Consider the following 106,822-nt stretch of genomic DNA (forward strand, 5'->3'; position numbering starts at 1 on the left):
AGGCCATCGAGGCAGCTGGTCTCGACGCGGCCGAGGAGAAGATCTTCGAGATCTGCGACGCCGGCCTGAAAGGGGAGGAGGGCACAGAGATGAGTGCCGCCGCAGCGATCACCAAGATGCCTTACGACTTCTCTCCTGCCCGGATGCGCTGCGTGGAACTCGCCGGACGGCTCCTCGGCGAGGCCCTTGCCGACGCCCACTCCGCGGACAGCTGATCGCCTGTGCCTGGCACTGACGTGGCCCGACAACCGGTCGCGTTCATCCGCATGTGACCGATCGGGTCAGACGTCGAGCCCGGGCCGTAACCAAGAGTGACATCACAACTGGCCGTACGTGGGGATTCCGAACTGGCCGCTGACAGAACGCGACGCGTTCATCTCGCTCGCCCGGCGCATGGCCTGAATGTTTCGCGGTGCGCCGCGGGGGGACAGCAGCGGGGTGTTTCTCGGCGTTGGAGACTGCCGGGAAACACCCCGCATCGACGGACCGAGCAGAAGGACGCACGACTCCATGGGAAACAAGCCGGACGCGGCGAACGAGCGGACCTCGGGGTTACCGGGCTCAGGGGCAGAACGATCCGGCGCGCGGGCGGAGGCGGGGGTGGGGGCGTCCGGCTCTTCCTCCTCGGTGCCCGCTCCCCCGCGCGCCGCGCGCGCGGCCGTGTGCGCCGTGTTCTTCGTCACCGGGGCCGCCTTCGCCACGTGGGCCGCGCGCGTTCCCGCGATCCAGGGCGGGCTCGAACTGTCCGAAGGGCAGCTCGCGGTGGCGCTGGTGGGGCTGAGCAGCGGGGCGTTCCTCGGCCTTCCGCTGGTGGGCGGTCTGGTGGCCCGGTACGGCAGCCGACCGGTGCTGTTCACCGGCATGACGGTCTATCTGGCCGCGCTGGCCGGACTCGCGTTCGCACCCGGCCTGCCGGTGCTGACCGTGGCCCTCGCTCTGTTCGCCTGCGGCAACACCGCCGTCGATGTCGCCATGAACACCCAGGGCGTATTGGTCGAACGCGCTTATGGACGCAACATCCTGGGCGGATTCCACGCCATGTTCAGCCTCGGCGGGATCGCGGGCGCCGTGGCCGGCAGCCTCGCGGCCTCCGCGGACATCGGCACGCGCCCGCACTTCGCGATGACCGCGCTCGTCCTCTGCGTGGTCGTTGCCACCGCTGCGACCGCCCTGCTCCCCGATCCGCCGGGGCAGGTCGAGGACGCCGGTCCCCTCTTCGCCCTGCCGAGCGCCGGGCTGTGGATCCCCGGACTCGTCGCCTTCTGCGTCCTGATGGGAGAGGGCGTCATGAACGACTGGGGCGCGGTCTATCTCCATGACGTGACCGACGCCTCGCCCGGCGCGGCGGGCCTTGGGTTCGCCCTCTTTTCTGCCGGGATGGTCGCCGGGCGCCTCTGCGCCGACCGGATCCGGGCCCGTGCCGACACCGTACGTTTCACTCTCGGCTGCGCCCTCGTCGCCGCGGCCGGGGCGGTGGTCTCGATCTCCGTGCCCACCACCGGTGCCGGTTTCGCCGGTTACACGCTGCTCGGGCTGGGCATGGCGGCGGTGATCCCGGTGGTCTTCAGCCACGCCGCCCGGCTCCGGCCGGAACGCCCCGGTCCGGCGATCGCCGCCGTCTCGGCGATCGGTTACGTCGGGTTCCTGGCCGGGCCGCCCGTCATCGGCGGCCTCGCCGAGGCCGTGGACCTGCGAGCCGCCATGCTCGTCCTGCCCGCACTGATGGGCGCGATGGCCCTGTTCTCCCTCGGCCTGCGCCGCCGCTGACCGCCGGATGCGGCCGACCACCGTATGCCGCTGACGTGGCACCGGCACCGGCTCACGACGGTGCCGATGTGTCCTCCGCGTGTCCGGCCGTGAAGAGGCCAACGGGGTGTTTCCCGGCGGTGTCGGGCGGCCGGTGGTGGGGCGTTCGGCCATGCTGGGCAGGGGGGGCATCCCTTTTGCCGCAAGGAGCACCGTATGCGCACGGACCCGGTCGGACGATTCCTGGCAGCCCTCGGCCCGGAAGAGCGCGAGGTCATCGGCGCCAGGCCGCGCCGGGAGCAGGAGCGCCTTGCGGCGGCCTGGGAGCGGGAGCTGGAGACGGATGATGAACTCGACACCCTCGACGAATTGTCACCGCCGGCGGCGGAGAGTGAAGCGGCCCGCCGGGTTCTGGACCGCGAGACCGGCCGGCAGCCACCGGCCAGTAGTGACTGACGAACGGGCGGAGCCGCCGTCCGGTCCGGGGGGGGGATGAGGGGCACGCGGGTCGTCACTCGTCGAAGGGGGCGGCGCGCAGCAGGTCCTCCACGGTGGGCACCGGGAAGTCGGGGATGTGGCGGCGGCCGACCTCGGCGAAGGGGTGCATCAGTACCGACATGGGCTTGGTGCGGCACAGCGACAGTATGTTGTCGACCGCGTCCTGTTTGAATCCGGCCCTGGGGAATGCGGTGAGTATTTCGTCAAGGAGATCGGACGGGATCCGCTGAATGTCGTTCCCGGCGAAGTCCATTCCGGAGCCGATGGAAATCATGGCGATCTCCGGCCTCTTCCGCGTCGCGATACCGACATTGGTGTGCAGGGCGATCGCATCCCAGACGACCTCGGCCCGTTCGGCCGCCACGCGCTGTTCTTTGAGGAAGCGCTGTGCGGCGTCGGCGCCGTCGACCTCGAAGCGCTCCGTCGGGGTCCGGTACGCCGCGACCAGTCCGAGGTCGTGCAGGGCCGCGGCGACGAACGCGAGTTCACGGTCGTAACGGACGCCCTGTCGGTCGAACAGCAGGGAGCTGAAGAGGTACGTTCGCATGACATGGTTGAAGAGTGTCGCGGAGGACACCGTGCGGGCGAACGCCGCAGTTTCCCGGGCCAGTTGAGTGTCCGGGATACGGACTCCGGCCACGGTCGTGGGCAGTGCGTCCCGCCGCGGCCCCGGAGCCGCGGCGGCGGACGGGGTGGACACCGGGGTGGCGAACGCGGCGGCCACGCCGATCGCGGCGACTCCCGCGCCGCGCTCCAGCGCCGTGCGCCGGGTGATGTTTTTTGCCTCATTACCCTTGTCGGACATGCGAGTTGCTTTCTCTTCGGCGGTTGATGCCGAGAGCCTATGGATGGCGCCGTCCTGGCCGACAGGGGAGAAAGTGCCGAGGAACCCCGGATTCTCGCCAGGGAGTTGGCGTCCGACCGATCGGGTGGATCGCATGGGCGCGTCTTTCCGCCTTTGCCCTGTTGCCGTTCCGGATTCGGATACGGCTCCTGCCCGGTCGGATCGCTGGGGAATTGCCGGGCGTTGGGGGGCGATTCACGGAGGCGTGAGCGGTCCGCCGGCGGCGCGCCAGTCGACGAGGCCGCGGCTCATGTTGACCGCGTCGAAGCCGTTCTCCACCAGCAGGTTCGCCGCGCCGGCGGAGCGGATGCCGCCGGTGCAGAAGGCGATGAGCAGGCGGTCCTCGGGAAGCTCCAGGCAGCGTTCGGGCAGCACTTCGAGCGGCATGTGCACGGCGCCCGGGATGTGCACCCGGTTCCATTCGAACGCGCGGCGGACGTCCACGACGAGCGCGCCGTCCGCGACCAGGCGCATCGCCTCGGCGGCGGTCACGGCCGGCGGGCTGCGCAGGTAGTGGCGGAAGCTCATGCGCCCCGCACCTCCCGTCGCACGCGGGTGGGAACGGGTCGGCATGGACGGACCTGCGGCAGGGACCCCATAACCTTCAGTCTAGCTGAAGGTCAGGGAGTTGCCGCTGCCGTCCGCGCCATGTGGGCCCTCAGCGCCTCGGTCAGCTCGGGGTGCCGCGCCGTGAACTCCTCGTCCAGGCGGGCCACTTCCTCGGCGGCACGGGCCAGCAGCGACTCGCCCTCGGCCGTGACCCGCAGGCTCGACGCGGCCCCGGCGTGGGCCGTCCCGTCGTCGACGAGCCCGGCCGCGACGAACGCCGCCACCGCGGCGTGCGTGCTCTGCACGGTGATGCGCGAGCGCCGGGCGAGTTCGCTGAACGAGATGCCCGGAGTTCCGCGGACATGCCCCAGCAGGCCGTACTTGCGCGTGGTCAGCCCGAGCGGCTTCAGGGCCTCGGCGAACGTGGCCTCCCACACCCGGCTCACGGTCAGCAGCGTCACGGTAGGGCTGAAGGGAGGCGGCTGCGGCATGCAGGCAGATTACCTCCGCGCGGAGTGGCCCAGGTCACCCCCCGCGCACTCCTGTCGTGGTCAGGACAGCGGAACCCGGACGAGGCTGACGTGGCGTGGTGCCGCGCCTCATCCGGGTTTCGGTCCGGTGTGCCGCGTGGAGATCAGTTGTCGTCGTTCACGACGGAGTGACGAGGACCTTCAGGGCCTCACGCCGGTCCATGGCGCGGTAACCGTCGGGGGTCTCCTCCAGGTTGACGGTACGGTCGAAGACGCGGCCGGGCTCCACGGTGCCGTCGAGGACCGCGGGCAGCAGTTCCTCGATGTAGGCGCGTACGGGGGCCGGGCCGCCGTTGAGGGTGATGTTCGGGCCGAAGAGGCTGCCGAACCCCACGGGGGCGTCCTCGTACTGCGGAACGCCGACACGGCTGATGACCCCGCCCGGACGGACGGCGCCGAGGGCCATCTCGTACGCCGGCATGTGCCCGACAGCTTCCAGCACGGCCCGAGTGCCGTGACCGCCGGTCAGGTCGCGGACCTTGGCAATGCCTTCCTCGCCGCGTTCGGCGATGACGTCGGTGGCGCCGAAGAAGCGTCCGAGGTCGGTACGGTCCTTGTGCCGCCCCATGAGGATGACGCGCTCCGCGCCGAGCCGCTTGGCCGACAGGACGGCGAGCAGTCCGACGGCGCCGTCGCCGATGACGGTGACCGAGTCACCGGGGCGTACCCGGGCCATGTGGGCGGCGTGGTAGCCGGTGCCGTAGACGTCGGCGAGCGTGAGCAGGGACGGCAGCAGCGCCTCGTCCACGTCCTTCGGGAGCTTGACGAGGGTGCCCTGCGCCTGGGGGACCCGGACGGCCTCGGCCTGGCCGCCGCCGACCCCTGTGGCGAAGAAGCCGCCGTTCGGGCAGGAGGTGTGCAGGCCCTCCCGGCAGAACTCGCAGGTGTTGTCGGCGTACGCGAACGGCGCCACCACCAGGTCACCGCGGCGCAGACCGGAGACCTCGGACCCGATGTCCTCGACGGTGCCGAGGAACTCGTGGCCCATGGGTACGGGACCGTCGGCGGCCTCCATGGTGTGGTACGGGTGCAGGTCGCTGCCGCACACGCAGGAGCGGACGACGCGCACGATCGCGTCGGTGGGCTGCTCGATGACCGGGTCGGGCGCGTCCTGGACGCGGACGTCTCCCGCTTCGTACATGAAGGTGGCCCTCATGGGGACAGCTCGCTTTCTTCTCGCTGTGGGGGGGTGGGAGGGGTGGGAGGGGTGGGGGTGGCTGCGGTCAGCGGGCGTGGGTGCGCGGGCTCGTGTACTGCTCTTCGGTGACCTTCTCCAGCCAGGTGGTCTCGGGCCGGTCGCCGCCGGGGGCCGGGGCTTCCCACAGCGCCAGGTGCTGCATGAAACGGTCCGCGGTGGCGCCGTGCCAGTGGTCCTCACCGGGCGGGCAGGTGACCGTCTCCCCGGGGTGGGCCTCGAACACGGTGCCGTCACGGGTGCCGATCAGCGCGACACCGGCGACGACATGCAGCGTCTGGCCGACGGCGTGGTGGTGCCAGGCGGTGTGGGCGCCGGGCGCGAAGCGGACCATGTTGGCCCGCATCCGGGACGGCTCGGCGCCGGCGTACAGGACGTCGAACCACACATCCCCGGTGAACCATTCCTCCGGCCCCTTGCCGGTGGGCTGCTGCTTCACGAACTCCATGTCGCGCTGTTCCTCTCGTGCTCCGTGCGGGTACTCCGGGCGGGGGGCGCCGCGTCTTGTACGGGCGCGTGTTCGGCCGGTCGGCGGGGCGGCCGCACCGTCGAATTCCGGGTGTCCTGGCCGCTTCCCTCACCCGACTCTTTCGTTCTGTTCTTTCGTTCTGTTCTTTCGCCCGATTCTTTCGCACCGGGCCTTTCGTTTCTCCTGGCTGCTGTCCAGGCTCGCACCCGGGCGGGTTCATGTGCAGAGGAGAGTTTGCTCCTGGGAGAGAAACATCCTGGGAGGGATTCCTCCCCCTCACGCGAAGACCGCTCGCTGTCACACTGGCGGTATGAGTCCGACACCGCATCTCAACGAACTCGGCGAGTTCCTCAAGGCCCGCCGGGCCGAGCTCACCCCGCGGGCCGTGGGACTGCCCGACAGCCCCGGTCCGCGCCGGGTGGCCGGGTTGCGCAGGGAGGAGGTCGCCCGGGCCGCGGCGATCTCCACGGACTACTACACCCGGCTGGAGCAGGGCCGTATGCCTGCCTCGGCTCCCGTGCTGGAGGCACTGGCCCAGGCGCTGCACCTGGACGCCGATCAGCGCCGCTACCTGTTCGGCCTCGCCGGGAAGGAGACCGCGAAACCCCGCCGCCGCGCGCTGCAGAAAGTCCAGCCGCAATTGCGCCGGGTTCTGGACGATCTCACCACCACCCCGGCCGTCGTGATGGGTCACCGTATGGACGTCATCGCCTGGAACCCGCTCGCGGCGGCGCTGATCACCGATTTCTCCGCCGTCCCGGAGAAGCATCGTAATTACGTACGCATTCTGTTCACCGATCCGGCGATGCGCACGCTGTACGCCGATTGGAAAGCCGTGGGCCGTACGAGCGTCGCGCAATTGCGCATGGCCGCGGCGAAGTATCCGGACGACCCCCGGCTGGCCGCCCTGGTCGGGGAGCTGTCCGTGCGGGACCCGGATTTCCGCCGGTGGTGGGCCGCGCATCACGTGGCCGCCCTGAGTGTCGGCACGAAGGTCCTCCATCACCCGGTCGCCGGTGAACTCTCCCTGGACTGGGACACCCTGAGCGCCAGCACCGACCCCGACCAGCAACTGGTCGTCTGGACCGCCGAGCCCGGCTCCCCCACCCATGACGGGCTGCGCGTCCTCGCCTCCTGGGCCGCCGACCGGCGCCTCGCGGACGCTCCGTCGGAGTGACGCTCCGTCGGAGTGACGGACTCCCGCGCCTCCGGTCGACGTCCGCGGTCAGGGAACGGTCAGTTCGCCGGTGCGCAGAGCCGCGGTGACGCCGCCGTCCATCAGAAGGTCGGCGCCGGTGACGAAGCCGGCCTGGCGGCCCAGGAGGAAGGCGGCGGCCTCGGCGACCTCGTCGGGTGTGCCGAACCGGCCGGCCGCCGACACCTCGCGCACCCGGTCGAACCACGCGCGGCGCGGCCCGGACAGCTCGTCCTGGGCCAGCGGGGTGATGATGACGCCGGGGCTGACCGCGTTGAGGCGGGCGCCGCGCTTCCCCCACGCGGCCGCGGCGGTCAGCACCCGCAGCGAGTTGGCCCGCTTGGACAGCGCGTACGCGTGGACGGTCGAGCCGATCCGGTCGGGCTGGAGGAACGGCAGCGCGAGCAGCCCGGACGTCTCGGTGGTCGCGAGCGCCTCCTCGATCTCGGGTGCGTACGGACTCTCCCGGTGCCCGGCCATGCTGGCGATGACCAGGCCCGCCCCGCCGGGTGCGACGACGCGGGCGAAGGCGTCGAGGACCAGGGCGGTGCCGAGGAGGTCGACGCGCAGGATGCGCTCGACGGGCGCCTGGGTGGGAGAGACACCGGCGGTGTGCACGACCTGGGCGACCGGGCCCAGGGCCGCCGCCGCGTCGGCCAGTGCCTCGACGGCGTCGTGGTCGGAGACGTCGGTGACGCGGGTGGTCACGTCGTATCCCTCGCCGCGCAGCAGGCCGGCGGCGGTCGTGGCCGCCTCGTCGCTGCGGTCGGCGAGCAGCACCGTACGGCCGGCTCCGATACGGCGCGCGATCGCCAGGCCGATGCTGCCGGAGCCGATGACAACGGCTACTTCCTTCACTTCCTCGTCACTTCCTCACTGGTTCCGCCGGGCCGCCCGGCTGGCAGGCAAGCAGGCCGGTCGGCCGGCCGGTCACGGCGTGATCAGGACCTTCAGGGCCTCGCGGTCGTTCATCGCCCGGTAGCCCTCGGCGATGTCCTCCAGGCCGAGGGTGCGGTCGAAGACGCGGCCGGGCCGGATCGCGCCGTCCAGGATGTGCGGCATCAGCTCTTCGATGTAGGCGCGGGCGGGGGCGACGCCACCGGTGAGGGTGATGTTGCGCAGGAAGTCGCCGAAGCCGAACGGGACCTCGGAGAACTGAGGTGCGCCGACCCGGCTGATCGTGCCGCCCGCGCGGACCACGCCGAAGCTCTGCGTGAGCGCGTCCCTGAGGCCCACGCATTCGAGGACCTTGTGCGTGCCCGCACCGCCGGTCAGGTCACGCACCCGGGCGACGCCCTCGTCACCGCGCTCGGCCACCACGTCGGTCGCGCCGAAGTCACGGCCGAGGTCGGTGCGTCGCGAGTGCCGGCCCATCAGGATGATCCGGTCGGCGCCCAGCAGCCTGGCGGAGATCACGGCCGCCAGCCCCACGGCGCCGTCGCCGACGACCGTGACGCTGTCGCCGCGTCCGACCCCGGCGGTACGGGCCGCGTGGTAGCCGGTGCACAGGATGTCGGAAAGGGTCAGCAGGTCCGGCAGCAGGTCGGAGTCCTCCCCGACCGGCAGCCTGACCAGGGTGCCGTCGGCGTACGGGACGCGCGCGGCCTCCCCCTGGCCGCCGTCGACGCCGTTCACGCCCCACTGGCCGCCGTGCGGGCAGGAGGTCTGGAGCCCTTCGCGGCAGTACACGCAGGTGTTGTCGGCGTAGACGAACGGGGCCACGACCACGTCGCCGGGCTGCAGGCGAGTGACCTCGGAGCCCGTCTCCTCGACGACGCCGAGGAACTCGTGCCCCATGTGCCGGGGCCGGTCGGTGGGCGGCAGGGATTTGTACGGCCACAGGTCGCTGCCGCAGATGCAGGACAGCACGATCCGTACGACCGCGTCGGTGGGGTGCTGGATCTTCGGGGCGGCGACGTCCTCGACACGTACGTCGTCGGCCGCGTACAGCAGGGTGGCTCGCACGAGCGGTGCTCCTCGATCTGGGTGAGAAAAGGGGGGAGGGGGGAGAAGGGAAAGGGGGTGGGGGAAGGGGCGGGCCCGGTCGGTGTTCCGTAGGGCTGGGGGCCAGGTCACGGCGGCAGGTCCAGCCTGCCTCCGTACGGCGGCGGCAGGCAGGGCGAGCTGTGCGGGGGTGTGGCCAGCGGGGGTGTGACAGGGCCCCTTACACGGCGCGTTACCTGGCGTGTCTCTGATTTCCGGAAAAACACACCACACCGTCCGGGCCGACATAGTCTGTGCGTCTGCCGGGCTGCCATTGGGGGGTGCCCGGCCCGGAAAATGGGGAATTGATCATGCGCTCCACCCGCACACTCACCGCCGCCGCCCTGGCGGTCGCCGCCGGGGTCGTCCTGCTCCCGGCTCAGGCGCAGGCCGCGACCGGCTCCGTACACCTGTACAAGGTCTATTACGACTCGCCGGGCAAGGACACGCGCTCCAACGCGTCCCTCAACGCCGAGTACGTGCAGATCCGGAACACGACCTCGAAGGCGGTGTCCCTGAAGGGCTGGACGCTCGTGGACGCGTCGAACCACAAGTACGTCTTCGGCACGTACAGCCTCGGCAAGGGGAAGACGGTGACCGTACGCACCGGCAAGGGGAAGGACACGGCGGCCAACCGGTATCAGAACCGTGCGGCCTACGTGTGGAACAACGACAAGGACACCGCGACGCTGAAGAAGGCGAACGGCGGCAAGGTGGACTCCTGTTCGTACAACTCCACCAAGGTCGACTACAAGATGTGCTGAGCCGATGAGTCAGGGGTCCCGTCCGGCCGTCGCGCGGCGGCCGGACGGGACCTCGCGGACGTACGGGACCTCGCGGACGTACGGGACCTCGCGGACGTACGGGAGCCGATACCGCCCTACGGCGGGCCGAAATCGGTGCAGAAATTGCTGTGTACAGCTATGCGCCACACGTAAAGCACGCCGCCACGCGTCGCGCCCGCTGCGGGCGCGCCTCTCGGCAACGCATCGGTTCCTTGCCCGAAATACGGTCGGCACGCGGCGGCCGGCACGCGGCCCATGCCGCGGATCACGGAGATCTCCACCCGGCCGCACCGGAGCGGCCCCCGGGGCTCCGGCAGCCCCCGGGGCCGCGAAAGCCCTCTCGCCAGGGCCCTTGTCAGGGCTCTCATCAGGGGTTTCAGCAGGGTTTCGCCCCGAGCGCCGGGGCCACACATGTCGGGGCGGGGCGGACATGTCGCCTCCGCCCCGCCCCGCCCCCCATTCCCCCTCTTCCCCCGGCTCCGCGCCCCCGTAGCCCCCGTGGTTCTCCATACGTTCATACAGTCGTCCGGCATGACACCGTGCTGCTAAGCGTCAACCTTCTCGCACGCTCCGTCAACAGTGCGTCGCCCCACGTGATCGTTCCTGGTGATCGTCCACGAGGTTCAACCACGGGATTCGTCCACGGGGTTCGTCCACGGCGTTCGTCCACGGCGTTCGTTCCTGTGCTTGTCGCCGTGTCCGTCCTCGGTCACCCGCCCGTGGCCGATCGCCCCCGGGTGATCGCCGACTCCACCGCGCCCAACCGGTCCGCGAGCACCCCCAGCGCCGCCACCGCGCGCGTCAGCGGGTCGTCCGCCGGGCCGCCGAGCGCCGCCGACCGTACGTACGCCGCTTTGACCGCCGCCCACCGGGCCGCCTGCTCCGGGTCCAGCGTCCCGCGCAGCTCGGCGAGTTTGAGGAGGTTCGCCTCCGCGCCCGCCGTCAGGGTCTGGGCCTCGCCCGCGTAGTGGTCGGCGACGACCGCCGCCGCCTCGGCGTCGTTCATCACCGCGTCCAGCCGGGCCACGATCTTGTTCATGTTCCGGTACGAGCCCTGCAGCAGGAACGGCGGCTCCGTACGGGACGCCTCCGCCTGCGCCGCCGACGCGATGTACGCCTCGTTGACCGCGAGAACCGTCGCGCGCGCCGTCAGCACATGCCGCAGCACGGCGAGGATCCGCTCCGACTCGGCCGGTGCGTACGGGTGGCTCAGCCGGTCCGCGCGTGCCGTCGGGTCGCCCGCCGCCAGCCGTACGAAGAGATCGAGATCGGCGCGGTCCCGGGCGGCGAGCGGGGCCAGCACCGGATGGGAGGTGAGGGCGTTCTCCACGAAGCTCAGCGCGAAGACGTCCTCCTTGCCCGTCAGCACCTCGCCCAGATTCCAGACGTCCGCGCGGTTCGCGAGCATGTCGGGGATCCGGAAACGACGCCCCGACTCGGTGTACGGATTGCCCGCCATGCACACCGCGAACCGCTTCCCCCGCAGGTCATAGCTGCGCGCCCGCCCGTTGCCGACGCCTTCGATCCGGCGCTGCGCGTCGCACAGCGGGATGAACTGCTGAAGGAGTTCGGCCGAGGTGTGCTGGATGTCGTCGAGGTGGAGGAGGGTGTTGTTGCCGCTCTCCAGCGCGAAGTTGATCTTCTCGACCTCCTGGCGCGCGGTCGCGTTCGGCGCCTGCTCCGGGTCGAGCGAGGTGACGCCGTGGCCCAGCGCCGGGCCGTTGATCTTCACCAGGACCAGGCCGAGGCGGTCCGCGACGTACTCCATCAGCGTCGTTTTGCCGTATCCCGGCGGGGAGACGAGCAGCAGCAGCCCGTGGGAGTCGGTGCGCCGGGTCTCGCCCGCCGTGCCGAGCTGCTTGGCGAGGTTGTCCCCGATGAGCGGCAGATAGACCTCGTCGATGAGCCGGTTGCGTACGAAGGAGGACATGACGCGCGGACGGTGGTCGTCCAGCCGCAGCCGGGCCCGCTCGGCGGCGACGAGAGCGCCGCGCCGGCGCTGGTACTCCCGGAAGCCGGGGGCGACGTGCTCGCGGAAGTCGGCCGTACGGGTGAGGAGTTCGTCGATCCGGACCGTCAGCCGGCGGCGCTCGATCCTCGGGTGGGAGCCGAGCAGTCCGTCCACGGTCACGCTGAGCGGCGCCGCCGAGTCGTGGCGGACCAGGCCGGGGCAGAGCTCCACCGCGACGGCCTCCGCCAGGTCGCCCTGGAGTCCGGCGCCCTGACCTGCCGGGGAGGCTGCCGGAGAAGCCGCTGCCGCCGAGGCCGTTGCCTCGGGATCCGTTGCCGCCGGGGCGTTCGACAGGACGTACGCCGACAGCCAGTTCTCTACAATCTGGCGCTTCGTGTCAAGGTCGTCGCCGAGCCCGGCCAGATCGTCGTCGTACGCCGAGGTGCCCACCGCGCGGCGGAACGTGTCCAGCAGCGTCCGGGCCCCCGCGCCGGTGACGAAGCCCTCCGGGCCGCTGGTCAGCTCCTCGAACAGGTAGGCGGCACTCTGCGCGCCACCGCCGTACGGGGCCATCACCCCGGCCAGTTCGGCCTGGAGCGCCGCGATCGCGGGCGCGAGGCCGAACGTCTCCCGGGCGCGCGCCATCGACACCGCGCGCCGCGTCCACGCTTCCCGCGCCTCGTCCGTCGTGCCGTGCGCCCAGAAGAGCTGCGCGGCGGCGCGGGCCCCGGGCGGGAAGCGCAGCAGTCCGGCCCCGGCGTGCAGCCGCAGCAGCGCGCCGAGGATCAGGGTGGCGTCGTGGTCGTGGACGCCCCGCTCGTACCCCTCGTCGTACGCCGACTCCGCCGACCGCCGTACGAAGTCGCCCAGTTCACCGAGTCCGCCCGGGGCGCCCGGCTCCCCCGGCTCGGGCAGGCCGTCCGGGCCGTGCTCGGCCAGCAGCCGGGCCGCCAGGTACTCCGCCCGGTAGACGTCCGCCGACTCCGAGGGCAGGGTCTGCGTCCAGTACGCGCGGGTCGCCGCGAACTCCGGGTCCGTGACGGGCGCGCGGTAGTCGGTGCCGGTGAGGGCGAAGGCCAGCCCGCCCCCGGCCGGTCCGCCGGAGCCCTTGGAGCCCTCCGCGCCCTCGGATCCCTCGGATCCCTCCGTACCGTCCGGTACGAGGGTCAGCTCCAGCGGCTGGGTGTTCACCGCGAAACGGTGCCGGCCCAGGCGGATCAGGGCGCCGCCGTCCGCGTACAGATCGGCCCGGTCGCGCAGGGCGCGCGCCGCCTCCTGCCGCGCGGCCTTGAGCCGCCCCTCCAGCTCTCCCGCCCAGACGCTGTCGCCGAGTCCGTGCAGCTCCGCCACCGTACGGCGGACCTTCTCGGCCATCGGGTCGGAGGCGAAGTACGTGCTGATCGCGTCCGCCGAACCGAGGGTGGCCGCCCGGCGGGCGATGGTCTCCAGCACCCGGGCCGCCGACCCGGCCAGCCGCTCGGCCCGCCGGGCCCGCGCGTCCTGGAGGCTCTGCTTGCGGCCGGCGAAGGCGTCGTGGACCTCGGTGCGCTTGCCGGCCAGCTCGGCGAGGAAGTCGTCGGACTCCGCGAACCGCGCCTCCAGGTCCTCCAGCCGCAGCAGCAGCGCCGCCATCTGCTCGTCGCAGGCCTCCGGGGTGTCCGCCACCGCCATCGCGCCCGCGACCGCCTGCCCCAACAGGGCGGTCTCGGCCGCGAATTCGGCCCGGCCCTCGTGGTCCAGCAGCTCCCGGCGGCGCGCTTCGAGGGTGGCGCGGACGGCGTTGACGCCCGCCAGGACCTCGGCGATCCGCTCCAGGATGGACGTACGGACGGTGGTGTCGCCGATGTCGAGCCCCGCCACCACCTCCGTGACGGTCCGCAGCCCGGCCGCGAGTTCGTCCAGGCGCGCGGTGACGGGCGCCGCCTCGGCGACGGTGGCGAGGGCGTCGCCCTCGGCGGTCAGCGCCACAGCTCCGATGGCCTCGTGGTACCAGGCGAAGGCGTCCGCGCCCCGCAGGAATCCCACCGCGCGCTGCGCGAACGACGTGAGGTCGCCCGTCAGCTCCGCCGCGAGCGCGTCGACGGCCCCGGTGTCCGTGTACCGCCGCTCCTTGAGGGTGAGCAAGTGGCCGTGCGCCCGCCGGAGTTCGGTGAGCCGCTCCACCCACCCGGCGGCCGTGCGCGGCGCCTCGCCGCGCGCCCGCCGTACCAGCGCCGCGATCCCGGCGGCGGACTCCGCGAACGCCTCGGCCGCCTGTCGCGTCAGCGCCGTCACGGTCTCGAACTCGGCCAGCACCTGCCCGGCCGTGGCCCGCACCCCGGCCAGCGGCTCGCGCGGATCGCCCACGTCCGGGTCGCCCAGCCAGTGGTACGTGTCGGTCACCCGCACACAGGCGGCGAGCAGCGCCTCGTACGCCTCCGTGGTCGGGGCGGGGCTCTCGGTGACGGAGCGGGCCAGCGAGAGACAGTCGGAGATGCCGCGCACCAGTTCGGCGTTGCCGATGCGCGCCAGCGGCCCGTCCCCGGCGGGGGTCGCGGCGGCGTACGTGTCGGAGACGAACGGCGAGCGCCACAGCTGGGCCGGATGGACCCGGGCGGGCTCCTCCGTCTCCCCCGCCGTCGCCGGGGCGGAGCGGAGGGCGACGAGCGTGCCGTCCTCGAAGAGCGCGTGCCCCCGGCAGAGGAGCGGCGCGGCGGCCTCCTCGCGGATCAGGTTGTACGGGAGGAGCAGCCCCCGGCCCCGGACCCGGTCGTGGAACGCGTACAGCACGTCCTCGCCGTTCGGAGAGCGCAGCTCGCGCTCGAACTCCAGCCCCTCCGTGTCGAGTTCGAAGGTCTTGTGGGCGCCGGTGGCGAGCACCCGGCCGCCGGGGAAGATGATCCCCTGGTCCTCGGGGAGCCGCCGGCACGCCTGCCCGACCCCGTCGAGCCGCAGTACCGTGCGCGTCGCGGTGTGGACGACGAGATGGCGCCGGGTCTCCTCCTTGTACGGGCGGACGCGCAGCAGCGTCAGCGCCCCGACCGTCGCGTAATCGATCTCGGCGTCGGCCAGGGACTGGAGGGGTTCGGTGACCGGCTCGGTGTACAGGGGTGCCGCGTCCGGCCCGCCGTCGTCCCCGCCCCTGACGGTGAGGACACCGCCGACGGTCGAGACATGGAGCCGGTCGCCGTCGACGGAGACGTACGGGTGGCGTCCCGGGACCTGGTCCTCGCGGGTCGTGGGCGTCCACGTGAAGTCGTGGGCGGGCGCCGGCACATGGTCGCGCTCGCCGCGCGCGTCCAGGAATTCGACGGCGGTGCCGTCGCCTTCGGCGGAGAGCGCCCAGCGCAGCACGCGGACGTCGTCGGCGCTCTCGCCGGTCTGAAAGACGGCGAGCAGCCTGCCGTCGGCGATCCGCAGCCGGCGCAGCCGCGCGTCGCGGAAGTAGCGGTACAGCTCCGCGAACTCCTTGACGAAGCGCGGATCGTCGAGCAGCCCCGGCACGGCGTCCTGCGGAAGCGGGATCAGCTCGCGGTCGTACAGTGCGAGGACGTCCCCGACCTCGACCACCGCCCCGGCTCCGCCGCCCGGCCGCCCGTGGTGGCCGAGGAGCAGCGCCCCGCCGACGGCGACGATGTCGCGGGGCACGCTCGGCCGCTCGGTGCGCAGGTGCGCGGTGCCGGTGAGGGCCAGCTCGGTGGCGCCGAAGGCCGCGACGCGGCGGGAGTTCAGCTCCCCGGCCCGGCGGGCCAGCTCCCGGGCCTGCGCACCGAGCCGGTCGCGCAGCACCTCGTACGTACCGGGGTCCACGGCGCCGTGCGTACCGGGGTTCCCGGCGCCATGCGCAGCGGGAGTACCGGGGCCCGTGGCCCCGCGCGGGCCGGAGTCCCCCGCTCCGTACGCGCGGACGCCCGCCGCATCCGTCCCGGCGCCCGCCCTGTCCGTAACGGCGCCCGCCGCATCCGTACCGGCGCCCGCCGTCCCCGCGCCGTTCCTGGCCTCTCCGGCCCCGGTCTCCATCGGACTGTTCACTTCCCCGCACCGCCTCGGACTGCTTCCGTACGCGCGCCGCATCCGTACGCGTACGCGCGCTGCTCATGACCTGCGCTGCTCATGGGCGCGCGCTGTTGACGTACGCGCGCCGCTCATCGGCGCGCGTCGTGGCGCGCGGACCCGGAACCGCCGACCCCCGTGCGGCAGCTCCGGACCCGCGCGTCCCTGAGACCGGAGTCTCAGGCCGGGACCGCGCCGTTCCGGGCATCGTTCCGGACACCGTTCGGTGCTCCGGCCGGTGCTCCGTTCAGCGCGGCGAGCGGGGTGTCGGCGAGGCCCATCCGCTGGACCTGCTCCAGCAGCCGACCGAGCTGTCCGGTCGCCGCGGCGTCGCCGCCACCGGAGTTCATCAGCTTCATCAGCAGCGCCGACACCGTCAGGTTCTGTACGTCGGCCGTCGAGACCAAGCCGAGGATCCGCGTCAGGTCCTCCGGGAAGCTGGCCGTACCGTCCAGCCACGGCTTCCCGAGCGTCCGCGCCGTCTCCGAGTGCTGGACGAAGCCGTCCACACTCTTGCCGAGCGAGATCGACGACACGAGCCGGTCGAAGAAGACGGAGTCGCCGCCGACGATGCTGATGTCGGAGTTCTCCAGACCGGTGGCGAGGATCGTGGCCTGCGCCTCCGCGACCTGCCGCTGCGCGTCCAGACCCGCGAGCCGGATCTCCTTGTCGGCGGCGAGCCGCAGCCGGTACTCCTCGTGCGTACGGGACGCGTCGTCCAGCGCGGCCATCGCCGCGGCCTTCTCGGTGAGCCCGGCCGCCTCCGCCTTCAGCTTCTCGCCGATCATCGCGGCGTCCGCCGTGGCCTGGGCCTGCGTGCCCTCGGCCGCCGCGAGGGCCTTCAGCCTGGCGCCCTCCGCCTCGGCGCGCAGCCGTGCCTCGGCCGCGCCGGCCTCCGCGAGGCCCGCCTTCTCGATGACGTCCGCCTCCTTGTCGCGGACCTGCACCGCCGCGAGTCCGGGCGCCGCCGTCTCGGCCTGGATGCCCTCCGCGAGCCGCAGCTTGGCCTGCGAGTCGAGGTCGGCGGCCTTCAGCCGCGCCTCGGCGAGCGTGAGCTGCTCGGCCGCGTGGTGGCGGGCGGCGACCTCGGCGGCCTCGGCCGCCTTGATGTCCTTGACCAGCTTCTCCTGGGCCTCCGCCTCGGCGGCGATGATCACCGACTGGCGGGTGCGCTCGGCCTCTTCGACGATCCGGAGCTTCTTGATCGACTCCTCCTGCTCGGCGACCGTACGGTCCACGGCGATCCGCTCGCGGATGACATCGGCCACCTCGCGGCGCTCCGCCTCGACCTCCTTGTCCTTGGAGATACGGCTCAGCTCCGTCTCGCGCTCACGCCCGATGACTTCCAGGACACGGTCCTTCTCGATGCGCTCGTTCTCGACGGCGATGACCCGCTCGCGGTTCTTCTGCGCCACGGCGATCTCGCGCGCCTGGTTCTCGCGCTGCACGCCGAGCTGCTCCTCCGTGCGGAGGAACGCGGTCTGCGCGCCGAGCCGCTCCTCCTCCTGCACCTTGGCCGTCGCGGCCTCCTCGCGGGCGCGCAGGGTCTCCACCTCGCGGTGCTGCTTGATCTCGGCCTCGGCCTGCCGGCGCTCCAGCTCCAGGATGGTCTCGCGGGCGTCGACGTTCTGCCGGGTGATCTCCTTCTGCTCCGTACGCTGGAACTCGTTGGTGCGTACGTGCTCGACGGCGGTCAGCTCGGTGATCTTGCGGATGCCCTGGGCGTCGAGGATGTTGGCGCCGTCCAGCTGCGACATCGGGGTCTGCTCAAGGAAGTCGATGGCGGCGTCGTCGAGGTGGTAGCCGTTGAGGTCGGTGCCGATGACGCGGATGATCCGGTCCCGGAACTCCTCGCGCTTCGTGTAGAGGTCGACGAAGTCGAGCTGCTTGCCGACCGTCTTCAGCGCCTCGGAGAACTTCGCTGCGAAGAACTCCTGGATGGCGACCTTGTCGCTGGCCCGTTCCGTGCCGATCGCCTGGGCGACCTTGATGACGTCCTCGACGGTCTTGTTGACGCGGACGAAGAACGAGATGTGGATGTCGGCACGGATGTTGTCCTGGCAGATCAGGCCCTCGCGGCCGGTTCTGCGGATCTCGATGATCTTCACCGAGATGTCCATGTACTCGGCCTTGTGCAGCACCGGCAGGACGACGGCGCCGGTGAAGGTCACGTCGACCTTCTTGGTCTTGGAGATGATCAGCGCGCGGCCCTGCTCCACCTTGCGGAACAGCCGGCTGATCACCAGGAACAGCGCGATGGCGATGAGCAGGACGACGGCGACGAGCACGCCGAGGCCCAAGGAGATGGCATCCATGAGGAGTCCTTGAGAACGTGAGAAAGAGAAGCGAGCGTGAGCAAGTCGGCGGGGCCGGGGCGCCGGGCACCGGGCGGGCACCGGGCGGGGCACGGTCCCGGGTAGCAGGCAGCGGGCATCAGGCATCAGGCAGCGATGCACCGGCCGCCGGGCGACAGGACTGGAAGGCTGAGGAGTGGTCAGGCGGCGGAGCGCGGGTCGAGCGCCGGGTCGTACGGAGCGACCCAGAAGAACTCGCCCTCGGCGTCGAACGCGTACAGCAGCCCGGTCGACCCGGCGCCGAGCGCCCCGGCCTCGCCCGGGCCGGCCGGGCCCGCGTCGGGACACCTGACCTGGACGAGCGCGGTCGAGCCGTCGGCCGCCGCGACCTCGGCCTGACCGAAGTCGGCCGAGACGGAGCCGGTACGGATCGTGCAGGTCAGCCCGATGAAGTCCAGCCGGGACGGCGGCGCCTGTTCAGGCACGAGGTCGCGCAGCCGGCGTACGAGCAGCCGCGTCACACCCCAGGCGATCAGCGCGGCCCCGACGAGCACGGCACCCGACCAGAGCGTACGGGCGCCCCCCGGCTCCACGGAGCGGCGCACCAGCACCGACCCGGCGAGGCTCGCGAACCAGGCCGTGGCGATCAGCACCGACGCGGGCACGGTGACCGGGACTCCCCCGGTCAGAGGCGAGGAGAAGGCATCGTGTTCGGCGGCGCCGACGACGACCAGCAGCCAGAAGCCGATGACGACGAGGAGCGCCGCGCCGAAGAGCACGGCGGGGAACCCGAGAGCGGCGTCGAAGAACTCACTCATCGTCCACACCCCCCGGTGTCCGTCCGTGCGGCACCTACCCGGGTGCCGGAACACGCTTCCGTGTCCCGGCACCCGGGTCTGTCCCCCGCTTGCGTTGAACCCATTCTGAACTGCGGGGGCATGTGCACGCATTGCCGGATCCCGGCAATCTTTACGTTTCCTTAATGCCGGGCGCGTGCACCGACGGACGGGGCCCCCGCGCCGGATGGTGACGGCGGGACGGGCGTCCGGAGCCGCCGGCGCCCACGCACCGCGAGCCGCCGCCCAGACGGGCGGCGGCTCGCGGCGGACCCCATGGCGGTGAGTGCGGCAGCCGCCGCACTCACCCGGGGACCGTCAGGGATTCTCGATGGTGATGAAGGGGTCCCACTGGAAGTACCCCTGCAATTGACGGTGGTGGTCCAGGATCTGGAAGTAGAAGTGGTACACGACCTTGCCGGCCTTTTTGACGGTCGTCCGCCAGTAGTGGTCCTCGTAGTTCTGCGTCACGAAATCCGGCTTGCCCTCGGACCCCTCCTTCGGCATCGGATAGATTCCGTCGATCACCTCGATCTCCGGCGTCCTGATGAGGGTGTGCCCGCTGTCGCTGCTCACGTACCGGTAGAGCAGCGCCTTGTAGTCGCTGCTGAGCGAGATCGTCGTCTCCCGCCACCGGATGCTGTCGCCCGGCTCGGCCCGGAGGTTCAACTCGGCCCCCGAGTTGCCGATGATGTGATCGTGACGCGTCGTCATGTAGATCAGGTCGTGGTCGACCTGCGTCGGCACGTCGGGGTTCCTCGACGCGTTGGGATTGCGCTCGACGATCGTGGCCGCGTCGAATGCGATCAGTACGTTGAGATCAGCCATTTCCTGCCCCTTTCGAACACAAGAATTCCCCGAATTCCCTGAATTCCCTGACAAGGCTTTCCCGGGATACCGCTTTCCTGGGATACCGTCCCTGCGCGCCCCCCTTTCGCCTTCACCGTCGCGCACCCACCGCGCGGCGTGTCAGCCCGTCGTCGCCGAGGGATGCGGCACCTTGTACGCCATCGCCCGCGGGTAGTCGTGCCGTCGCAGCCGGACGCGGACCAGCAGGGGCCCCGCGTTGACCGGGTCGGCCGGGTCGGCGAGGCGGGCCAGCAGGTCGTCCAGCTCGGAGGCGTGGGCGATGCTGACGCCGGTCGCCGGGGTCTCCTTGCCCGCGAAGACGTCCGCGAGGCGGTCGTAGTGCCACGAGTGGAGGACGTTGTAGAAGTCCGGACGGTCCGAGCTGTCCGAGCTGTTCGAGCTGTCCGATCCGCCCGGGCTGTCCGGGCCGTCGGCGCCGTCCGGATCTCCGGAGCCCGGCTCCGCGTAGTAGGACGGGTGCACCAGCATCTGCTCGATGCCGTAGAAGTGCCCGTTGTCCATGACGAACACCACCGACCGCAGCCCGAGTCTGGTGTGCGTGGAGATCTCCTGGCAGGTCTCCTGGAAGGCGCCGTCCCCGACGAACACCATCGGGCGGGCGTGCCCGCGCTCGGGGGCGAGCGCCGCGCCGGTGGCCGCGCCGACCGACCAGCCGATGGACAGCCAGCTGATCTGCGACAGGAAGCCGCCCGCGGGCAGGGCCAGGTTCATCGAGCCGATGAGGGAGAACGCGGCGTCGGAGACGACCGTCCACTTCTGCCGGGTCTCCTCGCCCAGGAAGTGGTTGATCCGGTCGAACAGGCCGTCGTAGGTGAGCCGTTCGGTGTGCCCGGACGGCGAGCCCGCGACGCGGAGCGAGGCGCGGTGGTGCTCCAGGTCGGCGGGGCGGTCGCCGGGCGCCCCGTGGTGGGCGTGGGCCTCGGCGTAGTAGTCGGCGTCCAGTCCCCCGGATCCGTAACGGTTCACCAGCGCGTCCTGGAGGGCGGACAGGAGCGGTTCGAGCTGGACGTCGGGGAAGTACGACGTACCGACGCTGACGCCGCCGTTCGCGGCCGTCACCCAGTCGTCGCCGATGTACTGCTCGCCGCCGAGGTTCTTCGACGTGGACCAGGCGCCGAGCCCGATCCGGCAGGTGGCCCACTCCTTGAAGATCCGGTGCACGTCCGGATGGCTGGCCTTTCCGTTGTAGACGCCGTGGAACTGCGGCAGGTCCTCCCCGACGACGGCCTTGGCGCCCACGGTGGTGCAGTACGGCACCCCGGTGGCCTGCACCAGGTCGGTGAGGGGCCCGCCGAGCCGGAACCGGTCGATCTCCTCGCCCGCCCAGATGATCGGGCGGGGCCTGCCGTCCGGACCGGGATGCGCCGCGACCAGGGCGAGGACCGCGTCCACGGCCCGGTCCAGCATGGGCTGGTTGCGCGCGCTGAACGGCCGTTCACGGGGGAGGATCGGCCCCTCGGGCTCGGGACAGGGCTCGTCCCACAGGTCCTCCATGACCTCCAGGTAGACCGGCCTGCGCTCGGAGAGGCACGCGGTGAGCGCGGCGTCGATCTGGCCGGCGGCGAGCCCCGGGTTGGAGATCACCCGCGCGTCCACGGTGACCTGCCGGTAGACGTCCAGGTTGCTCTCCGCGCGGGGGCTCATGTGCGAGGTGAGCATGCCGATGGCGCGGTAGTTCTGCCACTGCTCGTACGGCGGTGAGGCGTTGATCGCGACGAGCGGGATCCGCTCGACGTAGGCGCCGCCGCAGGCGTTGAGCAGGTTGAACGCGCCGACGCTGTACGTGACCGCCGCCGCGCCGATGCCGTGGATACGGGCGTAGGCGTCGGCGGCCTGGCCCGCGCCGCCCTCGGTGGGGGTGCCGACCCACTCGACGTCGCCCTCGGCGCGCAGGGCGGTCAGGAAGGGGCCGAGGTGGTTGCCGGGGACGCCGAACAGGTGGGTGATGCCCAACTCGGCCAGCCGCAGGGCGAGATAGCGGGCGACCGTGCACCGGGGGGTGGTCGCGGTCACGAGCTGCCCTCCGCGTCCGGGCCCGGGGTGGTGACCGGCGGGGCCTGGTGGACGTCGGTGGCGGCGCGCACGGCGCTCTCCAGGGCGCCCTCGATCCAGGCGTGCTTGAGGGAGGTGTGCTCCCCGGCGAAGTGCACGGGGCCCTCGGGCCGCGGGACGTCCAGGTGGAAGCTGGTCATCTGGTGCGCGGTGTAGGTGGCGGCCTCTCCGAAGGCGTACGGGTCGCGGGCCCAGCTCTTGGTGGCGCCCCGCCCGGTGAAGAACACCTCGATGCGCCGGCCGTGCAGGGCCTGGAGGTTGCGCAGGGCGTAGACGTAGCGCTCCGCGTTCGGCATGGAGTCCCAGCGCGTGGCGTCGTCGGACCAGCAGTACGCGGCGAGCACCACGCCGCCGGTGCTGCCCTCGACGCGGTGCGACGGGTAGTACATGAACCGGTTGGGGTTGTCGGCGGCGGAGCCCCCGCCGAAGCAGTGGGTGGCGGGGCGGACGGCGGGCCCGCGCAGCGGCAGGGTGCTGTTGAGCCGCCGCATCTCCTCGGTGACGCTGCTGTCCTTGACCGCGGCGCCGAGCAGCCCGGTGTCCGCCTCGACGGGCGTGAGGGCGGAGTCGGTGTCCTCACCGGTGTCCGGCCCGGTGTCCGCGCCGCCGGCCGTCCGGTAGTTCTCGTACGCGCCCGGCGCGAGGCTCTCCAGTTCATTGCGCCAGTCGTCCTCGGTGAACTCCCACCACCGGTGGCTGAACTCCAGCAGCACCTTGGTGGCCTGGTCGTAATGGGTCTCGATGACGGCGCGGCGCTTCTTGTACGACATCGACGGGACGATCTCCACGAAGCGCAGGGCGGAGAACGGGATGGTGACGATCGCCAGGTCCCCGGTCCACAGCCGCGGCGGGGCCCCCGGGTCTTTCTCGGCGACGGTCTGTACGGCCACGCCCCATCCGTCGGGCCCGACGGCGCCGGTGCCCTCGGGGTCGGCGTCGCGGCTGGGGTCGTGGTATTCGAGGCGGATCATGCCGTGGCCGAGCCGCACCTCGTCGCGCAGCCCCTGGTACAGGGCGTGCGGCAGGCGCCAACTGCCGCCGGGTATCTCCCAGTAGCGTGCGTGGGGGTTGATGTCGCCGAGGCTCAGGAAGCTGTGGAAGAAGGAGAGGTGCAGCCGCGAGGACATGTTCTCCAGGGTTCCGAGGGCCTCGATCGCCTCGTCGCTGAGCCCGGCGTAGTCGCGCAGGAAGCCGCCCATCGAGTAGCCGTCGAAGTCGTGGATCACCCGGGCCCAGCCCTCGACCCACGCGTCGAAGGGCTTGTTGACGCGCTCCCCGTCGACCAGGTCGGAGTAGTAGTCGCGGACGCTCTCCAGCGCCCCGTCGACGGTCCGCACGACGGGCGCGCGGACCTCGTCGTCGGTGAGGTGGAAGCCCTCGTTGATCCGTTCGGGAGCGGTGGCGTACGCGCTGCGCCGTACCTGGACCCGGTTGGCGCGGATCCAGGAGTTGCCCAGCTTGTCGGGTTCACGGAAGTCGGGGCTGTCGTCGCCGTAACTCCAGGTCCGGCCGGTGAAGGAGGTGTACGTGACCGGGGGGACGGGGGTGTCGGGACCGCTGCCGGTGGCGGGGTCCACGTCCACGTTGTAGAACTGGCGGCGGCCGAGCCCGAGTTTGTCGACGAGGGCGAGGACGAGCGGGTGGAAGTCGGGCAGCCGCATGGCGCCGGCCTCGGCGTACTGGGCGGGGTCGTCGAAGGGCTGGTGGTGTTTGGTGGCGCGGACGGTCTTGATGCGTCCGCCGACGCGGCTCGCGTTGGCCTCGATGATGGTGACGTCGTGCCCGGCGTCCTTGAGCAGCCGGCCGGCGACGAGGCCGGTGATACCGGCGCCGACGACGAGGATCTTCTTGCGCGGGTGACGGGTGGGGCCGAGGTGGCCCGTGTCGATCAGGGTGTGGAGATAGCCGAGTTTGAGGTCCTTGCCGTCCGGCCCGACGAGGAGGAGTTCGCGGGCGAGCTTGAGACACGTCTGCCAGCGCGCACGGGTGGCGGAGTTGTCGCGTGGGGTGTCGGTCATAGCTGACGATCGTAGATACGAAGAAACGATTTCCCAGTTCCCCCGGAAGACAAAGTCCTAAAAGCGCCGACCGCATTGCCTGACGTAATTTCGACTTGCCCGCATTTCCTTCACAAGAACCGGAGTTCCACCAGGGACGGAAGGGAAATGAGAACGAAGCCGGGACAATCATTCCTGGCGGAATGAGAAAGTCCGGAGGCCTCGGCCGTGACGGCCCCACCGGACTTTCTCATTCCACCGCACCCCCGAAGAGCTGACCCGAAAATTCGTTCTCCCTCGCGCTGCAGGTTTTCGGCCGGGAGCGTCATGAATTCCCGACGAACTCCGCCACAGTCCGCCGACCCGCCGTCCTCTGACCCATTACGCGGATCACGCGATCACGCATTCGGCGAACCACCGGAGCGCTCGGGACCGATCAAGAGGTCGTCCACGAGGACCTGGCGCAGCCCGGTTCGGGACCGGAGGGAGAAGCAGCGGCGCAACGGCGTCGGCCCGTCACCTTCGTGGTGGCCGCGACGGCGGCGACGGGTCGCGCAACCCTCCGAACCCCATCATCCCTTTCGTCAGCGGAAGTTGAGGAACTGCGGGGCGCCCTCGTCCGTCATGTGAGGTGTCCGGGAATCAAGGAAAGGCCATCATGGCAAAGATCATCATCGCGGCCCCGCCCATCACCGGCGAACTGACACCGTTGCTCCAACTCGCCCGAGGACTCGCCGGGCGTGGCCACGGGATCACGGTGGTCACCGGTAGCCGCTTCCGCGCGGAGGTCGAGGACTCCGGCCTCACCTTCGTGCCGGTCACCGGCGCGGCCGACTTCGACGACCGCCTCCTGGACCAGGACCCCGAGCGCATGAAGCTCGCCCCCGGGCCGGAGATGCTCAACTACGACTGGATGCACTACTTCGTCGCCCCCATGCCCGACCAGCACGCCGTCCTGCAGCGCCTGCTGGAGCAGGACCCCGACCAGTACCTGATCGCCAACGCCGTGTGGCTCGGAGCCCTCCCCACCGCACTGGGCGCCCCCGGCCTCCGGCCCCGCCGCTGGGTCGGGGTGACGGCGGTCCCGCTCGCCCTCAGCAGCGACGACACGACCTTCTTCGGCCCGGTACCGGTGGGGCCCGGTGACGATCAGAAGGCCGCCAACCGGGCCGCCAACGCCCAGTTCGCCGCGATGATGCAGCCGACCCAGGACCGTCTCACCGAGGTCCTGCGCTCCCTCGGGGCCACGGAGGGCGTCACCTCGTTCGTGGACGGCATCACCACCGTCCCCGACGCGACAGCCGCGCTGACCGTGCCCGGCTTCGAGTTCGAGCGCGGCGACGCCCCGGACTCGCTGCACCTGGTCGGCATCCTGCCCGCCCGCAGCGCCCCCGACTGGGAGCCCCCGGCCTGGTGGGCGGAGCTGGACGGCTCCCGCCCCGTCGTGGTCGTCACCCAGGGGACCCTCGCCAACGGCGACCTGTCCCAACTCGTCGAACCGACCCTGACCGGCCTGGCCGACCTGGACGTCACCGTCGTCGCCGCCCTCGGCCGCGACACCGACGCCCTGTCCATCCCGGTCCCGGCCAACGCGCGGGTCGCCGAGTTCATCCCGTTCGACGCGCTGCTGCCCAAGGCGGACCTGTACATCACGAACGGCGGCCTCGGCGGCACCCAGCAGGCGCTCGCGGCCGGCGTGCCGGTCATCGTCGGAGGCCTCACCGAGGACAAGCCGGCCAACGCGGCGCGGGTCGCGTACCACGGCCTCGGCATCAACCTGGAGACCGCCACACCCACCCCGGAAGCGGTGGCCGCCGCCACCCAACTGGCCCTCAAGGACACCGACATGCGGGACAACGTCCAGAAGCTCGCCCCGGTCTACGCCGCACACGACGCCCTCGGCACGATCGAGCACCTGACCCTCGGCTGAAACGCGCCTGAACGCCCCTGATACGGGGCCGCCAAGGCCTGCCCGGTGGTGCATTGCGTGCCGTGGGGCCGCACCCTCCTGGGGTGTGGTGTTCGCGGCTCCAGGCCAGGGGAGGGGTCTCCTGGGGAAGGGCGGTTTGTTGCGGGGGCCGGACCCAGGCTTCCGGGTCGGCTCGCCCTGCGGGGCGCGCAGCAGTGGAGTGGGGTGGCCGGTGCGGCACGCCGCTGCGCGTCTTGGGGGCGCAGCGCAGAGGCGGCCGGATCGGAGGTCAGCGCAGGGCTCGGGTGACGCGCTGCCGGAGGGTCTGATCGCCGATGATGTCGGCGTCGCGCCAGGCGGCGCCGGTCACCTCTTCCGCCTGGAGCTGACCGACGTCGGCCGTGGTGCGGAAGAGGAAGCGGAAGTCGATGTGCTGGTGGTCCGGTTCACCCTTGGAGTGGTTGGCGGGAATGTGGTGGACGTCGATGTGAAGGGGCCGGTGCGTCACCGTGGTGACGGCGTCGGCGGGAATGCCTGTCTCCTCGATGAGCTCGCGCAGGGCCGCTTCCAGCAGCGTGTCGTCCACGCTTTCGAGGTGGCCGCCGGGAAGGAGCCACTTGTCCAGGGCGAGATGGTGGACGTGCAGGATGCGCCCGTCCGGTCCGGCGAGGATCGCGCCGGCGGTCGCGTGGCCGCGGAACTCGCTGCGTACGGTGAGGTCGGCGCCGGAGTCCAGGAGGTCCAGGACCGGTGCGAGGCCGGGCTTCTCCTCGGGGTGTTCGTCGAGGTAGACGGTCAGGGTGGTGCGGAGGTGGGCTTCAGTGATGGGCAAGTCGATCACCTGTTGAAGTAGGAGAGCCAGGTCGCCGCGACAGCGGCTCGGTCGGCGGCGCTGACCTCGTGGATACCAGGGTCGAGGTCACCGCGGGTGAGCATCCTGATGCCGGCGAGGATTTCCGCCTGGACCAGGAAGATGAACGGTCCAACGCTGGCACCGTGCAGGAAGTTGACGGCGTTCCCGCCGTTCGCCAGATAGAAGTAATGACCCGTGGTCTGGTAGCGCGTGACGTGGTCGCCGGCCATCGTGCGGGTGTAGACGTTCGGCAACCCGGCGAGGTCGAGTTCGTCCTCGCTGCTGGTGACGGTGGCGACGTAGGCACCGTTTCGAAGGTGCGGGAAGTCCTCGCCGTGCAAGGAGACCGCGCCGGTCGCGCAGAGCACCAGCCCGGCCCCGGTCAGCCCGCTCTCACGGTCACGGGCGACGGCGAAGCCCTGGGAGAGGGCTTGAGTACGGCGGACGGGGTCGATGTCGAAGACGGTGACCTGGACACCCTTGGCGTGCAGCAACCGGGCGATGCTGGAGCCGAGCTTGCCGAAGCCGATGACCAGGGCGGGCCGTCCGTGCAGGATGTCGCCGCGCCCGCGCATGACGGCCTCGGTGGAGAAGACAACGGACTGGCCGACGAGGAAATCCTCGGGGTCCTTCAGGGGTGACCGGGCGACCGAGATGACCGGGCAGGGCAGCTTGTCGAGGTCCTCGTAGCGACGGTGGCCGTTCTCGGTGTCCTCGATCACCCCGGCGATCCGGCCGGAGAAGCGTTCGTGCAGGGCGACGAGGGTCGGGGCGAAGTAGCCGCCGACGTCCAGCAGTGCGACCGGCTCGTCGGCGGCCCGGGACTCGAAGTAGTCCAGCGTGCTGTCGGAATCGGCAAACCGTTCGCGGGTCAGAGCGTCGACCGGGAAGGTCTGCTCGACCTCGCGCCGGGCGGCCGGAACGATGGACTTCGGTTTGGGCAGCACCGCCCGCAGCCTGGAGAGGGAGGCGACCGCGCGGACGAAGCCGGGGCGCTCGGGCAGCAGGTGGGTGACCAGGAACGACGCGGCCTGCTCGTCAGGGGCGAACTGGGCGGCGATTCTGGCGAAGTAGGCGTCCAGCCGGGCGCGTTCGAAGGACTCCATTGCAGTTCCCTCTCATGAAGAGTGCGGCTGTGCATGGGAAGGCTGATGCTCTTGGTGGTGCAGGCCGGACCGAACAGGCTGGGACCTGTTCGGCGGACTTGCCTACGAGGGCGACGCGCAAGAATCCGAGGGCCGGTGAGGCCGGCATTGGGGAGTCGCCGTCATAAGGGCCCTGGAAGGTGAGGGGGTGGTGAGCGGTGAGCTCGGTCTCGTCAGCGGTTCTCGGGGCATTGATGAGGACCGTAGGGGTCAACCCCCGATGCGCCCAATGGGTTTGCTCTTGTTTGCTCCCAATTCCCCGAAAGGGGTGAATGTCTGTACTGGGGGCACCAGAGGCCGCAAACTGGAGCAACACCAAGGACGGGAGACTGACCATGCAGTTACGGTTCCTCGGCAAGGAGTCCAACCCCACGGAGTCACCCACTCTGTACGTCACGGACCAGCTCTCCTACGTCGTGCAGGGATGGAAGGTCACAGACCCGGAGGTCCTCGCGAAGCTCGACGTCCCCGACGGTGAGACGATCGTGGAAGTTCCGGCATCGCTCTTCGAGCACCTGGCCAAGGACGGGCTGTCCGGGGTGGTGACAACCTGGGCACCGCCGATCGTCCATGTCACGCGGAAGGACACGTACATCGTCCAGGGGCGGCGCGTCAGCGATGCCGAGACCTTGGAACAGATGAGCATCCCCAGCCACGAGGACTGCGTCGTGGTGAGCAAGGAAGCAGTTCTGGCTCTACTGGAGGAGAACGATGGCGGGCCTGGTCACGGGTGAGCAGCGCGACAAGCTGTTCCACACCTTCCAACAGGAGGCTTTTCACCTGGAGTTGAAGGACGCATACCACACCACCATCGAGGACGGTCCGTACGCGAAGTGGCAGCGTGGAGAAGTTGACGACTACGCCTGGTTCACACCATGGCTGGACCAGACCCGAGCTCTCACGGCCACGGGCAAGAAGATCCGGCGCGTGCGCGTGGTCTCCGAGCCGTTCACGGACTACATCCGGTGGGAGCACTCACTGACACCCCTCAACTTGGAGGCGGGCGAAGACATCCGGTGGCTCCCGAGGCGTCTCCTCCCCGGCCCGGTCACCTTCCCGGTGAACGGCCATGATTGGTGGCTCTTCGACTGCAAGATCCTCGCCGTCACGCACTTCCGCGAGGATGGACGCTACGAGGGTTCCGAACTGATCGAAGACCCGGAGATGGTGGGGGAATGCGTGCGGGTTCGAGATCAGCTTTGGAGTCTCGCCCTTCCGTACGACCAGTACCAGAGTGACTGACCAGCCCCAGTGGCCAACCAAGCTCAACAGGCACGTGAGGCGCTCGGCGCCCGACTGCGTGAACTTCGCAAGGACGCGGAACTCACCGGCCGGGCACTGGCCCAACAGGCAGGATGGCAGCTTTCCAAGGTCTCCCGCATCGAGCACGGCAAGCAGAACGCCGGCGAGAGCGACATTCGCGTGTGGTGCCGGATCACCGGCGCCCAGGCCCAGATCCCGGACCTCATTGCCACCGCCCGCCACATCGAAGCCATGTGGTTGGAGTGGCGGCGCACGTTCCAAGCCGGAGCCGGACACGCGAATCGGCGCTCTCTCCCGCTGTACGAGAAGACCGAGGTCTTCCGCATCTGGCACCCGACCGTCGTGTGGGGCACCCTCCAGACCGCCGACTACGCCGCTGCCACCTTCCGACAGGTCATCGACTTCCTCGACATCCCCGACGACCTCGACTCCGCCGTCGCAGCCCGCATGGAGCGTCAGCGATACCTCTACAGCGGCAATCGCCGCTTCGTCGTCGTCCTCGGGGAGCAGGCCCTCTACACGAACTACGGCGCCCCCGAAGTGATGCGCGGACAGCTCGACCGCCTCCTCGCTGTGATATCGCTGCCCCGCCTGAGCCTCGGCATCGTCCCCTCCACAGCGCCCATGGAGATCTGGCCCGGCAACTCCTTCTCCCTCTTCGACGATCGCATGGTCATCGTGGAGACCTTTTCGGCCGAGATGACCATCACCCAGCCGCGGGAGATCGCCCTCTACTTCAAGGCGTTCTCACTGCTCCAGCGTGCCGCCGTCCACGGGCAGCCCGCCCGCCGGCTCATCGCCAACGCTCTCGATCGCTACCGGGAACAGTAGGGCGGCCGGCCCGCTAGCCGCGAATTTCCGGTCGGCCGGCTCTCCCCACCCGGCTCCGCCGGCTCGCACATCCGGGCGGGTCTTCAAGACCGGACGAAGCACCCGGTCTAGCGGGTATGAGGCGGGCGCTGTGTGGTGAGGGCGCATTGGGCTTCCTGAGCGGCCATGACCTCATCACCGTGTTCGAAGGCCCATGCTCCGACGGCGTCGATGGGAGCCAGCAAGGTGCGCCCGAGAACCGTGAGTTCGTACTCGACCCGCGCCGGTGCTCCGGGATGTGCGTGCCGTGCCACCAGCCCGTTGAACTGCAGGCGCCGCAGTGTCTCGGTGAGGACCTTGGAACTGATACTCCCGATGCGCTCCCGCAGTTCGACCGGGCGCATGGGGCGGTCGCGCAGTGCCCGGAGCACCACGGCATTCCACGTGTTCGAGAGCAGGTCGAAGGCGAGCCGGGCGCGGCAGTCGGCAAGGAAGGCGTCGGTCGTCACGTACCAAATGGTGCCCGACAGGCCACCTAGCGTCATCCCGAACGGTCAAGCAGACACGGAGAAGGGGTACGTGATGAGGATCGGCGTGCTGGGTACGGGCAACATGGCGGACGCACTCGCCGCCCACTGGGTGCGGGCCGGGCATGAGGTGACCATCGGGGGACGGGACGCGGACAAGGCGAAGCGGCTCGCGATGCGCGTCGGGGGCAGCGCGAAGCCTGCCGGCCTGCGTGGCGCGGCCGAGTTTGGTCAGGTGGTGCTGGTGGCTCTGCCCTTTGACGCGGGGGCGGCCGTGGCAGGGGAGCTGGGCGCGGCCCTTGACTGCAAGGTGCTGCTCGACTGTTCCAATCCGGTCGGGCCGGGCTTCCGGCTGCTGACGGAGGGGGGTGCTTCGGCCGCGCAGCAGCTCGCCGCAGCGGCACCGGGAGCTCATGTGGTCAAGGCGTTCAATCTCTGCCACGAGGACGTGTGGAGGATGCGGCCCCCGGTCTTCGACGGACGACCACTGGGCGTTCCGGTCTGCGGGGACGACGATGCATCCCTCGCACGGGTACACGAGTTGGTGCGGGACGTGGGTTGCGTGCCCGTAGTCGCCGGCGGTCTCGAACGGGCCGGCCTCCTGGAAGCGACTGCCGCGCTCTTCATCGCGCTATGGGTCGAAGAGGGAGCAGACGTCCAGGCAATCGCACCTCCATTGGCCTATGCAGCCGGACCAACTCCCAGTCCTCAAGAGGAGTGACCTGTGTGAACCGGAGTAACGGGGAAGGCGACTTTCGGGGAGTCATGTACCGGGAGTCCCGTTCTGGGCACTTCCGGGTACCGATCGAGGGATCCAGGGCCGCCCTGACCCTCAACAGCGCCTCCGCGCCCTCCTTTCGGCCCGCCCATTCCTCACCCGGTCCGATCGCCACGGCCCCCACCCACCATGAGTGACCAGCGGGGCATGCAGCCCAGCCTGCATCCGGTCCGCACCCGCTTGACGAAAGCCCAGCAGACCCACTCCACGACCGCGCGCCCCGCAGGGCAAACCGACCCGGCAGCCTAGGACCGGCCCCAGGCACAGAGATGCTTTCCCAGGGGCCCCCGCGAACGGTGCCCTCGGCAGCTCGGTGCCCAGCGGCGGGAGGGGGCGTTCAGGGCCTGCGGTCGTGGAAGGTGCGACGCAGGTCGCTCACCCAGGCGTCGGGGTTCTCCCAGGGGATGAAGTGGCCGCCGTGGTCGTGGGCGTTGACGTTGACATGGTTGAACCAATCCGCCTGCGGGCCGGCCTTGAATGCCCGGACGCGCTCGTCGGCGGTCCGGATGCCGGGCGGGTTCTCGTACGTGACGAAGGTGAGGCCGACCGGGGCCTGTACGACCGGGGTGCGGTCGTGGGCGGGGGTCCAGGGGTAGCGGTTGGCGTTGGCGTAGTAACGCATCGATGTGGCGATGGAGTTGTTCACCCAGTAGATCGTGGCGTGGGTGAGCAGGTCGTCCTTGGTGAAGACGGACTCCACGTCGCCGCCGTTGTCGCTCCACGCGTTCCAGCGCTCCAGCAGCCAGGCGAGAAGTCCGGCGGGTGAGTCGCTCAGCCCGTGGGCCAGGGTGGCTCCGTCGAGCATGTGCACGGTGAGGTGGGACGCCGAGCGGTGGTCCAGCTCGACGATGCGGGCGCGGACGTCGGCGGGCTGGTCGTCGGTGAGGGGCCGGTTCCGGGCGAAGTCCCAGGCGCGGGGGCCGGTGAAGAAGTCGAGCGGCAACCCGGAGCCGATGTGGATGCCGTACAGCTCGTCGGCGTACTTGTGGCCGAGCTGGCTGGAGACGATCCCGCCGATGTCACAGCCCCCGGCGGCGTACTTCTCGTAACCCAGGGTCTCGGTCATCAGGGTGTGCCAGAGGTCGGAGACCTTCCAGAAGTTGACGTCCGGAAAGCCGGTGAGCGGGCGGGGGAAACCGAAGCCGGGCAGGGAGGGCACGATGACGTCGAACGCGTCGGCGGGGTCACCGCCGAACGCGGCCGGGTCGGCGAGCGGGTCGATCACCTTCGACCAGTGCCAGAACGTCCACGGCCAGCCGTGGGTGAGGATCAACGGGATCGGGCGGGGGCCACGGCCGGGCTTGCGCATGAAGTGCACCGGGACACCGGCGACGTTCACCTGGTAGTGCGCGTAGGCATTGATGGCCGTCTCGGCATTGCGCCAGTCGTAGCCGTCCCGCCAGTAGGCGACCAGCTCACGGAGATAGCTGTCCGGGACGCCGTAGGACCAGTCCTCATTCCCCTCGTCCAGCGGCGGACGGGTCAGTGCGAGACGGGCGCGCAGGTCGTCGAGGACCTCGTCGGACACATGGATCGGGGTGGGCTCCAAGGGGAAGGCGCGCGGGGTGGTCATGGCGTGGTTCCTTCTGGGTAGGGGGAACGGCTCCGCCCGCCATTGGATCAGCACCGCCGTGTCCCTTGCCGGGACGGCGCCCGCCTTCGGGGCGGCCAAGGCGCGGGGACGCTCAGCCGCTCGCGCCCCGGGCAGAACGGTCGGCCTTGGCCCCTGTCAGGAAGGTGTGCCACTGGGTGGGAGTGAAGTGCAGCGACGGGCGGTTCGTGTCCTTGCTGTCCCGCACGGCACCGCCACCGTTGGCGGTGGGGGCCACCTCGACGCAGTTGTTGTCGTGGCCCGAGTAGGACGACTTTCGGTAAGGGCCCACAACCTCAAAGGTCACGACGCTGCCTTGGCGTGGGCCAGGAAAGCCTGCCACCCGGCAGAAGTGAAGTGCAGGGAGGGCCCGGCGTGGTCCTTGCTGTCGCGTACGGCACGGCCACCGTTGACAGTTACGGCAATCTCGACGCAGTTGTTCTCCTGCCCGGAGTACGAAGACTTCCGGTACGGGCCTATGACATCAGGGGTCACGATGTGTCTTCCTTGCTGCTCCGCAGCGCGGCCCGGATGAGCCGCGCGCTCGCCTCAGGTGCCAGTGCCGCCGATCGTAGTTGGTCGAACGCGTTGGCGTAAGCCGTCAAATCGTCGGCGGCTTCGAGGACGGACGTACCTCTGAGGTTGTCCAGGGTTACGGCTTCCACCATCGGATCGGAGTCGAAACTGAACGAGGAGAATGCTGAGGTCATCCCCGCCTTTGCCCCTGCGGTGAACGGCAGAACCTGGATGGTTACGTTCTTCCGCTTGCCCGCCTCAAGGGTGTGCGCCAACTGCTCCCGATGGATGTCGGCGTCCACGAGCGGGTGCTTGATGACCGGTTCCCAAATGATCGCGGTGTAGCTGGCACCGCCCTCGCCGATCTTCGCCTGGCGCCCCTCCCGAACCTGCATCAGCTTCTCGATCCGCTCGGGAGCCACGTATCCGAGACCTGCCTCGATGGTTGCCTTGGCGTAGGCAGAGACTTGCAACAGGCCTGGGAATACGACGGGTTGCCAGTCACGGATGTACGTGGCGTCGTCCTCCAGCGAGATGTGGTCGAGGTAATCCGCACGCAGATGCGCGGCATGCTCCAACCACCACCCGCGCCGCTTCGACGTCTTGGCCAACTCCTCGTACCGCGCCACCTTTTCGCGGTCCGTCTCCCCGTAAGCGGCCATGAGCAGGCGGACATCGATGACGCGGCACGTCACATGCCCGCTCTCCATGCGGCTGATCTTGGCCGCAGACGCGGCGATCACCTCGGCCGCCGCCGGCTGGTCCATCTTCGCCGCGTGCCTGTATCGCCGGAGTGCCGCACCGAGTCGCCTGCTGCGCACCGTCGGCTTCCCACCATCGGGCATGGCGTTCCCCTCTCTTCAGGTGCCTAAGTCTGCAACTCCCCAATACGGCACGGCTAGTCACTCGTTCGAGCTAATGACTGCATGCTTGCATCCAAGATGGGTTGTAACCAGGGGCCGCGCAGCCCTAGCCTCACCACACGCGCCGTCAGCATTCAGCTACGCAGCGCGACATCGACCATGCGCCAGCCTGGGGGTACCCCATGCCCCCACACCTCTTCGCGGAGCCCTTGCGCGACACCTTCCGCATTCCGAAACGCAAGAAGCACGTGCCGGCCGCACGGGCCCGTGTCAGAGAGACCCTGGAGAAGTGGGGGCTCGAACAGCTCGCCCCGGAGGTCGAGTTGGCGGCCTCGGAACTCGTCACCAATGCCGTCCGCCACTGCCGGGTGAGCTTCGCCGAGGTCGAGGTGGCCGTTCATGTCGACTGGGGCGACCTGGTGTTGGAGGTCTCCGACCCCGACCGCGCCAGGCTGCCCCAGATCCGGGAAGGCCGCCCCGAGGACGAGGAGGGCGGGCGCGGGCTGCTGCTGGTCGCCGCGCTGGCCGAGGAGTGGGGGTGCCGGGAGCTGGCGTACGGGAAGTGCGTGTGGGCGCGGTTCACCCTGAACGGGCGGCCGGGGTGACGGGGCTGCCGCGCCGTGCGCTCCGGTGGCGCCGTAACCGACCACCCTTGCCCGCCACCAACGCGCCCGGCGTGCGCGGGAGGCGCAGAGGCGCGTCCGCCGTGGTCCGGGTCCGCCGCGCCGAAAGGCCGTGTTCCGCACCGGCTCGTCCTGACCCATGATGAGGTGCCGGGCGGCGGCCTCGGCGCGGCGGCGAGTGTCCCAAGAGGAGGTTCCTGGTGAGTGAGTCGAGGGAGACGGACGCCGAGGTGATCGTGGTGGGCGCGGGGCCGGCCGGCTCGTCCGCCGCCTTTCACCTGGCCAAGGCGGGCGTCGATGTGCTGCTTCTGGAGAAGTCCCACTTCCCCCGGGAGAAGGTGTGCGGGGACGGTCTGACCCCCCGGGCGGTGCACCAGCTGATCCGGATGGGGATCGACATCAACGCCCCGGGGTGGATGCGGTCACGCGGTATGCGCTGGGTGGCCGGGAGCTTCCAGGTCCATATCGAATGGCCCGGCCTGGGGAGTTACCCCGATTTCGGTCTCTCGCGCAGCCGGCACGACTTCGACGACATCCTGGCCCAGCACGCGGCAGCCGCCGGGGCACGGCTGCTCAACGGTGTGAAGGTGACCCACCCTGTGCTCGATCGCTCCGGCCGTGTCGTCGGTGTCAGCGGCGTCGGCGTGGCCGCCGGGTCGAAGGAGGCCAAGGGGTCGAAAGAGGCGAAGGAAGCGGAGGAGGAGACCGTCTACCGCGCGCCGATCGTCATCGCCGCCGACGGCGCCTCGGCCCGCCTCGCCCTCGCCCTGGGGCTGCAACGGGACAAGAAGCGGCAGATCGCGACGGCCGCCCGTCGTTACTACCGCAGCCCGGAGCGTTCCCAGGAGGAGTATCTGGAGCTGTGGGCCGACCTCCGCTTCCCGGGGACGGACCGCTATCTGCCCGGATACGGCTGGATCTTCCCGATGGGCGACGGCAGGGTCAATGTCGGGCTCGGCGCGCTGCCGCACCGGCGGTACGGGAAGGTCGAGCTGCGACCCGCCCTGGACCAGTGGCTGGCCCGCACCCCTCACGCGTGGGGACTGCGCGAGGAGAACGCCGAGGGCCCCGTGCGGAGCGCGGCGCTGCCCATGGGCTTCAACCGGCATCCCCTGTACACCCGGGGGCTCCTTCTGGTCGGCGACTCGGGCGGCATGATCAGCCCCTGGAACGGTGAGGGCATCGCCCAGGCCCTGGAGGCCGGCGAGGTCGCGGCCGGGAGCGCGGCCCTCGCCCTGGCCCTTCCCCAGGGGCCGAAACGGGAACGTATCCTGCTCAACTACCCCGTGGAGATGAACCGCCGCTGGGGGCGCTACTACCGCCTCGGCAACACCGCCGCCGACCTCGTCTTCAGCCGGTCGGGCTTCCAGCCGCTCCTCAACCGCTACGTCCTGGGCTCGCCGTTCCTGCTCAAGGCCCTGGCCCGGCTGCTCACCGACCTCACCGACAAGCCTTCGCGCGACACGATCGACCACCTGATCAATACGGCGGTCCGCCTCGTCCCGACGCCGCCGGTTCGGCGCAGGGCGGAGCCGGGCGGTGCGGTCAGCCGTTGACGAGGTGCGGTCAGGCCTTGACGATCACGCTCTCGACGCCCGGGAGCCCCTTGTCCCACCAGTGCCCGTAGCGCCGGTAGACGGCCGGATCGCGGTCGGCGAGCAGCCCGGACAGTTGCTCCGCCTCCTCGGTCAGACCGCGCCACGCGGCCCTGTCGAGCCGGTGGAAGGCGGTCAGTTCCAGCCCGCCCGCGACCGCGCGCCACACTCCGGCCACCCGCCCGTCGACGAGCAGGCAGGGCAGCATGTCGCCGTTGCGCCGGACGACCAGGGGCCGGTACTCCGGGGGCAGCACCCGCCCGGGGACGGCGTGGGCCAGCAGCGTGCTGTCCCACATCGGCAGCAGCCTCGGCGGCGCCGGAGTGTCCTCGGCGGGCACGGTCGCTCCGGCCACGTCGAACAGGGCGGCACGGCCCGGCCCCGCCACCCGCACCACCTGGTCCCCGAGCGCGTGCAGCGCCTCCGTGATCACCGCGCGCCCCAGCAGGGTGAACCGGGCGAAGTCCTGGGCCGACGCGGGCCCGAACGCCCGCAGATAGCCGAGCAGCAGCCGCTGCACCCCGGCCGCCGCGTCCGACGCGTCCGGTAGGTCCGGTACGTCCGGTGACGTGGCCCCGGGGGCCGTGGTCGAGGCGAGGTAGGCGTTCGGCAGGGTGAACGACCAGGGGCCGCCGGTCGGCGCGTGATGTATCGGCGCGTACGTACGCAGCGCCCACCACACCCGGTGCGCGTGCTCGCCGAACCGCCCCGTGACCTCCTCCTCCACCTCGGCCCCGGTTCGGGGCCGCGCCAAGTACGCGGCAAGTCGCGGGAGCAGCGCGTCCGCGTCGGTGCGGGTCAGGCCGGTCGAGGTGAAGCGCCGGTCGTGGAGCCGCGCCGACCGCAGCGTGCCGAGCATGGCGGCGTGGTACAGCGCGTAGTCCTCGGCGTGGACGGCGTGCAGGGTGATCCGCATGAGCGTCGCCTTCACGATCCGGCGGTCCGCGAACGCCGCGTCCAGATCCTCCGGCACGAAATCCCGCACGCGGTTCCACAGCGCCAGATACGGTGACGCGGCGGTCTGCGCCTGCACCGCACACACCCGGCGGACCGCCTCCGCCACATCGAGGCGCCTGCGTTCGAGCAGGAGTTGACGGTCCAGGGTGGCCAGGGCGAGCTGTCGGGCGGAGAGGCTCATGGCCGGATTATGCCGCCCCTCGAACTGAGCCTCCGCGACCTCCCCCTCAGTCGTCCTCGCCCTCCGGTTCCCCCTCAAGCTCCCCCTCCGTCTCCAGGAACACCGCGCGCAGCGCCGCCAGCACCTCCGGGTCCGGCTTCTCCCACATGCCGCGCGACTCCGCCTCCAGCAGCCGCTCCGCGATGCCGTGCAGCGCCCACGGGTTGGCCTCCTGGAGGAACTGGCGGTTCTCCGGGTCCAGGACGTATGTCTCGGTCAGCTTGTCGTACATCCAGTCGGCCACGACGCCCGTCGTCGCGTCGTAGCCGAAGAGGTAGTCGACCGTCGCGGCCAGCTCGAACGCGCCCTTGTAGCCGTGGCGGCGCATCGCCTCGATCCAGCGCGGGTTGACCACGCGGGCGCGGAAGACGCGGGACGTCTCCTCGACCAGGGTGCGGGTGCGGACGGTCTCCGGGCGGGTCGAGTCGCCGATGTACGCCTCGGGGGCCGTGCCCTTCAGCGCGCGTACGGTGGCGACCATGCCGCCGTGGTACTGGAAGTAGTCGTCCGAGTCCGCGATGTCGTGCTCGCGCGTGTCGGTGTTCTTGGCGGCCACCGCGATCCGCTTGTACGCGGTCTCCATCTCGCCGCGCGCCGGGCGCCCGTCGAGTTCGCGGCCGTACGCGTAGCCGCCCCACACCGTGTAGACCTCGGCGAGGTCCGCGTCCGTACGCCAGTCGCGGCTGTCGATGAGCTGGAGGATGCCCGCGCCGTACGTACCGGGCCGGGAGCCGAAGATACGGGTCGTGGCGCGCCGCTCGTCGCCGTGTTCCGCCAGGTCCGCCTGGGCGTGGGCGCGGACGAAGTTGGACTCGGCCGGTTCGTCCAGCCCGGCGACGAGCCGTACCGCGTCGTCCAGCAGCCCGATCGCGTGCGGGAACGCGTCGCGGAAGAAGCCGCTGATGCGCAGCGTGACATCGATACGGGGCCGGTTCAGTTCCGCCAGGGGTACCGGTTCCAGGCCGGTGACCCGGCGCGAGGCGTCGTCCCAGACGGGGCGGACGCCCAGCAGCGCGAGGGCTTCCGCGATGTCGTCGCCCGAGGTGCGCATCGCGCTCGTCCCCCAGAGGGAGAGCCCGACCGAGGTAGGCCAGTCGCCGTTGTCGGTGCGGTAGCGGGTGAGGAGGGAGTCCGCGAGGGCCTGCCCGGTCTCCCAGGCGAGCCGGCTCGGCACGGCCTTCGGGTCGACGGAGTAGAAGTTGCGGCCGGTCGGCAGGACGTTGACCAGGCCGCGCAGCGGGGAGCCCGACGGGCCCGCCGGGACGAAGCCGCCGCTCAGGGCGTGCACGACGTTCTCGATCTCGTCGTCCGTGCCGGCCAGGCGCGGGACGACCTCCCGGGCCGCGAAGTCCAGGATGTCCGCCACCGGGCCGGACAGCCCGGCGGCCACGGAAGGCACCGCCGCCGGGTCCCAGCCCGCGTCCTCCATCGCCTGGACGAGGGCGCGGGCGCGCTCCTCCGCGTCGTCGGCGGCGGTGCGGGTGGCGGCCGACTCGTCGAGGCCGAGGGCCTCGCGCAGGCCGGGCAGGGAGGACGTACCGCCCCAGATCTGCCGGGCGCGGAGGATCGCGAGGACGAGGTTGACGCGCGCCTCGCCGGTCGGGGCGCCACCGAGGACGTGGAGTCCGTCGCGGATCTGCGCGTCCTTGACCTCGCAGAGCCAGCCGTCGACATGGAGCAGGAAGTCGTCGAACCCGTCGTCGTCCGGGCGCGCTTCGAGCCCGAGGTCGTGGTCGAGCTTGGCGGCCTGGATCAGCGTCCAGATCTGGGCGCGGATCGCGGGCAGCTTCGCCGGGTCCATCGAGGAGATCGCCGCGTACTCGTCGAGCAGCTGCTCCAGGCGCGCGATGTCGCCGTACGACTCGGCGCGCGCCATCGGCGGTACGAGGTGGTCCACCAGCGTGGCGTGCACGCGCCGCTTCGCCTGCGTCCCCTCGCCCGGGTCGTTGACGAGGAACGGGTAGATCAGCGGCAGGTCACCGAGCGCGGCGTCCGGCGCGCAGGAGGCGGACATCCCGGCGTTCTTGCCGGGCAGCCACTCCAGGTTGCCGTGCTTGCCCAGGTGGATCATGGCGTCGGCGCCGAACCCGCCGTCGTGGCTCGACGCCTGGATCCAGCGGTACGCGGCCAGGTAGTGGTGCGAGGGCGGCAGATCGGGGTCGTGGTAGATCGCGATCGGGTTCTCGCCGAAGCCGCGCGGCGGCTGGATGAGGATCAGCAGATTGCCGCGCCGCAGCGCGGCGAGCACGATGTCGCCGTCCGGGTCGCCGCCCGCGCCGGCGCGGCTGCGGTCGAGGAACATCTCGCCGGGCGGCGGCCCCCAGTGCCGCTCGACGGAGGCGCGCAGATCGGCGGGGAGCTGTGCGTACCAGCGCCGGTAGTCGGCCGCCGGGATGCGGACGGGGTTACGGGCGAGCTGCTCCTCGGTGAGCCATTCCTGGTCGTGGCCGCCCGCGTCGATGAGCGCGCGGATCAGCTCGTCGCCGTCGCCGGACTCCAGTCCCGGGACCGGCTCCGTACCGAAGTCGTAGCCGTCCACGAGAAGCCGGCGCAGCAGGGCGACGGCGCTGGCCGGGGTGTCGAGGCCGACGGCGTTGCCGATGCGGGAGTGCTTGGTGGGGTACGCGGAGAGGACCAGCGCGACGCGCTTCTCGGCGTTCGTACGGTGGGACAGCGAGGCGTGGCGCACGGCGATCCCGGCGACGCGCGCGGCCCGCTCGGGGTCGGGTACGTACGCGGGCAGCCCGTCCTCGTCGATCTCCTTGAAGGAGAACGGGACAGTGATCAGGCGCCCGTCGAACTCCGGTACGGCGACCTGCGAGGCGGCGTCCAGCGGCGTCAGCCCCTCGTCGCTCTCCTCCCAGGCGGCGCGGCTGCTGGTGAGGCAGAGGGCCTGGAGGATCGGTACGTCGAGGGCGGCGAGCGCGCCCGCGTCCCACGCCTCGTCGTCACCGCCGGCCGACGCCTGGGCGGGCTTGGTGCCCCCGGCGGCGAGCACGGTGGTGACGATCGCGTCGGCCTCGCCCAGGGCGGCCAGCAGTTCGGGTTCGGGCGCGCGCAGCGACGAGACGAAGAGGGGGAGGGGCCGGGCGTCGGCGTCCTCGATCGCCGAGCAGAGCGTCTCGACGAAGGCGGTGTTGCCGCTCATGTGGTGGGCGCGGTAGTAGAGGACCGCGACGGTCGGGGCCAGCTCCCACGACATGTGGCCGGGACGGCCGAAGCGCGGCGGCCTGACCTTGCGCTCCAGCCGGCCCCAGGTGGGCGCGGCGGCGGGCGGTTCGAAGCCGTGGCCGGTCAGCAGGACGGTGTCGGAGAGGAACCGCGCGAGCTGCTCCAGGTTGACGGGCCCGCCGTGGGCGAGGTAGGCGTGCGCCTCGGCGGCGATCCCGATGGGGACGGTGGACGCCTCCATGAGCTGTGCGTCGGGCGCCTGTTCACCGGTGAGGACGACCACCGGGACATCCCGGGCGAGGAGCGCGTCGATGCCGTCCTGCCAGGCGCGCAGCCCGCCGAGGAGGCGTACGACGACGAGGTCGGCGCCGTCCAGGAGTGCGGGCAGTTCGTCGAGCGCGAGCCGGGCGGGGTTGGCGAACCGGTACGGGACCGGGCCCCCCGCCGCGTTGGCGGCACGGGCGCTGAGCAGATCGGTGTCGGACGTCGACAGGAGCAGCAGCATGCGGCGTCTGGCCTTCCTCGGGGTCCGCGCCCCGGGCGGGTGTGGAGGACGGCGGGAGTTCCTGGCTCACCCGGCGGCCGGAGCTGCCGGGTTCACAGTGGCGGGACCGCGCCGGGTTCGCACCGGGCTTCCTCCCCATGACGCCGTCACTGGCGTGCGGCGGGCCTGACGGGCCCGCCGTCTGCATAGTAAGTGCTGAGGTCACGGGCGGGGAGGGCGCCCGTACGAGTGGGTCCGTGGTGAGGACCACGTGGGTATGCTCGCGGCCATGCCGCCCACCTCGCCAACACCCGTGAACCGGGACGAAGCCACCGCGCGCGCTCCGTCCCCGGGCGCGGTGCGCGATGCCGTACGGGTACGGGGGGACGCCTGCCCCGGCGCGCTGCGGCTGCACGCCGCCGACGACGGCGCGCTGGCCAGACTCCGGCTGCCCGCAGGTGTGTTGACGCACCGCCAGGCGCATGTTCTGGCGGACGCGGCGGAGCGCCTGGGCGACGGCCACCTGGACCTCACGTCCCGGGGCAACGTCCAGCTCCGGGGGCTGGACGCGGGCTGCGGCGGCGAGCTGGCGGCGCTGCTGCACGGGGCGGGGCTGCTGCCGTCGGAGGCACACGAGCGGGTACGGAACATCGTCGCCTCGCCGCTGGCCGGCCTCGACGGACTCGGCGCGGGGGACGTGCAGTTGTGGGCCCGGCGGCTGGACGAACTGCTGTGCGCGAGCGACGCGGCGGCGGGGCTCTCCGGGCGCTTCCTCTTCGCGCTGGACGACGGCCGGGGCGATGTGGCCGCGCTGGGCGCGGATGTGACGTTGCTCGCACGGCGGGACGGCACGGTGACGGTACGGACCGGCACGAACCAGACCCGGGTCGACCAGACCGGTACGAACCACCCGGCGTCCGCCCCAGGGGCGGTGCGGGTCCCGGGCGTACGGGTCCCGGCCGCCGACGCCCCGCGCGCGGCCCTGCTGGCGGCGGAGACCTTCCTCACCGTGGCGCGCGCGAGCGGCACGGGCGCCTGGCGCGTACAGGACCTGCCGGCCGAGTCCGCGCGAGAGCTGACGGCGGCGGTGACGGAGCGCCTGACGGCGGCCGGGATCGAAGCCCTGGCGGCGGATACGGGGGACACGGCCGCCCCCGGCCCGGCGCCCGGCCCGGCCCCTGCCCCCGAGCCCGGGCTGATCCCCTCCCCCGACGCAACGGTGGCGCTCTCCGCGTACCCCCGGCTCGGCAGGCTGAGCGTGGCCCAGTGGCGGCTCCTGCTCACCGAGGACCGTGGCCTGCGGCTGACGCCCTGGCGCGGGGTGGTCGTCCCCGGCCTGACCGCCGAGGCCGCCGCCGGTCTCCTCGGGCGCCTCCGTACCGCCGGACTGGTCACCGATCCCGGCTCCCCCTGGCTCGGCGTCGGCGCCTGCACCGGGCGGCCGGGGTGCGCCAAGGCGCTCGCGGACGTACGGGCCGACGCCGCCGCGTCCGTGGCCGGAGCCGCGGCAGCGGGCCGGGGCGGGGACCGGGACCGCCTGCCCGTGTACTGGTCGGGATGCGCGCGGCGCTGCGGTCATCCGCAGGGCGACCGGGTGGACCGGGTCGCGACCGGGGAGGGCCGCTACACCGTCTCCGTACACAGAGGCGACAACGCGGGGCAGACAACGTGAAGAAGACAAAGCAGCCGTGACGAGATGAGCGAAACCACAGTGTTCGACTACGAGAAGGACGGCGCGGAGATATACCGCCAGTCGTTCGCCACGATCCGCGCCGAGGCGGACCTCGCCGGGCTGCCCGCCGATGTCTCCCAGGTCGCGGTGCGGATGATCCACGCCTGCGGCATGGTCGACCTCGTGCGCGACCTGGCCTTCACCCCCGGTGTGGTGGCCCGCGCCCGCGCGGCGCTGCGCGCGGGCGCGCCGATCCTGTGCGACGTGCAGATGGTCGCGAGCGGGGTCACGCGCAAGCGGCTGCCCGCCGGCAACGACGTGCTCTGCACGCTCTCCGACCCCGCCGTGCCAGGCCTCGCCGCCGAGTTGGGGACGACGCGCAGCGCCGCCGCGCTGGAGCTGTGGCGGGACCGGCTGGACGGCGCGGTCGTCGCCGTCGGCAACGCGCCGACCGCGCTCTTCCGGCTGCTGGAGATGGTCGAGGCGGGCGCGCCGCGCCCGGCGGCCGTCATCGGCGTCCCGGTCGGCTTCATCGGCGCGGCCGAGTCCAAGGACGCGCTGGCCGGCCACCCCGCCGGCCTGGAACACCTGGTCGTACGGGGACGGCGCGGCGGCAGCGCCCTCGCGGCGGCGGCCATCAACGCGATCGCGAGCGAAGTGGAATGACCGAGAACCCCACGGCCACGCACCGGACCGCCGAGCGCCCCGAGGCCACGACGGACGAGACCGGTGGCCTCCGCACCGGCCGGCTGTACGGCGTCGGCCTCGGCCCCGGCGACCCGTCCCTGATGACCGTACGGGCCGTCCAGGTCATCGCCGAGGCGGACGTGGTCGCGTACCACAGCGCCCGCCACGGCCGCTCCATCGCGCGCTCCATAGCCGCCGCGCACCTGCGCGCGGACCACATCGAGGAGCCGCTGGTCTACCCGGTCACCACCGGCACCACCGACCATCCCGGCGGCTACCAGGGCGCGATGGACGAGTTCTACGCGGAGTCCGCCGCCCGGCTCGCCGCCCATCTCGACGCGGGGCGCACGGTCGCGGTGCTCGCGGAGGGCGATCCGCTCTTCTACGGCTCGTACATGCACATGCACAAGCGGCTGGCCGACCGTTATCCGACCGAGGTCGTCCCCGGGGTGACCTCGGTGAGCGCCGCGGCCGCGCGGCTCGGCACCCCGCTCGTCGAGGGCGAGGAGGTGCTGACGGTCCTGCCGGGCACCCTGCCCGAGGAGGAGCTGACGGCCCGGCTGGCCTCGGCGGACTCGGCGGTGGTGATGAAGCTGGGCAGGACGTTCCCGGCCGTACGGCGGGCGGTCGAACGGGCGGGGCGGCTGGCGGACGCGCGGTACGTCGAGCGCGCGACGATGAGCGGGGAGCGCACGGGCGCGCTGGCGGACACGGACCCGGACTCGGTGCCGTACTTCTCGGTGGCGGTGCTGCCGAGCCGCGTGGCCGTGCTGCCGTCCCCGGCACCTGCGCCGACGGCGCCCGACTCCGACTCCGACTCCGGCTCCGGCTCCGGCTCCGGCTCCGGCTCCGGTGAGGTCGTGGTGGTGGGCACGGGACCGGCGGGTCCGCTGTGGCTCACGCCCGAGACGCGCGGCGCGCTGGCCGCCGCCGAGGATCTGGTCGGCTACACCACCTATCTGGACCGGGTTCCGGTCCGGCCGGGCCAGCGGCGGCACGGCTCCGACAACAAGGTGGAGTCCGAGCGCGCCGAGTTCGCCCTCGACCTGGCGCGGCGGGGCCGCCGCGTGGCCGTCGTCTCCGGCGGTGACCCGGGCGTCTTCGCGATGGCCACGGCCGTACTGGAGGCCGCGTCGGCCGATCCGTACCGGGAGATACCCGTACGGGTCCTCCCGGGCGTGACCGCCGCCAACGCCGCCGCCGCGCGCGCCGGTGCGCCCCTCGGCCACGACTACGCCGTGCTCTCGCTCTCCGACCGCCTCAAGCCGTGGGAGGTCATCGCGGAACGGCTGCGCGCGGCGGCGCGCGCGGACCTGGTGCTCGCGCTCTACAACCCGGGCTCCCGCAGTCGCGACTGGCAGGTCGGCAAGGCCCGCGAACTGCTGCTGGAGCACCGCGCCCCGGACACCCCGGTCGTGCTCGGACGCGATGTGGGCGGGCCGGAGGAGAGCGTGCGGATCGTACGGCTGGCGGAACTCGACCCGGCGCAGGTGGACATGCGGACGATCCTGATCGTCGGCTCCTCGCAGACGGTGACCGTACGGCGAGGGGGCGGCGACGGAGCCCGCGGCGGCGAGGAGATCGTCTGGACCCCGCGCCGCTACCCGGAGCCTTCCCCGGCCCACGCGCCGTCTCCGGAGCCTTCCCCGGCCGCCGATTCGCCCGCCCCTTCCGAGAGGTGAGCCACCCACGCCGCCGCGTCCTCGGCGGTCTCCACGACGGTCACCCCCGACGGCACGGGCGGCCGACGCACGACCACGACCGGAATCCCCGCCTCCCGGGCGGCGGTGAGCTTGGGCGCGGTGGCCGCGCCGCCGCTGTCCTTGGTCACGACGACATCGATCCGGTGCCGCCGGAGCAGCTCACGCTCCCCGTCGAGAGTGAAGGGCCCCCGGTCGAGCAGGGTCTCGGTACGGGCCGGGTACGGCGGTTCGGGCGCGTCCACGGACCGTACGAGGAACCAGTGGCGGTCGAGTTCCGGGCCCGCGAAGGCGGCGAGCCCCATCCGCCCGGTGGTGAGGAAGACCCTGCGGGCCCCGCCGAGCCCGCGCAGCGCCTCGGCGGCGCCGGCCAGCGTGCCGACCGTACGCCAGTCGTCGCCGGGGACGGGCGCCCAGGAGGGGCGGCGCAGTGCCAGCAGGGGGACGGCGGCGGTGGCGGCGGCGAGGGCCGCGTTCCGGCTGATGGCCGCGGCGAAGGGATGGGTGGCGTCGACGAGCGCGTCCACCCGGTCCTCGCGCAGCCGGTGTGCCAGCCCGTCCGCCCCGCCGAACCCGCCGACGCGCACCTCCCCCGGCGGCAGCACGGGCCGGGCGACGCGCCCGGCGAGGGACGTCGTCACGCGCAGCCGCGGGTGGAGCAGTTCCGCGAGGCGGCGCGACTCGGTGGTCCCGCCGAGGATCAGCACGTGCAAGGGCAACGGATCTCTCCATGACGGACGGCGGTACGGACACGACTGCGGGGACGACCAAAGGCGCGGGTGGGGGCGGCCGCGACGCCCAACTCAAGCACACCGGTCTGCGGCCCGGCTGGACCACCGGTGCCTGCGCGACGGCGGCGACGACGGCCGCGTACACCGCCCTGCTGACCGGCGGCTTCCCCGACCCGGTGACGATCACGCTGCCGAAGGGGCAGACCCCTGCGTTCGCGCTGGCGGCGGAGGAGCTGTCCGGCGGGGCGGCCATGGCGGGCGTGGTCAAGGACGCGGGCGACGACCCGGACGTCACGCACGGCGCGCTGGTCCGCGCGACGGTGCGACCGCTGCCGCCGGGCGCGGGCGTCGTCTTCCGGGCGGGCCCCGGCGTGGGGACGGTGACGCGCCCCGGGCTGCCCCTGGAGGTCGGCGAACCGGCGATCAACCCGGTCCCGCGTCAGCTGATGCGGGCCCATGTGGCGGAGGTGGCGCGGCGGTACGGCGGCACGGGCGACGTGGAGATCACGGTCGCGGTGGACGACGGCGAGGAGATCGCCCGGTCGACCTGGAACCCGCGCCTGGGCATCCTGGGCGGCCTGTCCGTCCTCGGTACGACGGGGGTGGTCGTCCCGTACTCCTGCTCGGCGTGGATCGACTCGATCCGGCGGGGTGTGGACGTGGCGCGCGCGGCGGGCCGCACGCACGTGGCGGGGTGCACGGGCTCGACCTCGGAGAAGACGGTCCTGGCCGTGCACGGGCTGCCGGAGGACGCGCTGCTGGACATGGGCGACTTCGCGGGGGCGGTCCTCAAGTACATCCGCCGCCATCCGGTCGCCCGCCTCACGCTCTGCGGGGGCTTCGCGAAGCTTTCGAAACTGGCGGCGGGCCATCTCGACCTGCACTCGGGGCGCTCCCAGGTGAACAAGGCGTTCCTGGCGGAACTGGCCTCGGCGGCGGGCGCGGACCCGGCACTGGCGGCCCGGGTCGCGGAGTCCAACACGGGCCTGGAGGCGCTGCGCCTGTGCGAGGCGGCGGGCGTGGCACTGGGCGACGCGGTGGCGCTGCGGGCCAGGGCGGAGGCGCTGGCGGTGCTGCGGGGGGCGCCGGTGGCGGTGGACGTGATCTGCATCGACCGGGCGGGGACGGTGGTGGGGCGCAGCGAGCCGAGCACCGGGGGCACGACGGTCTCGACGCGGCCCTCGTAGGCTCGCGGCGCGTCAGGCTCCCCGCGGGGGGCTCACGTCCCGAAACGGTGGTTCGGCGGCGTACACGGAACTCCCCCTCGGAGCGACCCGGGACGGCGGGCAACGCCTTACAACACCCAGGACCACATGGACGTTTATTGGCTATTTATTGAACGTTTCTTTGCCTTTCCCAGGATGACGCACAGATGGCTGCCCGTCAGGCCATCACAGTGAACACGTCAAGGGGGATTTGACATGGCCACGATTGAATTCGATCACGTGAAGTACGGCAAGACGGACACATGCGTCAAAAGCTTCCAGAAGGCGCTCATCGCCAAGGGGGGCAAGATCCCGTCCGGCCCCACCGGTCTGTACGGCCCGGAGACCAAGGCCGCCTGCACCAAGTTCCAGAAGGCCCAGGGGTGGACCGGCGGCAACGCGGACGGGCTGCCGGGGCCGCAGACCTTCGCCCTCCTCGGGCTCAAGGACGGCGGCCACAAGACGGGGAGTTCGAGCAGCAGGGTGGCCTCGCCCGTGCCCGGCTACGGCACCAACGCCGGTAACCCGTACGGCAAGCCCGGAAGCTACCAGGCCGGTTTCCACACCGGCAGCGACTACCCGGCGCCCAAGGGGACCAAGGTCGTGGCCGTACGCGCCGGCACCATCGCCGTGTCGGACAACAACGGCCAGTCGTACGGCACCTGGATCCACCTGAACGCCGACAACGGCAGGACCTACGTCTACTGCCACCTGTCCAAGCGCAGCGTCTCGGTCGGCGACAAGGTCAAGGCGGGCGAGAAGCTCGGCGAGGTCGGCTCCACCGGCAACTCGACCGGCCCGCACCTGCACCTCGAAGACCGGCCCAGGGGCGGCGGCTACGGGAACGTCCGCAAGCCGTCCTGGTGAACACGGCTCCGCACAGCCACGTACACCACGACGGAAAGGAAGTCTCCTCATGGCACCACCACTGTCCGCCTCGGCCTTCCTCGCGGCGCTGCGCGCCGAGGGCGTGAAGGTCAAAGAGGTCGGCGACTGGCGTACGCACAACCGCAACCACAAGGGGCTCTGGGGCCCGGTCAACGGAGTGATGGTCCACCACACCGTCACCTCGGGCACCACGGGCTCCGTGGCGATCTGCCGCGACGGATACGCCGCGCTGCCGGGACCGCTGTGCCACGGCGTCATCGACAAGACGGGCGTCGTCCACCTCGTCGGCCACGGCCGGACGAACCACGCGGGCGGGGGTGACCCCAAGGTCCTCGCGCGCGTGATCGCGGAGGACTACGGCGACCGGCCGCCCAGGCCCACCCGGGGCAACGCCGACGGCGAGGACGGCAACGCCCGGTTCTACGGCTTCGAGTGCGTCAACCTCGGTGACGGGAAGGACCCGTGGCCGAAGGCGCAGCTCGACGCGATCGAGCGGGTGGGCGCGGCAATCTGCCGTGCGCACGGGTGGAGCGCGCTCAGCGTCATCGGGCATCTCGAATGGTCCAACGACAAGATCGACCCCAAGGGGTTCGGAATGCCCGGCATGCGCGACCGGATCGCCGGGCGGCTGAAGACCACCCCTGCCAAGAAGTGAGCGTCACCGGCACGTAGTCACGCGGGGGACGGCGGGACACGGAGAAGGTATCCGTGCCCCGCCGTACCGGTGTCCCCGTGTACCCGTGCGCGGACCCCGCCGTACCCGTACGAGCGCTACGTACCCGTACGAGCGCTACGAGCAGCCCGTAACGCCGTCGCCGTCGCTGTCACAGTCGCGATCGCGCTCCGCCGAGTACAGGTGGCTGTCCCTGAACTGCTCCGCGCCCAGCGTCCTGCCCACCATGATCACCGCCGTCCGCACCACCCCCGCCGCCTTCACCTGCGCGGCGATCCCGTCCAGCGGCCCCCGCAGCACCAGCTCGTCGGGGCGGCTGGCCATCGCCACCACCGCCGCCGGGCAGTCCGCGCCGTAGTGCGGCAGCAGTTCCGCCACCACCCGGTCCACGTACCGCGCCGCCAGGTGCAGCACCAGCAGCGCGCCGCTGCGCCCGAGCGTCGCCAGGTCCTCGCCCGCCGGCATCGGGGTGGCCCGCTGGGCGACCCGGGTCAGGATGACCGTCTGGCCGACCGTCGGCACGGTCAGCTCCCGCTTGAGCGCGGCGGCGGCCGCCGCGAACGCCGGTACGCCCGGGACCACTTCGTACGGCACACCCGCCGCGTCCAGCCGCCGCATCTGCTCGGCCACCGCGCTGAAGACGGACGGGTCACCGGAGTGCAGCCGCGCCACGTCGTGGCCCTCGCCGTGCGCCCCGACCAGTTCGGCGGTGATGGCGTCGAGGTCCATCCTGGCGGTGTCGATCAGGCGCGCGTCCGGCGGGCACTCCGCCAGCAGTTCGCGCGGGACCAGGCTGCCCGCGTACAGGCACACCCGGCACTCGGCCAGCCGGCGGGCGCCGCGCACCGTGATCAGGTCGGCGGCGCCGGGGCCCGCGCCGATGAAGTACACCGTCATCGTTCTTCTCCTGCTCGTGAGGCCGGGGCTGAGGCCGGGGGCGGGGACGGGGCCGACGCCGGACCCGGCCCCGCCGCTGATCCTGGGGCTTTCGTGACCGACCACTGCGTGACCGGCATCGCCTGCCGCCACCCCGTGAAGCCGCCGACCGGCACCGCGTGCGCGACCGCCAGCCGCACCAGTTCCCCGCCGTACCGGCGGTACCGGTCGGCCAGCAGCGCCTCCGACTCCAGCGTCACCGTGTTCGCGACCAGCCGGCCGCCCACGGGCAGCGCCTCCCAGCAGGCGTCGAGCAGCCCCGGCGCGGTCAGCCCGCCGCCGATGAACACCGCGTCGGGTACCGGCAGTCCGGCGAGCGCGGCGGGCGCCGCGCCGACGGCGACGCGCAGTCCGGGGACGCCGAGCGCCCGCGCGTTCCGGCCGATGCGCTCGGCGCGCACCGGATCGCGTTCCACCGACACCGCCCGGCAGGACGGGTGCGTACGCATCCACTCCACCGCGATCGAACCGGACCCGCCGCCGATGTCCCACAGCAGCTCCCCCGGCGCGGGCGCCAGCGCGCCCAGCGTGGCGGCGCGCACATGGCGTTTGGTGAGCTGGCCGTCGTGTTCGTACGCCGTGTCCGGCAGCCCGGGTACGGCGCCGAGGCGCGGCGCGCCGGGCGCGCGGCGGCACTCGACCGCCACCACGTTGAGCGGGTCTCCGGCCGGCCCGGCCCACGCGTCGGCGGTGGCCGTACGGTGCCGTTCCCGCTCCGAGCCGAGCTGTTCGAGCACGTGCAGCGGGCTCGGCCCGTAGCCGCGCGCGCGGAGCAGCGCCGCCACGTCCTCGGGCGTCCCGGCCCCGGCGCTGAGCACCAGCACCCGGCGGCCGTCGTGCAGCGCGGCGGTGAGGCGTTCGGCGGGGCGGCCGACGAGCGTGACGACCTCCGTCTCCTCCACCGGCCAGCCGAGCCGGGCGCACGCGTACGAGACGGACGACGGATGCGGCAGCACGCGCAGCGCCGCCGCGCCGACGACCTCGCCGAGCGCCCGTCCGATCCCGTAGAACATCGGGTCCCCGCTGGCCAGCACCGCGATCCGGCGCCCGGCGTGCGCGGCGAGCAGGCCGGGCACGGCGGGGCGCAGCGGCGACGGCCACGCCACCCGCTCGCCCGCGCACTCCCGCGCCGGCAGCAGGCCGAGCTGGCGGGGCCCGCCGATGACCACGTCCGCCCCGCGCAGGACCTCCCGCGCCGCGCCGGAGAGCCCGGCCCAGCCGTCCGCGCCGATCCCGACCACGGTCACCGGCGGAGCCGGGACCGGCGACGGGGGACCAGGGGGCGGGACGCTCACTGCCGTACACCTCTGAGCTGGGAGAAGACCGACCCCGCACTCTACTGTCCGGCCGCCCGCGGCTCCCCGACGGGTGCCCCGGGCGGCACGACGGCGGCACCGGCCACCGCCCGCGGCCGGAGCATCCGCTCCGCCAGTTCGCCGAAGATCAGTCCGAAGGCCGTCCAGAGCAGCGCCTGCACCCCGAGCGAGGCGAGCCGGAACTCCCACAGCAGTGCCGCGGGGAAGGACGCGGGGACGGCGTCCGCGTTGGCGGGCAGCACCAGACAGGCGACGGCGACGACGGCCACGTAACCGGCGCCCGCGGCGAGCGACGCGTTCCAGTTGCCGAGCCGCGGCGCCAGCCGTCTCCCCGCGATGACGGCGATGACCGCCAGCAGGACGCTGAGCAGGATCATCAGGAAGAACAGGGTCGTGCGCCTGCCGATCGTGTCCGGATTGCCCACGGCGGGCGGCGTCGCCGGATACTTCAGGAACGGCACCAGGTAGACGGTCGTGAAGGCGGCCCCCGCGACCAGCGCCGAGGTCGCCCGCGGCCCGAACCGGCCGATCCTGCCCAGGCTCACCGCGAAGACCAGCGAGGCGATGCCGCCGAGGGCCACCCCGTACACCAGGACCCCGGTGGCGAGCCCGAACGTCGACTGGACCGGCCTGCTGACCAGTTCCTCTTCCTCTTCCTCCTCTCCCGCTGCTACGGGGTCCGCCGCGGCGCCGTGCTGATGCGCCGGGGCGGACCGGCTCTCCTCCTGCGCGATGGAGTCCCGTACGGAGGGCTCACCCGCGAGGTAGGCCAGCGCGAACGCGAGAAGTCCGGCCAGGACGCCCGCGACCATGCCGCGGACCAGGAGGTTTCTGACGGTGAAGGCATGCATGCGCGTCATCTCCGCTGTCGCTGCTGTCGCTGCTGTTTCCGCTGACTGCTGACTGCTGACTGCTGTTTCCGTCAGCGGTCAGTGGCAGGGGAACCCGAGCAGATGACGGCCGTCGTGCACCCATTCGTGCACACCGGCACCGGAGATCACCGACGTCGCGCCCTGTTCGGCGCCGACGAAGTAGAGCAGCACCAGCATCAGGGTGCCGACGAAGACCGCCCACGGCAGCACGGCGCGCAGCGGAAGCGGAGCCGGGGCGGCGCCGGTGGCAGAGGTGGGCGGAAGAGCGGTGTTCGCAGGCGCGATGGACTGAGCCATGGCACATCCTCCTGAGGGAACTCGCGTCCCGTTGATGGAGCTCGAACGACGGCCGTCGGGTCTGACTCACCGGTCCCCCGCCGCGTGGCACGCGGCCGGAACCGGCATACAGTGGCGCGACCGTGCCGGAATCTCACCGGACTTCCGTCCCGCCGTCGTGGATATCGACGTGAAGGTACCGCGAACCGGCAGACGGGCCAAGGGGGCCTTTCGCTATGACGATCCGCTCGACGATCCGCGTGCAGCTCATCTCACCCGCCATCGGCCCGGCCCTGCGCGCGGCCCGCTTCGGCGACCTTCCCGAGGACGGGCCCGGCGCCGCGACGCGGGCGGTGGACGCGACCGGGGTGCGGCAGGCCGAGGCCGTACGGGAGGAGTTCCCGCACGGCGCCGCCGTGTACGTCTCGTCCGCACCCCGCTGCCGTACGACCGCCGGCCTGCTCGGCCTGGACGCGCGGCCGGTGCCGGAGATCGCGCCGTGGGACATGGGGCGCTGGCAGGGCAGGACCCTCGACGAGGTCGCGGCCGCGGAACCGGCGCAGGTGAGCGCGTGGCTCGCCGACCCGTCGGCCGCGCCGCACGGCGGGGAGACCCTGCTCGCGCTCTACGCCCGCGTCGGCCGGTGGCTCGAAACGCTGAGCCCCGAGACCCCCCGGGTGATCGCCGTGGCCGAACCGGAGATCGTCCGCGCCGCCGCCCTGCACGCGCTCTCGGCGCCGGCCGCCGCGTTCTGGCGGTTCGACGTACGGCCGCTGACCGTCACGGAGTTCACCGGGCGGGACGGCCGCTGGAACCTGCTCGCCGGCCGCCCGCTCACCGGCGCCGACGAAGACGCCGACGCCGACGAAGGCACTGACGAAGGCTCCGACAAAGACGGAGACGACTGACGGGGGCCTGACGGGAGCCGCGACAAGCTCCCCGGCAGTGGTCAGCCGCGGGTCAGCCGCGGCCCTTGGCGCGGTCCAGCGCGGCCACGCCCACCGCCGCCAGGCCGACCTGGATGATCAGCTCGATCCAGTCGAAGCCCCGGGTGTCCGCGACGCCGAACGCCGCCGCGACGAACGTACCGACCAGCGCCGCGACGATACCGACGCCGATGGTCAGCAGCACCCCGATGCGCTGCCGACCCGGCACCACGAGCCGTCCCAGCACGCCGATGACGATGCCGACGACAATGGCTGCGACAAAGCCGGAAATCTCCATGTCCCCTCCTCTTGGCCCGCTTGCTGTCGAAAGCGGTACTGACCGAACATCTGCCCGCCATGCCACCGTTCAGTCCTGCGGGCCGCCCGGCGCACCGCCCGGCGGGACGGGGAAGGTGACTTCGACGAGCGTCCCGCGGCCGGGCACGCTGTCGAGACGGACGCGAGCGCGGTGGAGCTCCGCGACGGCGGCCACGATCGCCAGCCCGAGACCGCTGCCCCTGCCGGTCCCACCGTGCCCGCCCCCGCTCCCGCGGCCCTTGCCGGCCCGGTAGAAGCGGTCGAAGACATGGGCGACGGCCTCGTCCGGGATACCGGGCCCGGCGTCCCGGACCCGGAGCGTCGCGTGTCCGTCCGCCGCGCGCAGTTCGACGGCGCAGGAGGCGTCGGGCGGTGTGTGCATACGGATGTTGCCCAGCAGGTTGGCCAGCAGGCTGCGCAGGTGTGCCTCGTCACCCAGTACGGTCACCCCCGGCCGGACGTCGACCGTACGGGGCCGTGCCGGTTCGACGGCCGCGGCGTCCCGGCAGGATTCCGCGACGACCCGGCTGAGGTCGACGGGCTCCTGTTCCGCCTCGGCCGCCTCGCCCTCGGCGTCGAAGCGGGCGAGCATGAGCAGCGACTCGACCAGCCGCGTCATGCGCAGGATCTCCGCGAGCATCCGGTCCACCGCCTCGTCCACCGCGGCCGTGTCGGGCAGTGCGCCGTGCTGGTAGAGCTCGGCGTAGCCGCGCAGGGACTGCAGGGGCGTACGCAGTTCGTGCGAGGCGTCCGCGATGAACTGGCGCATGCGCGCTTCGGACGTCTCGCGCGCGGCGAGGGCGGCCTGGACCTGGTCCAGCATGCGGTTCAGCGCGTCCACGAGCCGGCCGACCTCGGTGGCGGGGGCCTGGGTGGCCACGGCGAGCCGGTGGCCGAGATCCCCCGACGCGACCGCGTCCGCGGTACGCGCCGCCTCCTCCAGGGGGCGCAGTTCGCAGCGGACCACGGCGGTGGTGACGAGGGCCACCAGCGTGAGCCCGACCAGTTCCACGGCGACGATCGCCGCGGGATCGCCGCTGCCCAGCCAGACGGCGGCGGTGGCGGCCATGGCGAGCGCGCACAGCCCGGTGACGACCCCGCTGAGCCGGCTGCGCACCGGCCACCGCCGCAGGCGGCTCACCACCCGGCGGTTCAGCACCAGCCGGCTCACCGTCCGGCGGTTCAGCATTCCGGCTCCCTGATGCCGTAGCCGACACCGCGCCGGGTGTGGATCAGGGACGGGCCGAGGACATCGATCTTGCGGCGCAGATAGCTGATGTAGGTGGCGACGACGGTGTCGTCGCCGTTGAAGTCGTACGACCAGACGTGGTCGAGGAGTTGGGCGCGCGGGAGGATCCGGCCCCGGTGGAGCATGAGGTAGCGCAGCAGGCGGTACTCGGTCGGCGACAGGTCGATCGGTGTCCCGGCCCTGCGTACGGCGTAGGCGGCGGTGTCGAGTTCGAGATCGGCGACGCGCAGGACGGTGCCGGCCTCGCCCTCGCCGCCGGTGCCGGAACCCACGCCAGAACCCACGCCCGAACCCACGCCCGAACCGGCACCGGAACCCGCGCCGGAACCGGCACTTCCGATATGGCCACGGGTACGGGTACGGCGGAGCACGGCCTGGATGCGGGCAGCCACCTCGTCCAGCCCGAAGGGCTTGGTGATGTAGTCGTCCCCGCCTGCGGTCAACCCCTTGACCAGGTCCTTACGGCTGTCGCGTGCCGTGAGGAAGACGACCGCGTGCGGCAGTCCGTCCCCGCGCAGCCGCCGCATGACCTCGAAACCGTCGCCGTCGGGCAGCATCACGTCCAGCAGGATCAGCTCGGGAAGGCAGTCACGGGCCACCGCGAGGGCCTCGTGGGCGGTGGCGGCGGTGCGCACGTCGTAGCCGAGGAAGCGCAGGAACCGGCTCACCGTGTCGAGGATCGCCGGTTCGTCGTCGACCACCAGCAGCCGTCCTGACCGCGCCGGGGCCGCGCCGGCGGCGGTGACACTCCGCTCCGTCATCCGGATGCCCTCTCCGTCCTGATCGATCGGGGACTCGTCCGATCATGTCCGATCACCGGACGGCGCTCCATGGGAGTTGCGTGTGAACTCCGGCCCCCGGGGCCCGATACGGCGAGGAGGTGACGGCCGCCGACCTAGCGTGGGCCGGACCCGTACGTCCCCTCCCTCCCCCTCACCTCCTCGGGAGTCCTTGCGTGTCCACGCTCCTCCACCGCCTCGGACGCTTCTCCTACCGGCACAAATGGGCCGTGATCGGCGCCTGGCTCGCCGTGCTCCTCGCGGCCGCGGTCGCCGCGCTCGCGCTGATGAAGCCCTTCGCCTCGTCCACCACCATCCCGGGCACGGAGGCCCAGCGCACGCTCGATGTGCTGGAGAAGGAGTTCCCGGCCGCCGGCGGGCAGGTGACCGGCACGATCGTCTTCCGGGCCCCCGCCGGGGAGAAGGTCACCGCCGGTGCCGCCGCGCGGGCGGTCGCCGAGGCGGCGCGGCGGGCCGGCCCGCTCCCCGGGGTGGCCTCGGCCACCCCTCCGGCCGCCGAGGCGGGCACCGTGTCCGCCGACGGCCGTACGGGTATCGCCCAGCTCACCTTCGACGCCGCGAAGGCCGACGGGATCCCCGCCGCGACGAGGGCGGAGCTGGAGCGGACCGCCGCCGGGGCCCGCGCGGCCGGGCTGACCGTCGAACTCGGCGGTGCCGCCTTCACCGACGGCGAGATCAAGGTGCTCGGCCCCGGCGAGGCCGTCGGCGTGGTGATCGCGCTGGGCGTGCTGATCCTGGTCTTCCGCAGCCTGCGCGCCGCGATCGTCCCCGTGGCGACCGCGCTCGTCGGCGTCGGCGTCGGCGTCCTGTGCCTGCTGGCCCTGACCAGCGTGATCACGATGGACAGCACCTCGGTCATCCTGGCCGTGATGCTGGGGCTGGCCGTGGGCATCGACTACGCCCTGTTCATCGTCTCCCGGCACCAGACCCAGGTCAGGCGCGGCATGGACCCGGAGGAGTCGGCCGGGCTCGCGACCGGCACGGCCGGCGGGGCCGTGGTCTTCGCCGGCGCCACGGTCGTGATCGCGCTCGCCGCGCTCTCCGTCGTGAACATTCCGTTCCTGACCGTCATGGGACTGGGCGCCGCCGCCACCGTGGTGGTCTCCGTACTGATCGCCGTCACGCTCCTCCCGGCCGTGCTCGGGCTCATCGGTCCGGCCATCGCCACGAGCACCGTGCCCGTACTGCGCCGCCTGGCCCGGCGCGAGGAATCGCGGCTCGCCCGGGCGGACCGGGCCCCTCTGGGACAGCGCTGGGCGGCCCTGGCGGCACGCCGCCGCTGGGCCGTGCTGGCGGCAGGCGTCCTCGGCCTGGGTGTCCTGGCCGTACCGGCCGCGGATCTGCGGCTCGGGCTCGGCGGGTCACAGGACGCGGCCGGCTCCGCCGCGCGGGCGCAGAAGCTGGTCGACGACGGCTTCGGCCCCGGCTACAGCGGCACCCTGATCGTGCTGGCCCAGGGCCGCGGCGCCGGCCCGGGCGGGACCGGCGGTGGCGACGGGGCAACGGCGCCGGCCGCCGCCCGGCAGCTCGCGGACCGGGTCGCGGAGCTGCCGGGGGTCGTCGCGGTCTCCCCCGTGGTGCCCGCCGACTCCACCGACGCCGCGCTCGTCAACGTCATACCGTCCGGCGGTCCCGAGTCGGCGTCCACACAGCGCCTGCTGACCGACATCCGGGAGCTGCGGGACGGCATCGAGCGGCGCACGGGTACGGAGCTGAACGTCACCGGCGCGACCGCGGTGAACATCGACGTGGCGGACAAGCTGTCGTCCGCCCTGCCCGTCTACTGCCTGCTGGTGATGGGCCTGGCCCTGGCCCTGCTGACCGTGGTGTTCCGCGCGGTCGCCGTGCCGCTGAAGGCCGCGCTGGGCTTCCTGCTCTCCCTCGGCGCCTCGCTGGGCGCCGTGGTGGCGGTCTTCCAGTGGGGCTGGCTCGCCGGGCTCCTCGGCATCGAGCACACCGGCCCGGTGCTCAGCTTCCTGCCGATGCTGCTGGTCGGCATCCTGTTCGGGCTGGCCATGGATTACGAGGTCTTCCTCGTCTCCCGCATGCGCGAGGAGTACGTGCACGGCCGCCCGCCGACCGAGGCGATGGTCCGCGGCTTCGGCCACAGCGCGAAGGTGGTCACCGCTGCCGCGCTGATCATGATCGCCGTCTTCGGCTCCTTCGTCTTCGCCGAGCTGCAGGTGATCAAGGGCATGGGGTTCGCCCTCGCCGTGGGCGTCCTGCTGGACGCGTTCGTCGTACGGATGACACTGGTTCCGGCCGTGATGGCCGTCCTCGGCCGCCGGGCGTGGTGGCTGCCCCGCGCCGTGGACCGGCTGCTCCCGGACGTGGATGTCGAGGGCGAAAAACTCCTGCGCCGCCACGCGGCGGCCCCGGCCCCGGCCCCGGACTCGGCCCCGGCGGGGTCGCCCGCCGACGACATCCCCCACCGGCCGGCCCGCCCGGCCCCCGCCGACGGCGAGACCGTACGGCGGTAGCGGGCAGCGCGAAGACCGACGGCGGTGGCTACGCGGAGCGCGGGGGCATCCAGCCGGGGTCGCGGCCGGTCAGCGCCAGCAGTACGTCGAAGGGAGCCGCGTCCGGCGCCACCGGCACCGGCTCCCCGAACACGCCCATCTTCCTGGCCATCGGTGCCAGCGCCCCGAACTCCGCCGTCAGCAGGCCGACGAGGGCCGCGTCCGGCTCGTACGGCTGTCCCGTGGCCCGCGCCAGGTCCCACGCGTGCACGGTCAGATCCCCGAGCACCATCGAGCCGACCGTCCTGGCCGGCAGCCCCATCGCCCCCGACGTGCCCTCCTCGGCGCCCGGCGCGTCCCAGGCCTCGACAAGTCGCGCCGTCTCCGCGGCGAACCGCTCGCGCCACTCCCCCGCGAGATGTTCGGGGGCGGCGCCGAAGTCGGCGTCCCGCTTCGCGGCGAGCGCCTGGAAGTTCACGACGACCTGGAAGAGATGGTCGAGCAGGGCGTGGACGTCGTACTCGGCGCACGGCGTCGGCGCGCCGAGCCGCTCGTCGCCGATGCCGCGGACGACGGCAAGGGCATGGTCCGCCGCCGGCTTCAACAGTGTGCCGATCTTGATGTCGTTCGGTGTGCCGATCTCGATGTCGTTCTTCTCGCTCATGGGACGGACGGTAGGGACGGCGACGCCCCCGCGTCTTGAACAAACGCGACGCGCGGCGATACGTTCCGTGAATGGCAGGTCCGCGGCGTGACACCCGGGGCATCGTCGACGCCCCCGGCCTCTTCGCGCGCGTACGGTTCCGCCGCCGCGAGCCCGCGCCGGCCCTGCGGCCGTATCTGGAGCACTACTGGCTGATCGACTGGGACCTGGAGCAGCCGTACGTCTCCCATGTGGTGCCGCACCCGTCGGTGAACGTGGTCTTCCAGCGCTTCGACACCCCGGGCCCCGTGGCGTTCGGGGAGGTCGCGGGCGTCGGCCTGGAGCTGTTCGCACAGAAGCTGGAGGGCCGCGGCCGGGTGTGCGGGGTCCAGTTCCGGCCGGGCGGCTTCCGTCCCTTCGCGCCGGAGCGGCCGGTGGCGGAGTGGACGGGGCGCCGGGTGCCGGTCGGCGAGGTCCTGCCGACGACGGAGGCGGACCTCGCGACGGTTCTCGGCCCGGACGCCCCCGACGACGAGAACGCCCCCGCCGGCCCGGACACCCCCGAGGGCCCGGACACCCCCGACGACGAGGACGCCCGGGTCGCCGCGCTGGACGCGTACCTGCTGGGCCTCGACCCGCGCCCCGACCCGGGGGCCCTGCGCGCCATGGCCCTGGCCGACCGGATCAGGACGGATCGTACGATCCGGCGCGTCGCCCGCCTCACCGAGGAGGAGGGCGTCTCGGCGCGCTCGCTGCAAAGGCTCTTCGCCGCGTACGTGGGCGTCGGCCCGAAGTGGGTCATCCTGCGCTACCGCATCCACGAGGCGCTGGAACGCGCGGAGTCCGGCGCCGTCGACTGGCCCGCGCTCGCCGCCGACCTCGGCTACAGCGACCAGGCGCATCTCGTCCGGGACTTCACGGCGACGGTCGGGGTCCCGCCGACGGCGTACGCCCGCTGAGAGCGCCGCTGTCGGACCCACGACCTACAGTTGCGTGCCATGAGGACCGAGGGGACCGACAGCCGGGACGGCCTGGGCAGCGAAACCGGCGGAGACAACGGAGCCGGCGGGCCCGGGCCCGGCGAGGCCGGGCGCCGCGGCCGGGCCGGCCGGGAGCGCCCGGTACCCGGGCCACCGCGGGTCCGGATCGACGCGTGGTCGGCGGGCGACCTCGACCTCCTCCGGGCGGCCAACGCGGCGGAGCTGATGACCCACCTCGGCGGCCCCGAGACCGAGGAGCAGATCCTCAAGCGGCACGAGCGGTACGTGGCCCTGAGCGCGGACCGCACGGACAAGGGCCGGATGTTCCGCGTCGTCCTCCTCCCCGAGGAGATCCCGGTCGGCACGATCGGCTTCTGGGAGCAGACCTGGGACGGGGAGCAGGTGTACGAGACGGGGTGGACGGTGCTCGCCGCCCACCAGGGCCGGGGCATCGCGGCGGCCGCCGTCGCCGCGGTCGTCGAGCGGGCGCGGGCCGAGCGGACGCACCGCTTCCTGCACGCGTTCCCGTCCGTCGACAACCCGGCGTCGAACGCGCTGTGCCGCAGGGCGGGCTTCTCCCTGCTGGGCGAGCGCGACTTCGAGTACCCGCCGGGGCATCCCCGCCGCGTCAACAACTGGCGGCTGCGCCTCACCTGACATCACACAGCTCCACAACCACCTCCGCACCCCTTCCCACCTCCGCGCCCCTTCCCACCCCCGCCACCCGCGCCACCCGGCCGGGAAACCCCTGGCCCGCCCGGGCGCGTCGGTGGCATCCTGGCGGCGTGAACGGACCGGAGATCCAGATCGCCTTCGCCCCCGAACTGCGCCTCTTCGTCGCGGCCGAGCGCCGTACGGGACGCACGGCCCTGCGCACCGACGGCTCATCCACCCTCGGCCACGCCGTGGAGTCCCTCGGCGTCCCGCTCACCGAAGCCGGCCCCCTCCTGGTCGACGGCCGCGAGGTGCCCTTCTCACACATCCCGGCCGCGGGCGAGTCCGTGGAGGTGCGCTCCGTGCCCCGGCCGCAGACCGTCCCCGGCGCGCCCCTGCGCTTCCTCCTCGACGTCCACCTCGGCACCCTCGCCCGCCGGCTGCGGCTGCTGGGCGTCGACGCGGCGTACGAGAGCGAGGACCTGGGCGACCCGGCCCTGGCCACGCTCTCCGCCGCCGAACGCCGGGTGATGCTCTCGCGCGACCGCGGGCTGCTGCGCCGCCGGGAGATCTGGGCCGGGGCGTACATCTACAGCGACCGCCCGGACGACCAGCTCAGGGACGTGCTCCAGCGCTTCGCGCCCGTCCTCGCCCCCTGGACCCGCTGCACCGCCTGCAACGGCCAACTGGGCCCGGCGGACAAGGAGTCCGTCCAGGAACAGCTCCAGCACGGCACCCAGCGCGGCTACGACGTCTTCGCCCGCTGCGCGGCCTGCGGCCGGGTCTACTGGCGCGGCGCGCACCACGCCCGCCTGGCGGCGATCGTCGACGACGCGGTACGGGAGTTCGGCGACGCGGCGGCGTGACGGCCACCGGGCGCCGGGTCGCCGGGTCATCTCAGTCGCCGGGTCGTCTCAGAAGACGTACGGGTCCCCGGTGTCCGGGGCCAGGACGCGGTGCCGGTGGTTCTCGGGGTTGAGGTCGGTCGCGCCGCCGTTCCACGCGGTGTCGATCCGGACGACGATCTCGTACGGCGTGCCGGTCGTCCGCAGGTCCAGGGTCACCTCGTGGCCCCGCCCGATCGGCCGGAGCGGCCCCGTACGGCACAGGACCGTACGGTCGCCGGACCACAGGCAGGTCGGCGGCAGCGGCTGGCCCGCGACCATCGGGGCCGAGAATTCGAGCCGTACGGTCGCGTCGGCCAGCCCGGCGGGACCGTGGTTCTCGGAGCCGAGGCGGACCGTGAGCCGCCCGCTCGACAGGGTCACATGCCCGTGGTGGGCAAGATCGGCCTCGACGGCTTCCGTACCCGCGTCCCGCTTCGGCACGCTCGCTCCGGCCCCCGGAGCCGTGCCCATGACCACCGCCGTGGCGGCCGAGACCAGTACCAGCACCACTTTCCGCGTATCACCCATGAGCGGAAGATAATGATCATCACACTGTGACCCGGGTCACTCGCCGGCCCGACGCGCCTCCCGTCACCCGCATGCCGCAGGCCGTGGAGCGCGTGGCAGGCTGACCGCATGCTCGTACTCCGCTCCGCCGCCCTCTTCCTCCTCGCCGCCGTCTTCGAGATCGGCGGCGCCTGGCTGGTCTGGCAGGGCGTGCGCGGCGACGGCGCGATCGGCAGCGGCGGCCGCGGCTGGGTCTGGATCGGCGCCGGAGTCATCGCGCTGGGCGCCTACGGCTTCGTCGCCACGCTCCAGCCCGACGGCGAGTTCGGCCGGATCCTCGCGGCGTACGGCGGGATCTTCGTCGCGGGCTCGATCGTCTGGGGCATGGTCGCCGACGGCTACCGCCCCGACCGCTGGGATGTCACCGGAGCCCTGATCTGCCTGGCGGGCATGGCCGTGATCATGTACGCGCCCCGGGGTCACTGACCCGTCCCACACCCCTCCCCCCACGCCCCTCCCCCACGCCCCGCTCACCCGCGGGTCCTATCCTGACCGGAGTCGATCACACGCTCGATCACACGCGCGAGGAGTACGTCATGACCGCCGCGGGGACCCCCATCGCCGTCATCACCGGAGCGAGCAGCGGCATCGGTGCCGCCACCGCACGACAGCTCGCCGCCGCCGGCCACCACGTCGTCGTCACGGCGCGCCGCAAGGACCGGATCGAGGCGCTCGCCGCGGAACTCACCGCCGCGGGCCACCGGGCCACCGCGTACGTCCTCGACGTCACCGACCGCGCGGCGGTCGACGCCTTCGCCGCCGAGCTGGACCGTTTCCCCTCGGTGAACGTCCTGGTCAACAACGCGGGCGGCGCCCTGGGCGCGGACCCGGTGGCCACCGGCGACCCGGCGGACTGGCGCCGGATGTACGAGACGAACGTCATCGGCACCCTCAACGTCACCCAGGCCCTGCTCCCCGCGCTCACCGCGAGCGGCGACGGCACGGTCGTCGTCCTCTCCTCCACGGCGGGCCACGGCACGTACGAGGGCGGTGCGGGCTACGTGGCCGCCAAGCACGGCGCCCACGTCCTCGCCGAGACCCTCCGCCTGGAGATCGTCGGCACCCCGGTCCGGGTCATCGAGATCGCCCCCGGCATGGTCAGGACCGAGGAGTTCGCCACCACCCGCTTCGGCGGCGACAAGGAGAAGGCGGCCAAGGTCTACGAGGGCGTGGCGGCCCCCCTCACCGCGGACGACGTGGCCGACACCATCACCTGGGCGATCACCCGCCCGAGCCACGTCAACGTCGACCTCCTGCTCCTGCGCCCCCGCGCCCAGGCCTCCAACACCAAGGTCCACCGCGAGCTGTGAGCACCGCGACCTCGGCCCACGGCACACGGGGGCCCGCACCGGCGGCGCACACACCACGGGGGCCCGCCCCGGCGGTGCACACACCGGGGCGCGGCCGCCTCAGCCCTTCACGCAGATGACCTGCTTCAGCCTGGCCACGACCTCCACCAGGTCCCGCTGCTGATCGATGACCTGCTCGATCGGCTTGTACGCCGCCGGGATCTCGTCCACGACACCGGAGTCCTTGCGGCACTCGACCCCGCGCGTCTGGTCCTCCAGATCCTGGGTCGAGAACCGCCGCTTCGCCGCGTTACGGCTCATCCGCCGGCCGGCGCCGTGCGAGGCCGAGTTGAACGACGCCGCGTTCCCCAGCCCCTTCACGATGTACGAGCCCGTGCCCATGGACCCCGGGATGATCCCGAACTCCCCGCTCCCCGCCCGGATCGCGCCCTTCCGCGTGACCAGCAGTTCCATGTCCTCGTACCGCTCCTCCGCCACGTAGTTGTGGTGGCAGGAGATCACCGGTTCGAACGTCACCCGGGCCTTCTTGAACTCCTTGCGGACCACGTCCTGGAAGAGCCCCATCATGATCGCGCGGTTGTACTTCGCGTACTCCTGCGCCCAGAAGAGGTCGTTCCGGTACGCCGCCATCTGCGGGGTGTCCGCGATGAAGACGGCCAGGTCCCGGTCGATCAGCCCCTGGTTGTGCGGAAGTTTCTGCGCCGTGCCGATGTGGTGGTCGGCCAGTTCCTTACCGATGTTCCGGGATCCGGAGTGCAGCATCAGCCAGACCGCGCCCGACCCGTCGAGGCAGAACTCGATAAAATGATTACCCGATCCAAGCGTTCCCATCTGCTTGACCGCGCGGTCCTCACGGAACTTGACCGCGTCGGCGACACCCCCGAACCGCGCCCAGAAGTTCTCCCACCCCGCCGTCGGGAATCCGTGCAGCCGCCCCGGATCCACCGGGTCGTCGTGCATCCCGCGGCCCACCGGAATGGCCTGCTCGATCTTGGAGCGCAGCCGGGACAGGTCGCCCGGCAGGTCGTTCGCCGTCAGGGACGTCTTCACCGCCGACATGCCGCAGCCGATGTCCACGCCCACCGCCGCCGGGCAGACCGCGCCGTGCATGGCGATCACCGAGCCGACCGTGGCGCCCTTGCCGTAGTGCACGTCCGGCATCACGGCGAGGCCCTTGATCCACGGCAGGGTGGCGACATTGCGCAGTTGCTGCATCGCGCCGTCCTCGACCGTCGCCGGGTCGGCCCACATCCGTATGGGCACCTTCGCGCCCGGTATCTCTACGTACGACATATTTCCTCAATTCCCCCGAAAGTCCGAATAACGCAAAAACCGGAGCAAAGGCAGCCACAAAGGACGGGCGACCAGCGTCGACGGCATCGCGTGCGATAGACATTGTGTCCATCGACCGCCGTCCGGCGGCAAACAGTTTTGGCGGAAGGGAGCCCGGGACCGTGCAGCTCAAGGCGCCACGCGCGTACGCCCCCGGCCTGGCCGTGCTCCTCCTGATGGCCGTCGCCGGCTGTTCGGGCGGCAGCGGCGACGACGGCTCGGCGGGCGACTCCAAGCCCGGCGAGACGGCCAGCGCGACCGCGGCGCAGCCCGGCAAGTACCGGACCTTGCGCGAGGCGTGCGGTTCCGTGCCGCGCTCCACGCTCAAGGACCTGCTGCCGGGCGCCGCGTCGCTCTCCGAGGAGCAGCAGGAGAAGGCGTACCAGGGCACGGCCGCCGTGACGTACGACACCGACCGCCGCGTGGGCTGCAGCTGGAAGGCGGCCTCGCCCGCCGCCTCGCACCAGCTCGTGATCGACTTCGAGCGTGTGGTGTCGTACGACCCGAGCGTGAGCGACGACACCCGCGCGCAGGAGGTCTACGCGAAGAAGGAGACGGGCGCGAACCTCGCCCCCTCCACTCCCTCCTCCGGCACATCCGGCACATCCGGCTCGTCAGCCTCATCCGGCTCGTCCGGCACGCCGGGCGCCCCGGGCACGTCAGGCTCCCCGGGTGCGTCCGGCGCTCCCGAGGCCCAGACCGCCGCCCCCTCCGCCACGGCCTCGGGGAAGCCCTCGGGGTCCCCCTCCTCGTCGGCGTCGGCATCCGCGTCGGCGACCGGCGGTCTCGAACCCCGCGTCCTCGACGACCTCGGCGACGCAGCCTTCCTCGACGACGTCCTCGCGCGCTCCGGTGCGGCCGCCCAGCACCGCATGGTGAGCGTGGTGTTCCGCACATCGAACGTGATCGTGACCGTCCGGTACACGGAGCAGCCGGCCCTCGCCGCCGGGGTCCCCGACAGCAAGGAACTCCAGGACAAGGCCCGGGGACTGGCCCGTAGGCTCGTCGACCAGCTCAACGAGTAGGAGCGGGTACGGCCCGGCCGCGAAGCACCCGCCGCCCGGCGCCGGAGTCGGGCTCCGGGCCCCACGGGCCGGGCTCGCCGGTTACCGTGGCCGCGGACCGTCCGGGACAAACCCAGTCCGAGACAGACCGAGACCGACCGAGACCGACCGAGACCGACCGAGAACCGTACGCGACCGACTGAGACCGCACGCGACCGACTGACTCAAGAACTCTGAAGGAACCATGCACCGATCAGCCTCGCGACTCACCCGCATACTCGCCTGCGCAGCCGTTCCGGTGATGCTCGCCGTCGCCGGCTGCTCGTCCGACTCCGGCGACAAGGACAGCTCGGACAGCTCCGCGACCAGTCCCAGCAGCGCCCCGTCCCCCACCGTCGTCCCCGCGAAGTTCAGCGCGCTGCCCGACGCGTGCAAGACGGTCGGCGGCAAGACGGTCGGCTCGCTGGTCCCGAAGGCCAAGTCCAAGGGCGGTACGGCCGGCAAGTCCAGCGACCTCGCCACGCGCGGCAGCTGCTCCTGGAACGGTCTGGACGACAAGGGCGTCGACGGCTCCCAGTACCGCTGGCTCGACGTCTCCCTCATGCGGTACGACTCCGACGCGACGCTCGGCAGCGGCGCCAAGCGGGCCGGCGAGTACTACACGAAGGAGCTCGCGAGCGCCCAGGGCACCGAGGCCGCCAAGGACGTCAAGACGGCGCCCGGGACCGGCATCGGCAACGAGGCGAGCACGATCACGTACACGCTCAAGAAGACCGGTGTGGACTTCTCGTACGCCACCGTCGTGACCCGTACCGAGAACGTCGTCATCACGCTCACCTACAACGGCGCGGGATACGCGGGCGCCAAGTCCCCGAGCGCCGCCGATCTGTCGAAGGACGCGGTGGCCGCGGCGAAGGAGGCCGTGGCGGCCGTCGCCGGCGGCGGCGAGGGCTCCGCGGGCGCCGATGCCTCCGACAGCCCCGCGAAGAGCAAGGCACCCGAGCCGGAGTCCTCCGGGGCGTCCGTGGAGTCCGACGCCAAGGCAAAGTCCGAGTAATCTCGGTCACGTCCGCAAACCGGCACCCTTTCTTCCGTTCTGCCCGGAAAGCGGCCCTCCCCGGAGGGCCGCTCCCCGCTCCCCGCGCCACACCTCCCGCACACATGTGCCAGGCTGTGCCCGCCAGATGACGTCAGGACGTCATGTACCTGATGCCGAAACGGGGAGGGGTCGCGGGTGGCCGCGATGGAGCTGACACGTACGCACCGGATACTCATCGGGGTCGTCGTCACGGGAGCGGTGATCATCGCCGCCATCGGTTTCGCGGGCTCCTACGCCGCCGTACGCGAACTCGCCGAGCTCAAGGGCTTCGGGGCGTTCTCGCTGGTCTTCCCGATCGGCATCGACGCGGGCATCTGCGTACTGCTCGCACTGGACCTGCTCCTGACCTGGATGCGGATCCCCTTCCCGCTGCTGCGCCAGTCGGCCTGGCTGCTGACCGCCGCCACCATCGCCTTCAACGGCGCGGCGGCCTGGCCCGACCCGCTCGGCGTCGGGATGCACGCGGTCATCCCGCTTCTCTTCATCGTCTCGGTCGAGGCGGCGCGCCACGCGGTCGGCCGGATCGCGGACATCACCGCCGACAAGCACATGGAGGGCGTACGGCTGACGCGCTGGCTGCTCTCGCCCATTCCGACGTTCATGCTGTGGCGGCGGATGAAGCTGTGGGAGCTGCGGTCGTACGAGCAGGTCATCAAGCTCGAACAGGACCGGCTCATCTACCAGTCCCGCCTCCAGGCCCGGTTCGGCCGCAACTGGAAGCGCAAGGCGCCCGTCGAAGCCCTGATGCCGTTGCGGCTCGCGAAGTACGGCGTACCGCTCGCCGACACGGCCCACTCGGGGCTGGCGGCGGCCGGCATCGAACCGGTGCTGCTTCCGCCCGCGCCCACCCCTGAGCCGGTTCCGGTACGGGCCGAACTCCCGCAGGCCAAGGGCGAGCTGACGACGGACCAGCAGCAGGAACGGCAGCAGGACCAGGGCCAGGAACTCGAACAGCCGCAGCAGCAGCGGGAGATACCGGCGGTCGAGCCCGCGCGGCTGCGGAAGCAGCCCCAGCAGGGCCGACAGCAGGAACAGCAGGCTCAGTGGGACCAGCAACAGACCCAGCAACCGGCCCAGCAGCAGACCCAGCAGCAGCCGGCCCAGCAGCAACCGCAGCAGGAGCAGCCCCCGTTCCCGCAGCAGGCCCAGGCCCCCGATCCCGCAGCCGCCGCTCCCGCCCCTGCGCCTTCCCCCGCTCCCACTCCCGCCACCCAGGTGAGCCCCTGGTTCGCGGCGCCGCAGGTCCCGGAGGGCGCGTACGAGGGCGCGTACAACCCCACCTACATCGAGGGCCTTGAGCCCACCCCGGTCATGGTCCCCTCCGGCCCCGAGGGCACCCCCGACGGCGGCCCCGCGCCCGCGCCCGGCCGCAACCGCCGTCCCCTGAGCGGCATCCCGGGGCAGGCGTCGCAGTCGCAGTACCCCGACCCCGCACCGCAGTCCCCGGCGCAGGACCAGCGCCAAGGCCAGGGCCAGGGCCAGCCCGAGGAAGCGGCCGAGGACCAGCCCGTCTCCGGTCTGCCCGACGACATGTCCCGTGAGGAGGCGTTCTTCAGCGCCTTCCGCAAGTACACGAACGAGTACGGCGGCTTCCCCAACGCCCGCCAGTTCGCCATCTACCTGATGGACCTGTACGGCATCACGGGGCGCGGCGGCAACCCGCTGAGCGAGAACTCGCTCAAGACGTACCTCAAGGACTTCGGTCTGCGGTACCAGTCGGAACTGGACAACGAGTTCAGCGCCTGAGAGAAGCGTCCGCGCAACTGGCAGCCGCGGACCTCCGCCTCTCCCGGTCCCCGCACGACCGCCTGAACCGCCCGGGCGACGTGGACGATCCGCAACCGTAACGGGCCGGGCAGGTCAGGTCAGCTCAGGGCGAAGGGCCCTCCCCGACGAGTCACCCCGTACGGAGCAGAGCCCTCTGCCCGCCGTCTCACGTGCTCCTCAGCCGCCGAGCAGCTTCCGCACCCGGTCCGCCCCCACCGCCAGCAGCAGCGTGGGCAGCCGCGGCCCGGTCTCCCGGCTCACCAGCAGCCGGTACAGCAGCGCGAAGAACGCCCGCTGGGCGACCTTCAGCTCGGGCGTCGGCTTGGCGTCCGGCTCCAGCCCCGCCATCACCTTCGGCACCCCGTAGACGAGCGTCGTCAGCCCGTCCAGCGACCAGTGGCTGTCCAGCCCTTCGAGCAGCCGCCGCAGCGACTCGCGCCCTTCCTCGTCGAGCGAGCCCAGCAGCTCCTCGTCCGGCTCGGCGCGCACGATCGTGCGCGCCTCGGCCGGTACCTGGCTGGTGATCCAGTTCTCCGCGCGGTCGAGCCGGGGGCGCGCCTCCGCCAGCGAGGACAGCGGGTGCTCCGGGTCCAGCTCGCTCAGGATGCGCAGGGTCTGCTCCTCGGCGCCAGCCGTGATGTCCGCGACCGAGGCGAGGGTCCGGTACGGCAGGGGGCGCGGCGTGCGCGGCAGCTCACCGGCGGCCGTGGTCGTCGCCCGCGCGTACGCGGCGGCGTCGGCCGGCAGGACGGAGCCGTCGGCGACCTTGCGCTCCAGGGCGTCCCACTCGTCGTACAGCCGCTGGATCTCCTGGTCGAAGGCGATCTTGAACGACTGGTTCGGCCGGCGGCGCGCGTACAGCCAGCGCAGCAGCGGCGCCTCCATGATCTTCAGCGCGTCGGCCGGGGTGGGCACGCCGCCCTTGCTGGACGACATCTTCGCCATCCCGGAGATCCCGACGAAGGCGTACATCGGGCCGATCGGCTGCACACCGCCGAAGATCTCGCGCACGATCTGCCCGCCGACGACGAAGGAGGATCCGGGCGAGGAGTGGTCCACACCGGACGGCTCGAAGACCACGCCCTCGTACGCCCAGCGCATCGGCCAGTCGACCTTCCAGACCAGCTTGCCCCGGTTGAACTCGCTGAGCGCGACCGTCTCGGAGAAGCCGCACTCCGCGCAGGTGTACATGAGCTCCGTCGTCGCGTCGTCGTACGCGGTGACGGTCGTCAGGTCCTTGCCGCAGCCGCCGCAGTACGGCTTGTACGGGAAGTACCCGGCCGAGCCGCCGCTGCCGTCGTCCTCGGCGGCGGCGCCGGAGCCCTCGGCGGCTTCGAGCTCCGCCTCCTCGACCTTCTTCTGTGCCTGCTTCTGCCCCTGCTTCTGCGGTGTCTTCCCCTTGTCCTTGGTCCGGTACCGGTCGAGGATCGCGTCGATGTCCGCCCGGTGCCTCATCGCGTGCAGGATCTGCTCGCGGTACACGCCCGAGGTGTACTGCTCGGTCTGGCTGATCCCCTCGTACGTGACGCCCATCTCGGCCAGCGACTCGGTCATGGCGGCCTTGAAGTGCTCGGCCCAGTTCGGATACGCCGACCCGGCCGGCGCGGGCACCGAGGTCAGGGGCTTGCCGATGTGCTCGGACCAGGAGGTGTCCGTACCCGGAACGCCCGCGGGCACCTTGCGGTAGCGGTCGTAGTCGTCCCAGGAGATCAGGTGCCGGACCTCGTACCCCCGCCGGCGGATCTCGTCCGCGACCAGGTGCGGGGTCATGACCTCGCGCAGGTTGCCCAGGTGGATCGGGCCCGAGGGCGAGAGCCCGGACGCGACGACGACGAGTGGTTTCGTGCCGGGCGCACGTCGCTCCGCCTCGGCGATGACCTCATCCGCGAAACGGGAGACCCAGTCGGTCTCGGTGCTCTGAGCCACGATCGGCACGTCCTTCTTCTTTCCTCATACGCTCGAACGATCTCGTACGTCATTCTCCCAGGTACCACCGACAGAGCGAAAATGGCTTGTTGCCCCATGGGATACTGGGAGGACTTTCCTGGGAGGACTCTCCGAGGACTTCCCCTTGGAAGCGCACCCGGAGAGCACCCCCTCCCCGATCCCCGACAGGAACGGCACCCACGCCATGGCCCCGGTCACCTCCCTCGCCTCGACCGTCGATCAGCGCATCGCGGACGCCCTCTCGGCTGCCCTGCCGGAGGCCGGTTCCGCCGATCCGTTGCTGCGACGCAGCGACCGGGCCGACTACCAGGCCAACGGCATCCTGGCGCTCGCGAAGAAGCTCAAGGGCAACCCCAGAGAGCTGGCGACCCAGGTGGTGTCGGCGCTCGCGGCGCCCGGCCTGATCGAGGAGATCGAGGTCTCGGGCCCCGGCTTCCTCAACATCACCGTCGCGGACCGGGCGATCATCGAGACCCTGGCGGCCCGTGCGGCGGACGACCGGCTCGGCGTCCCGTACGCGGAGCGGCCCGGCACGACGGTGATCGACTACGCGCAGCCGAACGTGGCGAAGGAGATGCACGTCGGGCACCTGCGCTCGGCGGTGATCGGCGCGGCGATGGTCGAGATCCTGGAGTTCACGGGCGAGCGGGTGGTCCGGCGCCACCACATCGGCGACTGGGGCACCCAGTTCGGCATGCTCATCCAGTACCTGATCGAGCACCCGCACGAGCTGGACCACGACGCCGCCGCCCAGTCGTCCGCGGCGGACGGCGCCGGCGCGGACATCGACGGCGAGACCGCGATGTCCAACCTGAACCGCCTCTACAAGGCGTCGCGGGCGCTCTTCGACTCCGACGAGGAGTTCAAGGCGCGCTCCCGGGACCGGGTGGTGGACCTCCAGGCCGGGGACAAGGAGACGCTGGCGCTCTGGCAGCGCTTCGTCGACGAGTCGAAGATCTACTTCTACTCGGTCTTCGACCAGCTCGACATGGAGATCCGGGACGCCGACATCGTCGGCGAGTCCGGCTACAACGACATGCTGGAGGAGACCTGCCGGATCCTGGAGGAGTCCGGGGTGGCGGTCCGCTCCGAGGGCGCGCTCTGCGTCTTCTTCGACGACGTGAAGGGCCCGGACGGCAACCAGGTCCCCCTGATCGTCAAGAAGACGAACGGCGGCTACGGCTACGCGGCCACGGACCTCTCCGCGGTCCGCGACCGGGTGGGCAACCTGTCCGCGTCGACCCTGCTGTACGTGGTGGACGCCCGGCAGTCGCTGCACTTCAAGATGGTCTTCGAGACGGCCCGCCGGGCCGGCTGGCTGAACGACGGCGTCAAGGCCGTCCAGCTGGCCTTCGGCACGGTCCTGGGCAAGGACGGCAAGCCGTTCAAGACCCGTGAGGGCGAGACGGTGCGGCTGGTGGACCTGCTCGACGAGGCGGTCGACCGGGCGACGGCGGTCGTCCGGGAGAAGTCCGAGAAGATCGGCCTCTCGGAGGACGAGATCGTCACGAACGGCAAGCAGGTCGGCATCGGCGCGGTGAAGTACGCCGACCTGTCGACGTCGGCCGCCCGGGACTACAAGTTCGACCTGGACCAGATGGTCTCGCTCAACGGCGACACGTCCGTCTACATCCAGTACGCGCACGCCCGGATCCGCTCCATCCTCCGCAAGGCGGGCGACGCGGTCCCCGCCGCCCACCCGGAGCTGCCCCTGGCCCCGGCGGAGCGGGCGCTCGGCCTGCACGTGGACCAGTTCGGCGAGGTCCTCGCGGAAGTGGCGTCGTCGTACGAGCCGCACAAGCTGGCCGCGTACCTGTACCAGCTCTCGTCGCTGTTCACGACGTTCTACGACCAGTGCCACGTCCTGAGCGACGAGAACCCGGCCGAGCTGGTGGAGAACCGCCTCTTCCTCTGCGACATCACCGCCCGCACCCTCAAGCAGGGCCTGTCCCTGCTGGGCATCCAGGCGCCCGAGCGCCTGTAGCGCCCCTTCTTCGCTACCGTGCGCGACCACTGGTCGGTAGCGAGCCCTTCCACCCGCCAGTCACCCTCCGATAACCTGCGGTCACTGCTGGTGACTTCACCGTGCGAAGGAGAAGCTGATGGCCGGTTCTCACGGCGGCAAACCCGACACGGCGGAAAGCGACGGCCACAAGCCCAACAGACTCATCCCCCCGCCTGACCCGAAGCGTCCGGAGACGCCGAAGCGGTGAGCGGAGAAGGCTCTCCTGCGGCCCTCGCCGACCGGTTGGCCCGGGCGGGGCGCCTCACGCCCGCGTGGCGTGACGCCTTCGCCCGGGTCGACCGCGCGCGGTTCCTCCCCGACCGTGTCTGGATCCGCGGCGAGGACGGCTACCACCCGGTCGACCGCGCCGCCGAGCCCGCCCGCTGGCACGCCCTGGCCTACGACGACCAGGCCCTCGTCACCCATGTCGAGGACGTCCACGCCGGGGCGGACGGCGGTGGGACGGCCCATGTGCCGTGCAGTTCGGCGAGCATGCCGCGCGTCGTCGCGCTCATGCTCGACGCGCTCGATGTCGCGGACGGCATGAAGGTGCTGGAGATCGGCACGGGCACCGGCTACAACGCGGCGCTTCTCTGCGACCGGCTCGGCGACCGCCGGGTGGCCTCCGTGGAGGTGGACCCCCGTATCGCGGACGCGGCACGGGCGAACCTGAAGAGCGCCGGACACGCGCCGACCGTCGTCACCGGCGACGGCACCCTGGGCAGCCCCGCGCACGCGCCGTACGACCGCACGATCGCCACCTGCGCCCTTCATACGGTGCCGTACGCCCTGGTCGAGCAGACCGCTCCCGGCGGAGTGATCGTGCTGCCGTGGGGGACGGGCCTCTACAACGGCGTGCTCCTGCGCCTGACCCGGGGGGAGGACGCCACCGCGAGCGGCCCGGTCGTCGGTGACTCCGCCTTCATGTGGAACAGGGGCGAGACGCCCCACCGCGACGTGATGGCCACCGTACGGGCGCGGCCCCGGCAGTCCGCGCCCACGACCACCGGCCTCGACCCGCGCTCCGTCTTCGGCGACGAGGACGCGGCGTTCACCACCGGTCTCCTCGTCCCCCACTGCCGGTACAGCGTCGGCCACGGCCCCGGCGGCGAGTTCACGCTCTGGCTGGCCGACCACTCCACCGGCTCCTGGACGAGCGTCGACCACGTTCCCGGCGCGGACATTCATCCCCTCCAGCAGCACGGGCCCCGCGCGCTGTGGAGCGAGGTGGAGGCCGCGTACACCTGGTGGCAGCGGGCCGGGTCACCGGTCCGTACGCGGTACGGCCTCACCGTCACCCCCGCCGACCAGCGTCTCTGGCTCGACACCCCCGATCACGCCGTCCCCACGCACCGTCCCTGACCCGGCCGGGCCGCCCCGCCCCGCCACCGCGCCCTCAGCTCTCCCCCATCACCCCGTCACCCCGGCCTCCTCCGCCGGCAGCCAGGCGACCACCTCGTCCCCTTCGACGGCCTCCGTCGGCCTGAACCCCAGCGACGCGTAGAGATCGCGGGCCGCCGCGTTGTCCGAAAATCCGAAATCCATCATCGCCGCAAGGTAGGGAGGAGAAGACCGGCCGGCGACCGGTTTTACCGCGACCCGCGCGCTCCTGCGGGCCCCACCGGGGTCCTTCCGTGCCGCATGCGGGCCGTCTCCTCGCGCAGCCGGGGCAGCGCCTCGTACAGGGCGTCGCCGGGGCAGGTGGTGTCGAACTCGTCGCGGTGGCCCGAGATCACGTTCACCTCCACCGGCGTGCCCTCCGGATGCCGGCTGCCGTCGTTGCTGGAGACCAGCCGTGTCCGCCCCTCCGGGTCGGCGCCGGGCTTCAGTTTCCAGGCCGCCACCGTCGCCAGGGCCCGGAGCATCGGCGCGGGGACGGTCTCGCCCTTCTCGAAGTGGCCGAGGGCGGCGATACCGACGCTGCGCTCGTTGAAGCCGATCGTGTGCGCCCCCTTGACCGCCCGGTCGACACCGCCCGCGCGTCCCTCGTAGATCGTTCCGCAGCGGTCCACGACGAAGTTGTAGCCGAGGTCGGCCCACCCCATGCGGTTGATGTGGTGCCGCTCCATCGACCGCAGCATGGCGGGCGCATCCTTCCCGCAGTCGTACTTGTTCGAGTGCAGTGTGTGGTGGACGAACACAGCCTGTACGGGCCCGGTGTACAGCGGTTTCTCCCGTACGGCCGTCTCGTCCGCCCGCCACGCCCGCCGCTCCACCACGGGCGGCCTCGGCACCTTCGCGGGACGGGCCCGCGCTTCACCGCGGGGCGGGGCCGACCGGTCATGTGCGGGGGCGTCGCACGTCACGAGGAGAAGCCCCGGCAGGCAGAGCGCCGCCGCCACCTTGAACCGGTCGAACCCACGCTGCCCCATGGCCCCACTCTGCGCCCGCCGGCGCCGCGTGGGGCTGCTGGGTACGCCCGCCAGGGTGAACGGCCCCCGGCCCGGGTCGGATTCACCCGCCGGAGGCCTGCCGGCCGTGGTCCCTGACCGACTTCTCGACGGTCCGCGCACACGCGGTGAACATCTCGATCTGGTCAGGGGTCAGATCGCGTACGGAAATCTGCTCCAGGGTGCGCCACATGTCGGCGATGGGCTCCCGCAGCGCGCGGCCGGCGTCGGTGAGGTGGACCACCATGACCCGCCGGTCGTGCGGAGCGGGCTCCCGGGTGAGCAGTCCGGCCTCCTGCATGCGGCGCAGCGACTTGGAGACGGTGGAGTGGTCGAGTCCGGCCCGCTCCAGAAGTTCCGCCTGCGTCCGGCCGTCGCGGTCGAAGAGCTGCATCAGCAGCAGTTCCTGTCCCGGGTGCAGGTTCAGGGCGCGCAGCATGGCGGCGGCGTGGCCGCGGTGGGCACGGGCGAGCTGGAAGATGGCGTAGCTCAATCGCCCGTCACGCGCCGCGTCCGGCACTTCCGATGAGGTGGTGTCGGGCATTGCTGCTCCCTGGTCACAAGAGTGGGTGATCGGTCAGTTGACGGTGAGGACGATTTTGCCGCGGTTGTGGCCGGCGTCGCTGGCCTGCTGCGCCTTCGCGGCCTCCGCCAGCGGGTAGGTGGCGCTGATCGTCGTCACCAGTGTGCCGTCGGCTGCCTGCCGGGCCAGCTCGGCCAGCCGGGCCGCGGAGCGGCGCTGCGGGCCCTCGGCGAAGACGATGCCGAGTTCGGCGGCCCGGAAGTCCGCGGTGGTGACGATACGGCCGGTGCCGCCGCGCAAGGTGATGGAGTCCTCCAGGGCGCCCTTGCCCGCGGCGTCGAAGACGGCGTCCACCCCGCCGGGGGCGAGCGCGCGGACCCGCTGGACCAGGTCGGGCCCGTAGACCAGCGCGGTCGCGCCGAGCGAGGTGACGTACTCCTGGTTGGCCGGTCCGGCGGTGCCGATGACACGGGCGCCGCGTGCGACGGCGAGCTGGACGGCGATGGTGCCGAGCGCGCCGGACGCCCCGTGGATCAGCAGCGTCTCGCCCGAGGTGACGTCGAGCAGGTCCAGCACGCGTTCGGCGCCGTCGCTCGCCACGGGCAGGGCGGCGGCGTTCGTCCACTCCAGGCCGGCCGGCTTGGGCGCGAGGACGGCTGCGGGTGCCAGGGCGTACTGGGCGTAGGAGCCGGTGTCGGACCAGCCCAGGACCTCGTCCCCCACCTTCAGGTGGTCGACACCCTCACCGACGGCGTCGACCACACCGGCGATCTCCCCGCCGGGCACGGCGGGCAGCGTGGTGGGGAAGATCGCCTCCATCCCACCGGAGCGGATCTTGCCGTCCACCGGGTTGACGCCGACAGCCTGTACCCGCACACGGACCTGACCGGGGCCGGGCTGGGGGACGTCGATCTCGGCCTCGTGCAGGACCTCGGTGCCGCCGAACGCGTCGAAAACAATGGCCTTCATGACGGTGGTCTCCTCAGGTGGATGCCGCGCCGAACCACTTTCCGTGGCCAGCCACATAAAAGTAGCACCGATTATGTGGCTAGCCAAGTAATCACTCCGAGGGAACCCGGAGGCCGCCCTCCCGCCGCACGCCGAACTCGCACCACACGACCTTGCCGGGCCGCCGCTCACTCACCCCCCACCGGTCCGCGAACGCCGCCACGAGGAGCAGCCCACGCCCGCCCTCCCCGTCCCCCGCGTCGACAATCCCCGGCACACCGGGCCCGCTGTCGTGCACCTCGACACGGAGCACGTCGCCGTCGTACCGCAGGAAGAGCCGGAACCCCCGGCCGGGCGGAACGCCGTGCAGCAGGGCGTTGGTTGAAAGTTCGCTCACGCAGAGCAACACGTCCTCGCAGCGGAACCCCTCGGTCAAGTCCCAGTCGGTCAGGGCCCAGTGGGCGAACTTCCTGGCTGCGGGGACGGAACGGCGGTCACGGCGGAAGAACCGCTCTCTCATCACACAATGGCGAGTTGTCGCATTCACGAACCAACCGTCGCAGAGTGTGACTACGCTGGAACAGTGCGTGGCCCGGTACCAATTGCGCGTACCGGTCGCCGAGGATCAAGTACCGGTCTTAGTGGAGAGCTGAATGACATGAATCCCAGGAGCCGCTCGAAGAAGAACGCGTCCGCGATGAAGATGCTCGGCGCCCAGTTGGCGGTGTTCCGCAAGGCTGCGGGACACACGCAGAGAGCACTCGCCGCGCTCGCCAACCTCGATGAGGAGACCATCCGTTCGATCGAGACCGGGAGGCGAGCGCTCAAGCCGGACATCGCGGCGAAACTTGATGAACTGATCGACACCAAAGGCACGTTGTCGACCGGGCTGGCCAACTTGCCGGAGAGCGACCAGTTCCCGCTGTGGGCCGAGCAGTACGTGGACCATGAGCAAGAGGCGATCGCCATCTCCTCGTACGAGAACCAGGTGGTGCCCGGGCTGCTCCAGACCAGGCCCTACGCACAGGCCGTCTTCCGTAGCCGCGTACCCGCGTTCGACGAGGAGGAGATCGAAACCAAAACCAACGCGCGCATGGATCGTCAGGATGTCCTGCACCGCAAGGACGGGCCCACAGTCAGCTTCGTCATCTGGGAGCCGGTTCTCTCCTTCCCCCTCGGAGGCCCAGAGGTTCATCGCACCCAGTTGGAACACCTGCGCGCCTGCGCCGAACTACCAGGAGTATCCCTCCAGGTCCTTCCGCTGGACCGTGGCGAACATGCAGGGTTGGATGGCCCCTTCTTCGTGCTGGAAACCCCCGACCACCAGCATCTCGCTTACGCCGAATCCAACCGTGGCAGCCACTGGGTCTCCGACCCCGACGAGGTGTCCATCATGGCCCGCAAGTATGCGATGCTGCGTTCACAGGCCCTTTCACCCGAGGAGTCCAAGAGCCTGCTGGACCGTCTTCTGGGAGAACAATGAACACCACGCTTGGGTGGTTCAAGTCGAGCTACAGCGGCAGCGAAGGCGGCGCCTGCCTCGAAGTCGCCTACGACTGGCGGAAGTCCAGCTACAGCACCGAGCAGGGCGGCGCCTGCGTAGAGATCGCCCCCTGCCCCCACGCCGTCCACATCCGCGACTCCAAGAACCCCACCGGCCCCGTCCTCACCCTCGCGCCCGCCGCCTGGGCCACCTTCACCCCGTACGCGGCCAATTGACCGCAACCGCCCTGACGACGTCGGGAGCGCCGTCAGCCGCCCGCGCCGCCGTCGAGCAGCCAGTGGTGGCGTAGCCGTGATGCGCGGGGCGATGGGCTCGACCTGGGTGAGCGGGCCGACGACGCCGCCACTCCTTGAGCATGTCCCGGCTCCCCTTACTCGCTCGGCTCCGCCGCGCAGGCGAGGTCCTGGGACGGGCGCTGCCCGGCGGTCAGGAACGCCGTCACCGCGTCGTTCGCGCACGTGTTGGGGCCGAACGGATAGACCCCGTGCCCTCCTTGGTCGGCCGTCACCAGCGTGGCCCGCTTGCCGAACGCCCGCCGCAGCTCCAGGGCTCCGGCCAGCGGCGTCCCCGGGTCGCGTTCGTTCTGCGCCATGAGCACGTTCGACGGACCCCGGTCACCGATGCGTACGGGCGGCTCGACCCGCTCGGTCGGCCAGAACGCGCACGGATTCATGCTGGCCGTGGACCCGCCCAGCATGGGGTAGCGCACCCGGTCGACCGCGACGTTCTTCTGGTACTCCCGGACCGTCCCCGGCCAGCGGGAGTCACCGCAGACCACGTAGAAGCGGCCGGACATGAGGCCGTTCGGGTCCGCTGCCGGCAGGTTGAGCGGCGGCAGCGGCCGGTCCGTGTCGAGGGCCTGCCATATCTTGGCCAGCAGGGGCATGGTCGCGTCACTGTAGAGGAACTCGAACGTGGCCCCACGGAACGACGTTCCGTCGATGTCCTGGACCGGCTTCTCGTCCAACCGCTCCGCGAGATCGAAGAACTTCGCGGTCACCTGCTCCGGCGTGCTGCCCAGGCCGTACTCGGGACGTGCGGCCGCGAACGCCGCGAAGTCCGGGAACCGGTCCTCCAGTCCCCGGGCGAACCTCCGCATGGCCGTGACGTCGTAACCGCCGGGGCCCAGGTTGCTGTCGAGCACGATCCGGTCGCCGCGCCCGGGGAACATCGTCGCGTACACCGCGCCGAGGTAGGTGCCGTAGGAGTGACCGAGGTACGAGAGCTTCGGCTCGCCCAGCGCCGCCCGGATCCGGTCCATGTCGCGCGCGGTGTTCGCGGTGGTGGTGTGCGGCAGCATCCCCGCCGTCCGCGAGGTGGCGCACTGTTCGGCGACGGTCCGGGCGTGCCCCACCTCCCGGACCACATCGGCATCGGTGTGCGCGTACGGGGCGAAGTTGCCGCGTGCCTGCTGCTCCGGCGTCAGATCGCAGGTCACCGGCGCGCTGCGGCCGACGCCACGCGGGTCGAAGCCGATCACGTCGTAGGCGTCCAGCACCCCCTGCGGCAGCCCCGAGGCGGCGAGAACGGCCGGGTAGTCGAGCCCCCCGCCGCCGGGGCCGCCCGGATTGGTCAGCAGTACGCCGCGGCGCTGGGCCGGATTCTCGCTCGCCAGCCGGGAGATCGCGATCTCGATCTGCCGGCCGCCGGGATCCCGGTAGTCCAGCGGTACTTCGAGCGTCGAGCACTCAAGGTGGGGCGCGACGACGTCCTCCGGGCACAGGCCCCACCGTACGGTGTCCGGCGTCGCCGCCACCGACACTCCCGGGATCGCGGTCGCCGCCACCGTGAGGGCGGCGAGGGCGAGGGACAGGGTTCTGTTCATCTGGATGTCCTCCTGAGGGGCGCACGGGGGCCGCCGGTACGGGCGGGCGCGGGACGGCCCGGTGACCGCCCGTTCACGTGGGCCGGCACGTCGGTCCGGGCGGAGTTACGGGGCCGAGGGCGGCCGGACCGAGCGCGTACACGGCGCAGTCCTCTTGTCCGGTTGCCTCGGCCGTGAACGAGTCTGTCCGCGCGGCGCGGCCGGCACATCAGCCCAGCGGATCGGACCGACACCGCCCACGGTCGGGGCGATGACACGACTTTGGTCAGGGAACATCAGCCGTTGGTCCGGCTCACCGGCCACCCCCGTTTCGCGATACTGGCCCGGTGAACAGCGACGGTGCGCCACGGCTCGGGTGGTGGGAGCAGGCCTGGCCGCTGGCGGCGGCCACGGCGGTGGGCGTGCCGATCTGGCTCTCCACCGGTGTGCTGCTGTACCGGCAGACAGCCGAATCGAACTCCTGGCTCCTCACCGGTGATCCGCTGGTGGCGCTCGGCTGCCTGACGGCGCTTCTGTGGCGGCGGCGGTTCCCGCTCGCCGTCGCCATGACGGTCGCGGTCGCCTCGACCATGTCGTCACTGGCCACCGGCACCGTGCTCGTGGCGCTGTGCTCGCTCTCCACCCGTCGCCGCCCGGTGGAGATCGGCGCCGTCGGGCTGGCCTACGTGACCGCGTCGCAGTTCGCCGCCTTGCTCTACCCGGTCGAGATCCCGCCAGGCTCGTGGTGGGCCCTGCTCGTGTTCCCGGCACTTACGGCGGGCACCGCGGCGGCCGTGGGCATGGCCGTCGGCGCGCGCCGGGCCGAAGTGCGGTCGCTGCGGGACCGGGCGGAGAGCGCGGAACGGGAACAGACGGCCCGCGCGGCGCAGGCACGGGCCCGGGAACGGAACCGGATCGCCCGCGAGATGCACGACGTGCTCGCGCACCGGATCTCCCTGGTCGCCATGCAGGCCGGAGCGCTGGACCACCGCGGCGACCTCACGGCCGAGGAGAACCGCGTGCTGATCCGCGGCATCGCCGACGGCTCCCAGCAGGCCCTGGAAGAGCTACGGGACGTCCTCGGTGTGCTCCGGGCCGACCCGGACCGCCCGGAACCACCGCAGCCCTCCCTCGACCGGATACCCGCACTCGCGGCCGAAGCCCGTGCGTCCGGACTGGACGTCACGCTCACGACCGCCGTGACGGGAAATCCGTCCGACATCGTCGGACGGACCTGCTACCGGATCGTCCAGGAAGGACTGACCAACGCCGCCAAACACGCCCCGGGCGCACCCGTCCACATCACTCTCGGAGGAACGGCGGGCGACGGACTGGACGTCAGCGTCCGCAATTCCGCAGCGGCCGCAGCCTCGGCCACTGCGGGGAGCGCGCGGCCACCGGCATCGGGATTCGGTCTGCTCGGCCTCACCGAACGCGTCGGCCTCGCCGGCGGACAACTCTCCCATCACCCCACGTCCGACAACGGATATGTGCTCAGCGCACAACTACCCTGGCCGGACCCGGCCCACGAGAAGGGAGCCTGAGTGGACAGCGAACGGGAGCCGGTGCGGGTCGTCATCGTCGACGACGACCAGCTGGTACGCATGGTGCTGCGGCTCGTCATCGACGGCGAACCGGACCTGACCGTCGTCGCGGAGGCGGCGGACGGGGACGCCGCGATCACCGTGGTGGACGAGCAGCGGCCGGACGTCGTGCTGATGGACGTACGGATGCCCGGCCGTGACGGTCTCAGCGCGACCCGGGAGATCCTCACCCGGCCGGCGCCGCCCCGGGTGCTCGTCCTGACCACCTTCGACTCCGACGATCTGGTGCTCGGCGCGCTGGAGGCCGGCGCCCTCGGGTTCGTCCTCAAGGACACCCAGCCGTCGCGGATCCTCGACGCGGTACGGACCGTCGCGGGCGGCAGCCCCGCGCTGTCTCCGGCGGCCACGGCACGGGTGATCGCCGCGGCCACCGGCCCGGGGTCGTCCCACGCTCGCGGCTCGTCCCGCGAGGCCGCGCGGAAGAAGCTGTCCGGACTGACCGAACGGGAACGCGAAACCGCCCGGGCCATCGCGGACGGACTGGCCAACCCGGAGATCGCCCGGCGGCTGCGGATCAGCGTCGCCACCGTCAAGGCGCACACCGGCAACCTGTTCAGCAAACTGGCGGTGGAGAACCGGGTGCAGATCGCACTCCTGGTCCGCGACGCGGAGGAATGACCCCGCGCCGGGGCGCCCCTCAAGCGCACCGCCACCCTTTCCGCACCCCGCCAACCTTTCCGCCCCCGGCTCCGACATCACCGTCGTCAACCGGGCCATCGGCGGGCGCAGTTCGCGTTCCTTCGTCGAGCAGGGGCGGCTCGCCTCGATCCACCAGGTCATCAAGCCGGGCGACTACCTCTTCGTACAGTTCGGCCACAACGACGCCACCGTCGGCAACGCCGAGCGCTACACCCCGCCCGCCGACTACAAGGAGTACCTGCGCAACGACTACATCCGGGCCACCCGCGCCCGAGGGGCGACCCCGGTCGTGGTGACTCCGGTGTCGCGGCGGTCGTACAACGCGTCCACCGGGCAGTTCAACGTCTCGTTCCCCGCGTACGTCGACGCCGCCAAGGCCGTCGCCGCCAAGGAGGGCGCGCCGCTGGTCGACCTGTCCGCGCTCAGCCGCGCCTACCTCAACGGCATCGGGATCGAGGCGTCCAAGAACGTCTTCCTGTGGCTGAACCGTTCCTAAGGACTGAGCGGGAGTGAGTCCTGTTGGCAGGACTCGTGCTCAGCCGAACGTCCCGAACGGTGTTGGGCGTTCTGGTTGCCCGCGTTCGCTCCGTGTCCGGGCGGCACGGATCGTGTCCGTGGTCCGGGAATACGGGGGCGGGGTTCCTCACGCCCAGGGACACCCGGTGGGGCCTGGACGGTCCGATGCCCGTAACGATCGCTCCGGTCGTTAGGGGGCGGTGCCGTCCGTCGCCGGACCGGGTGTCCCTGGGCGCGCCGTCCGATCGCGATGCTCGCCGCATCGTGCCGGGTGGTTTTGCGTCGTGGGGTGGTGAGGGGTTTCTGCCAGTGCTGGGCGCCCCAGCGGGAGGTGTAGGCCGGGTCCACCGCGACAATCGTGACCGCGTGTTCGGCGGCCATCGACACCAGGCGGGCCCGGAGCTTCGCGGTGGGAAAACGGGAGATCAATCGGCGGAAGCGCTTTTTGTGGCCGTGCTTCTCACGGGTCTTCTCCCCGCCGAAGTCGAGGTCCTCGACCGCGATCGCCTTCACCCCGCATCGGCGGGCCCAGTGGAGGAGGCGGGTGAGGGCGTGGCGGATCTGCGCGTCCCAGTGGGCGGCGGTGCCGGTCAGGTCATAGGAGAAGCGGTGCGGGTCACCGACCGGGTTGCCGTGCGGGTCAAGGTGCCAGGCGGCGAGGTGGTCGTCGTTCATGTCCACCCCGACACACCCCGCCGCCAGCGCCGCCCCCAACGGCAGGACCGGCACATTCTTGCGCTGCCAGGCGGCGGTGACGTACCAGCGGTCGCGGTCGGTGTCGTGGTGCAGGGTGTAGGCGACGGCCCGGTTCCCGGCGATCCGGTCGGCCCATTCTTCGCCCCGGTACGGGAAGACCACCGGCCGCTCCAGGACGAACCGGCCGTGCGGCGCGTTCGCCAGATGCGCCAGCGGCGCGGGGAGTTTGAGGGAGAGCTGCCCGTCAGGGGTGACGCGGATGGTTTCGTTGCCGTACCGCTTGCCCGACTCCCCGTCCGCCGACAGGAACAGGCGCGCCGCCTCCCACCGACGCCGCCACTCCTCCTCGGTCAGCCGCGCCTCGGCAAGGTGGTGGCGGGTGTTCGCCAGACGCCTACCGCCCCGCACCACCCGCACCCGCCCCGCCCGCCACTCCGCCACCGCCCGCGCGTGCCGCGCCTCCAAGACGGTCAGGCGCCGGGACTTGGCGTGCCACTCACGCCGCGAACGGTAACCACCCGGCGCACGCTTGCTGCCCTTCTCGCCGACCGGCAGGGACAGTCGGTGGCGGACCGTCGCGATCCCCGCCTCCAGCCCGCGGATGTGCGTGGCCAGGCTCCGGCGGGCCAGGGCCCACTGGTCGTGGGTGGCCTTGGTGATGCTCCCGGCCCACCGCGACGACGAACGCCCCGTCAACGCCCGCTTGCGTACCGCCCAGCGCTCCGCGTCATGATCCAGGCCATCACGGCAGCGTGCCGCCAGATCCCCCGACGCCAACGACCCCAACCAGCCGCCCACCTCACCCAGCACCCGCTCCTCGGCGGCCGACACCCGCAGCCGGGCACGCACCGCGACACCCGCCGGGCCGGGCACGACAAACGGCGCGGTGAGCCCTCGAAGGTCCGCCACCCATCCCACCCCCTCTGCGATCTCCGGGCCCCCGAGTTCGGCACCGGCATCCCGTGTCGAACAAGACAACGAACCACCGGGTCAAAAGTCACCCCACCAGCCCAACCGCCACCCACCCCCACCGGAACAGGACCGGGAACCCGACGCAGCCCAGACTCACCCCCGCACACTCATAGTCCCTAGAACTCACTTACCTGGCAGCAGTTCCAAACCCGGGCAGTACCCCAACTTCCCGAACGGCGTCTCGGACGACACCCACTTCCAGCAGAACGGCGCCGCCCAGATGTCCCGTCTGGTCGCCCAGGCCGTGGCGCGGCTCGGACTGCCTCTCTCCGGGGAAGTCAAGCCCGCCACTCTCTGATTCCCGTACCCCACGCGCCCCACGCCGTGCTTCGATGGCGCGATGGATCACACCCCCGTACAACTGCCTGTCCTGCACTGGGGTCGACAGGACGCGCCCCGGCGCGTCCTGCTGCTCCACGGTCTCACCTCGGCGGCGGCCTGCTGGTGGCGCGTGGCGGACGAACTCGCCGGCGCGGGCTGGTCGGTCACCGCCCCGGACCTCCGGGGGCACGGGCTCGCGCCACGGACCCGGCGTTACGACATCGACGGGTTCGTGGCCGACGTGCTGCCCATCCGGCCGCCCGGCGGATCAGCGGCGTGGGACCTCGTCGTCGGGCACTCCCTGGGCGGTCTCGTCACCATCGCCGCCGCCAGCGCCGACCACGGCTGGGCGGACCGGCTGCTGCTGCTCGACCCCGTCATCACCGTACGGGAGGAGATGATCGAGGGCTTCGTCCGCTCGGTCTCCGCCGAGGTACGGAACGCCGACCCGGAGCAGATGCTCAGGGAGAACCCGCACTGGCACCCCGAGGACGCCTGTCTGAAGGCGCAGGCGGCGCGCCGGACCACGCCGTACGTGGTCGAGACACTCCTGCGGGACAACGGTCCGTGGTCGTACGAGAAGGCGCTGGCCGCGTATCCGGGGCCCGTCACCGTGCTCGCCGCCGACCCGAGCCGGCACGGGGTCTTCAGCCCCGACGAGGGCCGCCGGATCGAGCAGGTCAACTCCGGGTTCCGCTGGTCGGTGGTGGAAGGGGCGGGGCACTCCGTGTACCGGGACAACCCGGACGCGGTGATCGCGGCGGCGCTGCGCTCCCCCTGATCCTCCGATCGCCGGTCCGATGAGTTCGGGCCGTGTCGGAAGTCCTCCTTCACACCGCATCCCGGAGAAGGTGGACCGTATGAACAGCCTGAGCGATGTCCTTGATTCCCATGTCAACAGCGGATCCGTACCCGGCGTGGTGGGCCTGGTGGCGCACGGCGCCGGGCGGGATCCCGAGGTGGCGGCGGTCGGTTCCGTCGATACGGCCGGGGGCGCTCCGATGGCCCGGGACACGATCTTCCGGATCGCGTCGGCCACCAAGCCGATCACCGCCGCCGCGCTCATGATGCTGGTCGACGACGGGCGGATCGGGCTGCACGACCCGGTGGCGCGGTGGCTGCCGGAGCTGGCCGCGCCGCGTGTCGTCCGTACGCCCGGGAGCCCGGTCGACGACGTGGTCCCGGCCATCGCGCCGATCACCGTCTTCGACCTGCTCACCTTCCGCGCCGGGTACGGCTTCCCCGCCGACTTCTCGCTCCCCGCGGTCCGGCTGCTCTTCGAGGAGCTGACCCAGGGGACGCCGGAACCGCTGCATCTGACGGCGCCCGGCACGTGGATGGAGAAGCTGTCGCGGATCCCGCTGCTGCACCAGCCGGGCGAGGCGTGGCTCTACAACACGTGCTCCGACATCCAGGGCGTGCTGATCGCCCGGGTCGCGGGCCGGTCGCTGCCGGAGTTCCTGGCGGAGCGGCTGTTCGAACCGCTGGGCATGACGGACACCGGATTCGCCGTGCCGGCCGCGAAGCTCGACCGCTTCACCAGCTACTACAAGAGGGACGGGGAGAGCGGCCCCGGCGACGGCCTCGACCTGATCGACGCCCCGGACGGGCAGTGGAGCACCCCGCCGTCGTTCCCGTCCGGCGCGGGCGGGCTGGTGTCGACCGCCGACGACCTGTACGCCTTCGCGCGGATGCTGCTCGCCGAGGGGCGCGCGGGCGGCCGGACGCTGCTGTCGCCCGAGTCGGTGGCGCGGATGACCACGGACCACCTCACCCCGGCGCAGCGCGAGGCGAGCGGACTGTTCACGGAGGGGCAGGGGTGGGGGTTCGGCGGCTCGGTGGACGTCGTGGAGTCCGCGCCCTGGAACGTACGGGGCCGGTACGGCTGGGTCGGCGGTACGGGAACGGCCGCGCACCTCGTCCCGTCCACCGGCGCGGTGACGATCCTGCTCAGCCAGGTGGCGATGACCGGTCCGACCCCGCCCACCCTGATGCGCGACTTCTGGCGGTACGCGGCGGAGGCGGGCGGCGCCGTGCGGTGACCGGCGCTCCGCCGTGACCGGCGCTCCGCCGTGACCGGCGCTCCGCCGTGACCGGCCCGGCGCCGTCGGGCGTCAGCCCACCCGCTTGCCCCGCAGCACCCGCCACAGCACCCATGCCTGGGCGAGGCCCCCGACCGTCAGGAGCGGCAGATACGCCGCGTCCGGGAGCGGCAGCACGGTCAACGGGACGGAGATCGGCAGCGTCGCCCCGATCAGCCAGACACCCGCGAACCCGGGGTCGTCGAACAGGATGAGCGCCCCGATCCAGAGGGCGAGTCCCACGACGAGCGCGGCGTAGGCGCCGCCGATCCACAGGGCGACGCGTCCGCGCTCGTAGTGGGCCGGTCCCTGGAAGGCCATGGTCATGGCTCGTCTCTCCTCGTGTACGGCGGAGTCCGCTCCGGATCTCCTGTACTTCAAGGATCACGCCGCCGGGGGCGGACCGGCATCCGTACACCTACTCAGTGCGCGCTGGGTACGCTCGCCGGCCACCCCCGCCGCGCCCGCGCGGTCATGGCCGGACCGCCGCCGACCCCCGTATCTCCGGGTACGCCACCTCCTCGGGCAGCCGGTAGCCCAGTTCCGTCAGCCGCGCCGCGACGTCCGCCGGGGTGCGGCCCGTCAGGCTCGCGCAGCACAGGACGTTCTCCAGGAGCACGTCGTCCAGGAGGGAGCGGTCGGGATCGAGGGACTTCAGCAGTTGGACGTCCGCCTCCTCGGCGACCTCCGGCAGCCGCGCGTGTTCGGGCAGCCGGTGGCCCAGCTCGGCCAGCCGTCCGGCGACGTCCGCGGGGCTCCGGCCGGTGGCCAGGGCCGCGCGCAGGACGTGCCGCGGCTGTACGCCGACGACACCGTTCGCGGCCGACCAGGGGGCCCGGCCGTCGAGGTGTTCGCTGAGGATGACGAAGTCGTCCGCCTCCGGGGTGTCCGGCACGCCCGTCGGGACGTGGTGCCCCAGCTCCGTCAGGCGGGCGACGATCTCCGCCGGGGTACGGTCCAGCTCCCGGGCGACGGAGAGGATGTGCCCGACGGCGGCACGCCCGTCCCCGATGATCCGCTCGTCCTCCGCCGCCGGGGTGTACGGCAGCCGGCAGCCCAGCTCGGCCAGCCGCTTCGCGGCGGTGTGCGGGCCGCACCCCAGGAGGGCCGCCGCGGAGATCACCTGCCGCGCGCTCACCTCCGCGCCGCGCTCCAGCCACGTCCCGCTGCCTCGGGCGTTCGTGCGGATCAGCATGATGTCCCGGGGGTCGGGGGTCTCGGGCAGCGGTGGGGCACCGGTGCCTCCCTCGATCCGGTAGCCGAAGGAGATCAGCGTCCGCTCGACATCGGCGGGACTCCGGCCCACCCGTCCGGCCGCGTCGAGTATGTGCCGCAGCGGCACCGGCGCGCCGGCATCGATCCAGCGGAGGTGGTGGTCCGTCCTGCCTCCCGCATTGGACAGCAGGGCGTCGTCGGGTGTGACCCTCCCGGGCAACGGGCCTTCGGGCAGCGCGATGTCGGCGAACCCCAGCGCGGTCAGCCGGGCCACCACGGCGTCGGCGCTCCACCCCATCCCTGCCGCCGCGTACAGGACATGCCCGTACGGCACCGTTCTGTCGGTCGTCCACCAGGGCGCCTTGCCGGCCAGCCGGAGACTGGTGATCCGGTTGTCGTCCGGATCCTCGAACTCGGGGGTGTGCCTCATCGTGACACCTTTCGAAGCGGTGTGAGGGCGGGAACGGCGGCGGGAACGCCCGCGGGCGCGGCGGCGGGAACGCCCGCGGCTACGGCGCTCATTCGGCCACCGCGACATAGCGGCCGTGGTCCTCCTCGGCGAATTCGAGAAGGTCCTCGTCCTCGTCGTTCCGCCCGCGCAGATGCACCCGGACCCCCGCCGGTTCCAGCGTCGTCCACAGCCGCAGCATCATGTCCCGGCTGAGGAAGTGGTGGGAGAGGTCGAGCAGTTCGAGGTGGGTCAGCGACTGCCCGCGCAGCAGCGCCTCCGCGCCCGTGTCGGAGAGCGTGCCCATCGACAGGCTCAGCGAGGTCAACTGCTCCACGACCGGTGCGGAGGCGAACGCGGCGGCCATCTCGTCCTGGACGGGGCTGTTCTGGACCCCCAGGTGACGCAGGCTCGGCTTGCCGACTCCCGCGAGCAGCGGGGCGAGGTCCTCGACCGTGGTGCCGCCCCCGTACTCGTCGTCGCCGAGCCACAGCTCCAGGCGCTCCAGCGCGGGCAGTTCGGCCGCGGCGATGTGTGCCGCCGCCTCCCGGGGCAGGCCGCCCGACTCGACGCGCAGCACCCGCAGTTCCTGGTGGCCCGTCACGGGGAAGTCCAGGCCGTCCCCACCGCGTACGGCCAGCTCCCGCAGCCCGGGGAACGCCGCCAGGAACGGTGAGAGATCGCTCTGGCCTATCGTGGAGATCATCGCCTCGTCGTCCTCGACGTCACCGAGGAAGACCGCCTCCAGCGAGGTGAACCGGGAGCTCAGCTCGGTCAGGCAGCGCTCCCCGCCGCCCCCGTCGAAGTCGTACCAGGGGAAGCCGAGGATGACCGCCCGCACCTTCTCCAGCTCGACATTCCCGACGAAGCGCTCCCAGCAGACGTGGTAGTCCTCGTCGGACTCGTAGGGCCCGCACTGGAAGCGCCAGGCGACGGCCGCCGGGTCCGGCAGCTCCGCCGGGTGGGCGAACGGCGGGACGGTGAACGCGGGGAGCCCGTAGAACTCCCGGACATGCTGCACGTGCGACAAGATGAGGCTCCCGGGGCTCGGTTCGGGCCGCTTCCGACACCTGACGTTCTATCAGCAGCCACTGACAACCGGCCCGGGCCCCGTCGAACCGGCAGTTCAGAGCCGGTGCGCGGCCTCCGTCGCCCAGTACGTCAGGATCATGGAGGCGCCCGCGCGCTTGATCCCGGTCAGGGTCTCCAGGATCGCCGCGTCCCGGTCGATCCAGCCCTTCTCCGCCGCCGCCTCGACCATCGCGTACTCGCCGGAGATCTGGTACGCGGCGACCGGCAGGTCCGTGCCCTCCGCGATCCGCGCCAGGATGTCGAGGTAGGGCAGGGCCGGCTTGACCATCACCATGTCGGCGCCCTCTTCGACGTCGAGCGCCAGCTCGCGCAGGGCCTCGCGGGCGTTGGCCGGGTCCTGCTGGTACGTCTTGCGGTCGCCCCGGAGGGACGAGCCGACGGCCTCCCGGAACGGGCCGTAGAACGCCGACGCGTACTTCGCCGTGTACGCGAGAATCCCCACGTCCTCCTTGCCGATCGTGTCGAGCGCGTCGCGCACCACCCCGATCTGGCCGTCCATCATGCCGCTGGGGCCCACCACATGGACGCCCGCATCGGCCTGGACCTGCGCCATCTCCGCGTACCGCTCCAGGGTCGCGTCGTTGTCGACCCGGCCCTCGCCGTCCAGCACCCCGCAGTGGCCGTGGTCGGTGAACTCGTCCAGACAGAGGTCGGACATGACGACCAGGTCGTCGCCGACCTCGGCCTTCACGGCGCGGATGCCGGCCTGAAGGATCCCGTCGGGGTCCGTGCCGGCCGACCCCATGGCGTCCTTCTTGGCCTCTTCCGGTACGCCGAAGAGCATGATGCCGGAGACCCCCGCCGAGGCAGCCTCGACCGCCGCCTTCCGCAGCGTGTCCAGGGTGTGCTGGACGACACCGGGCATCGTGGAGATCGCCACGGGCTCGCTGATCCCCTCGCGGACGAACACGGGGAGGATCAGGTCCGCCGGGTGGACGCGGGTCTCCGCGACCATCCGGCGCATGACCGGGTTGACGCGCAGCCGGCGGGGCCGCGAACCGGGGAAGGATCCGTACTCAGTCATCGTCAGTCGCCTCTTGCCCCTCTGGGGTGTCCTTGCCGCTGCTCCGTGCGCGCGGGGCCACCTCCGACGATAGCCCCGGGCGCCCCATGGCCTTACCGACACCGGGACCGGAAACCCCGGAAACACCCGTCACGCACGGCGCGGCCCGGCCGCCTCAGCGACCGGGCCGCGCGCCCAGCGAAACTTACACACCAGAGGCCGTGGCCTCAGGTCGTCGTACGCCGTCTCCTGCTGCCCGGACGGCGCTCGCTCGGCCGGGTGACCGTTTCGCCGGCCTCCTTGGCCGCCTCCCGGCGCTGCGTGCCGAACGCGGCCAGCGCCTCCGCCAGCTTGTGCACCGACGGCTCCGGCGCCAGGACGTCGACGCGCAGCCCGTGCTCCTCGGCGGTCTTCGCCGTCGCGGGGCCGATGCAGGCGATCACCGTCACGTTGTGCGGCTTGCCCGCGATACCGACCAGGTTCCGGACCGTCGAGGACGAGGTGAACAGCACGGCGTCGAAGCCGCCGCCCTTGATCGCCTCGCGGGTCTCGGCCGGCGGCGGCGAGGCGCGCACGGTGCGGTACGCCGTGACGTCGTCGACCTCCCAGCCCAACTCGATCAGCCCGGCCACCAGCGTCTCCGTGGCGATGTCGGCGCGCGGCAGGAACACCCGGTCGATCGGGTCGAAGACCGGGTCGTACGGCGGCCAGTCCTCCAGCAGTCCGGCGGCGGACTGCTCACCGGAGGGCACCAGGTCGGGCTTCACACCGAAGTCGACCAGCGCCGCGGCGGTCTGCTCGCCCACCGCGGCGACCTTGATCCCGGCGAAGGCGCGGGCGTCGAGCCCGTACTCCTCGAACTTCTCCCGTACGGCCTTGACCGCGTTGACCGAGGTGAACGCGATCCACTCGTACCGCCCCGTGACCAGGCCCTTGACCGCGCGCTCCATCTGCTGGGGCGTACGCGGCGGCTCGACCGCGATGGTCGGGACCTCGTGCGGGACCGCGCCGTACGACCTGAGCTGGTCGGAGAGCGAGGCGGCCTGCTCCTTCGTGCGCGGGACGAGGACCTTCCAGCCGAAGAGCGGCTTGGACTCGAACCACGCGAGCTGATCGCGCTGGGCCGCGGCGCTGCGCTCCCCGACCACGGCTATGACCGGCCGGTGTCCCTCCGGCGACGGCAGCACCTTCGCCTGCTTCAGGATCTGCGCGATCGTCCCGAGCGTCGCGTTCCACGTCCGCTGGCGCGTGGTCGTACCGGCGACGGTGACGGTCATCGGGGTGTCCGGCTTGCGGCCGGCCGCGACCAGCTCACCGGCGGTGGCCGCCACCGACTCCAGGGTGGTGGAGACGACGACCGTGCCGTCGCTGGCGCCGACCTCGCTCCAGCAGCGCTCGCTGGCGGTCCTGGCGTCCACCATGCGTACGTCCGTGCCCTGTGCGTCGCGCAGCGGCACCCCGGCGTACGCCGGCACACCGACCGCGGCGGCGACGCCGGGGACGACCTCGAAGGGGATGCCCGCGGTGGCGCAGGCGAGCATCTCCGTGCCCGCGTCGCCGTCGAGCCCGGGGTCGCCCGCGACCGCACGGACCACCCGCCTGCCGCCCCGCGCGGCCTCCATGACAATATTGGCCGCATCCCGGATCGCGGGGATCCCGGCGGCTGCTGACGCATCGTCGACAACCGTCAGCGCAGGGGTGCTCACGCCGGCCCGCGCATGGCTCCGTACGACGTCGAGCACATCAGGCTCGGCGATCAGTACGTCCGCCCCCGCGAGCGCCTCGACGGCGCGGAGTGTCAGCAGACCCGGATCTCCGGGTCCGGCACCTAGGAAGGTGACGTGCCCCGATGCGGAGCAGGCCGGAAGGTCAGAGGTGGTGGGGCTCAATGTGCTCGCTCCCCCATAAGACCGGCCGCACCCTTGGCGAGCATCCCCGACGCGAGTTCGCGCCCGAGCGCGAGGGCGTCGTCGAGCGACGTGGGTACGGGACCGGTGATGGACTGCTGCACCAGCGTCGAGCCGTCGGTCGTGCCGACGACGCCGCGCAGGCGCATTTCGTTGACAACCTGTCCGTCGGCCAGCAGGTCGGCCAGCGCGCCCACAGGTGCGCTGCAGCCGGCCTCCAGGGCGGCGAGCAGGGAACGCTCGGCGGTCACGGCGACCCGGGTGTACGGGTCGTCGAGCCCGGCGAGCACAGCGGCGAGGTCCACGTTGACCGCGGCGCACTCCACTGCGAGGGCCCCCTGGCCGGGGGCCGGCAAAACGGTGTCGACCGGCAGGAGGTCGGTCACTTCGTCCGACCTGCCGATGCGATGGAGCCCGGCGGCGGCGAGCACGACGGCGTCGAGCTCCCCGCTGCGGACGTATCCGATCCGGGTGTCTATGTTCCCGCGGATCGGCACGGTCTCTATGGTCAGCCCATGACTGCGCGCGTACGCGTTGAGCTGGGCCGTGCGGCGCGGCGAACCCGTACCGACGCGGGCCCCGTCGGGCAGCCCCTTGAAGAGCAGCCCGTCCCGGGCGATCAGCGCGTCCCTGGGGTCCTCGCGGCGCGGCACGGCGGCCAGCGTCAGCTCGGCGGGCTGCGCCGTCGGCAGGTCCTTGAGGGAGTGCACGGCGAAGTCGACCTCGCCGCGCAGCACCGCGTCACGGAGCGCGGTGACGAAGACGCCGGTGCCGCCGATCTGCGCCAGGTGCTCGCGCGAGGTGTCGCCGTACGTGGTGATCTCGACCAGTTCGACGGGGCGCCCGGTGAGCCGGCGCACCGCCTCCGCCACCAGGCCGGACTGCGCCATGGCGAGCTTGCTGCGCCTCGTGCCCAGCCTCAGGGCCTTGTCGGGCCTCAACGGCTCTTCGGGCCGTGAGGCCGTCTCGGGCCTCAGTGCCTTCTCGGTCATACTCGCCCTCTGCCTACACCGTCGGTGTCATTCAGGTCGGCCCGGCTGACGGCGGCGACCGTCTGCGGGTCGAGGTCGAAGAGTTCACGCAGCGCGTCCGCGTACCCGGCGCCGCCGGGCTCGCTGGCGAGCTGCTTGACCCGCACGGTGGGCGCGTGCAGGAGTTTGTCGACAACGCGGCGCACGGTCCTGGTGACCTCGGCGCGCTGTTTCCCGTCGAGGCCGGGGAGCCTGCTGTCGAGGCGGGCGATCTCGCTGTTCACCACGTCGGCGGCCATGGCGCGCAGCGCGACCACGGTCGGGGTGATGTGGGCGGCGCGCTGGGCGGCGCCGAAGGCGGCCACCTCGTCGGAGACGATCGTGCGGACCTGGTCGACGTCGGCGGCCATGGGCGCGTCGGCGGACGCCTCGGCCAGCGTCTCGATGTCCACCAGCCGTGCGCCGCCGAGCCGGTGCACCCCGGCGTCGATGTCGCGGGGCATGGCGAGGTCGAGGAGGGCGAGCGGCGCCGGGCAGGCGCGGTCCCGCAGCGCGCCCTCGACGGCGTCGGCCGTCAGGACGAGGCCGGTGGCGCCGGTGCAGGAGACGACGACATCGGCGCGGGCCAGCTCGCCGGGGACGGCGCCCATGTCCACGGCGCGGGCGGTGACGCCCCCGCCGGACGCGGTCAGGCTGTACTGGGCCAGTATCTGGACGAGCCGCTCGGCCCGGCCGGCCGTGCGGTTGGCGACGACGATCTCGGCGACGCCGGCCCGGGCGAGGGTCGCGGCGGCCAGCGAGGACATGGAGCCCGCGCCGATCACCAGCGCGCGCTTGCCCTTGGCCCAGGCGTCCACGTCGGCGCCGGTGGCGAGCTGTTCGAGGCCGAAGGTGACAAGAGACTGCCCGGCCCGGTCGATCCCGGTCTCGCTGTGGGCCCGCTTGCCGACCCGCAGGGCCTGCTGGAACAGGTCGTTGAGGAGACGGCCCGCGGTGTGCAGCTCCTGGCCGAGCGCGAGCGTGTCCTTGATCTGGCCGAGGATCTGGCCCTCGCCGACGACCATCGAGTCCAGACCGCAGGCCACCGAGAAGAGGTGGTGGACGGCGCGGTCCTCGTAGTGCACGTAGAGATAGGGGGTCAGTTCGTCCAGCCCGACGCCGCTGTGCTGGGCGAGGAGGGTGGACAGCTCGGCGACCCCGGCGTGGAACTTGTCGACGTCGGCGTAGAGCTCGATGCGGTTGCAGGTGGCGAGGACGGTGGCCTCGGTCGCGGGCTCCGCGGCGAGGGTGTCCTGCAACAGCTTGACCTGCGCGTCCGCGGCGAGCGACGCGTGTTCGAGGACGCTCACCGGCGCGCTGCGGTGGCTCAGTCCGACGACCAGAAGACTCATGCCGGCATCACCGCGGGGACGTCCCCGTCGGGTCCCTTCCGGCCGGAGGGGGTGGCGTCGGCCGTCGTCTCCGTCACGCCCGCGGCGGTCTCGCGCTCGGCGGGCGTCATCGCCGCGAGGGCCGCCTCGGCGGCGGCGCCCTCACCGGCCTTGCGCTGCTCGTGGAAGGCGAGGATCTGGAGTTCGATGGAGAGGTCGACCTTGCGGACGTCCACACCGTCGGGCACCGACAGCACAGTCGGCGCGAAGTTGAGGATCGAGGTGACCCCGGCGGCGACCAGCCGCTCACAGACCTGCTGGGCGGCGCCCGCGGGGGTCGCGATGACCCCGATCGAGACGCCGTTGTCGCTGATGATCGTCTCCAGCTCGTCCGTGTGCTGGACGGGGATCCCCGCAACCGGCCGGCCCGCCATCGCGGGGTCGGCGTCGATCAGCGCGGCGACCCGGAAGCCGCGGGAGGCGAACCCGCCGTAGTTGGCGAGCGCGGCGCCGAGGTTACCGATCCCGACGATCACGACCGGCCAGTCCTGGGTCAGGCCCAGTTCGCGCGAGATCTGGTAGACGAGGTACTCGACGTCGTAGCCCACACCGCGGGTCCCGTAGGAGCCGAGGTACGAGAAGTCCTTGCGCAGCTTCGCGGAGTTGACCCCGGCGGCGGTGGCGAGCTCCTCGGAGGAGACCGTGGGTACCGAGCGCTCGGAGAGAGCGGTCAGCGCCCGCAGATACAGCGGAAGCCTGGCGACGGTGGCCTCGGGGATTCCTCGGCTACGGGTCGCCGGTCGGTGAGTTCGGCCAGTTGCCACGGTGCTCCAACGGGATGAGCTGGGCTGCAGGCGGCCGTATGTCCCAGGACCGCCCCGTCGAATGCAGGCTATGTCTTTGTGAACGCGTGCACAAAGATTGTGTCCGCTTTGTCCGAGCAAAGTGACCGGGGTCACGCGCCCCGATCCGGCCATCCCGGAACCGGGGACCGCTTCAGCCCGTTGCACACACGAAGGGGGCAAAACCGCACACACTCCTCACGAAATCCGCCCCCGCGACCGCTCCCGCACCCTCCCGGCACCGGTCCCCGAACCGGCGGCGATCCACCCCCGCGCCCGGGTCGCGCACGGGAGGACGATCACCGGAGAGAAGGCTGCAAAGCGCCCACGATGGTAGCCGTCTTTTGCCTCACGCCCCCAGTTCGCGCGGTGACTCACGCCCCCAGCTCGCGCCGGAGCCGCTCCGCGTCCACCCGCCAGAACGTGTGCTGCTCGCCGTCGACCAGCACCACCGGGATCTGCTCCCAGTAGGCACGGTGCAGCGTCTCGTCCCGCGTGATGTCCTTCTCCTCCCAGGAAGCACCGGTCTCGGCACAGACCGCCTCGACGACCGCGCGGGCGTCGTCGCAGAGATGGCACCCCGGTTTCGAGACAAGCGTCACCATCCGCTCGCCGGCCTTCTTCTTCGTCGTACGCCGCAACAAAGGACTCATGGCCCCCATTCTCCGCCCGGCGGGCGCCGGGACCCGCCGGTTGTCCACAACCGGACCCCGTTGGCATGATCACCGCATTAGCACACCGGTCACGGAGAGTTCACCCCTCGGCCTCCCCGCCCGTCCGGAACCACCGAACAGACTGGCTATGCTCACGCTATGGCCGCACTGGGATGGCTCACCCCCCGTAAGCGCTCCGCCACCGCGAGGAGCGTGCTCGCAGGCGAGGCCGCAGCCGAGGCAGGACTCAGGTCCACACAGGAGTCACAGGCCACCGAATCCGCCCCGGACACGGCCGCCGAGGTGCCGGACTTCCCCGTCGCCGGGGACGTACGCGCCGCCGCCTTCTTCGACCTCGACAACACCGTGATGCAGGGCGCCGCGATCTTCCACCTCGGCCGCGGCCTGTACAAGCGGAAGTTCTTCCAGCGCCGCGAGCTGGCCCGGTTCGCCTGGCAGCAGACCTGGTTCCGGCTCGCGGGCGTCGAGGACCCGGGCCACATGCAGGACGCCCGCGAGAGCGCCCTGTCCATCGTCAAGGGCCACCGCGTCTCCGAGCTGATGTCCATCGGCGAGGAGGTCTACGACGAATACATGGCCGACCGCATCTGGCCGGGCACCCGCGCCCTCGCCCAGGCCCACCTCGACGCCGGCCAGCAGGTCTGGCTGGTGACCGCCGCGCCCGTCGAGACCGCCACGATCATCGCCCGCCGCCTCGGCCTGACCGGCGCCCTCGGCACCGTCGCCGAGTCGGTCGACGGCGTCTACACCGGCCGGCTCGTCGGCGAACCGCTGCACGGCCCCGCCAAGGCCGAGGCCGTCCGCGCGCTCGCCGCCGCCGAGGACTTCGACCTGGACCGCTGCGCCGCGTACAGCGACTCGCACAACGACATCCCGATGCTCTCGCTGGTCGGACACCCGTACGCGATCAACCCCGACGCCAAGCTCCGCAAGCACGCGCGGAAACTGGACTGGCGGCTGCGCGACTACCGCACCGGCCGCAAGGCCGCCAAGGTCGGCATCCCGGCCGCGGCCGGGGTCGGCGCCCTCGCCGGCGGCACGGCCGCCGCGGTGGCCCTGCACCGCCGCCGGCGCTGACCCCCGGACAGACCCGGCGCGTCCGCCATTCGGCGCTCGACATTCAGCACATCAGGCACATCCGGCGTGTTCCGTATGTTTCGACACGCCGGGCGACACGACGGACGGCCCCGCGCGAACACGCGCGGGGCCGTCCGCACATCTGCACGCCGTCACTCAGCCACAACCCATCACGAGAGCAAGCAGATCTTGACGCAATCTGATCAATAAATGGTCACGATGTGCTACTAGATCCGCCCCCTAGGGGGCACGGAAGCGACGTAATCGATGATTTGAGCAACTGGGTGTAGCACTGCCTGTACGAAGCGTTATTCTCCTCAGACGCATACCGGACCCCACTCGCCACCACGGCGAGTGAACGGTCCAGCACTGCACGTGATGGAAGCTCTGCCTCTGGGAGTCCCGTGTACCCACACGTCGGGGTTGACGCCTCGGGCCTGGCTACGCTGCGCGCAACGGTCATCGACCACTTGCGCGGCTTCGTCCCCACCGCGTACGCCGTCCCCGCCCTCGCCGCACCGGCCCCTGCCGTGAGCGGCCCTATCGGACCTTGTTACGCCCTGGCGAATGGTGGTGCGGCCGTCGGCAGACGGGGCGGCCGCAGCAGCTCCGCCGCCCCGACCACCACCCGCCGGCCCAGCGCCGACAGCGACAGCGCCCGCATGATGGAGCTGGTGGAACGCGCCCAGGCCGGCGAGGCCGAAGCCTTCGGCCGGCTGTACGACCAGTACAGCGACACCGTCTACCGCTACATCTACTACCGCGTGGGCGGGAAGGCGACCGCCGAGGACCTCACCAGCGAGACGTTTCTGCGCGCCCTGCGCCGCATCTCCACCTTCACCTGGCAGGGCCGCGACTTCGGCGCCTGGCTGGTCACGATCGCCAGGAACCTGGTCGCCGACCACTTCAAGTCGAGCCGCTTCCGGCTGGAAGTGACCACCGGTGAAATGCTCGACGCCAACGAGGTCGAGCGCAGCCCCGAGGACTCGGTCCTGGAGTCCCTCTCGAACGCGGCACTCCTCGAAGCCGTACGGAAGCTCAACCCCCAGCAGCAGGAGTGCGTCACGCTCCGCTTCCTCCAGGGCCTCTCGGTCGCCGAGACCGCCCGGGTCATGGGCAAGAACGAAGGAGCGATCAAAACCTTGCAGTACCGAGCCGTCCGCACCCTGGCCCGGCTGCTCCCCGAAGACGCCCGCTGACCGACCCGCCCCCGGCCCCACCCCCACCTCGGCCGCGCCCCACCCCCGCATCACCCTGACGTCACCCCACATCTCTCCCCCACACTCACCCCACCGCGAGCTCAACTCACCATCGGTGACGCCGCGATGACGCACTGGTCCGATCATCCTTCGTCCGTAACCCAAGTGCCGCGCCGCTCGTTGTGCGGGATGCAGGCTCCCTGCGGTCACGCCCTGTCCGCAGCCCACTCACTCATTCGTGTGGATGCGCTCAAGGCGTGCAACCTTCCGGATCCCCAGGGGAGTCGATCGTCATGACGAGAGGAGGTGCCGCCAGTGATCGCGAACGTATCGGCACACCGGCGGGCGAACGCCTTCGCCCAGGCCCTGGAAGACCGGACGCTCCAGGGCACGGCGGCCGAACAGCCCGCCGATTCGGCCGAACCGGCTGAACAAGGGCGGCTGTTGGCCCTGGCAAGTGGTCTCGGCGAACTGCCGAAACCCACGCTGGACCCCGAGGTCAAAGTGGTGCACCGGGCGAAGCTCGTGGCCGCCATGGAGGCCATGCTGCTGGAGGGCACAGCTGCCGGGGAGGTGAATCCCAGCCCTACGGTCCCCGAGCAGCGAAAGTCGGGCCGCGGTGCCCACCGCGCGTCCCGGCTGCGCACATTGCGGCCGAGATCCCGCTGGTCCAAGGGGCTCGCGGCCGGCGGACTCACGGTCGGAGTGGCCGCGGGCGCCTTCGGCGGCGTCGCCGCCGCCAGCTCCGACGCCCTGCCCGGCGACTCCCTGTACGGGCTCAAGCGCGGCATGGAGGACTTCAAGCTCAACCTGGCGGGCGACGAGTCCGACCGCGGCGAGCTGTACCTCGACCATGCCTCGACCCGCCTCAACGAAGCACGCCGACTGATGGAGCGGGGCCGCTCCGGCCAGTTGGACCACGAGTCCCTCAGCGAGATCCGCCGCACCCTGGGCGTCATGAAGCACGACGTCACCGAGGGCCACCGGCTGCTCCACCGGGCCTACGAACAGGACGGCTCGCTCGGCCCGATCGCCACCCTCTCCTCGTTCTCCACCTCGCACCGCCAGACGTGGAACGGGCTGCGCGAGCGGCTGCCCGTCCAGCTCACGGACGTCGGCAACGAGGTGAGTTCGGTGTTCGACGCCATAGACGAAGAGGTCGCCCCCCTCCAGTCACTCCTGCCACAAGAACCGGAGACGCACCAGGACCCCACCCGCCCCGGCTCCACCCAGGACTCCACCGGCGGCGGCCACCCGCACCAGGACCACCCCGCACCCGCCACCCCGCACGAGAGCGGCGGTACGGGCAGCGGCTCCGCGCACACCGAGGAGCGGAGGACGGATCCGTCGAGCCCCGGCGCGGCCTCCTCCTCCGATGACGGTCTGCTCGGCGGAAGTACGGGCGGCCTGCTCGACCCGCCGCCGAACAGCGTCACCCCCTCGCCGTCCGACGACAACAACAAGGACAGCACCGACCGCCCCGGCCCGGACATCACCATCCCGCCCCTGCTGCCCGACCTGCTCCCAGGGCTCGGCATCAAGGCGGAGGACACCGACTAGGCCGGTATCGCAGGGGTTTCGACCCGGTGTGCTGGGCAGGGGCCTCCCCCGCCCAGCACACCGGAAAATCAGGAGACCTCGAACGCGATCAAAGGAAGTCGCACGCGAGTCGCACCCGATCAGAAGAAGACGGACCGCCGCTGCACCAGCAGCTTGTAGAGCGTGTGCTGGATCTGTTCGCGAACCTGATCGGTCAGGTTGAACATCAGCATCGGATCCTCCGCCGCCTCCGGCGGATAGCCGTCCGTCGGGATCGGCTCACCGAACTGGATCGTCCACTTCGTCGGCAGCGGCAGCGCCCCCAGCGGCCCCAGCCACGGAAAGGTCGGCGTGATCGGGAAGTACGGGAGCCCCAGCAACCGCGCCAGCGTCCGCGCGTTGCCGATCATCGGATAGATCTCCTCGGCACCCACGATCGAGCACGGCACGATCGGCACCCCGGCCCGCAGCGCCGTCGAGACGAACCCGCCCCGCCCGAAACGCTGCAGTTTGTACCGGTCGCCGAACGGCTTCCCGATGCCCTTGAACCCCTCCGGCATCACCCCGACGACCTCACCGCCCAGCAGCAGCCGCTCCGCGTCCTCCGCGCAGGCCAGCGTGTGCCCGGCCTTCCGCGCCAGCTCGTTGAAGACCGGCAGCACGAAGACCAGATCCGCCGCGAGCAGCCGCAGATGCCGCTGCGCCGGATGGTTGTCGTGGACGGCCACCTGCATCATCAGCCCGTCCAACGGCAGCGTGCCCGAGTGGTTGGCCACCACGAGCGCCCCGCCGTCCGACGGGATGTTCTCGATGCCCTTCACCTCGACACGGAAGTAGTTTTCGTACAGGGGCCGGAGCAGCGACATCAGGACCTGGTCGGTCAGTTCCTTGTCGTAGCCGAACTCGTCGACCTCGTACTCCCCGGTGACCCGGCGGCGCAGAAACGCCAGTCCGCCCGCGAGCCGCCGCTCCCAGCTTCCCCCGGCGGCGTCCTCCGCGGCCGTCCCCGGAGCGTCCGGCCCCGGCGCCGCGGCCCGCTCGCCGTCCTCAGGACCCTCGGAGCCGTCGGGGCCGTCGCCCGCCCGCGGTTCCGGTACGGGCGTCAGCGGCCCCTGAGCGCGCTTCGACGCACCGTCCTTGCCGTGATGCTGCCGCCGGCCACCGCCGCCCCCGGAGCCCGGGCCGGAGCCGCCGCCCGAGCCGGCCCCGCGCCGCGACCTCGGCTCCTCACCGAAGGGGATGACCTTGGCATCAGCCATGTCCGGGGCGCTCCTTGCTGACGAGGGTGGAGAGACGGTCGACGGTACGGCCCACCGCCTCCGGCGGCAGCAGCCCGGCGTCCCGGGTGCGCGCGAAGTCCGCGAACGCCTCCGCGGTCGTGTACGAGGGCACGAAACCCAGTGTCTCGCGCATCTGGTCCGTACTGACCACCCGGCCGTGGGTCAGCAGCCGGATCTGCTCCGGCGAGAAGTCCGAGACCCCGACCGTGCGCAGCGCCGAACCCACCCAGGTCACCGCGGGCAGCGGCACGGGCACCGTGGGCCGCCCCAGCCGCCGTGAGCACTGCGAGAGGGTCAGCACACCGTCCCCGGCCACATTGAACGTGCCGCTGTTCAGCGTCCCGCGCCGCGGCGCCTCCGACGCGATCAGCAGGACGTCGAGCACATCGTCCTCGTGCACGAACTGCAGCCGCGGGTCGTAGCCGAAGACCGTCGGCAGGACGGGCAGCGACAGATACTCGGCGAGCGGCGAGTCGGCCGAGGGTCCCAGGATGTTCGCGAAGCGCAGCACACAGACCGCCACATCGGGCCTGCGGCGCGCGAAGCCGCGTACGTACCCCTCGACCTCCACCGCGTCCTTGGCGAAGCCACCGCTCGGCAGCGACTTGGGCGGCGTGGTCTCCAGGAAGACCGCCGGGTCCCGGGGCGCCGAGCCGTAGACGCTCGTACTGGACTTCACGACCAGCCGCTTGACAGTCGGCGATTTCTGACAAGCGCCGAGGAGCTGCATCGTGCCGATGACATTGGTCTCCTTCACCGCCGCCCGGCCGCCCGCGCTCAGCGGAGTGCCCGTCACATCGAGATGCACGACGGTGTCGACCGCGTGCTCGGCGAGGACCCGCGCGATCGCAGGTCTGCGGATGTCCGCCCGGACGAACTCCGCCTCGCCCAGTCCGTGCCCCGGGGTCACCGCGTCCACGGCGATCACCCGGTCCACTCCGGACTCCCGTTGCACACGCCGTACGAAACGGCCGCCGAGCTGCCGGGCCGCCCCGGTCACGAGCACGACCTTGCCCAAGATCAGCGCCTTCCCCTGTTCCCACTGGTGTTCCCACTGGGTCTGCCACGTCACCGTAGCGGGTCGCCGTCACGATGTGACGACCGGAGGACGCGCCACGCGCCCATTCGACCGACGGACAGCCACGTGCGGAGGACGCCGGGAAACAACCGTGGCCCTCTCACCATGTCGGTGAAAGGGCCACGAATGCGCGTACAGCTATCGCACTTACTTCTTGTTGCGACGCTGAACGCGGGTGCGCTTGAGCAGCTTGCGGTGCTTCTTCTTGGCCATCCGCTTACGCCGCTTCTTGATAACAGAGCCCACGACTACCCTCGCTCACTTCTCTTCACTCGGTGCGGGGCGTCTGGGCCCACACGACCTACGTCGGCCTAGCCTACCCGCCGCCGAGTGAGGGACGTAATCCGAGGGAAAACCGAGTCCCCCCTCCCGGCGGTATTCGCCCTCCGACAAGCCCTGGAGGACAGAACACCGCCGGTCACGGGTACTACGCGGACTCGACCCCCACAAAGGACTCGCGGAGGTACTCGTGAACCGCTTGCTCCGGAACCCGGAAGGACCTGCCCACCCGGATCGCCGGCAGATGACCGCTGTGCACCAAGCGGTACACGGTCATCTTCGACACTCGCATCACCGAGGCGACCTCCGCCACGGTAAGGAACTTGACCTCGTTGAGAGGCCTCTCGCCAGCAACCATGATCCACCTGTACCTTCCGCACCCGACGGCCACCGGCTTCCCCTCCGGTAACTCTTCGTCGCTGTGCGCTCACATCCCAGACTAGGGGCGGGTGATGCGAGTGGGGAAGAGGAGCAGCCTCCGGCCGCCTACTGTGACAGACACGCCCGATTGAGTACATAGCGAGTAAGCGGCAGGTAGTAATCGGACCGCACCGCGTCATCGAGCGGGACGGCCACCGACACCCGCCCCTCCGCCTCCCCGACGAAGAGCGCGGGATCGTCCGTGTCCGCCAGGCCGATGGCCTCAAAACCGAGCTGACCTGCCCCGCAGACCCATCCGTGGTCCCCGACGACCAGTCCCGGAAGGGGCCCTCCTGCCTCCACCAGAGCATCCAGAACGGCCCGGACCGGCAGCGGCGAGTGGGTGTGTGCGCCGGTCTCACGCCCCGCGCACGGCACGCCCGGTTCCCGCACCAGAGCGACTCCCCGTACGTAGTCGAGGTTGTACGTGCGTACCCCGAACCGGGTCGTTATGTCGATACATCGCCCCTGCGCCGGGGTGAGGACGAGACATCCCGCCGCCGACAAAGCGTCTGCCAATCCCGCGTAGAACCCGAGCAGTCGGTGCGGATGCCCCGTACCCAGCAGCACCGGAATCCGCCGCGCCGCCGCCTCACCCAGCCGATCCGCGAAAGCCGACAGCGCCGTCAGCGTCAGCTCCGGATCAATCACATCAGGCCCCGACACGTGATCGGAATCGCCCGACACCCCGCACTTGTCGGCCATGAGACGGAGCAAGTCCCGCTCATCCCATGCCCATTCAGGATCGATTCCGATCGTCACCCGCGGATCCCGCGCGGCGAAAAGACGGTAACTGCGCAGGCTCTCCTCCCGCGAGGTCGCCACAGGACCGGCCAGCCTGGCCGCCAGAAGATGCGCCCGCAGGGCACCGGTGCTCAACACCCCACCGATGCTGCCGCCTTGCCCGCCCCGCCGGGCGGGAACCCCTCCGACACCGCACGGTTGGCGTAACGACCACTACGGACCGCCGCCACGGCTCACGCCAGCAGTCCCCGCAGCGGGAACACCGCCTTACGCGTCGCCAGCACCGCCTGGTCCAGCCGGTCCGCCGGGTCGTACCCCGACTCCCACGACCGCCAGGCCGGCGTCCGCCCGTCCGTCATCCGCCCCGGACCCCGCTGCCGCGTCCGCGCGTACACCTCGTGCCGCCACGACTCCGGCGGCTCCGACAGCGGATCGACCGGCTCGTGCGCCGCGATCCCCACCAGATGGGTCCAGGACCGCGGCACCACGTCGACCACCGCGTACCCGCCCCCGCCGAGCGCCAGCCACCGCCCGCCGTCCACGTACTCGTGCGCCAGATCGTGGCAGGACGCCTGCACCGCACGCTGCGCGTCCAGCGACACCGCGAGATGCGCGAGCGGATCCTCGAAGTGCGTGTCCGCGCCGTGCTGCGTCACCAGCACCTGCGGCCGGAAGTCCGCCAGCAGTTCCGGCACCACCGCGTGGAACGCCCGCAGCCACCCCTCGTCCCCCGTCCCCGCCGGCAGCGCCACATTGACCGCACCGCCCTCACCCGCACCGGCGCCGGTCTCCTCCGGCCAGCCGGTCGCCGGGAAGAGCGTCCGGGGATGCTCGTGCAACGACACCGTCAGCACCCGCGGGTCCTCCCAGAACGCCGCCTGCACACCGTCCCCGTGATGCACGTCCACATCCACGTACGCGACCCGTTCCGCACCCAGCTCCAGCAGCCGCGCGATCGCCAGCGCCGCGTCGTTGTAGATGCAGAACCCGGACGCCGCCCCCGGCATCGCGTGGTGCAGCCCACCCGCGAAGTTCACCGCGTGCGCGCACTCCCCGCCCCACAGCGCCTCCGCCGCGCCCACCGACTGCCCCGCGATCAGCGCCGATGCCTCGTGCATCCCCGCGAAGGCCGGATCGTCCGCCGTACCGAGCCCGTACGACATCTCGGCGGCCCGCGGGTCGCGCGAGGCACGCCGCACCGCGTCCACGTACTCCTGCCGGTGGACGAGCCGCAGCGTCGAGTCCCCGGCGGGCGGCGCCGCGACGACGTCCACCGCTCTGTCCAGCTCGTACGCCCGCACCAACCCCATCGTCAGGGCCAGCCGGACCGGATCCATCGGGTGGCTGGGCCCGAAGTCGTACGCCGTGACTGCGTCATCCCACATCAACTGTGCGCGGCCGCTCATGCCCGCCACCGTATCGGTCCTCCTCCGCCGCGAACGAGCGGGCGTACACCAGTGTCACGAGGACCATCACCATCGGCACGAGCATCGCCCCCCGGTAGTTCCACGCCTCGCCCAACGCCCCCACCAGCGGCGACCCGACCAGGAACCCCACGTAATTGAAGACATTGAGCCGGGCCACGGCCGCGTCACTCGCCCCCGGGAACAGCCGCCCGGCCGCCGCGAACGTCTGCGGCACAAGCACACACAACCCGAGCCCCAGCAGCGTGAACCCGAGGATCCCCACCCACGCCCCCGGCGCCACCGCCACCACCGCGAACCCGGCCCCCGCCAGCACGGATCCGCTCCGCACGACCACCACGGACCCGAACCGCCGCACCCCGAGATCCCCGACCGCGCGCCCCAGCAGAGTGGTGACCATATAAGCGTTGTACGGAACGGTCGCGAGCTCCTCCGAGCTGCCCAGCACGTCCTGGAGGTACTTGGCACTCCAGTTGGAGACGGTGGAGTCACCGATGTACGCGAAGCACATCACCAGGCAGAGCGGCAGCAGCACCCGAAAAGCCACCGGCGTACGATCCCCCGCCGCCCTCTCGCCGTCCGTTCCCTCCGCTTCTTCTTCCTCCCCGGCATCCACATACCAGCGGGATCCGACGAGCGCGGCCGGCAACAGCACCACGACGACCGGCAGATACGACACGAGCAGCGAAAGGTGCCAGTGCGCCCCCGCCCAGGCCAGCGAGGCCCCGGCGATCCCGCCGAGGCTGAACGCCGCGTGGAAGCCGAGCATGATGCTGCGCCCGTACGACCGCTGGAGGCTGACGCCGAGCATGTTCATCGACGCGTCCAGCGCACCGACGGAGAGCCCGAACGCCCCGAGCGCGACCGCGAGCTGCCAGACGGTGTCACCGGCCCCGACACCGAGCAGGGCCAGCAGCACGACGGGCTGTGCCCAGCGCAGCACGAGCCCCGGCCGGACCCGTGCGACCACCTTCTCGGTGGCGACGCTGCCGACACCGGCCAGCACGGGCACGGCGGCGAGGAAGAGCGGGAGGAGACCGTCGGATATCCCGTACCGGTCCTGGATGGCGGGGATACGCGTCACCAGAAGGGCGAAGCTCACCCCCTGGACGAAGAAGCTGAGCCCCAGGGCGAACCGACCGTGCCGCATACGCACATCTGTCATGGCCGGACAGCGTAGGACGCTCCACTACCCATGGGTAGGTGGATCAGGCAACGGATCGGCCAAGCAATCCCAGCAGCTCGGCCATCCTGGCGAAGTACCCGGTGGCCCCGGCCGGTTTCCCGGCGGGCGTCATCGCCGTGAACGCGTACACGTCCATGCCGGCGGCCCGCGCGGCCTGGACCCCGAGGGGGCTGTCCTCGACGACGGCACACCGCCCGGGGTCGGCCCCCATCCGCTCGGCGGCGTGCAGAAAGAGATCCGGCGCCGGCTTCCCGCGCCCGACGTCCTCGGCGCTGAAGACGACGTTGCCCGGGAACCACCGGTCGAGGCCGGTCTTCCGGTGCCCGACACGGATGCGCTCATGGCTCCCGGAGGAGGCGAGGCAGTACGGCACGCCGTCGGCGGCCAGCTTCTCGATCACCTCGACCACACCGTCGACCGGCGTCAACTCCCGCTCGAAGGCGGCGAAGACCCGGGAGTGCAGCACCTCGTCGAAATCCTCGGGCAGCCGCTGCCCGGTCCGCGCGTGAACGAGATCGTGGACGCGATGCACGGCGGCCCCCATGAAGTCCCGCAGGGAGTCCTCGTAGGAGGTGGGGTGGCCCAGCTCGGTGAGATAGCCGGCCAGGATGGTGTTGGAGAGCCGTTCACTGTCGACAAGGACACCGTCGTTGTCGAAGATGACGAGTTCGTAGCGCATACCACCGAGCCTAAAACGGCCCCTGAGAGCCCCCTGCATGACCCCTGAACGCAGAAATGCCCCGCACCATACGGTGCGGGGCATTCCCACAATAATTGTTCGGCGGCGTCCTACTCTCCCACAGGGTCCCCCCTGCAGTACCATCGGCGCTGTGAGGCTTAGCTTCCGGGTTCGGAATGTAACCGGGCGTTTCCCTCACGCAATGACCACCGAAACACTATGAAGTTGAACACCGGAACTGACACAGCTGTTCGTTACTTCAGAACTAACACAGTGGACGCGAGCAACTGAGGACAAGCCCTCGGCCTATTAGTACCAGTCAGCTCCAACCGTTACCGGTCTTCCACATCTGGCCTATCAACC

At 71.6% G+C, this 106,822-nt stretch carries 95 protein-coding genes, 2 rRNA genes, 3 pseudogenes and 2 riboswitches; of the genes and pseudogenes, 40 read left to right on the plus strand and 60 right to left on the minus strand.

Annotated elements, in window-relative coordinates:
- The 3 genes and pseudogenes from ACFXKG_RS32055 to ACFXKG_RS32065 form a co-directional block, all read left to right on the plus strand.
- A pseudogene (locus tag ACFXKG_RS32055) lies at positions 1–215 on the plus strand (MerR family transcriptional regulator); the annotation flags it as partial.
- Between the two features lie 295 nt (positions 216–510).
- Entirely contained in the window at positions 511–1,767 is a 1,257-nt protein-coding gene (locus ACFXKG_RS32060; RefSeq protein WP_384846501.1) for an MFS transporter, read from the plus strand.
- 195 nt (positions 1,768–1,962) lie between these two features.
- Positions 1,963–2,202, plus strand: coding sequence for a hypothetical protein (locus ACFXKG_RS32065; RefSeq protein ID WP_382894875.1), 240 nt, complete (start codon positions 1,963–1,965; stop codon positions 2,200–2,202).
- Between the two features lie 55 nt (positions 2,203–2,257).
- Here the strand turns inward: ACFXKG_RS32065 and ACFXKG_RS32070 are convergent, their stop codons facing one another.
- From ACFXKG_RS32070 to ACFXKG_RS32090, 5 genes are all read right to left on the minus strand, one after another.
- Complete coding sequence (locus ACFXKG_RS32070) at positions 2,258–3,049, minus strand: HD domain-containing protein (protein WP_384846504.1); 792 nt, start codon at positions 3,047–3,049, stop codon at positions 2,258–2,260.
- Positions 3,050–3,283: 234 nt separating this feature from the next.
- Positions 3,284–3,616: a rhodanese-like domain-containing protein gene (locus ACFXKG_RS32075; protein WP_384846506.1), complete on the minus strand. Its 333-nt coding sequence runs from the start codon at positions 3,614–3,616 to the stop codon at positions 3,284–3,286.
- A gap of 92 nt (positions 3,617–3,708) precedes the next feature.
- Positions 3,709–4,128, minus strand: a complete 420-nt coding sequence (locus ACFXKG_RS32080) for a MarR family transcriptional regulator (RefSeq protein ID WP_384846508.1) — start codon at positions 4,126–4,128, stop codon at positions 3,709–3,711.
- Positions 4,129–4,285: 157 nt separating this feature from the next.
- Positions 4,286–5,323: a zinc-dependent alcohol dehydrogenase family protein gene (locus tag ACFXKG_RS32085; protein WP_384846510.1), complete on the minus strand. Its 1,038-nt coding sequence runs from the start codon at positions 5,321–5,323 to the stop codon at positions 4,286–4,288.
- A gap of 67 nt (positions 5,324–5,390) precedes the next feature.
- On the minus strand, positions 5,391–5,810 hold the full coding sequence (locus ACFXKG_RS32090; RefSeq protein ID WP_384846512.1) for a cupin domain-containing protein: 420 nt from the start codon (positions 5,808–5,810) through the stop codon (positions 5,391–5,393).
- A gap of 331 nt (positions 5,811–6,141) precedes the next feature.
- Between ACFXKG_RS32090 and ACFXKG_RS32095 the strand changes: the two genes are divergently transcribed.
- Complete coding sequence (locus ACFXKG_RS32095) at positions 6,142–7,008, plus strand: helix-turn-helix domain-containing protein (protein ID WP_384846514.1); 867 nt, start codon at positions 6,142–6,144, stop codon at positions 7,006–7,008.
- A gap of 48 nt (positions 7,009–7,056) precedes the next feature.
- On the opposite strand, the gene ACFXKG_RS32100 is transcribed toward ACFXKG_RS32095, so the two are convergent.
- On the minus strand, positions 7,057–7,884 hold the full coding sequence (locus tag ACFXKG_RS32100) for an SDR family oxidoreductase (protein WP_384846516.1): 828 nt from the start codon (positions 7,882–7,884) through the stop codon (positions 7,057–7,059).
- A 72-nt stretch (positions 7,885–7,956) separates the two neighbouring features.
- Entirely contained in the window at positions 7,957–8,991 is a 1,035-nt protein-coding gene (locus ACFXKG_RS32105) for a zinc-binding dehydrogenase (protein WP_384846518.1), read from the minus strand.
- A 329-nt stretch (positions 8,992–9,320) separates the two neighbouring features.
- Between ACFXKG_RS32105 and ACFXKG_RS32110 the strand changes: the two genes are divergently transcribed.
- Entirely contained in the window at positions 9,321–9,773 is a 453-nt protein-coding gene (locus ACFXKG_RS32110; RefSeq protein WP_382894857.1) for a lamin tail domain-containing protein, read from the plus strand.
- A gap of 730 nt (positions 9,774–10,503) precedes the next feature.
- Here the strand turns inward: ACFXKG_RS32110 and ACFXKG_RS32115 are convergent.
- The 6 genes from ACFXKG_RS32115 to ACFXKG_RS32140 all read right to left on the minus strand — a co-directional run bounded on the left by ACFXKG_RS32115 (position 10,504) and on the right by ACFXKG_RS32140 (position 23,847).
- Positions 10,504–15,756, minus strand: coding sequence for a DNA repair ATPase (locus ACFXKG_RS32115; protein ID WP_384846520.1), 5,253 nt, complete (start codon positions 15,754–15,756; stop codon positions 10,504–10,506).
- A gap of 200 nt (positions 15,757–15,956) precedes the next feature.
- The gene (locus tag ACFXKG_RS32120) at positions 15,957–18,092 is read right to left on the minus strand and encodes a flotillin family protein (RefSeq protein ID WP_384846522.1); all 2,136 of its coding nucleotides are present in this window, start codon (positions 18,090–18,092) and stop codon (positions 15,957–15,959) included.
- A gap of 179 nt (positions 18,093–18,271) precedes the next feature.
- The gene (locus ACFXKG_RS32125) at positions 18,272–18,889 is read right to left on the minus strand and encodes a hypothetical protein (RefSeq protein WP_384846524.1); all 618 of its coding nucleotides are present in this window, start codon (positions 18,887–18,889) and stop codon (positions 18,272–18,274) included.
- A gap of 336 nt (positions 18,890–19,225) precedes the next feature.
- Complete coding sequence (locus ACFXKG_RS32130) at positions 19,226–19,735, minus strand: inclusion body family protein (protein WP_384846526.1); 510 nt, start codon at positions 19,733–19,735, stop codon at positions 19,226–19,228.
- Between the two features lie 141 nt (positions 19,736–19,876).
- The gene (locus tag ACFXKG_RS32135; RefSeq protein ID WP_384846528.1) at positions 19,877–21,790 is read right to left on the minus strand and encodes a thiamine pyrophosphate-binding protein; all 1,914 of its coding nucleotides are present in this window, start codon (positions 21,788–21,790) and stop codon (positions 19,877–19,879) included.
- Complete coding sequence (locus ACFXKG_RS32140; protein ID WP_384846530.1) at positions 21,787–23,847, minus strand: flavin monoamine oxidase family protein; 2,061 nt, start codon at positions 23,845–23,847, stop codon at positions 21,787–21,789. Before ACFXKG_RS32140 ends, ACFXKG_RS32135 begins: the two co-directional genes overlap by 4 nt.
- 637 nt (positions 23,848–24,484) lie before the next feature.
- On the opposite strand from ACFXKG_RS32140, the gene ACFXKG_RS32145 reads away from it, so the two are divergent.
- Positions 24,485–25,756 (plus strand): nucleotide disphospho-sugar-binding domain-containing protein, encoded by a 1,272-nt coding sequence (locus tag ACFXKG_RS32145; RefSeq protein WP_384846532.1) that lies wholly within the window; start codon positions 24,485–24,487, stop codon positions 25,754–25,756.
- Positions 25,757–26,024: 268 nt separating this feature from the next.
- Here the strand turns inward: ACFXKG_RS32145 and ACFXKG_RS32150 are convergent, their stop codons facing one another.
- Positions 26,025–26,576 carry an NUDIX hydrolase gene (locus tag ACFXKG_RS32150; RefSeq protein WP_384846534.1) on the minus strand — a complete coding sequence of 184 codons (552 nt, stop codon included), beginning with the start codon at positions 26,574–26,576 and terminating at the stop codon, positions 26,025–26,027.
- On the minus strand, positions 26,573–27,694 hold the full coding sequence (locus tag ACFXKG_RS32155) for an NAD-binding protein (protein WP_384846536.1): 1,122 nt from the start codon (positions 27,692–27,694) through the stop codon (positions 26,573–26,575). The genes ACFXKG_RS32150 and ACFXKG_RS32155 overlap by 4 nt, the downstream gene beginning before the upstream one ends.
- A gap of 311 nt (positions 27,695–28,005) precedes the next feature.
- Between ACFXKG_RS32155 and ACFXKG_RS32160 the strand changes: the two genes are divergently transcribed.
- From ACFXKG_RS32160 to ACFXKG_RS32170, 3 genes are read left to right on the plus strand one after another with little or no spacing between them, the layout of a single operon-like run.
- A complete protein-coding gene (locus ACFXKG_RS32160) occupies positions 28,006–28,467 on the plus strand; it encodes a hypothetical protein (protein WP_384846538.1) in 462 nt (153 codons plus the stop codon).
- Entirely contained in the window at positions 28,445–28,975 is a 531-nt protein-coding gene (locus ACFXKG_RS32165) for a DUF6879 family protein (RefSeq protein WP_384846540.1), read from the plus strand. Before ACFXKG_RS32160 ends, ACFXKG_RS32165 begins: the two co-directional genes overlap by 23 nt.
- Positions 28,976–28,984: 9 nt before the next feature.
- Positions 28,985–29,827 (plus strand): helix-turn-helix domain-containing protein, encoded by an 843-nt coding sequence (locus tag ACFXKG_RS32170; RefSeq protein ID WP_384846542.1) that lies wholly within the window; start codon positions 28,985–28,987, stop codon positions 29,825–29,827.
- A gap of 107 nt (positions 29,828–29,934) precedes the next feature.
- On the opposite strand, the gene ACFXKG_RS32175 is transcribed toward ACFXKG_RS32170, so the two are convergent.
- The gene (locus ACFXKG_RS32175; RefSeq protein ID WP_384846544.1) at positions 29,935–30,315 is read right to left on the minus strand and encodes a winged helix-turn-helix transcriptional regulator; all 381 of its coding nucleotides are present in this window, start codon (positions 30,313–30,315) and stop codon (positions 29,935–29,937) included.
- 73 nt (positions 30,316–30,388) lie between these two features.
- Here ACFXKG_RS32175 and ACFXKG_RS32180 point away from each other — a divergent pair, with 73 nt between their 5' ends.
- Positions 30,389–31,054: an NADPH-dependent F420 reductase gene (locus ACFXKG_RS32180; RefSeq protein ID WP_384846546.1), complete on the plus strand. Its 666-nt coding sequence runs from the start codon at positions 30,389–30,391 to the stop codon at positions 31,052–31,054.
- A 394-nt stretch (positions 31,055–31,448) separates the two neighbouring features.
- On the opposite strand, the gene ACFXKG_RS32185 is transcribed toward ACFXKG_RS32180, so the two are convergent.
- From ACFXKG_RS32185 to ACFXKG_RS32200, 4 genes are all read right to left on the minus strand, one after another.
- A complete protein-coding gene (locus tag ACFXKG_RS32185; protein WP_384846548.1) occupies positions 31,449–32,684 on the minus strand; it encodes an epoxide hydrolase family protein in 1,236 nt (411 codons plus the stop codon).
- Between the two features lie 112 nt (positions 32,685–32,796).
- Complete coding sequence (locus ACFXKG_RS32190) at positions 32,797–32,994, minus strand: DUF397 domain-containing protein (protein ID WP_384846550.1); 198 nt, start codon at positions 32,992–32,994, stop codon at positions 32,797–32,799.
- An 11-nt stretch (positions 32,995–33,005) separates the two neighbouring features.
- The gene (locus ACFXKG_RS32195; protein ID WP_384846552.1) at positions 33,006–33,197 is read right to left on the minus strand and encodes a DUF397 domain-containing protein; all 192 of its coding nucleotides are present in this window, start codon (positions 33,195–33,197) and stop codon (positions 33,006–33,008) included.
- A complete protein-coding gene (locus tag ACFXKG_RS32200; RefSeq protein WP_384846554.1) occupies positions 33,194–34,063 on the minus strand; it encodes a DUF5753 domain-containing protein in 870 nt (289 codons plus the stop codon). Before ACFXKG_RS32200 ends, ACFXKG_RS32195 begins: the two co-directional genes overlap by 4 nt.
- Before the next feature lie 200 nt (positions 34,064–34,263).
- Here ACFXKG_RS32200 and ACFXKG_RS32205 point away from each other — a divergent pair, with 200 nt between their 5' ends.
- Positions 34,264–34,686, plus strand: a complete 423-nt coding sequence (locus tag ACFXKG_RS32205) for an ATP-binding protein (RefSeq protein ID WP_384846556.1) — start codon at positions 34,264–34,266, stop codon at positions 34,684–34,686.
- Positions 34,687–34,904: 218 nt separating this feature from the next.
- A complete protein-coding gene (locus ACFXKG_RS32210; protein WP_384846558.1) occupies positions 34,905–36,260 on the plus strand; it encodes a geranylgeranyl reductase family protein in 1,356 nt (451 codons plus the stop codon).
- Between the two features lie 10 nt (positions 36,261–36,270).
- On the opposite strand, the gene ACFXKG_RS32215 is transcribed toward ACFXKG_RS32210, so the two are convergent.
- Both ACFXKG_RS32215 and cobN read right to left on the minus strand, forming a co-directional pair.
- On the minus strand, positions 36,271–37,437 hold the full coding sequence (locus ACFXKG_RS32215; protein ID WP_384846560.1) for a winged helix DNA-binding domain-containing protein: 1,167 nt from the start codon (positions 37,435–37,437) through the stop codon (positions 36,271–36,273).
- A 46-nt stretch (positions 37,438–37,483) separates the two neighbouring features.
- Positions 37,484–41,152, minus strand: a complete 3,669-nt coding sequence (gene cobN / locus ACFXKG_RS32220) for a cobaltochelatase subunit CobN (RefSeq protein ID WP_384846562.1) — start codon at positions 41,150–41,152, stop codon at positions 37,484–37,486.
- A 55-nt stretch (positions 41,153–41,207) separates the two neighbouring features.
- Positions 41,208–41,286: riboswitch (cobalamin riboswitch) on the minus strand.
- 122 nt (positions 41,287–41,408) lie between these two features.
- On the opposite strand from cobN, the gene cobG reads away from it, so the two are divergent.
- The 3 genes from cobG to ACFXKG_RS32235 are packed head-to-tail and all read left to right on the plus strand — an operon-like array spanning position 41,409 to position 45,172.
- Positions 41,409–42,803 (plus strand): precorrin-3B synthase, encoded by a 1,395-nt coding sequence (cobG, locus tag ACFXKG_RS32225; RefSeq protein WP_384846564.1) that lies wholly within the window; start codon positions 41,409–41,411, stop codon positions 42,801–42,803.
- 24 nt (positions 42,804–42,827) lie between these two features.
- Positions 42,828–43,469 (plus strand): precorrin-8X methylmutase, encoded by a 642-nt coding sequence (locus ACFXKG_RS32230; protein WP_384846566.1) that lies wholly within the window; start codon positions 42,828–42,830, stop codon positions 43,467–43,469.
- Positions 43,466–45,172, plus strand: coding sequence for a precorrin-2 C(20)-methyltransferase (locus ACFXKG_RS32235; RefSeq protein WP_384846568.1), 1,707 nt, complete (start codon positions 43,466–43,468; stop codon positions 45,170–45,172). The genes ACFXKG_RS32230 and ACFXKG_RS32235 overlap by 4 nt, the downstream gene beginning before the upstream one ends.
- On the opposite strand, the gene ACFXKG_RS32240 is transcribed toward ACFXKG_RS32235, so the two are convergent.
- Complete coding sequence (locus ACFXKG_RS32240; protein ID WP_384846667.1) at positions 45,091–45,903, minus strand: cobalt-precorrin-6A reductase; 813 nt, start codon at positions 45,901–45,903, stop codon at positions 45,091–45,093. The two genes, ACFXKG_RS32235 and ACFXKG_RS32240, sit on opposite strands and share 82 nt — an antisense overlap.
- 17 nt (positions 45,904–45,920) lie before the next feature.
- On the opposite strand from ACFXKG_RS32240, the gene ACFXKG_RS32245 reads away from it, so the two are divergent.
- The 3 genes and pseudogenes from ACFXKG_RS32245 to ACFXKG_RS32255 form a co-directional block, all read left to right on the plus strand.
- Positions 45,921–47,108, plus strand: coding sequence for a cobalt-precorrin-5B (C(1))-methyltransferase (locus tag ACFXKG_RS32245; RefSeq protein WP_384846570.1), 1,188 nt, complete (start codon positions 45,921–45,923; stop codon positions 47,106–47,108).
- 234 nt (positions 47,109–47,342) lie between these two features.
- Positions 47,343–47,993 carry a peptidoglycan DD-metalloendopeptidase family protein gene (locus tag ACFXKG_RS32250; RefSeq protein WP_384846572.1) on the plus strand — a complete coding sequence of 217 codons (651 nt, stop codon included), beginning with the start codon at positions 47,343–47,345 and terminating at the stop codon, positions 47,991–47,993.
- A 49-nt stretch (positions 47,994–48,042) separates the two neighbouring features.
- Positions 48,043–48,660, plus strand: a pseudogene (locus ACFXKG_RS32255) (N-acetylmuramoyl-L-alanine amidase); the annotation flags it as partial.
- Positions 48,661–48,804: 144 nt separating this feature from the next.
- Here ACFXKG_RS32255 and cobM read toward each other — a convergent pair.
- From cobM to ACFXKG_RS32275, 4 genes are all read right to left on the minus strand, one after another.
- Positions 48,805–49,584, minus strand: coding sequence for a precorrin-4 C(11)-methyltransferase (gene cobM / locus ACFXKG_RS32260; RefSeq protein ID WP_384846574.1), 780 nt, complete (start codon positions 49,582–49,584; stop codon positions 48,805–48,807).
- Positions 49,581–50,918 (minus strand): precorrin-6y C5,15-methyltransferase (decarboxylating) subunit CbiE, encoded by a 1,338-nt coding sequence (cbiE, locus tag ACFXKG_RS32265; RefSeq protein WP_384846576.1) that lies wholly within the window; start codon positions 50,916–50,918, stop codon positions 49,581–49,583. Before cbiE ends, cobM begins: the two co-directional genes overlap by 4 nt.
- A 41-nt stretch (positions 50,919–50,959) precedes the next feature.
- Positions 50,960–51,790, minus strand: coding sequence for a CbtA family protein (locus tag ACFXKG_RS32270; protein WP_384846578.1), 831 nt, complete (start codon positions 51,788–51,790; stop codon positions 50,960–50,962).
- A gap of 78 nt (positions 51,791–51,868) precedes the next feature.
- A complete protein-coding gene (locus ACFXKG_RS32275; RefSeq protein ID WP_382895894.1) occupies positions 51,869–52,108 on the minus strand; it encodes a CbtB-domain containing protein in 240 nt (79 codons plus the stop codon).
- Positions 52,109–52,144: 36 nt separating this feature from the next.
- Positions 52,145–52,292, minus strand: a riboswitch (cobalamin riboswitch).
- 31 nt (positions 52,293–52,323) lie between these two features.
- On the opposite strand from ACFXKG_RS32275, the gene ACFXKG_RS32280 reads away from it, so the two are divergent.
- On the plus strand, positions 52,324–52,995 hold the full coding sequence (locus tag ACFXKG_RS32280) for a histidine phosphatase family protein (protein WP_384846580.1): 672 nt from the start codon (positions 52,324–52,326) through the stop codon (positions 52,993–52,995).
- Between the two features lie 52 nt (positions 52,996–53,047).
- Here the strand turns inward: ACFXKG_RS32280 and ACFXKG_RS32285 are convergent, their stop codons facing one another.
- From ACFXKG_RS32285 to ACFXKG_RS32295, 3 genes are all read right to left on the minus strand, one after another.
- Positions 53,048–53,311, minus strand: a complete 264-nt coding sequence (locus tag ACFXKG_RS32285) for a GlsB/YeaQ/YmgE family stress response membrane protein (RefSeq protein ID WP_382895890.1) — start codon at positions 53,309–53,311, stop codon at positions 53,048–53,050.
- Positions 53,312–53,380: 69 nt separating this feature from the next.
- Entirely contained in the window at positions 53,381–54,520 is a 1,140-nt protein-coding gene (locus ACFXKG_RS32290; protein ID WP_384846582.1) for a sensor histidine kinase, read from the minus strand.
- A complete protein-coding gene (locus tag ACFXKG_RS32295; protein ID WP_384846584.1) occupies positions 54,514–55,341 on the minus strand; it encodes a response regulator transcription factor in 828 nt (275 codons plus the stop codon). The genes ACFXKG_RS32290 and ACFXKG_RS32295 overlap by 7 nt, the downstream gene beginning before the upstream one ends.
- Positions 55,342–55,535: 194 nt before the next feature.
- Here ACFXKG_RS32295 and ACFXKG_RS32300 point away from each other — a divergent pair, with 194 nt between their 5' ends.
- Entirely contained in the window at positions 55,536–57,860 is a 2,325-nt protein-coding gene (locus tag ACFXKG_RS32300; protein WP_384846586.1) for an MMPL family transporter, read from the plus strand.
- Positions 57,861–57,888: 28 nt separating this feature from the next.
- On the opposite strand, the gene ACFXKG_RS32305 is transcribed toward ACFXKG_RS32300, so the two are convergent.
- Complete coding sequence (locus tag ACFXKG_RS32305; RefSeq protein WP_384846588.1) at positions 57,889–58,503, minus strand: TIGR03086 family metal-binding protein; 615 nt, start codon at positions 58,501–58,503, stop codon at positions 57,889–57,891.
- A 71-nt stretch (positions 58,504–58,574) separates the two neighbouring features.
- Here ACFXKG_RS32305 and ACFXKG_RS32310 point away from each other — a divergent pair, with 71 nt between their 5' ends.
- The 3 genes from ACFXKG_RS32310 (at position 58,575) to ACFXKG_RS32320 (ending at position 60,982) form a co-directional block, all read left to right on the plus strand.
- Positions 58,575–59,441 carry a DUF6597 domain-containing transcriptional factor gene (locus tag ACFXKG_RS32310; protein ID WP_384846590.1) on the plus strand — a complete coding sequence of 289 codons (867 nt, stop codon included), beginning with the start codon at positions 58,575–58,577 and terminating at the stop codon, positions 59,439–59,441.
- Between the two features lie 39 nt (positions 59,442–59,480).
- On the plus strand, positions 59,481–60,119 hold the full coding sequence (locus ACFXKG_RS32315) for a GNAT family N-acetyltransferase (RefSeq protein ID WP_384846592.1): 639 nt from the start codon (positions 59,481–59,483) through the stop codon (positions 60,117–60,119).
- Positions 60,120–60,247: 128 nt separating this feature from the next.
- A complete protein-coding gene (locus ACFXKG_RS32320) occupies positions 60,248–60,982 on the plus strand; it encodes a Mut7-C RNAse domain-containing protein (protein WP_382895883.1) in 735 nt (244 codons plus the stop codon).
- Between the two features lie 48 nt (positions 60,983–61,030).
- On the opposite strand, the gene ACFXKG_RS32325 is transcribed toward ACFXKG_RS32320, so the two are convergent.
- Positions 61,031–61,531: a hypothetical protein gene (locus tag ACFXKG_RS32325; protein ID WP_384846594.1), complete on the minus strand. Its 501-nt coding sequence runs from the start codon at positions 61,529–61,531 to the stop codon at positions 61,031–61,033.
- 108 nt (positions 61,532–61,639) lie between these two features.
- On the opposite strand from ACFXKG_RS32325, the gene ACFXKG_RS32330 reads away from it, so the two are divergent.
- A complete protein-coding gene (locus ACFXKG_RS32330) occupies positions 61,640–61,996 on the plus strand; it encodes a YnfA family protein (protein ID WP_382895879.1) in 357 nt (118 codons plus the stop codon).
- Between the two features lie 110 nt (positions 61,997–62,106).
- Complete coding sequence (locus ACFXKG_RS32335) at positions 62,107–62,880, plus strand: SDR family NAD(P)-dependent oxidoreductase (protein ID WP_384846596.1); 774 nt, start codon at positions 62,107–62,109, stop codon at positions 62,878–62,880.
- A gap of 99 nt (positions 62,881–62,979) precedes the next feature.
- On the opposite strand, the gene ACFXKG_RS32340 is transcribed toward ACFXKG_RS32335, so the two are convergent.
- Positions 62,980–64,173, minus strand: coding sequence for an RtcB family protein (locus ACFXKG_RS32340; RefSeq protein ID WP_384846598.1), 1,194 nt, complete (start codon positions 64,171–64,173; stop codon positions 62,980–62,982).
- Positions 64,174–64,388: 215 nt separating this feature from the next.
- Here ACFXKG_RS32340 and ACFXKG_RS32345 point away from each other — a divergent pair, with 215 nt between their 5' ends.
- The 3 genes from ACFXKG_RS32345 to ACFXKG_RS32355 all read left to right on the plus strand — a co-directional run bounded on the left by ACFXKG_RS32345 (position 64,389) and on the right by ACFXKG_RS32355 (position 68,061).
- Positions 64,389–65,237: a DUF3558 domain-containing protein gene (locus ACFXKG_RS32345; protein ID WP_384846669.1), complete on the plus strand. Its 849-nt coding sequence runs from the start codon at positions 64,389–64,391 to the stop codon at positions 65,235–65,237.
- Positions 65,238–65,460: 223 nt separating this feature from the next.
- Positions 65,461–66,273 carry a DUF3558 domain-containing protein gene (locus ACFXKG_RS32350; RefSeq protein ID WP_384846600.1) on the plus strand — a complete coding sequence of 271 codons (813 nt, stop codon included), beginning with the start codon at positions 65,461–65,463 and terminating at the stop codon, positions 66,271–66,273.
- Positions 66,274–66,450: 177 nt separating this feature from the next.
- The gene (locus tag ACFXKG_RS32355; protein WP_384846602.1) at positions 66,451–68,061 is read left to right on the plus strand and encodes a DUF2637 domain-containing protein; all 1,611 of its coding nucleotides are present in this window, start codon (positions 66,451–66,453) and stop codon (positions 68,059–68,061) included.
- 198 nt (positions 68,062–68,259) lie between these two features.
- Here the strand turns inward: ACFXKG_RS32355 and lysS are convergent, their stop codons facing one another.
- Positions 68,260–70,017 carry a lysine--tRNA ligase gene (gene lysS, locus ACFXKG_RS32360; protein WP_384846604.1) on the minus strand — a complete coding sequence of 586 codons (1,758 nt, stop codon included), beginning with the start codon at positions 70,015–70,017 and terminating at the stop codon, positions 68,260–68,262.
- 196 nt (positions 70,018–70,213) lie between these two features.
- On the opposite strand from lysS, the gene argS reads away from it, so the two are divergent.
- Together argS and ACFXKG_RS32370 are read left to right on the plus strand one after the other, a co-directional pair.
- On the plus strand, positions 70,214–72,013 hold the full coding sequence (argS, locus tag ACFXKG_RS32365) for an arginine--tRNA ligase (RefSeq protein WP_384846671.1): 1,800 nt from the start codon (positions 70,214–70,216) through the stop codon (positions 72,011–72,013).
- A 225-nt stretch (positions 72,014–72,238) separates the two neighbouring features.
- Positions 72,239–73,396 (plus strand): methyltransferase domain-containing protein, encoded by a 1,158-nt coding sequence (locus tag ACFXKG_RS32370; RefSeq protein WP_384846606.1) that lies wholly within the window; start codon positions 72,239–72,241, stop codon positions 73,394–73,396.
- A gap of 48 nt (positions 73,397–73,444) precedes the next feature.
- Here the strand turns inward: ACFXKG_RS32370 and ACFXKG_RS32375 are convergent, their stop codons facing one another.
- The 5 genes from ACFXKG_RS32375 to ACFXKG_RS32395 form a co-directional block, all read right to left on the minus strand.
- Positions 73,445–73,582: a hypothetical protein gene (locus tag ACFXKG_RS32375; protein WP_384846608.1), complete on the minus strand. Its 138-nt coding sequence runs from the start codon at positions 73,580–73,582 to the stop codon at positions 73,445–73,447.
- Positions 73,583–73,623: 41 nt separating this feature from the next.
- Complete coding sequence (locus tag ACFXKG_RS32380; RefSeq protein ID WP_384846610.1) at positions 73,624–74,406, minus strand: N-acetylmuramoyl-L-alanine amidase; 783 nt, start codon at positions 74,404–74,406, stop codon at positions 73,624–73,626.
- Between the two features lie 82 nt (positions 74,407–74,488).
- Positions 74,489–74,968 carry a MarR family winged helix-turn-helix transcriptional regulator gene (locus ACFXKG_RS32385; protein WP_384846612.1) on the minus strand — a complete coding sequence of 160 codons (480 nt, stop codon included), beginning with the start codon at positions 74,966–74,968 and terminating at the stop codon, positions 74,489–74,491.
- A 33-nt stretch (positions 74,969–75,001) separates the two neighbouring features.
- Positions 75,002–75,916, minus strand: a complete 915-nt coding sequence (locus ACFXKG_RS32390; protein ID WP_384846614.1) for an NADP-dependent oxidoreductase — start codon at positions 75,914–75,916, stop codon at positions 75,002–75,004.
- Positions 75,917–76,007: 91 nt separating this feature from the next.
- Positions 76,008–76,415, minus strand: coding sequence for an ATP-binding protein (locus ACFXKG_RS32395; protein WP_384846616.1), 408 nt, complete (start codon positions 76,413–76,415; stop codon positions 76,008–76,010).
- A 138-nt stretch (positions 76,416–76,553) separates the two neighbouring features.
- Between ACFXKG_RS32395 and ACFXKG_RS32400 the strand changes: the two genes are divergently transcribed.
- Positions 76,554–77,378 carry a Scr1 family TA system antitoxin-like transcriptional regulator gene (locus ACFXKG_RS32400; protein WP_384846618.1) on the plus strand — a complete coding sequence of 275 codons (825 nt, stop codon included), beginning with the start codon at positions 76,554–76,556 and terminating at the stop codon, positions 77,376–77,378.
- On the plus strand, positions 77,375–77,614 hold the full coding sequence (locus tag ACFXKG_RS32405; RefSeq protein WP_384846620.1) for a DUF397 domain-containing protein: 240 nt from the start codon (positions 77,375–77,377) through the stop codon (positions 77,612–77,614). The genes ACFXKG_RS32400 and ACFXKG_RS32405 overlap by 4 nt, the downstream gene beginning before the upstream one ends.
- A 155-nt stretch (positions 77,615–77,769) precedes the next feature.
- Here ACFXKG_RS32405 and ACFXKG_RS32410 read toward each other — a convergent pair whose 3' ends face one another.
- Positions 77,770–79,224: an alpha/beta hydrolase gene (locus ACFXKG_RS32410; protein WP_384846622.1), complete on the minus strand. Its 1,455-nt coding sequence runs from the start codon at positions 79,222–79,224 to the stop codon at positions 77,770–77,772.
- Between the two features lie 326 nt (positions 79,225–79,550).
- Here ACFXKG_RS32410 and ACFXKG_RS32415 point away from each other — a divergent pair, with 326 nt between their 5' ends.
- The 3 genes and pseudogenes from ACFXKG_RS32415 to ACFXKG_RS32425 form a co-directional block, all read left to right on the plus strand.
- On the plus strand, positions 79,551–80,747 hold the full coding sequence (locus tag ACFXKG_RS32415; RefSeq protein ID WP_384846624.1) for a sensor histidine kinase: 1,197 nt from the start codon (positions 79,551–79,553) through the stop codon (positions 80,745–80,747).
- Complete coding sequence (locus tag ACFXKG_RS32420; protein ID WP_384846627.1) at positions 80,748–81,425, plus strand: response regulator; 678 nt, start codon at positions 80,748–80,750, stop codon at positions 81,423–81,425.
- A gap of 67 nt (positions 81,426–81,492) precedes the next feature.
- Positions 81,493–81,942 (plus strand): annotated as a pseudogene (locus tag ACFXKG_RS32425) (GDSL-type esterase/lipase family protein); the annotation flags it as partial.
- Here ACFXKG_RS32425 and ACFXKG_RS32430 read toward each other — a convergent pair.
- Positions 81,939–83,567 (minus strand): IS200/IS605 family accessory protein TnpB-related protein, encoded by a 1,629-nt coding sequence (locus ACFXKG_RS32430; protein ID WP_384846629.1) that lies wholly within the window; start codon positions 83,565–83,567, stop codon positions 81,939–81,941. The pseudogene ACFXKG_RS32425 and the gene ACFXKG_RS32430 sit on opposite strands and share 4 nt — an antisense overlap.
- 403 nt (positions 83,568–83,970) lie before the next feature.
- On the opposite strand from ACFXKG_RS32430, the gene ACFXKG_RS32435 reads away from it, so the two are divergent.
- Both ACFXKG_RS32435 and ACFXKG_RS32440 read left to right on the plus strand, forming a co-directional pair.
- Positions 83,971–84,732: an alpha/beta fold hydrolase gene (locus ACFXKG_RS32435; protein WP_384846631.1), complete on the plus strand. Its 762-nt coding sequence runs from the start codon at positions 83,971–83,973 to the stop codon at positions 84,730–84,732.
- Positions 84,733–84,811: 79 nt separating this feature from the next.
- The gene (locus ACFXKG_RS32440) at positions 84,812–85,993 is read left to right on the plus strand and encodes a serine hydrolase domain-containing protein (protein WP_384846633.1); all 1,182 of its coding nucleotides are present in this window, start codon (positions 84,812–84,814) and stop codon (positions 85,991–85,993) included.
- 72 nt (positions 85,994–86,065) lie between these two features.
- Here ACFXKG_RS32440 and ACFXKG_RS32445 read toward each other — a convergent pair whose 3' ends face one another.
- The 9 genes from ACFXKG_RS32445 to ACFXKG_RS32485 form a co-directional block, all read right to left on the minus strand.
- A complete protein-coding gene (locus tag ACFXKG_RS32445; RefSeq protein ID WP_384846635.1) occupies positions 86,066–86,359 on the minus strand; it encodes an SCO4225 family membrane protein in 294 nt (97 codons plus the stop codon).
- A 145-nt stretch (positions 86,360–86,504) separates the two neighbouring features.
- On the minus strand, positions 86,505–87,677 hold the full coding sequence (locus ACFXKG_RS32450; RefSeq protein ID WP_384846637.1) for a hypothetical protein: 1,173 nt from the start codon (positions 87,675–87,677) through the stop codon (positions 86,505–86,507).
- Between the two features lie 88 nt (positions 87,678–87,765).
- Complete coding sequence (locus ACFXKG_RS32455) at positions 87,766–88,716, minus strand: STM4015 family protein (RefSeq protein ID WP_384846673.1); 951 nt, start codon at positions 88,714–88,716, stop codon at positions 87,766–87,768.
- Positions 88,717–88,821: 105 nt separating this feature from the next.
- Positions 88,822–89,811: a porphobilinogen synthase gene (gene hemB, locus ACFXKG_RS32460; RefSeq protein WP_384846639.1), complete on the minus strand. Its 990-nt coding sequence runs from the start codon at positions 89,809–89,811 to the stop codon at positions 88,822–88,824.
- A 206-nt stretch (positions 89,812–90,017) separates the two neighbouring features.
- A complete protein-coding gene (locus ACFXKG_RS32465) occupies positions 90,018–91,679 on the minus strand; it encodes a uroporphyrinogen-III synthase (protein WP_384846641.1) in 1,662 nt (553 codons plus the stop codon).
- Positions 91,676–92,689: a hydroxymethylbilane synthase gene (hemC, locus tag ACFXKG_RS32470; RefSeq protein WP_384846643.1), complete on the minus strand. Its 1,014-nt coding sequence runs from the start codon at positions 92,687–92,689 to the stop codon at positions 91,676–91,678. Before hemC ends, ACFXKG_RS32465 begins: the two co-directional genes overlap by 4 nt.
- Entirely contained in the window at positions 92,686–94,059 is a 1,374-nt protein-coding gene (locus ACFXKG_RS32475; protein WP_384846645.1) for a glutamyl-tRNA reductase, read from the minus strand. Before ACFXKG_RS32475 ends, hemC begins: the two co-directional genes overlap by 4 nt.
- Entirely contained in the window at positions 94,056–94,862 is an 807-nt protein-coding gene (locus ACFXKG_RS32480) for a redox-sensing transcriptional repressor Rex (protein ID WP_384846647.1), read from the minus strand. Before ACFXKG_RS32480 ends, ACFXKG_RS32475 begins: the two co-directional genes overlap by 4 nt.
- A gap of 392 nt (positions 94,863–95,254) precedes the next feature.
- Positions 95,255–95,533 carry a glutaredoxin family protein gene (locus ACFXKG_RS32485; protein WP_384846649.1) on the minus strand — a complete coding sequence of 93 codons (279 nt, stop codon included), beginning with the start codon at positions 95,531–95,533 and terminating at the stop codon, positions 95,255–95,257.
- Positions 95,534–95,692: 159 nt separating this feature from the next.
- On the opposite strand from ACFXKG_RS32485, the gene ACFXKG_RS32490 reads away from it, so the two are divergent.
- The 3 genes from ACFXKG_RS32490 to ACFXKG_RS32500 all read left to right on the plus strand — a co-directional run bounded on the left by ACFXKG_RS32490 (position 95,693) and on the right by ACFXKG_RS32500 (position 99,390).
- The gene (locus tag ACFXKG_RS32490; RefSeq protein WP_384846651.1) at positions 95,693–96,631 is read left to right on the plus strand and encodes an HAD family hydrolase; all 939 of its coding nucleotides are present in this window, start codon (positions 95,693–95,695) and stop codon (positions 96,629–96,631) included.
- Between the two features lie 404 nt (positions 96,632–97,035).
- Positions 97,036–97,830 carry an ECF subfamily RNA polymerase sigma factor, BldN family gene (locus tag ACFXKG_RS32495; protein ID WP_384846653.1) on the plus strand — a complete coding sequence of 265 codons (795 nt, stop codon included), beginning with the start codon at positions 97,036–97,038 and terminating at the stop codon, positions 97,828–97,830.
- Positions 97,831–98,145: 315 nt separating this feature from the next.
- Positions 98,146–99,390, plus strand: a complete 1,245-nt coding sequence (locus ACFXKG_RS32500; protein WP_384846655.1) for a DUF5667 domain-containing protein — start codon at positions 98,146–98,148, stop codon at positions 99,388–99,390.
- Between the two features lie 119 nt (positions 99,391–99,509).
- On the opposite strand, the gene ACFXKG_RS32505 is transcribed toward ACFXKG_RS32500, so the two are convergent.
- From ACFXKG_RS32505 to ACFXKG_RS32550, 10 genes are all read right to left on the minus strand, one after another.
- On the minus strand, positions 99,510–100,628 hold the full coding sequence (locus ACFXKG_RS32505; protein ID WP_384846657.1) for a lysophospholipid acyltransferase family protein: 1,119 nt from the start codon (positions 100,626–100,628) through the stop codon (positions 99,510–99,512).
- Positions 100,621–101,667: an NAD-dependent epimerase/dehydratase family protein gene (locus tag ACFXKG_RS32510; RefSeq protein WP_384846675.1), complete on the minus strand. Its 1,047-nt coding sequence runs from the start codon at positions 101,665–101,667 to the stop codon at positions 100,621–100,623. Before ACFXKG_RS32510 ends, ACFXKG_RS32505 begins: the two co-directional genes overlap by 8 nt.
- A 207-nt stretch (positions 101,668–101,874) precedes the next feature.
- Entirely contained in the window at positions 101,875–101,973 is a 99-nt protein-coding gene (locus ACFXKG_RS32515) for a 30S ribosomal protein bS22 (protein WP_003948845.1), read from the minus strand.
- A gap of 181 nt (positions 101,974–102,154) precedes the next feature.
- The gene (locus tag ACFXKG_RS32520; RefSeq protein ID WP_158575903.1) at positions 102,155–102,364 is read right to left on the minus strand and encodes a helix-turn-helix domain-containing protein; all 210 of its coding nucleotides are present in this window, start codon (positions 102,362–102,364) and stop codon (positions 102,155–102,157) included.
- A gap of 128 nt (positions 102,365–102,492) precedes the next feature.
- Entirely contained in the window at positions 102,493–103,308 is an 816-nt protein-coding gene (locus ACFXKG_RS32525; RefSeq protein ID WP_384846659.1) for a phosphatase, read from the minus strand.
- Between the two features lie 95 nt (positions 103,309–103,403).
- Positions 103,404–104,576: an acetoin utilization protein AcuC gene (locus ACFXKG_RS32530; RefSeq protein WP_384846661.1), complete on the minus strand. Its 1,173-nt coding sequence runs from the start codon at positions 104,574–104,576 to the stop codon at positions 103,404–103,406.
- Positions 104,545–105,759: an MFS transporter gene (locus ACFXKG_RS32535; protein ID WP_384846663.1), complete on the minus strand. Its 1,215-nt coding sequence runs from the start codon at positions 105,757–105,759 to the stop codon at positions 104,545–104,547. Before ACFXKG_RS32535 ends, ACFXKG_RS32530 begins: the two co-directional genes overlap by 32 nt.
- A 43-nt stretch (positions 105,760–105,802) precedes the next feature.
- On the minus strand, positions 105,803–106,459 hold the full coding sequence (locus tag ACFXKG_RS32540) for an HAD family hydrolase (protein WP_384846665.1): 657 nt from the start codon (positions 106,457–106,459) through the stop codon (positions 105,803–105,805).
- A gap of 97 nt (positions 106,460–106,556) precedes the next feature.
- Positions 106,557–106,673, minus strand: a 5S ribosomal RNA gene (gene rrf / locus ACFXKG_RS32545).
- Between the two features lie 75 nt (positions 106,674–106,748).
- A 23S ribosomal RNA gene (locus ACFXKG_RS32550) occupies positions 106,749–106,822 on the minus strand; the annotation flags it as partial.

The organism is Streptomyces sp. NPDC059255, assembly GCF_042752355.1.
Taxonomy (GTDB): domain Bacteria; phylum Actinomycetota; class Actinomycetes; order Streptomycetales; family Streptomycetaceae; genus Streptomyces.

Excerpts from the sequence above, each read along its gene's own strand:
- ACFXKG_RS32160 (WP_384846538.1), top strand. The coding sequence starts at position 28,006 with ATGTCTGTACTGGGGGCACCAGAGGCCGCAAACTGGAGCAACACCAAG.
- ACFXKG_RS32310 (WP_384846590.1), top strand. The coding sequence starts at position 58,575 with ATGGCAGGTCCGCGGCGTGACACCCGGGGCATCGTCGACGCCCCCGGC.
- ACFXKG_RS32315 (WP_384846592.1), top strand. The coding sequence starts at position 59,481 with ATGAGGACCGAGGGGACCGACAGCCGGGACGGCCTGGGCAGCGAAACC.
- ACFXKG_RS32375 (WP_384846608.1), bottom strand. The coding sequence starts at position 73,582 with ATGATGGATTTCGGATTTTCGGACAACGCGGCGGCCCGCGATCTCTAC.
- ACFXKG_RS32345 (WP_384846669.1), top strand. The coding sequence starts at position 64,389 with ATGGCCGTCGCCGGCTGTTCGGGCGGCAGCGGCGACGACGGCTCGGCG.
- hemB (WP_384846639.1), bottom strand. The coding sequence starts at position 89,811 with ATGACTGAGTACGGATCCTTCCCCGGTTCGCGGCCCCGCCGGCTGCGC.
- ACFXKG_RS32235 (WP_384846568.1), top strand. The coding sequence starts at position 43,466 with ATGACCGAGAACCCCACGGCCACGCACCGGACCGCCGAGCGCCCCGAG.
- ACFXKG_RS32390 (WP_384846614.1), bottom strand. The coding sequence starts at position 75,916 with ATGAAGGCCATTGTTTTCGACGCGTTCGGCGGCACCGAGGTCCTGCAC.
- ACFXKG_RS32405 (WP_384846620.1), top strand. The coding sequence starts at position 77,375 with ATGAACACCACGCTTGGGTGGTTCAAGTCGAGCTACAGCGGCAGCGAA.
- ACFXKG_RS32230 (WP_384846566.1), top strand. The coding sequence starts at position 42,828 with ATGAGCGAAACCACAGTGTTCGACTACGAGAAGGACGGCGCGGAGATA.
- ACFXKG_RS32200 (WP_384846554.1), bottom strand. The coding sequence starts at position 34,063 with ATGCCCGATGGTGGGAAGCCGACGGTGCGCAGCAGGCGACTCGGTGCG.
- ACFXKG_RS32285 (WP_382895890.1), bottom strand. The coding sequence starts at position 53,311 with ATGGAGATTTCCGGCTTTGTCGCAGCCATTGTCGTCGGCATCGTCATC.
- ACFXKG_RS32075 (WP_384846506.1), bottom strand. The coding sequence starts at position 3,616 with ATGAGCTTCCGCCACTACCTGCGCAGCCCGCCGGCCGTGACCGCCGCC.
- ACFXKG_RS32450 (WP_384846637.1), bottom strand. The coding sequence starts at position 87,677 with ATGAGGCACACCCCCGAGTTCGAGGATCCGGACGACAACCGGATCACC.
- ACFXKG_RS32325 (WP_384846594.1), bottom strand. The coding sequence starts at position 61,531 with ATGGGTGATACGCGGAAAGTGGTGCTGGTACTGGTCTCGGCCGCCACG.
- ACFXKG_RS32330 (WP_382895879.1), top strand. The coding sequence starts at position 61,640 with ATGCTCGTACTCCGCTCCGCCGCCCTCTTCCTCCTCGCCGCCGTCTTC.
- ACFXKG_RS32475 (WP_384846645.1), bottom strand. The coding sequence starts at position 94,059 with ATGAGTCTTCTGGTCGTCGGACTGAGCCACCGCAGCGCGCCGGTGAGC.
- ACFXKG_RS32125 (WP_384846524.1), bottom strand. The coding sequence starts at position 18,889 with ATGAGTGAGTTCTTCGACGCCGCTCTCGGGTTCCCCGCCGTGCTCTTC.
- ACFXKG_RS32410 (WP_384846622.1), bottom strand. The coding sequence starts at position 79,224 with ATGAACAGAACCCTGTCCCTCGCCCTCGCCGCCCTCACGGTGGCGGCG.
- ACFXKG_RS32445 (WP_384846635.1), bottom strand. The coding sequence starts at position 86,359 with ATGACCATGGCCTTCCAGGGACCGGCCCACTACGAGCGCGGACGCGTC.
- cobN (WP_384846562.1), bottom strand. The coding sequence starts at position 41,152 with ATGCTGCTGCTCCTGTCGACGTCCGACACCGATCTGCTCAGCGCCCGT.
- ACFXKG_RS32395 (WP_384846616.1), bottom strand. The coding sequence starts at position 76,415 with ATGAGAGAGCGGTTCTTCCGCCGTGACCGCCGTTCCGTCCCCGCAGCC.
- ACFXKG_RS32440 (WP_384846633.1), top strand. The coding sequence starts at position 84,812 with ATGAACAGCCTGAGCGATGTCCTTGATTCCCATGTCAACAGCGGATCC.
- ACFXKG_RS32155 (WP_384846536.1), bottom strand. The coding sequence starts at position 27,694 with ATGGAGTCCTTCGAACGCGCCCGGCTGGACGCCTACTTCGCCAGAATC.
- ACFXKG_RS32090 (WP_384846512.1), bottom strand. The coding sequence starts at position 5,810 with ATGGAGTTCGTGAAGCAGCAGCCCACCGGCAAGGGGCCGGAGGAATGG.
- ACFXKG_RS32120 (WP_384846522.1), bottom strand. The coding sequence starts at position 18,092 with ATGGATGCCATCTCCTTGGGCCTCGGCGTGCTCGTCGCCGTCGTCCTG.
- ACFXKG_RS32280 (WP_384846580.1), top strand. The coding sequence starts at position 52,324 with ATGACGATCCGCTCGACGATCCGCGTGCAGCTCATCTCACCCGCCATC.
- ACFXKG_RS32140 (WP_384846530.1), bottom strand. The coding sequence starts at position 23,847 with ATGACCGACACCCCACGCGACAACTCCGCCACCCGTGCGCGCTGGCAG.
- ACFXKG_RS32180 (WP_384846546.1), top strand. The coding sequence starts at position 30,389 with ATGAGGATCGGCGTGCTGGGTACGGGCAACATGGCGGACGCACTCGCC.
- ACFXKG_RS32275 (WP_382895894.1), bottom strand. The coding sequence starts at position 52,108 with ATGGCTCAGTCCATCGCGCCTGCGAACACCGCTCTTCCGCCCACCTCT.
- ACFXKG_RS32215 (WP_384846560.1), bottom strand. The coding sequence starts at position 37,437 with ATGAGCCTCTCCGCCCGACAGCTCGCCCTGGCCACCCTGGACCGTCAA.
- ACFXKG_RS32435 (WP_384846631.1), top strand. The coding sequence starts at position 83,971 with ATGGATCACACCCCCGTACAACTGCCTGTCCTGCACTGGGGTCGACAG.
- ACFXKG_RS32535 (WP_384846663.1), bottom strand. The coding sequence starts at position 105,759 with ATGACAGATGTGCGTATGCGGCACGGTCGGTTCGCCCTGGGGCTCAGC.
- ACFXKG_RS32485 (WP_384846649.1), bottom strand. The coding sequence starts at position 95,533 with ATGAGTCCTTTGTTGCGGCGTACGACGAAGAAGAAGGCCGGCGAGCGG.
- ACFXKG_RS32380 (WP_384846610.1), bottom strand. The coding sequence starts at position 74,406 with ATGGGGCAGCGTGGGTTCGACCGGTTCAAGGTGGCGGCGGCGCTCTGC.
- cobG (WP_384846564.1), top strand. The coding sequence starts at position 41,409 with ATGCTCGCGGCCATGCCGCCCACCTCGCCAACACCCGTGAACCGGGAC.
- ACFXKG_RS32340 (WP_384846598.1), bottom strand. The coding sequence starts at position 64,173 with ATGTCGTACGTAGAGATACCGGGCGCGAAGGTGCCCATACGGATGTGG.
- ACFXKG_RS32065 (WP_382894875.1), top strand. The coding sequence starts at position 1,963 with ATGCGCACGGACCCGGTCGGACGATTCCTGGCAGCCCTCGGCCCGGAA.
- ACFXKG_RS32295 (WP_384846584.1), bottom strand. The coding sequence starts at position 55,341 with ATGACGGAGCGGAGTGTCACCGCCGCCGGCGCGGCCCCGGCGCGGTCA.
- ACFXKG_RS32205 (WP_384846556.1), top strand. The coding sequence starts at position 34,264 with ATGCCCCCACACCTCTTCGCGGAGCCCTTGCGCGACACCTTCCGCATT.
- ACFXKG_RS32095 (WP_384846514.1), top strand. The coding sequence starts at position 6,142 with ATGAGTCCGACACCGCATCTCAACGAACTCGGCGAGTTCCTCAAGGCC.
- ACFXKG_RS32110 (WP_382894857.1), top strand. The coding sequence starts at position 9,321 with ATGCGCTCCACCCGCACACTCACCGCCGCCGCCCTGGCGGTCGCCGCC.
- ACFXKG_RS32245 (WP_384846570.1), top strand. The coding sequence starts at position 45,921 with ATGACGGACGGCGGTACGGACACGACTGCGGGGACGACCAAAGGCGCG.
- ACFXKG_RS32540 (WP_384846665.1), bottom strand. The coding sequence starts at position 106,459 with ATGCGCTACGAACTCGTCATCTTCGACAACGACGGTGTCCTTGTCGAC.
- ACFXKG_RS32290 (WP_384846582.1), bottom strand. The coding sequence starts at position 54,520 with ATGCTGAACCGCCGGACGGTGAGCCGGCTGGTGCTGAACCGCCGGGTG.
- ACFXKG_RS32060 (WP_384846501.1), top strand. The coding sequence starts at position 511 with ATGGGAAACAAGCCGGACGCGGCGAACGAGCGGACCTCGGGGTTACCG.
- cobM (WP_384846574.1), bottom strand. The coding sequence starts at position 49,584 with ATGACGGTGTACTTCATCGGCGCGGGCCCCGGCGCCGCCGACCTGATC.
- ACFXKG_RS32385 (WP_384846612.1), bottom strand. The coding sequence starts at position 74,968 with ATGCCCGACACCACCTCATCGGAAGTGCCGGACGCGGCGCGTGACGGG.
- hemC (WP_384846643.1), bottom strand. The coding sequence starts at position 92,689 with ATGACCGAGAAGGCACTGAGGCCCGAGACGGCCTCACGGCCCGAAGAG.
- ACFXKG_RS32400 (WP_384846618.1), top strand. The coding sequence starts at position 76,554 with ATGAATCCCAGGAGCCGCTCGAAGAAGAACGCGTCCGCGATGAAGATG.
- ACFXKG_RS32250 (WP_384846572.1), top strand. The coding sequence starts at position 47,343 with ATGGCCACGATTGAATTCGATCACGTGAAGTACGGCAAGACGGACACA.
- ACFXKG_RS32080 (WP_384846508.1), bottom strand. The coding sequence starts at position 4,128 with ATGCCGCAGCCGCCTCCCTTCAGCCCTACCGTGACGCTGCTGACCGTG.
- ACFXKG_RS32335 (WP_384846596.1), top strand. The coding sequence starts at position 62,107 with ATGACCGCCGCGGGGACCCCCATCGCCGTCATCACCGGAGCGAGCAGC.
- ACFXKG_RS32270 (WP_384846578.1), bottom strand. The coding sequence starts at position 51,790 with ATGCATGCCTTCACCGTCAGAAACCTCCTGGTCCGCGGCATGGTCGCG.
- ACFXKG_RS32350 (WP_384846600.1), top strand. The coding sequence starts at position 65,461 with ATGCACCGATCAGCCTCGCGACTCACCCGCATACTCGCCTGCGCAGCC.
- ACFXKG_RS32130 (WP_384846526.1), bottom strand. The coding sequence starts at position 19,735 with ATGGCTGATCTCAACGTACTGATCGCATTCGACGCGGCCACGATCGTC.
- ACFXKG_RS32520 (WP_158575903.1), bottom strand. The coding sequence starts at position 102,364 with ATGGTTGCTGGCGAGAGGCCTCTCAACGAGGTCAAGTTCCTTACCGTG.
- ACFXKG_RS32505 (WP_384846657.1), bottom strand. The coding sequence starts at position 100,628 with ATGGCTGATGCCAAGGTCATCCCCTTCGGTGAGGAGCCGAGGTCGCGG.
- ACFXKG_RS32165 (WP_384846540.1), top strand. The coding sequence starts at position 28,445 with ATGGCGGGCCTGGTCACGGGTGAGCAGCGCGACAAGCTGTTCCACACC.
- ACFXKG_RS32145 (WP_384846532.1), top strand. The coding sequence starts at position 24,485 with ATGGCAAAGATCATCATCGCGGCCCCGCCCATCACCGGCGAACTGACA.
- ACFXKG_RS32070 (WP_384846504.1), bottom strand. The coding sequence starts at position 3,049 with ATGTCCGACAAGGGTAATGAGGCAAAAAACATCACCCGGCGCACGGCG.
- ACFXKG_RS32490 (WP_384846651.1), top strand. The coding sequence starts at position 95,693 with ATGGCCGCACTGGGATGGCTCACCCCCCGTAAGCGCTCCGCCACCGCG.
- ACFXKG_RS32305 (WP_384846588.1), bottom strand. The coding sequence starts at position 58,503 with ATGAGCGAGAAGAACGACATCGAGATCGGCACACCGAACGACATCAAG.
- ACFXKG_RS32530 (WP_384846661.1), bottom strand. The coding sequence starts at position 104,576 with ATGAGCGGCCGCGCACAGTTGATGTGGGATGACGCAGTCACGGCGTAC.
- ACFXKG_RS32085 (WP_384846510.1), bottom strand. The coding sequence starts at position 5,323 with ATGAGGGCCACCTTCATGTACGAAGCGGGAGACGTCCGCGTCCAGGAC.
- argS (WP_384846671.1), top strand. The coding sequence starts at position 70,214 with ATGGCCCCGGTCACCTCCCTCGCCTCGACCGTCGATCAGCGCATCGCG.
- ACFXKG_RS32185 (WP_384846548.1), bottom strand. The coding sequence starts at position 32,684 with ATGACCACCCCGCGCGCCTTCCCCTTGGAGCCCACCCCGATCCATGTG.